At 67.1% G+C, this 111,421-nt stretch carries 107 protein-coding genes and 2 rRNA genes (1 of these 109 cut by a window edge); 61 read left to right on the forward strand and 48 right to left on the reverse strand.

Going from position 1 to position 111,421, the window contains the following annotated elements; translation table 11 throughout:
• From ACS5PN_RS23195 to ACS5PN_RS23205, 3 genes are all read left to right on the forward strand, one after another.
• A 23S ribosomal RNA gene (locus ACS5PN_RS23195) occupies nt 1–108 on the forward strand; the annotation flags it as partial.
• Between the two features lie 195 nt (nt 109–303).
• Nucleotides 304–416 (forward strand): 5S ribosomal RNA (gene rrf / locus ACS5PN_RS23200).
• A 743-nt stretch (nt 417–1,159) separates the two neighbouring features.
• Nucleotides 1,160–1,591 carry a hypothetical protein gene (locus tag ACS5PN_RS23205; protein ID WP_439466394.1) on the forward strand — a complete coding sequence of 144 codons (432 nt, stop codon included), beginning with the start codon at nt 1,160–1,162 and terminating at the stop codon, nt 1,589–1,591.
• Nucleotides 1,592–1,636: 45 nt separating this feature from the next.
• On the opposite strand, the gene ychF is transcribed toward ACS5PN_RS23205, so the two are convergent.
• Nucleotides 1,637–2,728, reverse strand: coding sequence for a redox-regulated ATPase YchF (gene ychF, locus ACS5PN_RS23210; protein ID WP_439466395.1), 1,092 nt, complete (start codon nt 2,726–2,728; stop codon nt 1,637–1,639).
• Between the two features lie 137 nt (nt 2,729–2,865).
• Here ychF and ACS5PN_RS23215 point away from each other — a divergent pair, with 137 nt between their 5' ends.
• The 12 genes from ACS5PN_RS23215 to ACS5PN_RS23270 all read left to right on the forward strand — a co-directional run bounded on the left by ACS5PN_RS23215 (nt 2,866) and on the right by ACS5PN_RS23270 (nt 13,596).
• Nucleotides 2,866–3,987 (forward strand): FAD-dependent monooxygenase, encoded by a 1,122-nt coding sequence (locus ACS5PN_RS23215; protein WP_439466396.1) that lies wholly within the window; start codon nt 2,866–2,868, stop codon nt 3,985–3,987.
• A 21-nt stretch (nt 3,988–4,008) separates the two neighbouring features.
• Nucleotides 4,009–4,743: a DsbC family protein gene (locus ACS5PN_RS23220; protein ID WP_439466397.1), complete on the forward strand. Its 735-nt coding sequence runs from the start codon at nt 4,009–4,011 to the stop codon at nt 4,741–4,743.
• A gap of 4 nt (nt 4,744–4,747) precedes the next feature.
• The gene (locus ACS5PN_RS23225; protein ID WP_439466398.1) at nt 4,748–5,185 is read left to right on the forward strand and encodes a DUF3429 domain-containing protein; all 438 of its coding nucleotides are present in this window, start codon (nt 4,748–4,750) and stop codon (nt 5,183–5,185) included.
• Complete coding sequence (locus ACS5PN_RS23230) at nt 5,185–6,894, forward strand: M61 family metallopeptidase (RefSeq protein WP_439466399.1); 1,710 nt, start codon at nt 5,185–5,187, stop codon at nt 6,892–6,894. The genes ACS5PN_RS23225 and ACS5PN_RS23230 overlap by 1 nt, the downstream gene beginning before the upstream one ends.
• Nucleotides 6,863–8,002 (forward strand): DUF3108 domain-containing protein, encoded by a 1,140-nt coding sequence (locus tag ACS5PN_RS23235; RefSeq protein WP_439466400.1) that lies wholly within the window; start codon nt 6,863–6,865, stop codon nt 8,000–8,002. The genes ACS5PN_RS23230 and ACS5PN_RS23235 overlap by 32 nt, the downstream gene beginning before the upstream one ends.
• On the forward strand, nt 7,999–8,787 hold the full coding sequence (locus tag ACS5PN_RS23240; protein WP_439466401.1) for an enoyl-CoA hydratase: 789 nt from the start codon (nt 7,999–8,001) through the stop codon (nt 8,785–8,787). The genes ACS5PN_RS23235 and ACS5PN_RS23240 overlap by 4 nt, the downstream gene beginning before the upstream one ends.
• Nucleotides 8,788–8,970: 183 nt before the next feature.
• Nucleotides 8,971–9,345: a DUF4148 domain-containing protein gene (locus ACS5PN_RS23245; RefSeq protein WP_439466402.1), complete on the forward strand. Its 375-nt coding sequence runs from the start codon at nt 8,971–8,973 to the stop codon at nt 9,343–9,345.
• Nucleotides 9,346–9,470: 125 nt separating this feature from the next.
• Nucleotides 9,471–10,490, forward strand: coding sequence for a substrate-binding domain-containing protein (locus ACS5PN_RS23250; RefSeq protein ID WP_439466919.1), 1,020 nt, complete (start codon nt 9,471–9,473; stop codon nt 10,488–10,490).
• Between the two features lie 8 nt (nt 10,491–10,498).
• Entirely contained in the window at nt 10,499–11,641 is a 1,143-nt protein-coding gene (locus ACS5PN_RS23255; protein WP_439466403.1) for a sugar ABC transporter permease, read from the forward strand.
• Nucleotides 11,638–12,387, forward strand: coding sequence for an ATP-binding cassette domain-containing protein (locus tag ACS5PN_RS23260; protein WP_439466404.1), 750 nt, complete (start codon nt 11,638–11,640; stop codon nt 12,385–12,387). Before ACS5PN_RS23255 ends, ACS5PN_RS23260 begins: the two co-directional genes overlap by 4 nt.
• 50 nt (nt 12,388–12,437) lie before the next feature.
• Nucleotides 12,438–12,905: a helix-turn-helix domain-containing protein gene (locus ACS5PN_RS23265; RefSeq protein WP_439466405.1), complete on the forward strand. Its 468-nt coding sequence runs from the start codon at nt 12,438–12,440 to the stop codon at nt 12,903–12,905.
• Nucleotides 12,898–13,596: a nucleotidyl transferase AbiEii/AbiGii toxin family protein gene (locus ACS5PN_RS23270; RefSeq protein WP_439466406.1), complete on the forward strand. Its 699-nt coding sequence runs from the start codon at nt 12,898–12,900 to the stop codon at nt 13,594–13,596. The genes ACS5PN_RS23265 and ACS5PN_RS23270 overlap by 8 nt, the downstream gene beginning before the upstream one ends.
• Nucleotides 13,597–13,599: 3 nt before the next feature.
• On the opposite strand, the gene lysS is transcribed toward ACS5PN_RS23270, so the two are convergent.
• Entirely contained in the window at nt 13,600–15,105 is a 1,506-nt protein-coding gene (gene lysS / locus ACS5PN_RS23275; protein WP_439466407.1) for a lysine--tRNA ligase, read from the reverse strand.
• Between the two features lie 44 nt (nt 15,106–15,149).
• On the opposite strand from lysS, the gene ACS5PN_RS23280 reads away from it, so the two are divergent.
• The 8 genes from ACS5PN_RS23280 to ACS5PN_RS23315 are packed head-to-tail and all read left to right on the forward strand — an operon-like array spanning nt 15,150 to nt 23,576.
• Entirely contained in the window at nt 15,150–16,346 is a 1,197-nt protein-coding gene (locus ACS5PN_RS23280) for a lipopolysaccharide biosynthesis protein (protein ID WP_439466408.1), read from the forward strand.
• Nucleotides 16,346–16,912 (forward strand): acyltransferase, encoded by a 567-nt coding sequence (locus ACS5PN_RS23285; protein WP_439466920.1) that lies wholly within the window; start codon nt 16,346–16,348, stop codon nt 16,910–16,912. Before ACS5PN_RS23280 ends, ACS5PN_RS23285 begins: the two co-directional genes overlap by 1 nt.
• On the forward strand, nt 16,909–17,985 hold the full coding sequence (locus ACS5PN_RS23290; protein WP_439466409.1) for a glycosyltransferase: 1,077 nt from the start codon (nt 16,909–16,911) through the stop codon (nt 17,983–17,985). The genes ACS5PN_RS23285 and ACS5PN_RS23290 overlap by 4 nt, the downstream gene beginning before the upstream one ends.
• Nucleotides 17,982–19,208, forward strand: a complete 1,227-nt coding sequence (locus ACS5PN_RS23295) for a glycosyltransferase family 4 protein (RefSeq protein WP_439466410.1) — start codon at nt 17,982–17,984, stop codon at nt 19,206–19,208. The genes ACS5PN_RS23290 and ACS5PN_RS23295 overlap by 4 nt, the downstream gene beginning before the upstream one ends.
• A complete protein-coding gene (locus tag ACS5PN_RS23300; RefSeq protein ID WP_439466411.1) occupies nt 19,205–19,885 on the forward strand; it encodes a class I SAM-dependent methyltransferase in 681 nt (226 codons plus the stop codon). The genes ACS5PN_RS23295 and ACS5PN_RS23300 overlap by 4 nt, the downstream gene beginning before the upstream one ends.
• Nucleotides 19,886–19,904: 19 nt before the next feature.
• Nucleotides 19,905–21,074 carry a DegT/DnrJ/EryC1/StrS family aminotransferase gene (locus ACS5PN_RS23305; protein ID WP_439466412.1) on the forward strand — a complete coding sequence of 390 codons (1,170 nt, stop codon included), beginning with the start codon at nt 19,905–19,907 and terminating at the stop codon, nt 21,072–21,074.
• 8 nt (nt 21,075–21,082) lie between these two features.
• Complete coding sequence (locus tag ACS5PN_RS23310; RefSeq protein WP_439466413.1) at nt 21,083–21,679, forward strand: sugar transferase; 597 nt, start codon at nt 21,083–21,085, stop codon at nt 21,677–21,679.
• Nucleotides 21,680–21,692: 13 nt separating this feature from the next.
• The gene (locus ACS5PN_RS23315; protein ID WP_439466414.1) at nt 21,693–23,576 is read left to right on the forward strand and encodes a polysaccharide biosynthesis protein; all 1,884 of its coding nucleotides are present in this window, start codon (nt 21,693–21,695) and stop codon (nt 23,574–23,576) included.
• A gap of 10 nt (nt 23,577–23,586) precedes the next feature.
• On the opposite strand, the gene ACS5PN_RS23320 is transcribed toward ACS5PN_RS23315, so the two are convergent.
• Nucleotides 23,587–24,354, reverse strand: coding sequence for a hypothetical protein (locus ACS5PN_RS23320; RefSeq protein WP_439466415.1), 768 nt, complete (start codon nt 24,352–24,354; stop codon nt 23,587–23,589).
• Nucleotides 24,355–24,396: 42 nt separating this feature from the next.
• On the reverse strand, nt 24,397–26,085 hold the full coding sequence (locus ACS5PN_RS23325; protein ID WP_439466416.1) for a GspE/PulE family protein: 1,689 nt from the start codon (nt 26,083–26,085) through the stop codon (nt 24,397–24,399).
• A 179-nt stretch (nt 26,086–26,264) separates the two neighbouring features.
• On the opposite strand from ACS5PN_RS23325, the gene ACS5PN_RS23330 reads away from it, so the two are divergent.
• A complete protein-coding gene (locus ACS5PN_RS23330; protein ID WP_439466417.1) occupies nt 26,265–27,155 on the forward strand; it encodes an FkbM family methyltransferase in 891 nt (296 codons plus the stop codon).
• Between the two features lie 157 nt (nt 27,156–27,312).
• On the opposite strand, the gene ACS5PN_RS23335 is transcribed toward ACS5PN_RS23330, so the two are convergent.
• From ACS5PN_RS23335 to ACS5PN_RS23460, 26 genes are all read right to left on the reverse strand, one after another.
• Nucleotides 27,313–29,067, reverse strand: a complete 1,755-nt coding sequence (locus ACS5PN_RS23335) for a hypothetical protein (RefSeq protein WP_439466418.1) — start codon at nt 29,065–29,067, stop codon at nt 27,313–27,315.
• A 221-nt stretch (nt 29,068–29,288) separates the two neighbouring features.
• On the reverse strand, nt 29,289–31,769 hold the full coding sequence (locus ACS5PN_RS23340) for a secretin N-terminal domain-containing protein (RefSeq protein WP_439466419.1): 2,481 nt from the start codon (nt 31,767–31,769) through the stop codon (nt 29,289–29,291).
• Nucleotides 31,766–32,248, reverse strand: coding sequence for a hypothetical protein (locus tag ACS5PN_RS23345; RefSeq protein ID WP_439466420.1), 483 nt, complete (start codon nt 32,246–32,248; stop codon nt 31,766–31,768). The genes ACS5PN_RS23340 and ACS5PN_RS23345 overlap by 4 nt, the downstream gene beginning before the upstream one ends.
• Entirely contained in the window at nt 32,245–32,940 is a 696-nt protein-coding gene (locus ACS5PN_RS23350; protein ID WP_439466421.1) for a hypothetical protein, read from the reverse strand. Before ACS5PN_RS23350 ends, ACS5PN_RS23345 begins: the two co-directional genes overlap by 4 nt.
• Nucleotides 32,937–34,001 carry a hypothetical protein gene (locus ACS5PN_RS23355; RefSeq protein ID WP_439466422.1) on the reverse strand — a complete coding sequence of 355 codons (1,065 nt, stop codon included), beginning with the start codon at nt 33,999–34,001 and terminating at the stop codon, nt 32,937–32,939. Before ACS5PN_RS23355 ends, ACS5PN_RS23350 begins: the two co-directional genes overlap by 4 nt.
• 15 nt (nt 34,002–34,016) lie before the next feature.
• Entirely contained in the window at nt 34,017–35,039 is a 1,023-nt protein-coding gene (locus ACS5PN_RS23360; protein ID WP_439466423.1) for a hypothetical protein, read from the reverse strand.
• On the reverse strand, nt 35,036–35,686 hold the full coding sequence (locus ACS5PN_RS23365; protein WP_439466424.1) for a prepilin-type N-terminal cleavage/methylation domain-containing protein: 651 nt from the start codon (nt 35,684–35,686) through the stop codon (nt 35,036–35,038). The genes ACS5PN_RS23360 and ACS5PN_RS23365 overlap by 4 nt, the downstream gene beginning before the upstream one ends.
• A complete protein-coding gene (locus ACS5PN_RS23370) occupies nt 35,683–36,123 on the reverse strand; it encodes a type II secretion system protein (protein ID WP_439466425.1) in 441 nt (146 codons plus the stop codon). The genes ACS5PN_RS23365 and ACS5PN_RS23370 overlap by 4 nt, the downstream gene beginning before the upstream one ends.
• Nucleotides 36,120–36,557, reverse strand: coding sequence for a type II secretion system protein (locus ACS5PN_RS23375; RefSeq protein WP_439466426.1), 438 nt, complete (start codon nt 36,555–36,557; stop codon nt 36,120–36,122). Before ACS5PN_RS23375 ends, ACS5PN_RS23370 begins: the two co-directional genes overlap by 4 nt.
• Before the next feature lie 10 nt (nt 36,558–36,567).
• Entirely contained in the window at nt 36,568–37,026 is a 459-nt protein-coding gene (gspG, locus tag ACS5PN_RS23380; RefSeq protein WP_439466427.1) for a type II secretion system major pseudopilin GspG, read from the reverse strand.
• 2 nt (nt 37,027–37,028) lie between these two features.
• Nucleotides 37,029–38,243, reverse strand: a complete 1,215-nt coding sequence (locus ACS5PN_RS23385) for a type II secretion system F family protein (protein WP_439466428.1) — start codon at nt 38,241–38,243, stop codon at nt 37,029–37,031.
• A gap of 5 nt (nt 38,244–38,248) precedes the next feature.
• A complete protein-coding gene (locus ACS5PN_RS23390; RefSeq protein ID WP_439466429.1) occupies nt 38,249–39,286 on the reverse strand; it encodes a glycosyltransferase family 4 protein in 1,038 nt (345 codons plus the stop codon).
• Nucleotides 39,283–40,422 carry a non-hydrolyzing UDP-N-acetylglucosamine 2-epimerase gene (wecB, locus tag ACS5PN_RS23395; protein WP_439466430.1) on the reverse strand — a complete coding sequence of 380 codons (1,140 nt, stop codon included), beginning with the start codon at nt 40,420–40,422 and terminating at the stop codon, nt 39,283–39,285. The genes ACS5PN_RS23390 and wecB overlap by 4 nt, the downstream gene beginning before the upstream one ends.
• Complete coding sequence (locus ACS5PN_RS23400; protein WP_439466431.1) at nt 40,419–41,645, reverse strand: lipopolysaccharide biosynthesis protein; 1,227 nt, start codon at nt 41,643–41,645, stop codon at nt 40,419–40,421. Before ACS5PN_RS23400 ends, wecB begins: the two co-directional genes overlap by 4 nt.
• A gap of 5 nt (nt 41,646–41,650) precedes the next feature.
• Entirely contained in the window at nt 41,651–42,667 is a 1,017-nt protein-coding gene (locus ACS5PN_RS23405; protein ID WP_439466432.1) for a hypothetical protein, read from the reverse strand.
• The gene (locus ACS5PN_RS23410) at nt 42,660–43,454 is read right to left on the reverse strand and encodes an FkbM family methyltransferase (RefSeq protein WP_439466433.1); all 795 of its coding nucleotides are present in this window, start codon (nt 43,452–43,454) and stop codon (nt 42,660–42,662) included. Before ACS5PN_RS23410 ends, ACS5PN_RS23405 begins: the two co-directional genes overlap by 8 nt.
• Nucleotides 43,451–45,508, reverse strand: coding sequence for a glycosyltransferase (locus ACS5PN_RS23415; RefSeq protein WP_439466434.1), 2,058 nt, complete (start codon nt 45,506–45,508; stop codon nt 43,451–43,453). Before ACS5PN_RS23415 ends, ACS5PN_RS23410 begins: the two co-directional genes overlap by 4 nt.
• Nucleotides 45,505–47,454, reverse strand: coding sequence for an asparagine synthase (glutamine-hydrolyzing) (gene asnB, locus ACS5PN_RS23420; protein WP_439466435.1), 1,950 nt, complete (start codon nt 47,452–47,454; stop codon nt 45,505–45,507). The genes ACS5PN_RS23415 and asnB overlap by 4 nt, the downstream gene beginning before the upstream one ends.
• A gap of 3 nt (nt 47,455–47,457) precedes the next feature.
• On the reverse strand, nt 47,458–48,195 hold the full coding sequence (locus ACS5PN_RS23425) for a DUF2334 domain-containing protein (protein ID WP_439466436.1): 738 nt from the start codon (nt 48,193–48,195) through the stop codon (nt 47,458–47,460).
• A complete protein-coding gene (locus ACS5PN_RS23430; RefSeq protein WP_439466437.1) occupies nt 48,192–49,334 on the reverse strand; it encodes a glycosyltransferase in 1,143 nt (380 codons plus the stop codon). Before ACS5PN_RS23430 ends, ACS5PN_RS23425 begins: the two co-directional genes overlap by 4 nt.
• Nucleotides 49,334–50,101: a GNAT family N-acetyltransferase gene (locus ACS5PN_RS23435; RefSeq protein WP_439466438.1), complete on the reverse strand. Its 768-nt coding sequence runs from the start codon at nt 50,099–50,101 to the stop codon at nt 49,334–49,336. Before ACS5PN_RS23435 ends, ACS5PN_RS23430 begins: the two co-directional genes overlap by 1 nt.
• Nucleotides 50,098–51,117, reverse strand: coding sequence for a glycosyltransferase family 4 protein (locus ACS5PN_RS23440; RefSeq protein WP_439466439.1), 1,020 nt, complete (start codon nt 51,115–51,117; stop codon nt 50,098–50,100). Before ACS5PN_RS23440 ends, ACS5PN_RS23435 begins: the two co-directional genes overlap by 4 nt.
• A gap of 21 nt (nt 51,118–51,138) precedes the next feature.
• Nucleotides 51,139–52,143, reverse strand: coding sequence for an EpsG family protein (locus tag ACS5PN_RS23445; RefSeq protein ID WP_439466440.1), 1,005 nt, complete (start codon nt 52,141–52,143; stop codon nt 51,139–51,141).
• Nucleotides 52,140–53,549: a lipopolysaccharide biosynthesis protein gene (locus tag ACS5PN_RS23450; protein WP_439466441.1), complete on the reverse strand. Its 1,410-nt coding sequence runs from the start codon at nt 53,547–53,549 to the stop codon at nt 52,140–52,142. Before ACS5PN_RS23450 ends, ACS5PN_RS23445 begins: the two co-directional genes overlap by 4 nt.
• Nucleotides 53,550–53,565: 16 nt before the next feature.
• Entirely contained in the window at nt 53,566–54,654 is a 1,089-nt protein-coding gene (locus tag ACS5PN_RS23455) for a Wzz/FepE/Etk N-terminal domain-containing protein (protein WP_439466442.1), read from the reverse strand.
• Nucleotides 54,655–54,677: 23 nt separating this feature from the next.
• On the reverse strand, nt 54,678–56,750 hold the full coding sequence (locus ACS5PN_RS23460) for an SLBB domain-containing protein (protein ID WP_439466443.1): 2,073 nt from the start codon (nt 56,748–56,750) through the stop codon (nt 54,678–54,680).
• Nucleotides 56,751–56,936: 186 nt separating this feature from the next.
• On the opposite strand from ACS5PN_RS23460, the gene ACS5PN_RS23465 reads away from it, so the two are divergent.
• Together ACS5PN_RS23465 and ACS5PN_RS23470 are read left to right on the forward strand one after the other, a co-directional pair.
• A complete protein-coding gene (locus ACS5PN_RS23465; protein WP_439466444.1) occupies nt 56,937–58,067 on the forward strand; it encodes an MraY family glycosyltransferase in 1,131 nt (376 codons plus the stop codon).
• Between the two features lie 27 nt (nt 58,068–58,094).
• On the forward strand, nt 58,095–59,558 hold the full coding sequence (locus tag ACS5PN_RS23470) for a DEAD/DEAH box helicase (RefSeq protein WP_439466445.1): 1,464 nt from the start codon (nt 58,095–58,097) through the stop codon (nt 59,556–59,558).
• Here the strand turns inward: ACS5PN_RS23470 and ACS5PN_RS23475 are convergent.
• The gene (locus tag ACS5PN_RS23475) at nt 59,555–60,316 is read right to left on the reverse strand and encodes an SAM-dependent methyltransferase (RefSeq protein ID WP_439466446.1); all 762 of its coding nucleotides are present in this window, start codon (nt 60,314–60,316) and stop codon (nt 59,555–59,557) included. The two genes, ACS5PN_RS23470 and ACS5PN_RS23475, sit on opposite strands and share 4 nt — an antisense overlap.
• Complete coding sequence (locus ACS5PN_RS23480) at nt 60,313–60,888, reverse strand: Maf family nucleotide pyrophosphatase (protein ID WP_439466447.1); 576 nt, start codon at nt 60,886–60,888, stop codon at nt 60,313–60,315. The genes ACS5PN_RS23475 and ACS5PN_RS23480 overlap by 4 nt, the downstream gene beginning before the upstream one ends.
• A gap of 32 nt (nt 60,889–60,920) precedes the next feature.
• Here ACS5PN_RS23480 and ACS5PN_RS23485 point away from each other — a divergent pair, with 32 nt between their 5' ends.
• The 22 genes from ACS5PN_RS23485 to ACS5PN_RS23590 all read left to right on the forward strand — a co-directional run bounded on the left by ACS5PN_RS23485 (nt 60,921) and on the right by ACS5PN_RS23590 (nt 79,116).
• Nucleotides 60,921–61,475, forward strand: a complete 555-nt coding sequence (locus ACS5PN_RS23485) for a YceD family protein (RefSeq protein WP_439466448.1) — start codon at nt 60,921–60,923, stop codon at nt 61,473–61,475.
• Nucleotides 61,476–61,648: 173 nt separating this feature from the next.
• A complete protein-coding gene (gene rpmF, locus ACS5PN_RS23490) occupies nt 61,649–61,834 on the forward strand; it encodes a 50S ribosomal protein L32 (protein WP_056876082.1) in 186 nt (61 codons plus the stop codon).
• A gap of 111 nt (nt 61,835–61,945) precedes the next feature.
• Nucleotides 61,946–63,043 (forward strand): phosphate acyltransferase PlsX, encoded by a 1,098-nt coding sequence (plsX, locus tag ACS5PN_RS23495; protein ID WP_439466449.1) that lies wholly within the window; start codon nt 61,946–61,948, stop codon nt 63,041–63,043.
• A 14-nt stretch (nt 63,044–63,057) separates the two neighbouring features.
• Complete coding sequence (locus ACS5PN_RS23500; RefSeq protein WP_439466450.1) at nt 63,058–64,038, forward strand: beta-ketoacyl-ACP synthase III; 981 nt, start codon at nt 63,058–63,060, stop codon at nt 64,036–64,038.
• A gap of 41 nt (nt 64,039–64,079) precedes the next feature.
• Nucleotides 64,080–65,027 (forward strand): ACP S-malonyltransferase, encoded by a 948-nt coding sequence (gene fabD, locus ACS5PN_RS23505; RefSeq protein ID WP_439466451.1) that lies wholly within the window; start codon nt 64,080–64,082, stop codon nt 65,025–65,027.
• 1 nt (nt 65,028) lies between these two features.
• A complete protein-coding gene (gene fabG, locus ACS5PN_RS23510) occupies nt 65,029–65,772 on the forward strand; it encodes a 3-oxoacyl-ACP reductase FabG (protein WP_439466452.1) in 744 nt (247 codons plus the stop codon).
• Between the two features lie 90 nt (nt 65,773–65,862).
• Nucleotides 65,863–66,102 carry an acyl carrier protein gene (gene acpP / locus ACS5PN_RS23515; protein ID WP_056204266.1) on the forward strand — a complete coding sequence of 80 codons (240 nt, stop codon included), beginning with the start codon at nt 65,863–65,865 and terminating at the stop codon, nt 66,100–66,102.
• A 34-nt stretch (nt 66,103–66,136) separates the two neighbouring features.
• Nucleotides 66,137–67,381: a beta-ketoacyl-ACP synthase II gene (fabF, locus tag ACS5PN_RS23520; RefSeq protein WP_439466453.1), complete on the forward strand. Its 1,245-nt coding sequence runs from the start codon at nt 66,137–66,139 to the stop codon at nt 67,379–67,381.
• 15 nt (nt 67,382–67,396) lie between these two features.
• On the forward strand, nt 67,397–67,810 hold the full coding sequence (locus ACS5PN_RS23525) for a hypothetical protein (RefSeq protein WP_439466454.1): 414 nt from the start codon (nt 67,397–67,399) through the stop codon (nt 67,808–67,810).
• On the forward strand, nt 67,807–68,391 hold the full coding sequence (locus ACS5PN_RS23530; protein WP_439466455.1) for a sigma-70 family RNA polymerase sigma factor: 585 nt from the start codon (nt 67,807–67,809) through the stop codon (nt 68,389–68,391). The genes ACS5PN_RS23525 and ACS5PN_RS23530 overlap by 4 nt, the downstream gene beginning before the upstream one ends.
• Entirely contained in the window at nt 68,385–68,894 is a 510-nt protein-coding gene (locus ACS5PN_RS23535; RefSeq protein WP_439466456.1) for a sigma-E factor negative regulatory protein, read from the forward strand. Before ACS5PN_RS23530 ends, ACS5PN_RS23535 begins: the two co-directional genes overlap by 7 nt.
• Nucleotides 68,895–68,955: 61 nt before the next feature.
• Nucleotides 68,956–70,425, forward strand: coding sequence for a DegQ family serine endoprotease (locus ACS5PN_RS23540; RefSeq protein WP_439466457.1), 1,470 nt, complete (start codon nt 68,956–68,958; stop codon nt 70,423–70,425).
• 517 nt (nt 70,426–70,942) lie between these two features.
• Nucleotides 70,943–72,751, forward strand: a complete 1,809-nt coding sequence (gene lepA, locus ACS5PN_RS23545; protein ID WP_439466458.1) for a translation elongation factor 4 — start codon at nt 70,943–70,945, stop codon at nt 72,749–72,751.
• Nucleotides 72,752–72,772: 21 nt separating this feature from the next.
• Nucleotides 72,773–73,756: a signal peptidase I gene (lepB, locus tag ACS5PN_RS23550; RefSeq protein ID WP_439466459.1), complete on the forward strand. Its 984-nt coding sequence runs from the start codon at nt 72,773–72,775 to the stop codon at nt 73,754–73,756.
• An 8-nt stretch (nt 73,757–73,764) separates the two neighbouring features.
• Nucleotides 73,765–74,148, forward strand: a complete 384-nt coding sequence (locus tag ACS5PN_RS23555; protein WP_439466460.1) for a DUF4845 domain-containing protein — start codon at nt 73,765–73,767, stop codon at nt 74,146–74,148.
• Nucleotides 74,149–74,173: 25 nt separating this feature from the next.
• Nucleotides 74,174–74,866 carry a ribonuclease III gene (rnc, locus tag ACS5PN_RS23560; protein ID WP_439466461.1) on the forward strand — a complete coding sequence of 231 codons (693 nt, stop codon included), beginning with the start codon at nt 74,174–74,176 and terminating at the stop codon, nt 74,864–74,866.
• Complete coding sequence (gene era, locus ACS5PN_RS23565) at nt 74,863–75,774, forward strand: GTPase Era (protein ID WP_439466462.1); 912 nt, start codon at nt 74,863–74,865, stop codon at nt 75,772–75,774. The genes rnc and era overlap by 4 nt, the downstream gene beginning before the upstream one ends.
• A complete protein-coding gene (gene recO, locus ACS5PN_RS23570; RefSeq protein WP_439466463.1) occupies nt 75,771–76,529 on the forward strand; it encodes a DNA repair protein RecO in 759 nt (252 codons plus the stop codon). Before era ends, recO begins: the two co-directional genes overlap by 4 nt.
• 4 nt (nt 76,530–76,533) lie before the next feature.
• Complete coding sequence (locus ACS5PN_RS23575) at nt 76,534–77,301, forward strand: pyridoxine 5'-phosphate synthase (RefSeq protein ID WP_439466464.1); 768 nt, start codon at nt 76,534–76,536, stop codon at nt 77,299–77,301.
• On the forward strand, nt 77,298–77,795 hold the full coding sequence (locus ACS5PN_RS23580; protein WP_439466465.1) for a GNAT family N-acetyltransferase: 498 nt from the start codon (nt 77,298–77,300) through the stop codon (nt 77,793–77,795). The genes ACS5PN_RS23575 and ACS5PN_RS23580 overlap by 4 nt, the downstream gene beginning before the upstream one ends.
• The gene (acpS, locus tag ACS5PN_RS23585; RefSeq protein WP_439466466.1) at nt 77,792–78,214 is read left to right on the forward strand and encodes a holo-ACP synthase; all 423 of its coding nucleotides are present in this window, start codon (nt 77,792–77,794) and stop codon (nt 78,212–78,214) included. Before ACS5PN_RS23580 ends, acpS begins: the two co-directional genes overlap by 4 nt.
• A 38-nt stretch (nt 78,215–78,252) precedes the next feature.
• The gene (locus ACS5PN_RS23590) at nt 78,253–79,116 is read left to right on the forward strand and encodes a 2OG-Fe(II) oxygenase (RefSeq protein ID WP_439466467.1); all 864 of its coding nucleotides are present in this window, start codon (nt 78,253–78,255) and stop codon (nt 79,114–79,116) included.
• Between the two features lie 48 nt (nt 79,117–79,164).
• Here the strand turns inward: ACS5PN_RS23590 and ACS5PN_RS23595 are convergent, their stop codons facing one another.
• The 4 genes from ACS5PN_RS23595 to ACS5PN_RS23610 form a co-directional block, all read right to left on the reverse strand.
• A complete protein-coding gene (locus tag ACS5PN_RS23595; RefSeq protein WP_439466468.1) occupies nt 79,165–80,163 on the reverse strand; it encodes a hypothetical protein in 999 nt (332 codons plus the stop codon).
• A gap of 126 nt (nt 80,164–80,289) precedes the next feature.
• A complete protein-coding gene (locus tag ACS5PN_RS23600) occupies nt 80,290–81,981 on the reverse strand; it encodes a hypothetical protein (RefSeq protein ID WP_439466469.1) in 1,692 nt (563 codons plus the stop codon).
• Between the two features lie 132 nt (nt 81,982–82,113).
• Nucleotides 82,114–83,664 (reverse strand): POT-type proton-dependent oligopeptide transporter, encoded by a 1,551-nt coding sequence (locus ACS5PN_RS23605; RefSeq protein ID WP_439466470.1) that lies wholly within the window; start codon nt 83,662–83,664, stop codon nt 82,114–82,116.
• Between the two features lie 80 nt (nt 83,665–83,744).
• Nucleotides 83,745–86,642: an Rne/Rng family ribonuclease gene (locus ACS5PN_RS23610; protein WP_439466471.1), complete on the reverse strand. Its 2,898-nt coding sequence runs from the start codon at nt 86,640–86,642 to the stop codon at nt 83,745–83,747.
• A 616-nt stretch (nt 86,643–87,258) separates the two neighbouring features.
• On the opposite strand from ACS5PN_RS23610, the gene ACS5PN_RS23615 reads away from it, so the two are divergent.
• Genes ACS5PN_RS23615 through ACS5PN_RS23630 form a run of 4 tightly spaced genes read left to right on the forward strand, consistent with a single transcriptional unit; the run spans nt 87,259 to nt 90,289 of the window.
• Nucleotides 87,259–88,254 (forward strand): RluA family pseudouridine synthase, encoded by a 996-nt coding sequence (locus tag ACS5PN_RS23615; RefSeq protein ID WP_439466472.1) that lies wholly within the window; start codon nt 87,259–87,261, stop codon nt 88,252–88,254.
• Complete coding sequence (locus ACS5PN_RS23620) at nt 88,251–88,910, forward strand: HAD family hydrolase (RefSeq protein WP_439466473.1); 660 nt, start codon at nt 88,251–88,253, stop codon at nt 88,908–88,910. The genes ACS5PN_RS23615 and ACS5PN_RS23620 overlap by 4 nt, the downstream gene beginning before the upstream one ends.
• Nucleotides 88,903–89,289, forward strand: coding sequence for a Rieske (2Fe-2S) protein (locus tag ACS5PN_RS23625; protein WP_439466474.1), 387 nt, complete (start codon nt 88,903–88,905; stop codon nt 89,287–89,289). Before ACS5PN_RS23620 ends, ACS5PN_RS23625 begins: the two co-directional genes overlap by 8 nt.
• A 1-nt stretch (nt 89,290) precedes the next feature.
• Complete coding sequence (locus ACS5PN_RS23630) at nt 89,291–90,289, forward strand: S49 family peptidase (RefSeq protein ID WP_439466475.1); 999 nt, start codon at nt 89,291–89,293, stop codon at nt 90,287–90,289.
• A gap of 14 nt (nt 90,290–90,303) precedes the next feature.
• Here the strand turns inward: ACS5PN_RS23630 and ACS5PN_RS23635 are convergent, their stop codons facing one another.
• Both ACS5PN_RS23635 and ACS5PN_RS23640 read right to left on the reverse strand, forming a co-directional pair.
• Nucleotides 90,304–91,215 carry a choice-of-anchor A family protein gene (locus ACS5PN_RS23635; protein ID WP_439466476.1) on the reverse strand — a complete coding sequence of 304 codons (912 nt, stop codon included), beginning with the start codon at nt 91,213–91,215 and terminating at the stop codon, nt 90,304–90,306.
• Nucleotides 91,216–91,369: 154 nt separating this feature from the next.
• Complete coding sequence (locus ACS5PN_RS23640) at nt 91,370–91,732, reverse strand: hypothetical protein (protein WP_439466477.1); 363 nt, start codon at nt 91,730–91,732, stop codon at nt 91,370–91,372.
• Nucleotides 91,733–91,855: 123 nt separating this feature from the next.
• On the opposite strand from ACS5PN_RS23640, the gene ACS5PN_RS23645 reads away from it, so the two are divergent.
• The 4 genes from ACS5PN_RS23645 (at nt 91,856) to ACS5PN_RS23660 (ending at nt 95,836) form a co-directional block, all read left to right on the forward strand.
• Nucleotides 91,856–93,460, forward strand: coding sequence for a gamma-glutamyltransferase family protein (locus ACS5PN_RS23645; protein ID WP_439466478.1), 1,605 nt, complete (start codon nt 91,856–91,858; stop codon nt 93,458–93,460).
• 2 nt (nt 93,461–93,462) lie between these two features.
• On the forward strand, nt 93,463–93,837 hold the full coding sequence (locus tag ACS5PN_RS23650) for a PPC domain-containing DNA-binding protein (RefSeq protein ID WP_439466479.1): 375 nt from the start codon (nt 93,463–93,465) through the stop codon (nt 93,835–93,837).
• Between the two features lie 149 nt (nt 93,838–93,986).
• Nucleotides 93,987–95,264: an MFS transporter gene (locus ACS5PN_RS23655; RefSeq protein ID WP_439466480.1), complete on the forward strand. Its 1,278-nt coding sequence runs from the start codon at nt 93,987–93,989 to the stop codon at nt 95,262–95,264.
• Between the two features lie 8 nt (nt 95,265–95,272).
• The gene (locus tag ACS5PN_RS23660) at nt 95,273–95,836 is read left to right on the forward strand and encodes a GNAT family N-acetyltransferase (protein WP_439466481.1); all 564 of its coding nucleotides are present in this window, start codon (nt 95,273–95,275) and stop codon (nt 95,834–95,836) included.
• A 39-nt stretch (nt 95,837–95,875) separates the two neighbouring features.
• On the opposite strand, the gene ACS5PN_RS23665 is transcribed toward ACS5PN_RS23660, so the two are convergent.
• The 3 genes from ACS5PN_RS23665 to ACS5PN_RS23675 all read right to left on the reverse strand — a co-directional run bounded on the left by ACS5PN_RS23665 (nt 95,876) and on the right by ACS5PN_RS23675 (nt 98,181).
• Nucleotides 95,876–96,664 carry a relaxase/mobilization nuclease domain-containing protein gene (locus ACS5PN_RS23665; RefSeq protein WP_439466482.1) on the reverse strand — a complete coding sequence of 263 codons (789 nt, stop codon included), beginning with the start codon at nt 96,662–96,664 and terminating at the stop codon, nt 95,876–95,878.
• Between the two features lie 203 nt (nt 96,665–96,867).
• Entirely contained in the window at nt 96,868–97,452 is a 585-nt protein-coding gene (locus tag ACS5PN_RS23670; protein ID WP_439466483.1) for a hypothetical protein, read from the reverse strand.
• A 402-nt stretch (nt 97,453–97,854) separates the two neighbouring features.
• Entirely contained in the window at nt 97,855–98,181 is a 327-nt protein-coding gene (locus ACS5PN_RS23675) for a helix-turn-helix domain-containing protein (RefSeq protein WP_439466484.1), read from the reverse strand.
• 100 nt (nt 98,182–98,281) lie between these two features.
• Between ACS5PN_RS23675 and ACS5PN_RS23680 the strand changes: the two genes are divergently transcribed.
• The 3 genes from ACS5PN_RS23680 to ACS5PN_RS23690 all read left to right on the forward strand — a co-directional run bounded on the left by ACS5PN_RS23680 (nt 98,282) and on the right by ACS5PN_RS23690 (nt 100,134).
• Complete coding sequence (locus tag ACS5PN_RS23680; protein WP_439466485.1) at nt 98,282–98,860, forward strand: hypothetical protein; 579 nt, start codon at nt 98,282–98,284, stop codon at nt 98,858–98,860.
• 5 nt (nt 98,861–98,865) lie between these two features.
• Nucleotides 98,866–99,360, forward strand: a complete 495-nt coding sequence (locus ACS5PN_RS23685; protein ID WP_439466486.1) for an RNA polymerase sigma factor — start codon at nt 98,866–98,868, stop codon at nt 99,358–99,360.
• 123 nt (nt 99,361–99,483) lie between these two features.
• Nucleotides 99,484–100,134, forward strand: a complete 651-nt coding sequence (locus ACS5PN_RS23690) for a flavin reductase family protein (protein ID WP_439466487.1) — start codon at nt 99,484–99,486, stop codon at nt 100,132–100,134.
• 15 nt (nt 100,135–100,149) lie between these two features.
• Here the strand turns inward: ACS5PN_RS23690 and ACS5PN_RS23695 are convergent, their stop codons facing one another.
• Nucleotides 100,150–102,672, reverse strand: coding sequence for a TonB-dependent receptor (locus ACS5PN_RS23695; RefSeq protein WP_439466488.1), 2,523 nt, complete (start codon nt 102,670–102,672; stop codon nt 100,150–100,152).
• A 48-nt stretch (nt 102,673–102,720) separates the two neighbouring features.
• Between ACS5PN_RS23695 and ACS5PN_RS23700 the strand changes: the two genes are divergently transcribed.
• Nucleotides 102,721–104,058 carry a histidine-type phosphatase gene (locus ACS5PN_RS23700; RefSeq protein WP_439466489.1) on the forward strand — a complete coding sequence of 446 codons (1,338 nt, stop codon included), beginning with the start codon at nt 102,721–102,723 and terminating at the stop codon, nt 104,056–104,058.
• On the opposite strand, the gene ACS5PN_RS23705 is transcribed toward ACS5PN_RS23700, so the two are convergent.
• From ACS5PN_RS23705 to ugpB, 6 genes are read right to left on the reverse strand one after another with little or no spacing between them, the layout of a single operon-like run.
• Nucleotides 104,027–104,815, reverse strand: coding sequence for a hypothetical protein (locus tag ACS5PN_RS23705; RefSeq protein WP_439466490.1), 789 nt, complete (start codon nt 104,813–104,815; stop codon nt 104,027–104,029). The genes ACS5PN_RS23700 and ACS5PN_RS23705 overlap by 32 nt on opposite strands.
• Nucleotides 104,812–105,546, reverse strand: coding sequence for a glycerophosphodiester phosphodiesterase (gene ugpQ / locus ACS5PN_RS23710; protein ID WP_439466491.1), 735 nt, complete (start codon nt 105,544–105,546; stop codon nt 104,812–104,814). Before ugpQ ends, ACS5PN_RS23705 begins: the two co-directional genes overlap by 4 nt.
• Nucleotides 105,543–106,598, reverse strand: a complete 1,056-nt coding sequence (locus tag ACS5PN_RS23715; RefSeq protein WP_439466492.1) for a sn-glycerol-3-phosphate import ATP-binding protein UgpC — start codon at nt 106,596–106,598, stop codon at nt 105,543–105,545. Before ACS5PN_RS23715 ends, ugpQ begins: the two co-directional genes overlap by 4 nt.
• Nucleotides 106,599–107,447, reverse strand: a complete 849-nt coding sequence (ugpE, locus tag ACS5PN_RS23720) for a sn-glycerol-3-phosphate ABC transporter permease UgpE (RefSeq protein ID WP_439466493.1) — start codon at nt 107,445–107,447, stop codon at nt 106,599–106,601.
• On the reverse strand, nt 107,447–108,334 hold the full coding sequence (gene ugpA, locus ACS5PN_RS23725) for a sn-glycerol-3-phosphate ABC transporter permease UgpA (RefSeq protein ID WP_439466494.1): 888 nt from the start codon (nt 108,332–108,334) through the stop codon (nt 107,447–107,449). The genes ugpE and ugpA overlap by 1 nt, the downstream gene beginning before the upstream one ends.
• Before the next feature lie 9 nt (nt 108,335–108,343).
• Nucleotides 108,344–109,639, reverse strand: coding sequence for a sn-glycerol-3-phosphate ABC transporter substrate-binding protein UgpB (gene ugpB, locus ACS5PN_RS23730; RefSeq protein ID WP_439466495.1), 1,296 nt, complete (start codon nt 109,637–109,639; stop codon nt 108,344–108,346).
• 234 nt (nt 109,640–109,873) lie between these two features.
• Between ugpB and ACS5PN_RS23735 the strand changes: the two genes are divergently transcribed.
• Nucleotides 109,874–111,421, forward strand: the beginning of a protein-coding gene (locus ACS5PN_RS23735) for a DUF3683 domain-containing protein (RefSeq protein ID WP_439466496.1). 2,319 nt of this gene lie beyond the right edge of the window; only the first 1,548 of its 3,867 coding nucleotides appear in the window; it begins with the start codon at nt 109,874–109,876; its stop codon lies beyond the right edge, outside the window.

A 111,421-nucleotide genomic window follows, 5' to 3' on the forward strand; every position in this document is an offset into this window, starting at 1 on the left:
TTGAGCCCCCTGAAGGGTCGTTCGAGACCAGGACGTTGATAGGCTGGGTGTGGAAGCGCAGTAATGCGTTAAGCTAACCAGTACTAATTGCCCGTGAGGCTTGACCCTATAACTTTGACTGCCGAATCATTGCGATTGCAGATCAAGGTGGGTATTCAAGTTATGCTGTTCTTCAGAAGTCTGAAGACGCAATCAAATTAAACTGATTCCGCTGCATGTTTGACAACATGTGGCGTGCAGATATAAATCTGCTGACTCTACGAATTGGGTTTATTGGCCACGCCAATAAGCCAACCAGTCAAGCCTGACGACCATAGCGACTTGGTCCCACTCCTTCCCATCCCGAACAGGACAGTGAAACGAGCCAGCGCCGATGATAGTGCGGATTCCCGTGTGAAAGTAGGTCATCGTCAGGCTATTATTCAAGCCAACCCCCATCAGCTGACGCTGGTGGGGGTTTTGCTTTTGGGGCGCTGAATATACTTGCGGCTTCAAATCAAGAGCGCGTTCCAGAGCAGATCAGCTCGCGAAGTGTCGCTGTGACAGCCGAAGTCAGAACAACTCTTGCTGTTTCGATGCAGGTGGCGACGGCCTCAGATTGACGCCCGCCACCTCTCTATAGCGGTACCTTCGCCCCTGTTTCCAGCCCTCGACTGCAATAACACGGTCGATCAGCCACTTGATCGGCGTGACGTGGCTGATTGGACCGTCCGGTGCGCCCCAGTAGCTCAGCGACACGTGCGGCTAGTTGCTGGCCGGACTGATCAGGCCCTGAGCACTTCCGAGTAACTATTCGTCGCCGCGAACCCTAGACTTTCTTGCAGCGCCGTACATTCGGCTGGTCTTGCACCTTTGCCGGCGATTCATGCGCGCGCCCAAATCGAGGGTGACTTGCAGGCGAACGACGGCCCGGCAAGCCGTATCCTTCGAAGCTTACTCACGCACTCCTCCCCCGCACGCAATGGACGATCAACTGGGTCTTTTTGGCGACGAGCCGCCAAGGCGGCTATTCGTTCCTCGCGCGCTACCCAGCGGCTGCAAGCCTAAGAGCTATTCCTTGTTTTTCGCGCTGCGCCCTAGCGCTGCGGATTTGCCCCGCTGCGTCGAATAGGTCGCTGAGCTCTGTGGCCGCCATGCTTCAGCCAAGGAGGCGCAGGTGATGGCCGCAGCCCGTCTGCACGTATCCTTGATTGAAGTCGTGGAGTTCACGGAGGATCGCCTGCCGCCGCTGTCTGTCGTCGAGGGGGCAGCGGCCGCCGGCGCGCAACTCAGCGATAGTGGCTCCATCAGCCTCCAGTTCGATCGACTGAAAAGCTTCGCCAACCATTCGGCGTGCGTGCTCGGCTGCACCGCCGATTCCCATCGGCGGGTCATCACAGTGCGAGAGCTTCTTAGGAAGCTGCTGAAGCAGCGTGAGATCAAGGCTGCATCCGTCAGCTCGTCTCACATGACGGCTTACTACGATCCTGCCCGCATGCCGCGGGACATTGTTGTTGAGACGTTGTCCTGCGTTACGCACTGCTTGAGCCTGATCCTCAGCCACAAGGGATGCACGGAGCACGAGACCATCGCGGAATGGCCACTTGGATAAGTCGCTCGGCTGCGTCAGCGGCACGATCGGCCGCTGACCGGAAAGTTAGACGTTGAACAAGAAGTGCAGCACGTCGCCATCCTTGACGACGTACTCCTTGCCTTCCGCCCGCATCTTTCCCGCATCCTTGGCTCCCTGCTCACCGCGGTACTGGATGAAGTCGTCGTAAGCGATGGTCTGAGCGCGGATGTAGCCGCGTTCGAAGTCGGTATGGATGACAGCGGCTGCCTGCGGGCCGGTGTCGCCAATGTGGATGGTCCAGGCTCGGACCTCCTTCACGCCGGCGGTGAAGTAGGTCTGCAGGCCCAGCAATTTGAAAGCGGCGCGGATCAGGCGGTTGAGGCCAGGCTCGTCCTGACCCATCTCGGCCAGAAACATGGCGCGATCCTCATCTTCCATCTCAGAGAGTTCCGATTCGGTCTTCGCGCAGATCGCCACGACCGGACCGTTCTGGGCTGCCGCGTATTCCTTCAGCCGTTCCAAAAACGGGTTGTTTTCAAAACCGTCTTCCGAGACATTGCCGACAAACATCGCAGGCTTGGCCGTGATCAGGCACAAAGGCTTGAGGATGGCCAACTCTTCCTTGCTGAAGTCAATGGTTCGCACAGGCTTGGCCTGGTCCAGAGCGACTTGGCATTTCTCCAGCACCTTGACCAGCGCGATGGCTTCCTTGTCGCCAGCGCGCGCGACCTTGTTGTAGCGGTGCAGGCTCTTCTCGACAGTGCCGAGGTCGGCAAGGCAAAGCTCCGTCTGGATCACTTCGATGTCCGAGATCGGATCGACCTTGCCGTTCACATGAATGACGTTCGGGTCTTCGAAACAGCGCACGACATTGACGATGGCGTCCGTCTCACGGATGTGTGACAGGAACTGGTTGCCCAGCCCTTCACCCTTGCTTGCCCCGGCCACAAGACCAGCGATATCGACGAACTCCACAACGGCCGGCATGACGCGTTCGGGTTTGACGATCTCGGCCAACGCCGCAAGGCGGGGGTCGGGCAACTCGACGATGCCGACGTTCGGCTCGATCGTGCAAAAGGGATAGTTCTCGGCGGCAATGCCGGCTTTGGTCAGGGCGTTGAAGAGCGTGGACTTGCCGACATTGGGCAGGCCCACGATGCCGCATTTGAGGCTCATGGCAGGGCTTTCCGTTGGGAGGGGCGACCGACAGCAAGCCGGCGCCAAAGAGGTGATTTTAATCGGGCGCCGCCAAAGGCCTGGCCAGCTCGACCCCGTGCCGCGATGCGGTCTAACCCCCTGCCTACAATCAGCGGATGCAAAGTGTGGACGTGTTGGTCAGAGGGCGGGGTGCTGTCGGCAGCAGCTTGGCGCTCAGCCTCGCCGCTCAAGGCCTGACCGTGGGCATGAGTGGAGCGGCGGAGGTCGCGCGCAGCGACGATGTGCGGACTTACGCCTTGAATGCCGCCTCCGTCACTTTGCTGACCGAACTGAAGATCTGGGCCAGCCTGCCGGCCGACGCCATCTGCCCGGTTTATGACATGGTCATCAGCGGTGATGCGGTGGCTGAGCAATCCGCCGGAAGGCTGACCTTCTCAGCCTGGCAGCAAGGCCAGCGCGAACTGGCCGTCATCGTTGATGCCGCAGCGTTGGATGCCCAACTCGCGACGGCGCTTCGCTTTTCACCACACGTCCACAGCGTCGCGGATACCACTCCGGCGGCGCTTACGGCGCTCTGTGAGGGCCGTGAGTCGGCTGCGCGTGCCGCGTTGGGCGTGGACTTCAAACCCAAATCCTACGGACATCGTGCATTGGCGGCGCGGCTCAGTTCCAACCGGCCCCACCAGGGCGTCGCACGCCAGTGGTTCCAGCCGGGCGGTGAGGTGTTGGCCCTGCTGCCCTTCGAGAAGCCGACGCCTGGGTCGTCATATGGTTTGGTTTGGTCGTGCCAGCAAGCGCGAGCCGACGCGTTGCAGGCCATGTCGATTCTTGAATTTGAGCGCGAGCTCAATGCCGCGACAGCCGGTGCCGCCGGTGAACTCAGCCTGGGTAGCGAGCGGTCGAGCTGGCCGCTGGCCCTGGCCCGGGCCGATACGGTCAGTGGTCCGGGTTGGGTGCTGCTCGGCGATGCCGCCCACATCGTCCATCCCCTGGCGGGCCAGGGCTTGAATCTTGGCCTTGGTGACGTCGCTGCGCTCGCTCGCGTCCTGGCGGGGCGCGAGGCGTGGCGACCGCTCGGTGACGAACGCCTGCTGCGGCGTTACGCCCGCGAGCGCCTCGCGCCGACGCTTGCGATGGGCGAGCTGACCGACGTGTTGCAGCGCCTTTTCGCCAACTCGTCTCCCGCCGTCCAGGGCTTTCGCAATCGCGGCCTGGACGCGCTCAACCAACTTTCCCCCGTCAAGCGCTGGCTGACCCAGCGTGCTCTCGGGCTCTGACCTCCAACCGGCCTTTTCATCGTGCGCTCTCTCGTTTTCCGCGTTCTCGCCGTCGTCCTTGCCGCAGCCAGCCTGCCCGCCCTCGCGAACGAGGCTGCCATCCGCAAAGCCTTCGCCGAACGAATGCCCAATGCCCCCAAGATCGACGAGGTTCGGCCGTCGGCCATGCCCGGGCTGTGGGAGCTGCGGATCGGCAACGAGATTCGCTACACCGACGCCGGAGCCAACTTTCTCATCGAGGGCGAACTCTTTGACCTGAAGGCGAGGAAGAACCTCACCGAGGAGCGCGTCACCCAGCTCAACCGGATCGACTTCGCCGGACTGCCCTTCAAGGATGCGCTGATGTGGAAGAACGGCACGGGAAAGCGCCGCATCGCTGTCTTCGCAGACCCCAACTGCGGCTATTGCAAGCGCTTCGAGAAGGGGCTGCAGGAACTCAAGGATGTGACCGTCTACACGTTCCTGATTCCCATTCTCGGCGGCGACTCGCCCGAGAAGGCGCGTGCCATCTGGTGTTCCAAAGACAACGCCAATGCCTGGCTCAGCTGGATGCTGAAGGGCGAACAGCCCGCCAAGGCGACGACGCCGTGTGACGAATCGGCCATCGAGCGCAATCTCGCGTTGTCGCGCAAGATCCACGTGAACGGCACGCCGGCCATCCTTCTGGAGGACGGCAACCGCATTCCAGGTGCTGTCGGCCCGGCGGAGCTGGAAAAGCGCCTGCAAGCCCTGGCCGCACCGGCCAGCAAGTCCTGATCCGATGGGCGCCGAACATCGCCAGTTCGCACATCGCCTGGGCTATGCCGGGCTCATCCCCTTCCTGCTGGGTTGTGCGCTGATCTGGCTGATCGGCGATCGCGACCTGGATCAGCACACCTTTGTCAGCCTGGCGATGTCGGTCTATGCCGGCCTCGTCGTCGCTTTTCTCGGCGGCATCCACTGGGGGCTCGCCATCATCCGTGGACTGCCCGGCCGGCAGCCCCTCGTATGGGGCGTCAGCGCCGTGCTGCTAGGCTGGTTGGGTGTCGTGATGCCGCCCTATGCAGGACTGGCCTTGCATGGCGGCGTGCTGATCGCCTGCTATCTCGTCGATCGCCGCGTCTACCCGCAACTCGGTGCGGCGGATTGGCTGACCCTGCGTTTTCGGCTCACCGCCGTCGCAGCGCTGAGCTGCTTCCTCGCAGCCGCGGGCAGCTGATGCACGGACCGACTTACCGGATCGAGCTGGCCGATATCGCGGCCCACCGCTATCGCGTCACGCTGACGCTTGCCAGCCCCACGAAAGATCAGATCTTCAGCCTGCCGGTCTGGATTCCCGGCAGCTATCTGGTGCGCGAATTCGCCAAGCACCTGAGCGGGCTGACGGCCCATCAGGGCGGCAAGGAGCTGGTCGTCGATCAGCTCGACAAGGCCAGCTGGCGCGTGCGCTGCAGCGGCCGCGCGACTTTGACGCTGAGCTACGAGGTCTATGCCTGCGATGCCTCGGTGCGCACGGCGTGGCTGGACAGCCAGCGAGCCTTTTTCAATGCCAGCAGTCTGTGCCTGCGTGCGCACGGGCGTGAGCATGTTGCGCATCAGTTGAAGCTCGCGAGCGTGCCGCAAGGCTGGCACATCGCCACCGAAATGCGCGCCGCCGACGGAGGCTGGGAGGCCGCCGACTACGATGAACTGCTCGATCATCCCTTCGAGATCGGCCCGCATTGGCAGGGCGAGTTCGTCGCGGCGGGCGTGCCGCATCGCATCGTGGTGGCCGGCGCCTGGCCGAGCTTCGATGGGGCGCGCCTGCTCGCCGATGTGCAGCGCATCTGCGAGGCCCAGATCGCTTTCTGGGGCGAGGCACCGTTTGCTCGTTACAGCTTCCTGCTCTGGGCCGTGGACGATGGCCATGGGGGTCTCGAGCATCGGGCCAGCACGGCCCTGATCTGCGCCCGGCGCGAGCTCCCAACTGCGGCCGAAGGCGTCATACCGAGCGACAGCTATGTGCGCCTGCTCGGCCTGTTCAGCCACGAATACTTCCACGCCTGGAACGTCAAGCGACTGCGCCCCGCGGAGTTCGCCAGCTTTGACTACCAGCGCGAGAACTACACCGAGCTGCTCTGGTTCTTTGAAGGCTTCACGAGCTATTACGACGAGCTGATGCTGCGCCGCGCAGGCCTGGTAGACGCGCCGCGCTACCTGAAGCTGCTGGCGGCCAGCGTCAACGGCGTGCTGGCCTCGCCTGGCCGCCACGTGCAGCCTCTGGCTCAGGCCAGTTTCGAGGCCTGGACCAAGTACTACCGCCCCGACGAAAACAGTGTCAACGCGACGAGCAACTATTACGCGCAGGGCGCGTTGGTGGCGCTCTGTCTTGACCTCGGTCTGCGTAAGCACAAGTCCAGCCTTGATGCGCTGATGGCGCGGCTGTGGAAGGACAGTGCGGGCGGTCCAGTCAGCGAGGGAGACATCATCGCGGCCGTCACGGCTCTGGGGGGCAGTGACCTGGCAGCACAGCTGCAGCGTTGGGTGCATGGCACCGGCGAGCTGCCGCTGCGTGAGTTGCTCGATGCCCATGGCGTGAGCTGGCGTGATGACGGCCGCCAGAGCGTCGCCCAACGCCTCGGATTGCGCGTTCGCGAGAGTGCCCTGACCGGCATAGCGGTCACCCATGTGTTGAGCGCAGGGGCCGCGGAGGCCGCAGGTCTCAATGCACGTGACGAGGTCATCGGTTGCAACGGTTGGCGCTTGCGCCGACTGGACGATATTCCGGCATTGCAGGCCGGAGGTGAGAACCGGTTGCGGTTGCTGATCAGCCGTGACCAACGCTTGCTGGAGTTGGCTGTCGAACTGCCTTCTGCCCAGTCGGCGGCCGTCGCGCTGGGTCTGGCCGACGGCGTGCATGCCGCACGCCGCCGCTGGCTCGGCGCCTGAGACGTCCATGCGGGTGATGCGGCCACCGGTGCTGCTGGTGCTGGTGGTGCTGGCCCTGCATCTGTTGGGTGCGCACGAGGTGCTGCGCATCCATGCGGGCTGGATGGGCGAGGGCTCATCCACGATGCCCCCTCGCATGCGGGCCGAGTTCACGCAGGAGATGACACCGAAGCCGCCGGTGACCGTGCGTTCCATCCCGCCGGCGTTGGCCGCTCAGCCGCCCGCAAGGCCGGACAAGGCTCGTGCGCTGGCCCAGGCTGCCTCAGCGGCCGAGCCCGTGCAGGCGCCAGCTTCCGTGCCAGCAGCCGTGGTCGAGCCCGCCAATGGGGCTGCCGCGACAACGGTGGAGTCGACGGCGCCCATGGCCAGTGCAGCTTCGGCCCCTCTGGACAGCGAACCCGGCCCGGAATGGCCCCTGTCCACGCGGCTCAGCTATGTGTTGACCGGCAGCTACCGGGGCCCGGTCAGCGGGCAGGCACAGGTCGAGTGGCTGCGCAAGGACAGCGACTACCAGATTCACCTGGACGTCGGCATCGGTCCGAGCTTCGCGCCACTCGTGACACGGCATATGAGCAGCCAAGGCATGCTGACGCCCGAAGGCATTGCACCCCAGCGCTATGACGAAGAGACCAAGCTCCTCTTCAAAGAGCCGCAGCGATTCAACATGGTGTTCCTTGGCGGCGAGGTGCGAACCGCTGCCGGTGTGCGTGGCTCCGCACCGCGTGGTGCTCAAGACTCGGTCAGCCAGTTCGTGCAGTTGACCTGGCTGTTCCTGACCGGTCGCGAAACGCTGCAGCCTGGGCGTGTCGTGAAGTTCCGGCTCCTTTTGCCGAGTCAACCCTATGACTGGGCCTACGAGGTCGTGGGCGAAGAAATGCTGGAGACCCCGATGGGGCCGCTGGCGGCCTGGCATCTCAAGCCGAGGCAGGCGGCCAGCGGCAACGACTTGGTCGCCGACGTCTGGTTCGCGGCGTCCTTGCAATACCTGCCGGTCCGTCTCGTCATCCGCCAGAACGCCGACACCTATATCGACCTCATGCTCAAGAGCGCGCCGCTGCAGGCCGCGCCAGAATCGTCCAACGACATGCCCCGGAGACCCAACCCATGACCTACGAATGCATCCTCACCGCCGTCCATGGCGACGGCCCGCGCAAGACTGCACTGATCACCCTGAACCGCCCCAAGGCCCTGAATGCGCTGAACGACCAACTGATGGACGAGATGGGTGAAGCGCTGCTGGCTTTCGATGCCGACGACAGCATCGGTTGCATCGTTTTGACAGGCTCCGAACGTGCCTTCGCGGCCGGCGCCGACATCCCGACCATGCTGCCCCACACCTTCGCAACGGCCTTCAAGAGCGGCCTGATCTCCAAGAACTGGGAAACCATCCTGCAGGTGCGCAAACCCGTTATTGCCGCCGTGGCTGGCTTTGCACTGGGCGGCGGATGCGAGCTGGCCATGATGTGTGACTTCATCATCGCGGCCGACTCCGCCAAGTTCGGCCAGCCAGAGATCAAGCTCGGCATCGTGCCCGGCGCCGGCGGCACCCAGCGCCTGCCGCGCGCAGTGGGCAAGAGCAAGGCCATGGACATGCTGCTGACCGCGCGCATGATGGGTGCAGCCGAGGCCGAGAGCGCTGGTCTGGTCTCGCGCGTCGTGCCGGCCGACAAGCTGCTGGAAGAAGTGCTGGCCGCCGCCGAAACCATCAACGGCTTCAGCGGGCCTTCGGTCATGCTGATCAAGGAACTGGTCAACCTGGCCTACCAGGGGCCGCTGACCGATGGCGTTGCGGTGGAGCGTCGCTATTTCCATGCGCTGTTCGGCAGCCATGACCAGCGCGAGGGCATGGAGGCCTTCCTGGCCAAGCGGGCACCGAGCTTCGAACACCGTTGATCGTGTGTGGCGGAACGATGACGACCTAGGGATGACTATTTGCGTTGAATGAATAGTCAGTTCCCGCCAGCCTAGTATTTCTACTGAGATTGGCTGCCTACAGTTCAGACCCATGGACACCGCGGTCGCGGTGTCCCAAGTGTCCAAAGCAGGACGTTCCTGCAGTAGCTGAAGGAGCCCGTCATGAGCAAGCTGTCCACCGTCATCGCCACCATCGCTCTCGTCGCCGCTGGTGCCGCCTCCGCCCAAACCACCGCACCGCTGACCCGCGAGCAAGTCATTGCCGACCTGGTTGCCGCCCGCAACAGTGGTGAACTGGCTGCCATCCAAGGCGAAAAGGGCGTCGAAGTGACGACCGCCGCATCGGCCAAGGCCGCCGCCACCGCCAACGTCAAGCTGCCGCGCCAAGCCATCCTGGCCGTCAAGCCGACCGAAGTGCGCGCCGATGAGAAGACGGCCGCTGCCCTGGCCGCCGACCACGGCGAGAACGCTGCCCGCGAACTGGGTGATTTCCCGGCCCGCATCAGCCGCCCGGCCACCGGCATGGCTTCCCGTTAAGCTCTGCGCTGAAACAAAGCGGTTTCAAACCGATGAAAGGCGACCCGAGAGGGTCGCTTTTTTGTTGCCCGCGTTCCTAGAATCCGCGGCCCACCAGACAACCGGGCGTTGGAGACACGATGGGAATGCAGAAGATGTGGGCGGCTGGCGTCTTGCTGGCGGCGTCCTTGAAAGCGCTTGCGGCCGGCCCCGTGGTCGGCGTGAGCTGGTCCAACTTCCAGGAAGAGCGCTGGAAGACCGACGAGGCGGCCATCAAGGCCGAGCTGGGCCGCCTGGGGGCGAGCTATGTGTCGGCCGACGCTGGCGGGTCGCCCGAGAAGCAGATCGCCGACGTCGAGTCCCTGCTCGCCAAGGGCGCCAAGGTCCTCATCATCCTGGCCATGGACAAGGACGCCATCGCGCCGGCCCTGAACAAGGCCAAGGCGCGCAAGGTGCCGGTCGTCGCCTATGACCGCCTCATCGAAGCGCCCGAGGTCTTTTACCTGACCTTCGACAACCGTGAAGTGGGCCGCCTCCAGGCCAAGGCCGTGTTGGCCGTGAAGCCGCAGGGCCGCTACGTGATGATCAAGGGCTCGGCCAGCGACCCCAATGCCGACTTCCTGCGTGCCGGTCAGCAAGATGCGCTGGCCGAGGCCGTCAAGAAGGGCGATGTGAAGATCGTCGCCGAGGAATACACCGACGGCTGGAAGCCCGAGGTGGCGCAGAAGAACATGGAACAGATCCTGACCCGCCTGAAGGGCGGCGTCGACGCGGTCGTGGCCAGCAATGACGGCACCGCCGGCGGCGCCATCGCGGCGCTGGCGGGCCGTGGCGTCAAGGGCGTGCCGGTCAGTGGCCAGGACGCCGACCATGCCGCGCTGAACCGCGTGGCCCTGGGCACGCAGACCGTGTCGGTCTGGAAGGACTCGCGCTCGCTGGGCAAGGAGGCCGCCTCGGCCGCCGTGCAGCTCGCCAATGGCCAGAAGGTCGATGGTGCTGCGCCCTGGGCGGGCGGTGAGCGCAAGGTGTCGCTGCAGGCCAAGTTCCTCGCGCCGGTCGCCATCACGCAGGCCAACCTGGATCAGGTCATCAGCGCCGGCTGGGTCAGCAAGGCTGTCGTCTGCAAGGGCGTCGACGCCGCCAAGGCCCCGGCGGCCTGCAAATAGGAGAGGCGATGAGCGCCCAGACCCAGCGGCTCGCCGTCATGGCGGCCGTGCTGGTGGCCATCGCCATCGGCTTTCATGTGCTCACCGGCAGCTTCCTGACGGCCGAGAACCTCTACAACATCGCCCAGCAGACAGCCGTCGTCGGCATCGTCGCCAGTGGCATGGCCCTGATCATCGTGGCACGCCAGATCGACCTCGCGGTGGGCTCGCTGCTCGGTGCCGTCGGCGTGCTGATGGCCTGGCTGCAGTACACCCACGGCTGGTCGGTTGTCGCCTCGTTGTTCGCGGGCCTGGGCTTGGCGCTGGTGGTGGGCCTCTTCCAGGGCTGGCTGTCGGCCGTCATCGGCATCCCGTCCTTCGTCGTGACGCTGGGAGGGCTGGTGTCGCTGCGCGGCGTGGCCTTCCTGATCGCCGATGGCAAGACCCAGCCCGTCACCGAGCCCTGGCTGCTGGCCCTGGGTGGCGGGCTGGATGGTTCTCTCGGCGAAAGCGGCAGTTGGCTGTTGGGCGTCGCCCTGGTCGCACTGCTGTGGGGCTGGCAGGTCGTGCAACGCCGCGCGCAGTTGCGTGCCGGCGGCGTGCCCAGCGATATCAAGCATGAGCTGATCAAGAGCGGCCTCGCCGCGCTGGCCGTGTTCGGCTGTGTCGCCGTCTTCAACGCCTACAAGATCGAGGGCCAGGAGCAAGGGCAGGGCCTGCCGCTGCCCCTCGTGATCTGGGTGGCCGTCGTGCTGTTGCTGGGCTTCATCGCCAAGCACACGCGCTTTGGCCGCTACGTCTATGCGATAGGCGGCAACCCGGACGCTGCACGCCTGGCGGGCATCCCGGTGCGGCGCGTGATGGTCCAGCTGAACCTGCTGCTCGCCGCCCTCGTGGCCCTGGCTGCTGTCGTGGCGATGGCGCGCCTGAATGCCGGCACCAACTCCATGGGCACGGGCATGGAGCTGACGGTCATCGCAGCGGCCGTCATCGGCGGCGTGAGCCTCGCCGGTGGCAGCGGCAGCGTCGGCGGCACGGTGCTGGGCGCCCTCATCATTCAGAGCATCGACAGCGGCCTGCTGTTGACCGATGTGGGCATAGGCTGGCGCATGGTCGTGCTTGGCCAGGTGCTGGTGGCCGCTGTCGTGTTTGATCGCGTGGTGCAGAAATGACGGCCTTGCTTGAAGTGCGCGACGCGCGCAAATCCTTTGGCGGCGTGCATGCGGTCGATGGCATCTCCCTGAATCTGGCGCCGGGCGAGGTGCTGGCCGTGCTGGGCCACAACGGTGCCGGCAAGTCCACGCTGATGCAGATGATCGCGGGAGCGCTGCCCTTCGATGGCGGCGAGCTGTTGCTGAACGGCCAGGCGGTGAAGTTCTCCAGCCCGGCCGACTCGCGTTCTGCGGGTATCGAGACCATCCACCAGAAGCTGGCCCTGGCCGACAACCTCGACTCCGTTGCCAATCTCTTCCTGGGGCGCGAGCTCCGCACGCGTCTCGGTTTGCTGGATGACGCTGCCATGCGCGCTGCGGCTGTGCCGCTGTTTGCACGGCTGAACCCCAACTTCAAGAACATCGCAGACCCGGTGATGTCTCTGTCGGGTGGTCAGCGACAGGTCGTTGCGATCGCTCGAGCCCTGCAGTTCAAGGCTCGCGTGCTCATCATGGATGAGCCCTGTGCGGCTCTCGGTCCGGCGGAGACAGCCATGGTTCACGACCTGATTCGACGTCTCAGCGCCGAGGGCGTGGGCATTCTGCTGGTCACTCACGACATGCCGGATGTCTTTGCGCTGTCCAACCGCCTGGCTGTCATGAAGAACGGCCGCCTGGTGGGTGTCTGCCGCACTGCAGAGGTCAATGAGGATGAGGTGCTGGCGATGATCATTGCGGGCAAGGCGCCTGCCGCTCTCGCCCTATAGTTGTTTCTCATTCTGTACATGGCGGGTATTTTGACTAAAATGAGAAACATATGCCCGCCAAAGCCCCACCCGTGCCGCCCCATGTCGCCACCCAGCTGGCCATGCTGGGCGAGCGCATCCGCGCCGAGCGTGAGCGGCAGAAGGTAACCGCGATCGACGCTGCGGAAGCCGCCGGCATGTCGCGCGTGACGTTGCACCGCGTGGAGCGCGGTGAGCCTTCGGTGACGATGGGTGCCTATCTGAGCGCGATGTCGGCCGTCGGTCTGAGCCTGCAAGTGCGCGAACCCGAGGCGCCCTTGGTGTCTGCCTTGCCAGACGTGGTGCGCCTGGACGACTACCCCGCACTCCAACAACTGGCCTGGCAGCTGCCTGGCGTGACCGAGTTGAGCCCGGCGCAGGCGCTTGACCTCTACGAGCGCAACTGGCGCCATCTCGACCGCGAGCGCCTGACGCCGCACGAGCGGCGGTTGATTCAGGCGCTCGTCGACGAGCTGGGCGGAGGGCGGCTGCTTGTTTGAGCGCGAGCACCACCGCCGCATTGCGGCCGTGCTCGGTGCGCTGGATGCCGACGTGCTGGCTGCCCACGCCTGCTGGTTTGGCGGCGGTACCGCCATGGCACTGCGTTATGGCGAGTACCGCGAGTCGGTGGACATCGACTTTCTCGTGTCCGATCTCGCCGGCTACCGGGCGCTGCGCCAGTTGCTGTCGGGCCCCTCGGGCCTGGGCGCGCTGGTTCGGCCCGGCGCGGAGCTCATGCTGGCGCGGGAGCTCCGCGCCGACCAATACGGGTTGCGCACGCTGGTTCGCGAAGGCGGTGTGCCGATCAAGTTCGAGATCGTGCTGGAAGCGCGCATCGCATTCGACCCGCCAGGCCCGGCCGACGCCATCGCCGGCGTGCTGGGGCTGACACCGCTGGACCTCGCCGCAGGCAAGCTGCTGGCCCTGGCCGACCGCTGGCGTGACGACGGCGTCTTCAGCCGAGACCTCATCGACCTGGCCATGATGCAGCCAGACAAGCCGTTGCTGCGTGCGGCCATCGCGAAGGCGGCGACGGCCTATGGCGACAGCGTCGAAAGCAGCCTGGCCAGTGCCGTGCAGGACTTGCGCGATCGTCCCCATCGGCTGGATGCCTGCATGGGGGCGATGCAGATGACGACCTTGTCCAAGGCCCAGCTGTGGGCCCGGATCAAGGCGCTGGCCAAGCGCTGAGGCTCAGGCTTCCCGACGCAAGGCCGGGAAGAGGATCACGTCGCGGATCGACGGCGAGTCGGTGATCAGCATCATCAGCCGGTCGATGCCGATGCCACAGCCACCGGTCGGGGGCATGCCGTACTCCAGCGCGCGGATGAAGTCGGCGTCGAAGAACATCGCTTCCTCGTCGCCGGCGTCCTTGTTGGCCACCTGGGCGTGGAAGCGCGCGGCCTGGTCCTCGGCGTCGTTCAGCTCCGAGAAGCCGTTAGCGTACTCGCGGCCGGTGATGAAGAGCTCGAAGCGCTCGGTGATCTTGGGGTTGGCGTCCGATGCGCGGGCCAGCGGCGAGACCTCAACCGGGTAGTCGATGATGAAGGTGGGCTCCCAGAGCTTCTCTTCGACGACGGCCTCAAACAGGCCGAACTGCAGCTCGGCCAGGCTCCAGCGTGCCGGGGCTTCTTCACCCGCAGCGACGATCTTGGCGCGCAGCACCTCGGGGTTGTCGGCCTCCTCGCCCGTCAAACCGGCGAACTGGATCAGCGAGTCACGCACCGACACGCGGGCGAAGGGCTTGTCCAGCGCCACCGGCTTGCCGGCATAGGTCAGCGCGGCGCTGCCGGTGGCAGCGACGGCGGCGTGGCGCAGCACGGCCTCGGTGAAGTCCATCTGGTCGTGATGCGTCCAGTAGGCCGCATAGAACTCCATCATCGTGAACTCGGGGTTGTGCCGAACCGAGATGCCTTCGTTGCGGAAGTTGCGGTTGATCTCGAACACGCGCTCGAAGCCGCCCACCACCAGGCGCTTCAGGTAGAGCTCCGGCGCGATGCGCAGGAACATCTCCTGGTCCAGCGCGTTGTGGTGGGTCTTGAAGGGCTTGGCATTCGCGCCACCCGGGATGGGGTGGAGCATGGGGGTCTCGACCTCCAGGAAGCCGTGCTCGACCATGAAGCTGCGGATGGCCGACACGGCCTTGGAGCGGGCCGTGAAGCGCTTGCGGGCGTCCTCGTCGGTGATCAGGTCGACATAGCGCTGGCGGTACTTCTGCTCCTGGTCGGTCATGCCGTGGAACTTGTCCGGCAGCGGGCGCAGGCTCTTGGTCAGCAGGCGCAGCGTGGTCACGGCGACGGACAGCTCGCCCGTCTTGGTGCGCATCAGCGTGCCTTCGGCGCCCAGGATGTCGCCCAGGTCCCAGTGCTTGAAGGCGTCGTAGACCTCGGGGCCGACGTTGTCGATGGTCACGCGCAGCTGGATGCGGCCGGTGGCGTCCTGCAGCGTGCAGAAGCTGGCCTTGCCCATCATGCGCTTGAGCATCATGCGGCCGGCCACCGTGACCTTGACGGCCTGGGGCTCCAGCTCCTCGTTGGGCACCTCGCCGTACTGGGCCTGCAGCGGCTGGGCGCGGTGCTGGGGCTTGAAATCGTTGGGGAAGGGCACCGCCGTGGCGGCCCGCAGCGCGGCCAGTTTGGCGCGGCGCTCGGCGATCAGTTGGTTGTCGTCGGCAGCGGGAGTCGGAGGGGTCGTGGTCATTGCGGGCCTTCAGTCGAACCAGCGATTCTAGAATCTCGCGCCCCATGAGCCTGAAGCGCGCCACACTTACCTTGCTTGCCGGCAGCGCGCTGGCCCAGGCCATCCCGCTTTTGCTGGGGCCTTGGATCGCCCGGCTGTACACACCGGCCGAGTACGGCCAGTTCTCCCTGGTGTGGACCGTGGCCAGCAATCTGGCCGTCGTCGGCTGCGCGCGCTACGAGTTTGCGCTGGCGCTGGAGAAGGATGAATCGGGCGCCGCGGCCCTGCTGGCGCTGTGCCTGCGCATGCTGCTCGCGATGACGGCGATGGCCCTCCTTGTCGGCGGGGCCTGGATGCTGTGGGCGGATCTGTCGCCGGCCATGGCCTTGCCGCTGATCGTGCTGGCAGCCTCGTCCAGCCAGGCCCTGGCCCAGTGGGCGGCCCGAGCGGGCCAGTTCGCCGCCCTGGCGCGGGCCCGGGTCGTGCAATGGGGCGGCGGTGCCCTGGCCCAGGTCGGCTTCGGCCTGCTGCAGGCGGGCCCCTGGGGCTTGATTGGCGGTGCCGCGCTGGCCACCGCCGTGGCCGCCGTGATGCAGGCCCGACCGTCGCCCGCCGGCGGATGGCGCGGCTTGCTCAGGCCGCTGCCGCTGCGTGACATGGCCGCCAAGCATCGCGACTTCCCGTTGCTGAACACGCCGCATGCCTTCGCCGGTGCGCTGCAGGACACGCTGGCCATCGCACTGCTGACGGCCTGGCTGGGCTCGCCCGAGGCCGGCGCCTGGGCCCTGGCCCTGCGCTATCTGAAGGCACCGGCCTCGCTGGTCGGCGGCTCGCTGTCTCAGGCCCTCTACCCGCGGCTGACCCAGGCCGCCAGCTTCGCCGATGCGCGTACGCTGGTACGACACAACCTGCTGCTGCTGGCGGCGATCGCGCTGCCGCTGATGCTGGCCCTGCTGGCCTTCGGCCCCTGGTTGTTCGCCACCGTCTTCGGGCCTGAATGGCAGGGTGCCGGTGAGCTGGCACGGTCGCTGGCGCCCTATGTGGCCCTGCACTTCATCGCCGCGCCGCTGTCCGTCGTGATGATGGCCTGGGGCGCCCAGGCCTGGGGACTGAAGCTGGCCCTGGTTGGCCAGGTGCTCTTCATCGGCGGCCTCGCGGCCGGGCTCTGGCTGGGCGGCCTGGCCGGCGCCGGCTGGGGCGTGTCGGCGGCGATGCTGCTCTACTTCGGCTACTTCTTCTGGGCACTGTGGACCTGGGAATGATGCGCGTGTTCCTCAATCGCTTGCGTCGCCGCCTGGTTCGGCTGCTCGGCTTTCGCATGCTCTTTGGCGAGGCCGGCGCGCCGTATTCGCGCATCGCGCCCAGCACCTGCATCGAAGGCGAGGCGGGTCTGCAGCTGGCCGACCATGTCTTCATCGGCCAGTTCAACTTCATCGACGCCGGTGCCGGCCTCGTCATCGAGGAAGGCGTGCAGATCACCAACTTCTGTTCCATCGTGACCCACAGCACCCATGATGCGCTGCGCATCAATGGCCGGCTCGGTGCCCTGCGGGGCGGCGAACTGGCGGGCTACCGCAAGGGCGCCATCCGCCTCGGCGCCTACAGCTTTGTCGGCCCGCACAGCCTCATCGAGCCCGGCAGCAGCCTGGGCAAGGGCGCCATCCTGTGTGCCTACTCGCAGCTGCGCGGCGTGGCGCCCGACTTCGCCATCATGGCTGGCCAGCCGGCCCGCCAGGTGGGCGACACGCGCGAGCGCGATGCGGCGCTGATGGCCAAACATCCTGAGCTGCGCGAGGCCTACGCTGCTTGGTCGGGAGTCAGCTTGTGAGTCTCGGCGGTGGTCTCAAGCTCGTCCTCATCGGCGACGGTGAAAGCCCCCATCTGCTGAAGTGGGCTCGTGCACTCAAGCCGCGCGTGCAGCTGCATGCCATCTCCTCCCGCGGCTTCCTGCCGGAGTTCCAGCAACTGCTGCCCGATGCGCAGCGCCTGGCGCTGAACACCGCGCCCGACCATGGCGGCGGCAATGTCGCGCTGATCAAGCAGCTGCCCAAGGTTGGTGCCTGGTTGGCCGAGACCGACGCCGACTGGCTGCATGCCCACTACCTGACCTCCCACGGCAGCCTGGCCTGGGCGGCCCGCATGGGCTGGCGGCTGCGAGCCCAGATCGCCGGCTCGGCCTGGGGCAGCGACATCCTCGTCACGCCTTATCGCGGCGGCGCCTGGCGCTGGATGACGAAGAAGGTGCTGCGCGAATGCGCGGTGACGACGTCGGACTCCATCCACATGGCCGAGCGCATGCGTGAACTGGGAGCCAAGGAGGTGATGACCTTCCCCTTCGGCCTGGAAGCCCTGCCCAAGCAGAACGCGAAAAAGCAGCCCTGGCTGTGCTTCGCCAACCGCGGCCTGGAGCCCATCTACCGGCCGCAACTCGTCATCGACGCTTTCGCGCGCATCGCGGCGGCGCAACCCGAGGCAAGGCTGGTCGTCGCCAACGACGGCTCGCTGCGCCAGACGCTGGAGGCGGACGTCGCTGCCCGCGGCCTGGCCGGCAAGGTCAGCTTTGTCGGCCGGCTCGATGCCCAAGCCCAGGCCAGCCATTACGCCCGCTCGACTTGGTTCATCAGCCTGCCCGAAAGCGATTCCGTGTCGGTCTCGGTGCTGGAGGCCATGGCCCATGGCTGCGTGCCGCTGCTGTCGGAACTGCCCGCCAACCGCGAATTGATCGGCGACTCCGCGCGCGGGCTCATCGTCGGCTCGCTGGACGATCTGCCGACCCGCATGGCGATTCTGGACGCCGCCAAGCTCGCCGTCGTCAATCGCGACTGGGTCGCGGCCAACGGCCTGTTCGAGCCTCATGTGCAGCGCTTCCTGACCAGGCTCAAGGAGCTGACACCCACATGAGGATCCTCCTCGTCAACCACTACGCCGGCTCGCCCGCCCATGGCATGGAGTTCCGGCCCTACTACCTGGCCCGCGAATGGGTCAAGGCGGGGCATGAGGTCACCATCGTCGCGGCCAGCCATTCGCACGTGCGGGCCGTGCAGCCCGAGATGTCGGGCCTGGCGCGCGAGGAAATCATCGACGGCATCCGCTATCGCTGGCTGCCGGTGCCGAGCTACCAGGGCAATGGTGTGGGCCGGCTGCGCAACATCCTGTCCTTCCTGCGCCAGCTGCGTGCCGACGCCTGGCGGCTGACGCGCGAGTTCCGGCCCGATGCCGTCATCGCGTCCAGCACCTACCCCATGGATGTGTGGGTGGCCAAGAAGCTGGCCAAGCTCGCCAAGGCCAAGCTGGTCTATGAGGTGCACGACCTCTGGCCGCTGTCGCTGATCGAACTGTCCGGCATGTCTCCGCGCCACCCCTTCGCCATGATGTGCGGCAAGGCCGAGGCCGATGCCTATCGCGATGCCGACGTCGTCGTCTCCATGCTGCCCTGCGTGCATGAGCACATGGCGGCCCGCGGCCTGGACCTGAAGCGGCTGCGCATCGTGCCCAATGGCTTTGCGCCTGAGGAATGGCAGGGCGACAGCGCGCCGCTGGGGGCAACGCTCAAGGCCCATCTCGAGGCCGAGCGCGCCGCGGGCCGCATCATCGTCGGCTATGCCGGCTCCATGGGTTTGCCCAATGCGCTGGACGTGCTGCTGGATGCCGCGGCCAAGGTGAAGGATGCGCCGTTGAGCTTTGTTCTCGTCGGCAGCGGCCACGAGGCGGCACGGCTGGCCGATCGCGCGAGCGCCGAGGGGCTGACGCATGTGCGCTTCTTCGCACCCATTCCCAAGGCGCAGATCCCGACGCTGCTGAGTCATTTCGACATCGCCTACATCGGCTGGCAGCGCACGCCCATCTACCGCTTCGGCATCGCCCCCAACAAGCTCATCGACTACCTGATGGCGGGCCGTGCCGTGCTGCATTCGGTCGAGGCCGGCAATGACCCGGTGGCCGAGGCCGGCGCCGGGCTGACCGTGGCACCGGAGGACGCCCAGGCCGTGGCCCAGGGCCTGCTGAAGCTCGCGGCGCTGTCGCCTGCCGAGCGCGCGGCCATGGGCGAGCGCGGCCGCGCCTTCGCGATGGCCCACCATGCCTATCCCGTGCTGGCGGCCCGATTCATCGAGGCGCTGTCGTGAGCGAACTCGAGCAGATCGCCCAGCGCTATGCCCGCCGCCAAGCTCGCGGTGATGGAGGCGACCGCTACAGCCTGCTGCGCCCCGAGGTCTGGCAGATGTGGCAGGAGCGCCAGCGCGCGTTGCTGCAGCTGTTGGCGACCCGTCCCGGCCGCCCCGCCGATTGGCGTGCCACCGAGGTCGGCTGTGGCGCCGGGGGCAATCTGCTGGACCTGTTGCGCCTGGGGCTGATGCCAGCCCACCTGACGGGTATCGAGCTGCTGCCCGAGCGCCTGGCCGCCGCGCGGGCGGCCCTGCCGGAAGGCGTGCGCCTGCTGGTGGGCGATGCGTCCGCCGCGGACATCGCACCCGCCAGCCAGGACCTGGTGCTGCAGTCCACCGTCTTCTCGTCCATCCTGGACGATGTCTTGCAGCAGCGTGTGGCGGAGGCGATGTGGCGCTGGCTCAAGCCGGGCGGCGCCGTCGTCTGGTACGACTTCACCGTCAACAACCCGCGCAACCCCGATGTGCGCGGCGTGCCGCTGCAGCGCGTGCATGAGCTGTTCCCGCAAGGCCGCTTCACTGCGCGCCGTGTGACGCTGGCACCGCCGCTGGCGCGAGCCCTGCCGGCCGCCTATGGCCTCTTCAATCTCATCCCCTGGCTGCGCACGCACCGCCTGGTCCTGATCGAGAAACCCTGATCGTCGAAAATCCCGTCCGATGAGCACCCAGCCCCCTCTCCCTTTCCTGCCATTCGCCCTTCCCGAGCTCGGCGACGACGAGATCGCCGAGGTCGTCGACACGCTGAAGTCCGGCTGGATCACGACCGGCCCCAAGGCCAAGCGCTTCGAGCAGGCCTTTGCCGAGTTCCTCGGCGACCCGCAGATCGAGTGCATCGCCGTCAACTCGGCCACGGCCGGCCTGCATCTGGCGCTGGAGGCCATCGGCCTGGGCCCGGGCGACGAGGTCATCACGACGACCCATACCTTCACGGCCACGGCCGAAGTCGTGCGCTATCTGGGTGCCGATGTGAAGCTGGTCGACATCGACCCGGCGACGCTCAACATCGACGTCGCCGCCATCGAGGCCGCGATCACGCCCAAGACCAAGGCCATCCTGCCCGTGCACTACGCCGGCCTGGCCGTGGACATGCTGGCCATCCTGGACATCGCCCGCCGCCATGGCCTGCGCGTCATCGAGGACGCGGCGCACGCGCTGCCGACGACGCTGGAGAAAGAGCTGATCGGCACGCTCGGCAGCGATGCCACGGTGTTCAGCTTCTACGCCAACAAGACCATGACGACGGGCGAGGGCGGCATGCTGGTCACGCGCAATACCGAGCTGGCCAAGCGCGCCCGCGTCATGCGCCTGCACGGCATGAGCCGCGATGCCTTCGACCGCTTCACGGCCAAGACGCCGAGCTGGTACTACGAGATCGTCGCGCCCGGCTTCAAATACAACCTGACCGACATCGCCGCGGCCCTGGGCCTGCACCAGCTCAAGCGCCTGCCGGGCTTCCAGGTCCGCCGCGAACAGATCGCGGCGCGCTATCACGAGGCCTTCGCCGACCTGCCCCTCGTGCTGCCGCCGGAAGCGCCCGAGGGCGATACGCACTCCTGGCATCTCTACGTCGTGCGCCTGGCCGACGAGGCCGGCATCACGCGCGACGCCTTCATCGAGGGCATGTACGCCGCCGGCATCGGCTGCAGCGTGCATTACGTGCCCCTGCACCAGCATCCCTACTGGCGTGACCGCTACGGCCTGACGCCCGAGCAGTTCCCGCACTCGCAGAAGGCTTATGAGCGCACGGTCAGCCTGCCGCTGTACACGGCCATGAGCGATGCGGATGTCGAGCGCGTCATCGCCGCCGTGCGCGCGCTGCTCGGCTGAGTGCTGGCTTGATCAAACGCCTGTTCGACATCGTCTGCGCGGCGCTGGGCCTGCTGGTGCTGGCGCCCGTACTGCTGCTGGCGGCGGCCTGGGTCAAGCTCGATTCACCCGGCCCGGCGCTGTTCCGGCAGATCCGTGTCGGGCGCTTCGGCGTGCCCTTCAGCATCCACAAATTCCGCACCATGCGCGTCGAGCCGGGTGCGGCCATCACCGTCGGCGCCGACCCGCGCATCACGCGCTCGGGCCATTTCCTGCGCCAGACCAAGCTCGACGAGCTGCCCCAGCTCTGGGACGTGCTGCGCGGCGCCATGAGCCTGGTCGGCCCGCGGCCCGAACTGCCGCGCTATGTGGAGCTCTACCCGGCCGAGTTGCGCGAGCGCGTGCTCGCCGTGCGACCCGGCATCACCGATCCGGCCTCGCTGGCCTTCAGCCACGAGGCTGAACTGCTGGCGGCGGCCGCCGACCCCGAGCGCGAATACCGCGAGGTCGTCATGCCGGCCAAGCTGAAGCTCTCGGCCGACTATGCCGCGCAGGCGAGCCTGGCGACCGACCTGCGCCTGATCCTGGCGACGCTGGCCCGTGTGATCCGCTTTCGGCGCGGCTGACAATCCCACCCCGATGAACTGGCTGTTTCTCGACACCTTGCTGACCCGCCTGCGACCCCGTCGCGAGGCGCTGGCCCTGCTGCTCGACGTTCTCGTCGTCGCCGTCGCCTGGCAGGCCACCTACCTCTTCCGCCTCGGCTTCGAGCGCTGGTTTTCTGCCCGCCCGGATTACGACGGCTGGGTGCTGCTGGGCCTGTTGGTCATCTACACCGCTGTGCTGCGGATGCTGCACGTGCCCAAGGGCATGTGGCGCTTCTCGGGCTTTGGTGAGGTCAAGCGGCTGGCCCTGGCCTGTGCGCTGGCCGGCCTCATCGGCGCTGCCGCGGTGTTGATGGCGCATCTGCATGCGGTGCCACGCGCCGTGCTGGCCCTGCACCCCCTCTTCACGCTGATGCTGCTGGCCATGATGCGCATGGGCTACCGCATGCTTTACGAGCACATGCGCAGCCGCATCAGTGGCAGCGCGCAGGAGCGCCGCCGCGCCCTGGTGATGGGCGCGGGCGACGCGGGCCGGCTCTTGGTCGCCGGCATCCAGCACAGCCAGGGCTGGGTGGTCGTCGGCTTCCTGGACGACGACCCCGCCAAGCTGGGTGGTCGTGTTGCGGGCCTGCCTGTCCTGGGGCGGCTGGAGCAGGCCGCTGAGTTCGCGCAGCTGCATGGGGTCGACCACGTCATCATCGCCATGCCCGGCGCCAGCGTGCCGGCGCGCCGCCATGCGCTGGACCTGGCCAGCCAGAGCGGACTGGCCGTGCTGACCGTCCCGAGCAGCCAGGAGCTGCTCGCCGGCCGCTCGGTCAACCAGGTGCGCGACATCGAGCCCGAAGACCTGCTGGGCCGCGAGCCCGTCCAGCTCGACGAAGGCGGCATCAGCGAATGCCTGAGCGGCAAGGTCGTGCTGATCACCGGCGCCGGCGGTTCCATCGGATCGGAACTCTGCCGCCAGGTCGCACGCTATGGCCCTTCGCGCCTCGTGCTGTATGAGCTCAGCGAATTCGCGCTCTACACGATCGAGCAGGAACTCACCGAGAAGTTCCCGCATCTGCCGCTGGTGCGGTTGATCGGCGACGTGAAGGACCTGCAGCAGCTGCGCTTCGTCTTCGGCAAGCACCGGCCGCAGATCGTCTTTCACGCCGCGGCCTACAAGCATGTGCCCTTGATGGAAGAAAACGCCTGGGCCGCGCTGCGCAACAACACGCTGGGAACTTACTACGCCTGCACGGCCGCGGCAGAAAGCGGCGCGGAGCGCTTCGTGCTCATCAGCACCGACAAGGCCGTCAACCCGACCAATGTGATGGGTGCCACCAAGCGCGCGGCGGAACTGGTGGTGAGCTACATGGCGGGGCAGGGCGGCGCCACGAAGTTCATGGCGGTGCGCTTTGGCAATGTGCTTGGCAGCAGCGGCAGCGTGATCCCCAAATTCAAAGAACAGATCGCGCGCGGCGGGCCCGTCACGGTGACCCACCCCGACATCACGCGCTACTTCATGACCATCCCGGAGGCGGCGCGACTCGTCGTGCAGGCCGGTGCCATCGGCGACACCGGCCAGGTCTTTGTGCTGGACATGGGCGAGCCGATCAAGATCGTCGACCTGGCGCGCGACATGATCCGGCTGTCGGGGCACTCGTCCGACCAGATCCGCGTGGAGTTCACCGGCCTGCGCGCGGGTGAGAAGCTCTACGAGGAATTGCTCGCCGATGGTGACCGCACCCTCGCGACGCCGTTCGCTGCACTGCGCCTGGCCCAGCTGGGGGCGGCCGGCGACGCAGCCGCGGGCTCCAGCATCGTGCAATGGTTGCCGGCGCAGGGCGCGACGGCCGAGCCACCCTTGAGCGAGCTCGAGCTGCGGGCGCAATTGAAGCGTTGGCTGCCCGAATACAGCCCCGCTGAACGGCGCTGAGCCGTCGGGATCAGCGCGCCGCGGAGGCCGGCGTGCTGGCGGCCGGGGCGCTCGCAGCGGGCGCGGCCTTGGTCGCGAACCGGTAGTAGCCCGTGACGCGCTGCTTGACCTTGGCCCAGATGTCGTCCCATTCGGCGACGGGCACGTCGCGCAGCGGCGGGCAGTTGGCGGCGATTTCCGGAGCGCAGCGACCCAAGGCACGCACCCAGTGCGTGTCATAGGCGGGGCCGATGCGTTCACCGTTGGCCAGTTGCAGCCCTTCCTGTACGAGCTGCGCTGCGCGCTCCGGCTGGTCGCGCAGGAAGGCGCGTGACTTCTCGGTCTGTTCAGCGCCGACCAGGACCAGCGGCCGCAGCAGGAAGCCCTCGACTTCCATCAGATGGGCCTCGCTCAGCGTGCTGCCGAAACGCTGGACGTCGTAAAGCCCCAGCGCCGCTTGTGCGGCCACCAGGGGCAGCAGCTTCTCGACCCCCGCCTGGGGAACGAATACGGCACCGATGTAATCCATCGCCTCGAGCGGCGTCAGCGAGAAGGGGCGCTGTTCGAAAGCGCGAACTTGGCGTTCGAAGTCGCGGCGCGCGAGTGCATCGTTCTGCTTGAGCAACTGCAGGGTTTGCAGGAAGCGCTGGCGGCGCAATTCCCATTCCTGCCGTTCGACGGCAGCCGGGCCCGACGCAGCGGTGGCCACGGGTGCAGCGGCGGTCTGGGCGGAAACACTGGTGCTGCCAAATCCGGCCGTCAGGCCAGCCAGCACGAGAAGAGAGAGTTGGCGATACATGAGATGGCGAATGAGCCGCGCGGGGCAGCCAGGAGGACGATGTCAAGTCGTTTCGTGGAGGTCGGCCTGGCTGCTGGCCAGTGCGACCACCTCGGCAGCGCTGGTCAGGCCGCGCCAGAATCGTAGCAGCGCGTCCTGTGACAGATTGCGAAAGCCCGGCTGGGCATGCTGTCGGACCTCATGATCGGAAATCCGGCCGCCCGACAGCGCGGCGCGCAGCCCCGGCGTCACGGCCAGCACCTCGTGCACGCCCGTGCGGCCCCGATAGCCCGTCTCGTCGCATTCGGCACAGCCCTGGGGCTCGCGGCCGGCATAGTCCGCGGCGGTCAGCCCGAGCATCTCGGCTTGCTTGCGCAGGCTGGTGGGCAGCGCCTCCAGGACGATGGGCGTGGCGCAATGCGGGCAAAGCCGGCGTATCAGCCGCTGGGCGATCACCGTGCGCACGCTGGCCGCCAACAGGAAGGGTTCCACGCCGATGTCGATCAGGCGCACGAAGGCCGACGGTGCATCGTTGGTGTGCAAGGTGGACAGCACCTTGTGGCCCGTCAGCGAGGCCTGGATGGCGATGCCGGCCGTCTCGGGGTCGCGGATCTCGCCGATCATCACCGTGTCGGGATCGTGGCGCAGGATGGAGCGCAGCGCTGCCGGGAAGGTGAAGCCGATGTCGGCCTGGACCTGGAACTGCGTGATGCCCGGCAGCTGGTACTCCACCGGGTCCTCCACCGTCAGCACCCGCGTGGAAGCCGTGTCGGTTGCAGCCAAGGCGGCGTACAGCGTGGTGCTCTTGCCGGAGCCGGTCGGGCCGGTGACGAGGATGATGCCGTCTGGCTCGGTGAGGGAGGCCTGCAGCGCCGCGAGGTGATCGGGCTCGAAGCCCAGGGCGTCCAGGCGGAAGCGCCGGTGCGCGGTCTTGGGCAGCAGACGCATGACCACCGATTCGCCATGCACGGAGGGAATCACCGACACCCGCACCTCGGTTTCGATGCCGGCGGCGCGCGTCGAGAAGCGGCCGTCCTGGGGCAGGCGGCGCTCCGCGATGTCCAGGCCGCTGACCAGCTTGATGCGGCTCACCACGGCATCGAAACGCTCGCGTGCGTGGGTCTCCGTCGCCCGCAACTGGCCGTCCACCCGATAGCGCACATTGAAGGCACCTTCGGCCGGCTCGATATGGATGTCGGAGGCATGCTGGTCGGTGCCTCGCGACAGCATCGTCGCGACGAACTCCACAATGGGCGCGTCCTGGGCGAGCTGGCGCAGGTCGTTGGACGCCATGGCGGCCGGCGCTGCGTCGTCAAGAATCTGTGCCAGCGCGCGGGCCATGTCGGCGCTCTGCGCCAGCCAGGGCTGCAACGGGCGTGTGCCGGCCAGGCGTTGCGCAAATTCCTGCAATTCGGGCAACAGCGGGTCGCGCGCGATCAACAACAGCGAACCATCGGCCGGCACCGTGAAGGCGCTCCAGCGCCGCGCCAGTGCGGCAGGCAACTGCGACGCTGCGGCAGCCGGTGCCAATGCATGTTCAAGCCACTGCGGCTGCTCCTTGGCATCCCACAACGGCAGGCCCAGCTGATGCGACAAAGCGCTGTAGAGGCTGGGCTCGGAGACCAGTCCCATTCGCACCAGGATCGCGCCCAGCCGCTGGCCCGCAGCGTTGCCGGCCTGCTGCTGCAGCGCCTGGCTCAGGCTTGCAGCATCAAGCAGGTTGCGTTCGATCAGGAGTTCACCAAGGCGCATGGGTACCGGAGAGGAAAGGACGTCGCGGTCCGAATCATAGGCGGGGGCGAGAGTCGGCTTCAGTCGCGCCCTGAGGGCTTTCTAGAATCGCATGTTGCTTCACGCCCCCCGCGCCCCCTTGCATGTCCTCTGCTCCTAGTTCTCCGGCGTCCTCATCGACCGCCTCACCTCAGCGCCTTGTGCGCAAGACCCTGCGGGTGGCGGCCACAGCGCTTGCGCGTGCGCTTCACTGGGCGGGCCTGCAGCACAGCGCTTCGTGGCGCATGGCGGTTTTCGATGCCGCGCCCAAGGGTTCTGTGTTGATCAGCCAACGGGGCCAGGAGACCTACCTGGTGTCGTCGGGAGACCAGGCCATCGCTCGCGAGCTGTATGTCCGGGGGCAGTTTGATTTCGAAAAGTTCGAGAAGGTGATGCGCCTTTTGGGCCCAACCTCCAAACCCGGTTTACTGCTGGACATTGGTGCCAACATCGGCTGTATCTGTATCGCCGCCGTGAAGCGTGGCCTGTTCGAGAAAGCCCTAGCCTTCGAGCCCGAGAGCTTCAATTACTCGCTGCTGGCGGCCAACATCCATCTCAACGGACTGGCGTCGCGCATCGAGGCGCGGCATATGGCGCTAGGTGCCCGGGATGGCGAGCAACTGGTTTTCGAGCTGTCCAAAGACAACTATGGAGACCATCGCGTCAGCCTGGGCACTGAAGACGGCCGCTTCGGTGAAGCGCGCCGTGAACGCACCGTCGTGCGTTGTGAGAGCCTGGACAGTCAGATCGGTGGCGAGCAGCAGGGCTGCCTGATCTGGATGGACACGCAGGGTTTTGAAGGCTACGTCCTGCAGGGCGCTGCCCGCACGCTGAAGGGCCGGCCGCCGCTGGTCGTCGAGTTCTGGCCTTACGGCATGCAGCGCAACAGGTCCTATGAGGTGCTAAAGCAGGCCATCTTGGAGTCGGGCTACACACACTTCCACGACCTTGAACTGGACGCAGGGCCTGTACCGGTTTCGGAAGCGGCCTTTGACGCTGTGTGGCAACGTCTCGGGGTAGACGGTCGCTTCACGGACCTGCTCATTCAATAGGTCCGCGCCGCATATGCGGTGGTAGCTCACCCTACATCGCCCTTTGGCGAGGAATATCTGCGGCTGCCGCAGGTTGCGCTACGCCGCATCACATGCCGCATAGGCAAAAAAAACGGAGGGCCGAAGCCCTCCGCTTTAGTTGCAATCTCCGAAGAGATTACTTGTTCACCGAGTCGCGAACAGCCAGCGTCGGGCCTTCGTCGCCCTGAGCCGACGAACCTTCGATGAAGTTGCCGTTGGCCGGGTTGTACAGGTAGTTCTGCACGCGGATCGACGAGGTGGCAGCGGTCAGACGCAGGCGAGCGTTTTGGCCGATGTCATCAGCGCCGAAGGCGGTAGCCGTAGCGGTAGCAGCGGCAGACAGCTTGGCGTCGATCTGGGCGCTTTGCATGTAAACCACTTCACGCGGCTTCAGGGTCACCAGGACAGCGGAAGCGCCCAGGTCGCCGTTGCGGTGCAGCACCGTGCCCGACACGTCAGCCGATTGGGCTTCGTCGGTGTTGATGATGCGGACGATGCTCTTCCAGCCGCCCGACGGCGTAGCAGCCACGTCCGGCACGTAGTTGCGCACGTCAACTTGCACGCCATTGGCCAGCAGGTTGTACAGGTTGCCAGGGCAAGCAACGTTCGGCGCTTCCAGCGAAGTGGCAGCCTTGTTCAGCTGGCCGCTGGTCAGCTTGAACTGAGCAACCGGGACTTGAGCCGTGCCAGTGACCGTGTAGATCACGTTCAGGCGGCGAGCCGTCGGCGTGGAGCCGTTGGTGTCCTTCGTGAACGCTGCGTCGGTCAGGTCAGCAGCAGCGACCGTGACGGTAGCTTCCGTGCGGTCAGCATTGAACGTAACCGTCGAGGGGATGGCTGCACCGACCACGGTGGCACCGCCAGCAGCGATCGTGTTGGCATTGACCGTCACCGTGCCGCCCGTGGCGAACTTGCCGGCGACCTTGAAGGTGATGCCGTTGGCTTCCACGATACCGACGCTGGTGGCGGGGTTCGTGCCGAAGCCAGCCGTGCCAACGCTGTACGGGTTCGTGCCGTTCAGGTCAAACAGGACGGCGCGGTCACGCACGATGACTTGACCCAGGTTCAGCACGGTGGTGCTGGCCGTGATGTCAGCCGGCGTGTTCGTGAACAGCTTGCCAGCGGAAGGCAGCAGGACGTCAACCTTCGATTGCTCGATGTCGGTGTCCAGCGCGCCAGCGGTCGTGCGCGGGAAAGCGGAGGAAGCCAGGGCCAGCACTTCAATGGCGCGACGCGATTGCACGATGGGGGTCGTGTTCAGCAGCGGAGCCAGGGTGAAGTTGGAGTCGAACTCGGTGCCAGCGGCGTTGGTCAGCTTGGCCGTCACGTTGACCGAAGCGACAGCATCGCTGCAACCATCAGTCGACAGAGCCGGGGCGCCCAGGGTCGTACCGACCTTGGTAACTTGAACGGCACCGCCACCGCCCAGCACGACTTGCGAGCCGGTCGTGTAGTTGGAGTAGACGGTGACCACGGCGGTCAGGGTCGTCTTGTCGGCGCTCAGCGTGGGGGCGGCAACTTGATAGGTCGTCGCGCTTTGGGCAGCAACGGTGCCATCAGGCTGGGCCAGCACGATGGTGGCGGCGGCAGGAGCTGCATTCCACACAGCGCCACCCGACAGGGTCCACTGGATGGTGAAGCTGTTGGGGTTGGCGGCGGTGCCGGTCAGCGGCAGAGCCAGGGCGTAACCGATGGTCGGAGCGGTCAGGACAACGGTGTTGTCACCGAACACTTCTGCAGCGTAGTTCTTGTAAGACGACTGGATCACACCAGCGTTGGCATTCACAGCCATGCCAGCGACAGCGGCCACGACCAGTGCAGAAAGAAGCTTTTGTTTCATTGAAATTTCCTCGATCAAGAGAACGTTTGAAGTTGACACCTCAACAAGCATGCCGGCTACCTAGGTTTTCCTACCGGACACGCCGCTGCACCGTTGGTTGATGTGACAGCTACCGAGCAGTATACCCACAGCCCAAGGGGCAGCAATGGTGAAACGGGCTCGAATACAGGTTTTGTTGCAGGTGTCGGGGTTTGTCTGAGGGGGGTTAGCCCATGGAGGGGTGCGGTCTTGCGTGTGTGAAAGGCACAACCGAGTCACCGCAGGGTTTGGGTTCATCGCTTGCGGTTCACGGCATCCATGAGCTCCTTCAGTAGCTGGGGGTCTTCCACGGGTTTGCCTGCGCCCGGGCCCGGTTTATCGCCGGGTAGTCGAGGCTGCACGCCCGAGGCGGGCGTCGCGGGAGCACCCGCTTGGGATCGGACGTTAGCGGAAGAGTCGAGGACGGCAGCCGGCCGGGCGCTGGCACCCGCGGGTAAGTCCCGAGGCGATTGTTGTTGCGTGCCAACGCCAGATGCGCTGGAACCGGCTTTGGCGGGAGTTTGTGTCCCGGCAGGCGGCAGCACATAGGGCTTGCTGGCGTTGGTGTCACCCGGGCGGATGCCCTCTGGTGGGCGGTTGCCCGTGTCCACCAATGGCGGGCGCAGATGTTGGAGCGGGGTGTTGCTGTCCCAGCTGAACTGGCGCCGGAAGGCATCGGTGATGGCGTGTGCCTCGAACTCGTCGTTGACGACGTAGGGGGTCACGAGGACGACGAGCTCGGTGCGGATGCGTTTATCGGTGCTGCTCTTGAAGAGGTGACCGACGACAGGGATGTCCTTGATGAGCGGAATGCCGCTGTTCGTAAGGGTGTTGTCCTCGCGCATCAAGCCGCCAAGCAACACCGTTGTGCCGTCGGAGACGGACAGCTTGGTCGTGAGCTTGCGCGTTGAAAACGTCGGGCTGACCTGCACACCGAGATCGGTGGCGACAACCGCTGAAACTTCCTGACTGACATCAAGGTCGATGCGGCCCCCGGAGTGGATGACGGGCTTGACCTGCAGGATGACACCGGCATTCCGGTACTGAATGGAATTCAGCACGTTGGAACCACCACCTGGGACTCCCGTACCGGTAGTGGACTGCTGCTGCTGCGTGATGATGGGAACGTCCTGACCCACCTGGATGGAAGCAGTTTCACCGTTGCGGGCCAGGATGCTGGGGTTGGCCAGGATGCGTGCCTTGCTTGCGGCGGCCAGCGCATTCATCAGCGCAGTGGTGCTGTTGGTTCGGCTGCTGATCTGGGCTACCGCACCGGAGGAGTTGCCCGTGTTGTTGGCGCTTTTGAGGTTGATGTTGAAACCGCCAATGCGGAACTGGTCGAGGATCCAGCTGAAGCCCAAGGTCTCGGTGTTGTCCAGCGCGATTTCGGCGACGGTGACGGAAACGAGGGCGGTGCGGGCGGGGCGGTCCAGTTCCTGCAGCAGGCCGAACCATTGCTGGTACTCGGTAGGGCTGCCCTGGATGATGAGGGTGTTGCTGGCGGCGTTGACGACGACGCGGGACCTGACGGATGAACTGCTGCTTGGCGTGGCCGTCGCCGTGGCCGTGGCAGTGGCAGTGGCGGCAGCGGGGTTCATCACCTCCTGCAGCGTCTTGGCCAGCTCGCCGGCGTCCATATTGCGCACGGCATAGGTGAAGTAGCCCGCCGTGCCCCGGCCGCTGGCCGGCTGGTCGAGTTCGTTGGCCCAGCGCAGCGCATGGTTGAGCACATCGTCCGAGGCGGCGAAGACGATGACGGAATTCAGCGGGCCGATGGGCAGCAGGATGATCGGCGCCTGAGCAGTGCCGGAGTTGCCGACGTTGTAGCCCTGGGCCTGGAGAATCTCGGTCAGCTTCTTGGACAGTTCATCGGCCGACCAGTACAACGGGGCGATGCGGGCGCTGTTGCGGCCGCGCATCTGCGGCTGGTCCAGCACCTGGATGGCCTCGAGAGCCGCGCTCACGTCATCGGTCTGGCCGCTGAGCAGCACCGCCTGGCGGCCGAGGTCCTCTTGCACATTGACACGCTGGCCGAACAAGGTCTTGAGCCAGCCGGCGACGTTGCTGGGGCTGACGCTCTCCAGTTCGGCCATATAGAACACCGGGCGCAGAGATTGCGGCACGTCGGGCGAGGCGCGGCCGCGCTGCAGCTCCGGTAGATATCCGGCGTTGCCACCGGCAGGGGTGACGCGCACGAGGTTGTCGAACTCGGTGACGGCCAGCCCATAGCTCTTGAGCACGGCGCGGGCGGCTTCGGACAGTGCGGTGGCGGAAAGCGTCTTGCCGGACTTCAGCGACACGAGTTCCTTGCGCGTGGCGATGGAAGGGTCGACCGAGACGTTGCGCTTGAGGATGGTGGCGTAGACCGTGTCGATGAAGACGGGCAGCGGCAGCTGTTCCAGCGAGACCGCGGCGGCAATCTCGGGTTCCGCAGGATTGCTGTTCGCGGGGTTGGTGCGCGTGGCGCTGCGCGTGCTGGGCTGGACGCCGGGTGTCTGGAAAAGACGGACATTGCTGCGCGGTGCCGGGTCCGCGGCCGCGCCAGCGGAGGCCGCGGCTTCCGCTGCCGTAACCAGAGATGGGAAGGGAACGGGCGCTTCGTCGCGGCGATCGGGCAGGACAGGAGTGGTCAGGTGCTGGCAGCCGCTGAGGGTGGTCGCCACCGCGGCGGCGACGGCCGTGGAGAACATGCCGCGGGGCAGCAGTCGAGGCGTGAGTAGGGCGTGCTTGGTCATGGCTCGATCAACTGGATGGTGCGCTTGCGGCCTTTGGCGTCCTGCAGCTGGACGCTGGTGGCATTGAGGGATGTGAGGCGTTCGCCGTTGGGCAGCTTGTCGCCGGCCTTGAGCAGCAGCGGCGGCTGTTCGTTGGCCGTCATCACCAACTGGCGTTGGCCGTGGTTCTCGGTCAGGGCGGCGAAGCGCCAGACGATTTCTTCGCTACCTGCGGTGCCGGCAGCCGTCGTGGCTGCTGGCGGGGGCGCGGCGCGCTGCAAAGCGAAGGGGTCAGCCGCCTGCAGGCGCGACCAGAGCGGGTCGCGGGACAGGTCGGCCGTGCCCCGCAGCGAAGGCGGTGTGGGTTGCTGTGCCGCTGCAGTGGCGGACTGGGCCAACGGTGCCGGCCGATGCCACCACCAGCCGAAGGCGCCCAGGGCGAGCCAGGCGAGCAATGCCGCGGCTAGGCGGGCGAGCGGATGGGCGATCAGCGCGTTCATTTGGACGACGGCTTGGCGGCCGCCTTGTCAGCGGGCTGGGCTTCGATGATGACGGGGACGGAAATGGTTATTTCGATGCGCCGGCTGCGCTTGGAGACGGACAGTGCGTCGACGCTGGCGAGCTGACCACCGCGCTCGACCCGTTGCAGCACGGTCTCCAGCGAGCCCGGGACGAGCTCGAAACTGATCTGTGCGCGGGCGCGCACGGCTTCACGGGCCAGGCGGGCGCCGAGACCGTTCGGGTTGGGATTTTCAGCTGGCTCGCCGGCCGAAGCTGCCTGCGCCGGAGCAGCAGCTTGCACGGGTTGCAGGCGCAGCGTCGGGCGGGCGATGTCGGCGTCTTTCAGCATGCTGCTGAGCCAGTCACGCAGCATGGCCTGGGCCTGGGCTTCGGAGGGGGCATGCCAGAGCTGGTCCTGGAAGGACTGCTGGGCGGTGCCCAGCTGGCCACTGAGTTGTACCCAGTCAACCCGATCGGCAGAAACCTGCAGGGCCTGCACACGTTTGCGCAGCGCAACGAGGTCGCGATCGAGTTTCTGCTGGTGCTCCCAGGCGCGCATGCCGAGTTCCCCCGCAACAGCGAGCAGGCCGACGGCGACGAGCAGCCACAGCGTGCGGTTCTGGGCGCTGGGGCGCAACTGGGCTCGCAGCTGCTGCCACTGGGCGGAGAGCTGGGTGACGAGCGTGCTCATGGCGCAGCCACCCGCATGTTCAGGATCAGGCTGGTGTTGCTGGAGTCCAGGCCGATGCGCACCTCGCTGAAACCCTGCAGCTTCTCGATGCGCCGGGTGATGTCGAGCATGACGAGTTGGCCTTCCGGAATGTCGAGCGCGAGTTTGAGCTGGCCATTGCGATAGTCCCATTCGGCGAGGCTGGGCGCGGACGGCACTGCGGTTGTGGCGCCCGCCGGTGCTGCGGTGATCGTGCCGGGGGCAGCGTTGGTCGCTGCGGAGGCTGCCGGCGCGGGCAGGCCGGGCGGTGCCGCAAGGATGCCGCTGGCGACCACCTTGTCCAACAGTTCGAGTTGCGAGCTGCGCGGGGCGAGGGCGCGCAGTGCGTCGAAGTCCTCTCGCAGCGCCAGATAGCGGCTGCGCTGACCCAGGGCCTGCTCGCGCTCGCTGCGCAGCCGGGCGAGCAGGGCCTGGTCTTCGCGCAGCTGATGCACGGTTTGCAGATGGACGCCGATGCCGACAGCGACGAGACCGCCCACCAGCAGCAGCGCGGCTTGCCAGCGCCAGCCGGCCCAGGGGTCGGGCGTGGGCAGGTTGTCGCCGCGCAGCCAGCCGCGTGCGGGGGTGCCGATCTGGACCGGCGAGCTGCGCTGGGGCCGGGGGTGATCGTCGGGTTGCAGGCCCGCAGCGCGTACGAACAGGGCCCAGTCCGACTCCGACGGTACGGCGGGCCACCAGCGCGTCAGCCTCAGTTCGCCGTCGACCCAATATTGCGCTTCGCTGCCGGCGCCGCGGGCCAGCAGGCGCAGGCCCTGGCCGGGCTGCTCGAGCAGGGGTTGCGGCCAGTGCTGGCGCAAGTCACGAGCCTGGACGTCGGAGGCAGGTTGCCACAGCCAGGCCTGGAGCTGACCGTCACTCTGCTCGCGGTAGGCAAAGGCCAGGCGGGAGCCGGCCGGGACATACGGCAGCAACTGCAGGCGCATGGCGGACTGCAGCGCACGGCCCTTGAGCGGCGGGAGCTTGAGCGTCACATGGCGCAGTTCACTGCGCTCGATGGGAACAAGGCTGGGACGGGTGAGCATTCCTTGGCGGAGGCGTCAGGGCGGCGAGGAGGGGCTGGACAGGACGTCGCTGAAGGGAGACCACAGCGGCGGCGGCGGGGTATCGGGCAACTGGTCGGGCAGGGGCTGAAGCTTCTTGATATCAGGCAGAGGTTGTCGGCGCGGCAGGCGGTAGCTGTAGTTGGTATGCAGGGGCGTGAAGGCGCTCTCGCCCGTGCTCGACACTGACAGTTGCTGGCACCAGTCGACGCCGGAGGGGCAGATTGTGACCAAGACCTCGTTGGACGGCAGGGTGATGTAGCGGCCCATCGCGAACATGCTGGTTTCGGCGAGGGTGGGCAGGGCGTCGGTATTCAGGAACGTGCCCGGAGGGCGAGCTTTGACGAGTTCGTCCGCCACGGTCGGGTCGAGGCCGGAGATGGCGGAGAGCACCGGGCCTCGGACGGTGTAGCGGTTAACCGTGCCCAGGGGGCCAGTGTGGACATGGGCCACAAAGCGCTCCAGGAAGTCCTGAGGCAGGTCCCGCCAGCCCACAAGCCGATGCAACTCGGCCGGTGTGAGCAGGCGGCCGTTGCGGGGCGGCGGAAGCTTGGCGGCGAAGTATTCAGGCGCCTCGGCGCCGTTGAGCCGCTGCAGGTCGTCCTTGTCAGTGTAGTCGAGCAGCGCATCAGTCAGCCGGTCGACCTGGCCCAGGTCGGTCAGGCCCAGGGCGACCAGCAGCTGATAGATCTCCAGCCGAGAAGCGCGACGCAGGCCGAGCAGGGCGCCTGCGTCGGTGTAGTGAACGACAGCGCCGGAGCGGCTGAGATAGGGGCGGCCGTCTAGCTTGATGGACCCCATGCTGTCGCCGCGCCGGTAGAGGGCGCCGCTGAGGAAGAGGGCGTCGGCGCTGGCTTCTGCGACCTGGCGGGTGGCGATGCGGTCAGCCTCGATGGTCAGCACCAGGCGGCGCAGCTCGTCGCTGCGGTGGGCCATCATCGCGATGCCAACCGAAATCAGCGCAAGGATGGCGACGGTGACGGGCAGCACGAAGCCGCGGCTGGTCTGGCGCGGCTTCATGGTCGGTTCAGGTCAGCAATCGGTGAACTGGGCTCGCCAAGACGCCAGCCGGAGGCGCGCGGCGCGGCCAGCAGTTCGTGGGAGCGGCTCTCGCCGACGATCGTGTAGGAAAAGGCCACGAGCGCGGGCAGATAGCTGTCGCGCTCCCGAGGCAAGGGCATGCCCGCGATGGGCGACGGCGGCGGCCAGTCGTCGTGCCATTGGCCGGCGTTGTCGAGGTAGCGCCAGCGAGCTTCGCTGAAACGCCAGGGCAGGGGCCGGCTGTCGGCCTCGCCGTGAGTGATTTGCAGCCGCTTGCCCTCGGAGGTCGTTTCCAGCTTCACGGAGACCGCCAGCGGCGCAGCGCCGACGGTGGCCAGCAGCGAGGTGCTGGTCTCGGCGACGAAGCCCTTGTCATCGGCGCTGAACTCGGTGCCGGCCTGATACTCGGGCACAAGGGTTTCGCTGATGAGCTGGCGCAGCAGCAGGGCGAGCTGCTGGTGGGTGCGGGCATGCTCGGCGGCCTCGCCCAGCTTGGCCTGGGCGTTCATGCTCTGATGCCAGCCGAGGGTGAGGACAGCAAAAAGCATCGCGAAGATGGTCACCGTGACCAGCACTTCGAGCAGCGACAGGCCGAGCTGCCGGTGGAGCGGCCGGGCGCGCTTCATGGCGAATTGGTGCCAAAGATGCCCGACGGCCGCGCGCGTGCCGCCCGGTACCCCGCGACCTGCAGCTCGCGCTGCAGCACCTGGGCCTGGTCGGCGCGGCGCAGCACGCGCAGATTGACCTTGTAGATGGCGACTTGATAGGGGCTCAGGCCCATCGGGTGCCGGACCTGGTCCACCAGCGGACGCACGGGCTGCGACTGCCAGTCGTAGACATAGAGCTCGGTCTGCAGCTTGCCTTGCGGCTGCAGGACGGGATTGATGGCCTGGCTCAACTCGATCAGATTGCGCTCGATTTCGGCCTCGTCGAGCAATTCGACGGCGCGGTTGGCGGTGCGGTAGGTCTGGGCCGCCCAGCTGAAGAGCGCACCGCCAAAGGTGGCGACGATGACCAGGGCCACGATGACTTCGAGGAGGGCGATGCCGCGGTGACGATTCATCCACCGCTTCCCAGGTCAGTGATCTGCAGCTCGCAGCTGAGTGCGCCGAATTGCAGGCGCCATTGCTGCACAGGGGACGGGGCAGTCAGCAGCAGGGCGCCCTCCGTGCAGCTGCCGGCGCGGCCCAGGCGCGGTGCCGGGTCCTGCGGCTTCAGCGTCCAGCCGGGCGGGAGCTCCACAGGCGGCAGCCCATCGGCCATGGGCCGGGCGAGGCCGGCGGCATCGAGCTTGAGTTCCACGCCCATCGCTGCGGCGCGCACCGGCAGCAGGCGGGCGCTGCCCGCCACCTGGGCCAGGTCGGCCGCCCGGTAGGCGGCGTCGAGCCGGCGCGCCAGGGCCGGCACGGCGACAGCGGCCACGAGGCCGATGATGGCGAGTGCCACGACGACTTCGATCAGCGTGAAGCCGCCGTGGGCACGCAGGCGGCCGGGCATCGCGGCGGTATCAGTTCGGCGCGTCGGTGCCCGGCTTCTTGGCGAGGCCGATGTCGGCATCGATGCCCTCGCCGCCGGGCTTGCCATCGGCACCCAGCGAGATGATGGAGAAGGGGCGGCCATCCTCGCCCGGGACGCGGTACTGGTAGGGGTTGTTCCAGGGGTCCTGCGGCACGGCCTCGTCGAGATAAGGGCCCTTCCAGCGCTCGCGCAGCTTGGGATCGGTGGGCGGCGTGCTGAGCATTTCCAGACCTTGTTCGGTGGTCGGGTAGCTGCCAATGTCCATGCGCAGGGACTCGACGGCGCCGCGCAGCAGCTTGATCTGCACGCCGGCCGTTTGCACCTTGGAGGAGTCGACCTTGGCGAACAGACGCGGGCCGACGAGGCCGGCGACAAGGCCGATGATCACGAGGACCACCAGCATTTCGAGCAGCGTGAAGCCGCGGATGCGGCGGGCCTTGTTGGACATGTTCAGAACTTCACTTCAGACAGGGACGTGAGCGCCAGCACGACACCCACGACGACGAGGGCGATGATACCGCCCAGTATCAGGATGGCCGCCGGCTCGATCAGGGCGACGAGGCGCCGCCGGGTGCTGCGGTTGGCCTCCAGCGAGTAGGCCGCCACATGGCCCATCATCTGCCCCAGCTGCCCGGTGCGCTCGCCGACGCGCACCATGCTCAGCGCGGTTGCGGACAGCAGATCGCGCTCCTGCAGCGAGCGCGACAGCGATTCGCCGCGGCCGACGTCGGCGATGCTTTCGCGCAGACCCTGCTGAACGTCGGGCAAGGTGACGGCTGCGGCGGTCAGGTCCAGTGCGGTGAGGATGGGCACCCGGCTTTGCAGCATCAGCGCGAACATGCCGGTCCAGCGCGACAGCTCCTGCTGATGCAGCCAGGGCCCGAGCAGCGGCCATTTGGACAGCATGCTGCGGATGCGCTGCGGGCCCAGCGCGCGGCGCACCGCGATGAAGATGCCGGCGGCCGCGGCCATGCCCAGCAATACGGCGACGACGTGCTCGTTGAAGAAGGTGCCGATGGTCAGCACCGCGGCCGACAGCCACGGCAGCTCGACGTTCTTGCCGGCCAGCAGGCTGGAAAAGCGCGGCACCACGAAAGAGAACACGAACAGCACGGCCGAGACGCCGGCACCGATCAGGATGCTCGGGTAGACCAGGGCCTCAGAGGTTTCGGCGCGGATCTGTTCGTCGAAGTCCAGCTGTTCGGCGGCGCGGGTCAGCGCGGCCGGCAGGTCGCCCGTGGATTCGCCAGCCGCAACGAGGGCCAGCACATAAGGCGGCAGCGGTAGCGCCGGTGACTGCGCCTGCAATTGCAGGGCGGCGGAGAAGCGTTCGCCCGACAGCACGGCGGACAGCACGGCGGTGAGGGGTTCGCCCTGGGGGCTGTCGCGGCGGCCTTCGAGCAGGGTGCGCAGCGATTCCTCCAGCGTGACACCCGCCTGCAGCAGGGAGGAGAGTTCGCGCACCAGCAGCATGGTGGCGACACGGGGTTTCTCGCGGCGACCTTTGCGGCCGGGTGCCGTTCGGCGCGCGCGCAGCGGCTTCAGCTCGATGGGGCTGAGACCCTGCCGCGCCAGGACCTGGGTGGCTTCTTCTTCGGTGGAGGCGTCAAGTTCGCCCTTTTGCAGGCGGCCCTGGCTGTCCAGGGCTTGATAGGCGTAGGGCATGAGCGTCAGCGAGCGAGTGCGGCGATGGGCGCGAACCCGACCGCAGGCGAGAAGCGATTTTCCCATAGCCGCTTCAAGCCGGCCCGGTGCTCAGGCGTGGCGCGGGCGAGCAGCGCGCGCAACTGGGCGTGGAAATCGGTGAGGCGGCGGTGGTCGAAGGTCAGGCCGGCGCCCAGCGCGGCCAGCTCGCGGTGGACCGCGATATTGGACAGCAGGCTGGGACAGCCGGCGCGCAGTGCCTCGACGACGACCAGGGGCAGGCCTTCGGTGAGCGAGGGCAGCACCAATGCGTCCACCTGTTCCAGCATGGGGCCGGGCTGAGGAACGTGGCCTGCGAGCAGGACGCGGTCGCCAAGTTCGGTCGCAGCGGCTTCGAGCGTGGCGCGCAGCGGGCCGTCGCCGCAGAGCACCAGCGCCAGCGCGGGATCGGCCGCCAGGCTCGGGAGCATTGCGCTGACGTTCTTCAGCGTGGACAGCGTGCCAACATAAGCCAGCACCGTGCGCCCGGCGGCGCGCTGCCGGGCCAGCCAGGTGGCGATGGGCGATGGCAGGGCAGCAGCGGCGACCGGTGCCCGGAAGTTGTAGGCCACGTCGAAATGCAGCTCCGGTGCCAGCCGCGCGTAATGCCGCTGGCTGGCGCGGGAGACGCTGAAACGTCGATCCATGCGCGCGACGGCACGCCGCCACAGCGACCAGGACAGGCCGACCTTCCAGCGGGCATAGCCATGCCGGAGGTCGGCCAGGAAGTTGTTGTGGGCCGTGGTGATGACGGTGCGCCGGCTCGATCCAGCCAGCAGCCCGCCGAGCAGGTCGGGGCGCAGGCAATGGGTGTGGACCAGGCCGCGCAGGCGCCAGAGGTCCGACAGCCGGAAGCGGCGCACCTCGGCCAGCCCGGCCAGATCGTCTCGGCCGGGGCCGTGCGAGAGATAGAGCCAGCGCACCTGCCAGCCCCTATCGAGTGCGGCGCGTGCGAGTTCGGCGGCGACGTTGTTGGGGCCGGTGGCATCCAGCCGCGGCGTGATCAACGTGTACTGAGGCGTCATCGACGTGCGCCGGCCTGCAGCAGGGCCGTGACGATGCGCTCGCTGGCGTGGCCGTCGCCGAAGGGATGGCGGGCTTCGGCCATGGCAGCATAGGCGGCCGGCTCGTCGAGCAGGCGGGTGCTTGCCGCCACCAGCGGGGCACTCTGCTGGCCGATGAGCAGGGCGGTGCCGGCTTCGATGGCCTCGGGGCGCTCGGTGGTGTCGCGGGTCACGAGCACGGGCTTGCCCAGGCCGGGCGCCTCCTCCTGGATGCCGCCGCTGTCGGTGATGATGTGATGGCAGCGGCGCATCAGTGCGACGAAGCCCAGGTAGTCCAGCGGCTCGATGAGGTGGACGTTCGATGTGCCGGTCAGCAGCGTGGCGACTGTTTCGCGCACGCGGGGATTGAGGTGGACCGGGAAGACGATGTCCACGTCGCCGCGCGCCGCGAGCTGGCGCAGGGCCTCGCAGGTGGCGGCCAGCCCATGGTCGAGGTTCTCGCGCCGGTGGCCGGTGACGAGGATGAGGCGCCGACCCTGGGCCAGTTCGGCACTGAGGGCTGGGCCCAGGGTGCGTTCCAGCCTTTCATCCAGATCAGTGCGGGTGCAGACCCACTGCAACGCGTCGATGACGGTGTTGCCCGTGGTGAGGATGGCCGCGTCGGCAATGCCCTCGCGACGCAACTGGGCCGCCGCCCAGGGCGTGGGGGCGAAATGCAGGTCGGCCAGCAGCGACAGCGTGCGGCGGTAGACCTCTTCGGGCCAGGGCGAATCGCGCTGGCCGGTGCGCAGGCCGGCTTCGACATGCGCCAGCGGCACCTGCGCATGGAAGGCCGCCAGGCCGGCGGCGAAGGCGGTCGTCGTATCGCCCTGCACGACGATGCGATCGGGACGCGCCGTGCGGATGAGCTGGCCGATGCCGGTCAGCGTGCCGGCTGCCAGCTGGTTCAGGTCGGGCTGCTCCTGCATCAGTGCCAGGTTCTCGTCGGGCGCCAGCCCGAAAACCTGCAGGGCCTGGGCCAGCATCTGCTGATGCTGGCCGGTGGCGCACAGCAGGTGGTCGACATCGGGGTGGGCCTGCAGGCGCTGGATCACCGGCGCGAGCTTGATGGCCTCGGGCCGGGTGCCGACGACGGTCAGGATGCGAAGGCGGGTCATGCGGGTCGGGGAGGGCGCGAGGTGAGGGCGCAGACAACGGCAAACAGCAGCAGCGAGGCGATGAGGCGGCCGGCCTGCATGCCGGCCACGCCGCCGAGCAGGCTGCCCAGCCCGAGGAAGACGGCTGCCCACGACAGGCTGAGCAGGGCCGCGCAAGCATAGAGCCTGCGCGCCATCAACTCGTTGTGCAGCAGGCTCAGCGACAGCGCCAGGCTGGCGTTGCACAACATCCAGCGCGTGGCCCAGGGGTCGGTCAAGGCCGGGTTGCCGATGAGATGCAGCAGCCATTGAGGCTGCCAGCCGATCAGGAGCGCGATGAACAACCCTGCCGCAGCGCTGCGGTAGACCCAGGGCCGCAAGGCGCGCTGGGCCTGGGCGCCCCGGTCATGCGCCGCCAGCAGCGGCAGCAGGGCCTGGCCCACCAGCCCGGGCGCGTAAAGCAGCAGTTGGTGGAGTTGTTCCAGCGCCTGGTATTGCGCGAGATCGGCGGCCTGCGCGCCATGCCGTGTCACGAGCGCGGCGGCCGCAAACGCGACGGGCGTGACGGCAGCATTGGCGAGGGTGCTCCAGACCACGTCCAGGCTGCTGTGGGGCTTCGCTGCAGTGCGGCTGGATTCACGCACCGGCAGCGCCCCAAGCAACAGGACGAGCCCCAGCGCCAGCGCTGTCGAGCTGCCGAAGGCCAGCCCCCAAAGCGACGCCGTGAGGCTGTGGTCGGTCATGAAGCTGAGACCCATGCCCACCGCCTGGCCAATGCCGCCCAGGCCCAGCAGCAGGGCCGAGCGCCGCACCGCATGCAGGCCGTTGAGCATGGCGGCGATCAGCAGCGTCAGCGACCAGGCCAGACCATGGGCGAGCGCGGGCCAGAAGGCGACGGGGTTGAGGTGATCGCCGAAGGCGCGCATCGCGACCGGTGCACCGAGGGCCGCGACGACGCCGGTCAACAGGCCAGTCCAGATCGTGCCCTGGCTCAGCGCGCGCAGCGCCAGACCGCGCCGCGCCGGGCCAGGATCGGCCGCCAGCCGCTGCGTGGTGACGGTGCCCAAGGCTGTGATTGCGAGACTGGCGGCCACGGAGGCCCAGGCGAAGGCGATGGACAGCGACGCAAAGGCCACGGCGTCGAGCCGCCGCCCGAGGGCGATGAGCACGGCATACGGTGCAAGGCGGCCGATGACGCTGCCGGCGGTCAGCCAGGCCGAGCGGGACAGCAACTCACGCCACATGAAGGTCAGGCGGCCGCCAGGCCGGTGCGCAGGAAGAAGTCGCGCAGCGCGGGTCGATAGGCGGCGTGATCGAGATAGCGATCGAAGGCCGAGCGGTAGGCGGCCAGCACGTCTTCGGCGGCCAGACGTTGCGCTTGCTGGGCGAGCACGCGTTGGGCGATGTGGTCGGCATCCAGGCTGTCGAGCCAGACGATGGGCGCGGTGGGCGCAAGCTGCTGCGCGAAGTCCTGGGCGGCGCGCGTCATCACCGGGATGACGCCGGCGGCCATATAGCTCGACACCTTGGTGGGCGTGGCAACGCGGTTGACGACATGCTCCTCGCGCAGCACGAAGCCGTATTTGAAGGTGGCGAGCGCCTGCGGCAGCTCCGCGACCGGCACGTAGGCGATGGTGGTGGCCGGCGTGCCCAGCGACCGGATGAGGGCGCTGGCCCCGTCATGGTCGGCCGTCAGCAGCGTCAGCGTCGCTTCGGGAAGCCGGCGGTGGATGGCGGCGAAGGCGGCGAGCGTGGCGGGCATGCACTGCCAACGCTGCAGACCGCCGGCGTAGACGAAGGATGGCCGCTCGTACTTGCCCGCCCCACGGAAGGCGGCCGGGACCGGCGTCGCGTTGACGCTGGGCATGACCTCGCTGTCCAGGCGCAGCCGCGGGTATTTGGCGGCGAAATGCTGCTGCATGGCCCGAGACACCATCAGCGCCCCCTGGCTGCGCGCCAGGGTCCAGCCTTCGAGGCGGTTCCAGACGAATTCGCGCAGCCGGCTGTCGAACTGCCAGCGCGCTTCTTCCGGATACAGGCCTTGCAGCCATTGCCACAACTTCACCCTTGGCCGGCGCAGGCCGATCCAGGCGGCGCTCTTGGTTTCGACGGTCAGCACATTGCCCTGATGCGGGATGGCGGACAGATCGGGTGTGTGCACGAGGCGGTGACCGAGTTCTTCCAGCGCGCCGCCCAGGCTGGCGAGGTAGTGCCGGGTGGCGTCGTTGAGCTGGGCGGGCGGCGCGAAAAGATGGACCTCAGCCACGGTTCAACACACCCAGGTCGGCGAGGCGCTCGCGGCTGACGAAATGGCAGTCGAAGTCGATGAGCAGCGGAAAGTGCTCCGGGTCGTGGGCCGGGATCAGCGAGGGGAGATAGCCCAGCGCCTCGATATGCCCCATCAGGTCGAGATAGTGCGGCTGGCCCTCGTACAGCGGCACGACGCTGAGTTCAGACTGCAGGGCGGCGATGCGCGGCAGGCTGGCTGTCGCGCCGTCCAGCACCTGGCGTTCGTAGCCCTGCACGTCCAGCTTGAGGTAGACGTTGCGGCAGTGCGGGAAGCTGGCCAGTGCGGCGTCCAGCGTGTCGACGGCGATGTCCAGCGTCTGCTGCACCTTGTTGAAGCCGGCGAGCCGCGACGTCGCCTGCGCCGAGGGCTTCAGCAGCGAGCTCATCGGCGAGCTCTGGGTGATGTGGAAGGGGCGGGTCTCGGCGTGCGCGCCCAGCGCGTTCGCCCGCACCGTCCATTTCGGATCGCGCGAAGCGCGCCGCGCCAGTTGTTGAGCCAGCGCGGGGATGGGTTCGAAGCTGAGCAGCTCGCCGCGGTAGCCGACGCGCTGGCGGATGAAGTCGGCGTACTGCCCGCGGTTGGCGCCGACGTCGATGACGAGGTCGATCTCCAGCCTGTCGAACAGTTGTCGCAGGTAATCGACCTGCTGGTGTTTGCCCAGCCGGTGCCAGTGCAGCAGGCGGTAGTCCAGCGCGCGGCGGAGTCGGTACAGCCCGCGACGCCAGAGCGGGAGACTCTCGTGGGGAGGAATCGACCTCGTCATGCGCTCGCGCGGATGCCAAACGGAGAGAAAACGGCCAGCAGCAGCGCCTCATGGCGACGGCGCCTACCATGGCGCAGCAGCTGCAGCGCGTTCAGATGTGCCGGCGGCAGCGGTTGCCCGCGCTGCCCGGCGACGATGCGCGAGACGTGGATGGCCTGCCGGATCTGCTGGTGGTAGCCGCCGCGGGCCAATTCACGCAGGCGCAGCAAGGCGGCCTTGGCGCCGGCATTGGCGCCCACCTCGTTGTGCGGGTGCTGGCGGTAGAACATGCTGCTGGCGTTCTCGACATGCCAGCGGTAGCCGCTGGAGCGCGCCACGAGATAGATGAACCAGTCGTGCTTGGGCAGGGGGCCGACACCGTTGCGCTCCAACTGCTCGATCCAGTCCGCGCATTCGCAGGCGAAGGCGCGGGTCATCAGGAAGGTGCAGCCCGGACCGGGCGGCTCGAAGAGGTGGTCCCAGCGCCGCTGCGGGTGGGACTTGCGGATGTAGATGCGGCGGCCGTTGGGCCAGAACGCGATGACGTCGGAGGACACGCCCGCGGCGGCCTGGCTGCGCGCCAACGCGATGTGCCGGGCCAGCTTGTTGGGCTCCCAGACGTCGTCGTGGTCGGCCAGCGCGATGTAGTCGGCGGTGCTGCTTCGGGCGAAGCGCTTGAGCAGATGATAGAAATTGGCCGCCGCCGAGCCCAGTCGCTTGTCGTTGACGGTGACGGTGAGGCGCGGGTCCGCGGCGGCGCGCCGCTTCAGGATCTGCAGCGTGCCGTCCGTGGACGCGTCGTCGCCCGCGGTGACCGTCAGGTTGACGCCCTGCTGGCCGAGCAGGGTGTCGAGCTGGTCGTCCAGCCAGGCCTCGCCGCAATAGGTGGCCAGCAGCACGTGGACCGTGGGCAGCCCGCTGACGTAGGGCATCGGCGCCGTCGTGGCTTGCGGTGCCACCCGTGGCGGCGTGGGATGGCTCAACAGGCGCAGGTACTGGTCGATGACGATGCGCTCGTCGAAGGTCGTCTCGGCGAGGGCCCGGCTGCGCTGACCCATGGCGCGTTTGCCGTCGGTGTCGAGGTCGATGAAGCGACGCATGGCCTGGGCCAGCGACTCCACCGAGCGCGGCTGGCACAGATAGCCGTTGTCGCCGTCGACCACGGTGTCGCGACAACCCGGTGCATCGGTCGTCACCAGCGGCTTGGCCATCGCCGCGGCTTCGAGCAGGCTGCGCGGAACCCCTTCGCGATAGGACGGCAGCACCACGCAGTCGGCCGCGTCCAGCAAGGGGCGCACGTCGTCCAGATGCTCCTGGTGCTCGATGAGGCCCGCGGCCTTCCACTCGCGCAGTTGTGCAGAGCTCACTGCGGTGGGATTGTCGGACGTGGACGAACCCAGCATCGTGAAGTGCAGGTCGGGGTGATCGCGCTTGAGAACGCGGGCGGCCTCGGCGAACTCGACGGCGCCCTTGTCCTTGAGCAGCCGCCCCACGAAGAGGAAATGCGTCTGCGGCCCCGGCCTAGGCGCGCGCGCGGAAGGCTCGAAGCGCCGCAGGTCGACGCCGGAGCCGGGCACCCGCACCGCCTGGCTGCGCGGGATCACGCCCCGGGTCGTGAACACGCCGAGGTCGTCCATGTTCTGGAAGATGACACGGTGCGCCTGGCGCAGGGCCAGGCGGTAGAGCTGCACGACCAGCAGGGTGATGGCCGAGGGCTGGATGAAGGCTCGGCCCAAGCCGGAGATATTGGGCAGGAAGAGGGTCTTCTGGCCCCACAGCGCGAGGCCGCTGTAGATATTCGCCTTCGGCGTATAGGACAGCAGCGCGTCTATGCGCTGGTTGACGAGCAGCTTGCGCAGCCGCCAGACCGCGCCCAGCTCGGCCAGAGGGTTCATGCCAGCGCTGGCGACGTCCCAGCTCATGTGCTCGAAGCCGGCGGCTTGCAGCATGACCGTGTAGCTGTCCACCGCGCTGATGAACAGCACTTGATGGCCGGCCTCCCGCAGTTCCTGCGCCAGGTTCAGCCGGAAGTTGTGCAGATACCAGGCCGAGTTGGCAATGATGGCGATCTTCATGGCCGCGGCACTCGCGAAGGGGCGGCGCGGTCGGCCTGCCACTGCAGGAACATCAGCACCGGCCAGAGCTTGCGTGACCAGTCGCGCTGGCCACCCTGGTGCTGCAGCCAGTGCTCGCGCAACACATCGTCGCGGAACAAACCGCTGCGCTGGGTGCTGCCGTCGAACAGCAGCCCCTCAGCCCACGGCTTGAGCTCGCCGCGCAGCCACGGACCGATGGGGGCCGTGAAGCCCTGCTTGGGGCGGTCGATGATGGCGTCCGGCACATGGCGGGACAGCAGGGCGCGCAGCGGCCATTTGCCCTGCAGGCCGTTGCGGCCGACGCGCAGCTTGCGCTCGATGGGCAATTGCAGCGCGAACTCGATGACGCGGTGGTCGAGCAGCGGGGTGCGCGTTTCCAGGCTGATGGCCATGGCCGCGCGATCGACCTTGACGAGGATGTCCTGCGGCAGGTAGTCGATGAAGTCGTGCCGGCTCATGGCGTCGGCGCGGCCGATGGCCGTCGCTGCGTCCATCATGCAGCCGTAGCCGGGTGCGAGCGGCGCAAAAGGGGCGGCCAGCAGCTCGGCCGGGTCGCGCCACAGCGAGGCAAAGGCCTGCGCAAATTGCGGGAAGTCCTCCGCGCCGAGCAGGGGCAGGGCCTTGTGCAGCCGGTCGCCCAGCTGGGGCCGACCCAGGCCCCGTCCCAGGCGATCGAACATGGGGCTGCGGCCGTGGCCCAGCAACGGTGGCAGGGCGCGCCTTAGCGGACCAGGGAGGCGGCGCGTGCTGCCGAAGCTGGCCGGGTATTGCCGGTAGCGCGCATAACCGGCGAAAAGTTCGTCGCCAGCATCGCCCGACAGCGCCACGGTGACATGGCGGCGTGCCGCCCGCATCAGCAGTGCGGTGGGCAGGGCCGACGGATCGGCGAAGGGCTCGCCATAGAGCGTGGCCAGGCGCGGCACCAGGTCGAGGGCGTCTCGGCCGCTGACCTGCACGGCGCTGTGCTCGGTGCCGAGGTGGCGGGCCACGGCGGCGGCGTGGGGAGACTCGTCGTAGGCGGTTTCGTCGAAGCCGATGGTGAAGGTGCGCAGCCGGCCGTTCGACCGCTTCTGACCCAGCGCTGCGATCAGCGAGGAGTCGACGCCGCCGGACAGGAAGGCGCCGACCGGCACGTCGGCCATCAACTGCAGGCCGATGGCGTCTTCGAGCAGCTGCTCTAGATGGTCGAGCAGTTCGGCGTCACTGAGCTCGCTGGCCTGCGGGGCCGCGGGCGCCGACCAGTAGCGGTGCCTCGTGTGTGTGCCGTCGCGGGCAACGCGCAGCCATTCGCCCGGCGGCACCTGTTGCGCGCCGGCCTCGATGCTGAGGCCGCCGGCGATGTAGCCATTGCGCAGCAGGCTGGCCAGCGCCTGCACATCGACCTGGCCGGGCAGGCGGGCGCTGGCGCGCAGGCCCGGCAGCTCGGAGGCAAAGGCCAGGCCGTTGGCGCTGCTGACGTAGTACAGCGGCTTCTCGCCGGCGCGGTCGCGCACGAGGTAGAGGCACTCGTCCTGTGCGTCCCACAGCGCGAAGGCAAACATGCCGACGCTGCGCTGCAGGGCACTCTCCAACCCCCAGCATTCGATAGCGGCGAGCAGGGCCTCGGTGTCGGAATGGCCGCGCCACGCCATTGGGCGGATGGCATCCACGGCCTGGCGCAGGGCGGCGTGGTTGTAGATCTCGCCGTTGTAGACGATGGTGTAGCGCCCCGAGACCGAGACCATCGGTTGTGCGCCTGCCGGCGTCAGGTCGACGATGGCCAGGCGCAGATGAGCCAGGCCGATGCCGCGTGCCGGGTCGCACCAATAGCCGTCGCCATCGGGGCCACGATGCAGGATGGCGTCCGTCATCTGCCGCAGCCGCTGCAGCGTGTCGCTTTCGCTGCGTCGGGCCTGGAAATCCCAGTCGCCTGCAATGCCGCACATGCTTCAGGATCCCCGTCGTGCGTTGCGCAGCGCGCGCAGCGCGGAGCTGCTGACGGCGCGTGCCGCGGACGAAAGCAGGCGCGGCGCCCGGGCGCGGCGGGCCTCGTTGAAACCGATGAGGCGGTCGGTGTGCTGCGTCATGAAGCTCAGCGTTTTGGCGATGCGGTCGTCGCTCATTGAGTTGACGTGCAGGCACAGCGTGTAGACGCCGAAGCCAAGATGCATCGGTGTGCTGAACAGCTGGGGAACCAGGGTGATGCCTTCGATGTCGTAGGGATACATACCGTAGCCGTCGGTGACGGCCTCGAAGCCCAGTTCGCGCAGGGCGCGCAGCGTGTTGTCATCGAAGCTGTGCGACGGCGCCATGAAGCAGGGCTGCCAGACCCCTTCGCGCTCGAGGATGGCCTTGCCGCGTGCCAGCCTTTCCTTTTGCGCCTGCAGTGGCAGGCCGGTGAACTCGCTCTTCGTGCCGACGCCGAGCAGGCCGCCACCGGGCTGGCTGTATTCGTGCGTGGTGCCGTGCTGGGCCAGGGTCCAGCCGCGTGCATGCCACTGACGCGCAAGGTCCCAGAAGTCGGTGCGTGGCGGCGCGACGTCGAGCTTGGCGTCGCGGTTGTCGGGCACGACGCCGAGCAGCGGCTTGACGCCGGGATGGCGGTCGAAAAAGTCCAGGAAGGGCTGGAAGCGCGCCCAGGCCATGCCCGGGCAGACGTCGTCGAAGCGGATGACAAAGCGGCTCATGCGGCTTCTCCCAGCAGGCCGGGGACAAGATTTTCGTAGGCGGCTCGGTAGAGCTGGACGATGCGGTTCATGTCGAATTGACTGGCGACGACGGCGCGGTTGGCGGCGCTCTGTTGCGCCCGCTCGGCGGGTGACAGGCGCTCAAAGGCGAGGATGCGGTCGCGCATTGTCGAGGCATCACCCGGCGGCATCAGCGTCGCCGGGTCGGCGAGCAGCGCACGCGCCTCGCCGACATCGGTGGACAGGCTGCCGCAGCCGTAGAGCGTGGCCTCGGCGACCACATTGGGAAAGCCTTCGGAGAGACTGGACAGAAGGTGCAGATCCAGGGCCGAGTAGAAGCGCCGCATGTCGCTTTGCAAACCCAGCGGGATGCAGATGCCCGCAAGGCCATAGCGCTCGATCAGCCCCGCGATCTCGGCGCCCTCTGTGCCTTTGCCGCACAGCAGCAGGCGCAGGTTGGGGATGACTGGGCGGGCGAGGGCCACCGCCTGCAACAGGGTGTCGTGGTCCTTGTAGATGTCGGTGCGCGCAGCCATGCCGACCACGAAGGCGTCGGCCGGGATACCCAGCTCGTCGCGCAGCGCAGCGGCGGCGGCGGGGTCGCGGTGGAAGCGTTGGGTTTCGTAGCCGTTGGGAATGCACTGCAGCCGCTTGGCGTCGTAGCCCAAGGCCCGGTGCGCGTCCAGGGCCTGCTGGCCGCAGCAGATGATGGCCGCAGGGATGCGTGAGGACAACCACGGATTGAGGCGACGCGCCAGCAGGCCCGTCAGGCGCTTGCCGCGCGCGCCGTGGCTGCTGCGGATGCCCCACACCACGGGCTTGCCGGCACCGAACAGTGCCGCCAAGGTGTCCGAGAGATAGAGCCAGCTCTGGATCAGCCGCGTGTCATCCTGGGCCAGCACACGCCGCAGCGCGAGGACCCGGCCCGGCAGGTGCAGGTCTGCCGCCAGAGGCAGCTTGAGCACGGGCACGCCCAGGGCCTCGAACTCGCCGGACAAGGCGTCCAGCGGGCGGATCGAGACGATGCGTGAGGCCTGGCGCAGGACCGGGTCGGCGCGCAGCAGTCGCAGCAGAAAGGTCTCGGCGCCGCCGGCGCCCAGGCCGGCGACGACATGCACGAGCGGGCGGGAGGTGCTCATCACTGGCTGCCGCGCAGGCGCCGGGCCGCTTGCGCCAGGCGCATCAGGCGCAATGCCAGATGCCCCTTCCAGCTCACGGGCACCAGGCAGTTGTACTCACGCACGAGCTGGCCGCCGAAGGACTGCTTGAAGTCGTCGATGGCCTTCAGTGCCTCGCCCATCGAAATGCCGCCCATGTCGTAGGTGCTCAGGCCCGCGGCCTTGAAATGCTGCAGGGCCCGCCAGTGCAGCAGCTTGTTGGCCCGGCCGACGAGCTGGCGATCAGCGCCCTCGGCGGTCAGGCTGGCGGAGTGATAGAGGCGGGTTCGCTCGTGGTTGACGAGGTAGAGGTGGGCCGCCAGCCATGCACCGTCGGGCGTGCTGACGATGGCGAGCACGAGGGCCTGCCGAGCCGCGAGCGCGGCCAGCTTGGCCCGGTTGGCAGGCGCCAGTCCCTTGCCAGCGGCAAAGGCGTCGTAGTGGCCGAGGAAGGGGGCAAGGGCCTGGACATCGGGCGTGCTGAACTGCGTGATCAGCCCATCCTTGTCGGCGGCGCGGCGGATCTCGTAGCGAAAGCCCTTGCCGATGCCTTCCAGCAGCTGGGCCTCGTCCTGCTTCAGGTCGATGAGGGAGGTGTAGAAATCCGTCGAACCCGGCAGCGGCGTGGGCAGCTGCACGGCATGGATGAGATCGATGCCGGCCGGGGACAGGTCGCGGCCGTCCGCGAAGAAGAGGTCGCGCAGCCGCAGGCCGAACCTGGTGCGATCGATGTACAGAGGCGGGGTCATGAAAGAAAGGGCTGCAGAACGGTCAGCCAGCGCTGGCAGACGGCGTCGAGGCTGAAATGCTCGCAGACCGTGCTGCGACCGCGCTGACCCATGGCCTGGCGCCGCGGGGCATCGGCCATCAACGCCTCCAGGGCTGGCGCCCAATCGTTGGCGCCTTGCACACCCAGGCCGACATCGGCCATGGCCAGGATGTCCCGATTCATGCCGATGGCGCTGGCGACGACGGGCACGCCGCAAGCCATGTTGAGCAGCATCTTGTAGCTGCATTTGCCGCGCGACCACGGGCTGTCGTCCAGGGGCATCAGGCCGATGTCCATGTCGGCCGTCAACTCGGCTTCGGTCGTGGGTGACCAGGGGCGGTATTCGACCTGGGCCTGGGGCAGGGCGGGCAGTTGCGGGGGACGATCGGAGACGAAGCGGATCTTCCAGTCGGGGTGGCTGCGCAGCAAGGCGCCGAGCATCTGCTGCAAGGGTTCGAAATAGGCGTAGCCGCCCCAGGTGCCCGACCAGCCGATGACGCCGTAGCCGCGTGGTGCCGGCGCGGCCAGCGGGCGAAAGCGCGTCGTGTCGACACCGGTGGGAATGATGTGCACGCTCGCGCCTAGTGACGCGAAGTAGTCGGCGATGAAGCCGTTGCCGGCCACGACGGCGTCCGCGTGCCGGGCCAGGTTGCGGGCGGCGCGACCCTGGCGGTAGAGCCAGATGGCATCGTCCACATCGGCGATCAGCGGGCGGCGGATCAGACCTTCGACGGTGGGCAGCGTCGAGACCAGCTCGCGCTGCACGATGACGGCGTCGAAGGCGTTGGACTGCAGCACGCGCCGCGTGGTGTTGGCGAGCACCTGAGGCGCCCAGGCCAGGCGGGCCAGCAGGCCCGGTGGCGGATAGGCCATGGGCCGGGCCACCAGCTCCTGGACATCCAGGCCGCTGGCCTGCCAGGCGGGCAGCAGCTGCCTGATCCTGAAGCGCGATGACGGGATGTTGGCGCCTTGGGTGAGCGCGGCGAGTCGTTTCATGCCGGGGCTGACTTCTCGGGGCTAGAGCGTCACGGCCGTGAGCAAGGTCGCGCGCAACAGGTTGGCGATCAGCAGCATGAACAGGAAGGCGCCCAGCGTCGTCTTCAGCGGGCGCTGCACGGCGCGGTTCTCCGGGGCCAGCAGGTCGACGAACATGCCGTAGTGCATCACGCACCATCCGATTTCCAGCAGCCGGATGGAGATGGTGACGGCCGGCAGCACCATGCCCAGCGAAAGCGCAACGAACACGCTGGCCAGCGCGTGGATGCGAAGGTCGCTGGCACGGGTCACGCGCAACTGGACAGTCAGCAGCCCCAGCGTCAGCAGCGGAAACAACAGGGCGGAGAGATTGCCGCGGTTGTTGGTCAGGCCTTCAGCACGGACCAGATCGGCGAGGAAGTTCGTCGCCACCAGGGTCAGCGCGGCTGCGATCGAGCCGAACGCAAGAATGCGGACCCGCGTGTTCCAGATCTTCGAGAACACGAGCAGGGCGGCCGCTGGCAGCACCGAAATGTGCGAGAGCGTCGCCATGGCAGCCAGCGGTACGCGTATCCAGGCCGACCGTCGGTAGGCGATGGCGCAGATCAGCAGCGAGATGGCCAGCGCCGCGCGTATCGCGGCGAGCTCGAGCGCAGGCGCCAGCAGCAGGATATAGGTGCCAAGGTAGACGACGCCCAGGCGCCCCAGCGGCAAGGCCGAGAAGTAGCGGGCTGCCAGCGACGTGATGGCGAACAGCAGGAATACCGAGGTGCTGTCATTGAAGTCCAGCAGATTGGTGACGTCGATGAAGCCCAGGAACAAGGGATCCTTGGCCACATACAAGCGCACGGCGTAGTCCAGATCCTGGTTGGTCCTCAGGGTCTCGATCAGATAGACATATTCGTCGTAGTCGAAGCCGCCGCTGCGCAGGCCGGCTGCGACTGCGAAGCCCAGCGCAAGGACTGCCAGGGTGACGCGAGCCTGCCAGCGGCTCGTCACGGGAATGAACAAGGCGGTGAGGGCGATGGCGAAGATGAAGGCGATCATGCGTGCCTGCCCATCAGGCGCCTGGCGGCGTGGAAAGTCGCCAGAAAGACCAGCATCAATACCAGGGCCTTGGCCAGCGCGGCCGCGGCGGCGGCCACGAAGACGGTGGGCAGGGCACTGGCGGCGAGCCAGGCCAGCCCGCCAGCCAGGACGGCGGCGGCGAGTTCCGCGCCGATGCCGGCAAACAGCCGATCGGAGCGCCCGAACCACAGGCTGATCACCATGCCGCAACCGAAGGCGACGGCCGAGGCCCATGCAGCGCCCGCCGGGCCGAAGCGAGGGATCAGCAGGATGTTGAGCACCACGTTCACGCCGGCCATCAGCGCGGCCATCACGACCTGCATGCGGGTCGATTGATGCAGGTGCAGGGCGATGTCGAAGCAGAAGGCCCGCATGCCGCTGAAGGCGACGGCAAGCGCGACGGGCAGCATGACCTCGGCGGACTGGCTGGCAACATTGGCGCCGAGCACCAGATGCGCGATGTCCGATGACAGGCTCGCGAACAAGAGGACGGCCAGCGGTGCCACGACGAGCATGGCAGACCTGAGCGGGCGCAGTGCGGACTTGGCGGCTTCAGTACCGCCTTGCTCCCAGGCGGCGACGACCCGTGGATACGCTGCCAGATAGAGCACGTTGAGGGTCGCGCCCATCGTCTGCTGGATGAGGTCGAAGGCGGCACCATAGGCACCGACGGCCGCCGGGCCGTGCCAGTGGTTGAGCATGAACCGGTCCACGGTATCCAGCGCGACGATGGCCAGGAAATTCAGGGACAGCGGCAGTCCGAAGCGCAGCAACTTGCCGCCGATGTTCTGCTCAGCGGTGTCGCTGTCCACGGCACTCAGGCCCTGGCGTCGGACGCCCCACATGAGGATGGCTGCCACGCTGCCGATGGCGACGCCGGCGAGCGCGCCGGTCGCCTGCCAGCCGTACCAGATCGCGCCCAGCGCCAGCGCCAGGGCCAGCCAGGCGCGCGAGGCGGTCAGCCAGCCGTAGCGCAAGGTGTTTTGCTGAGCGTTGAGGAACTGCATGTGCAGGTTGTGAAATCCCAGGGCGACCCCAAGTGCGGCCGTTGCGAAGATGAATGTGGGCGTGGTGTGGATCGGCAGGGCGCTGCCAGCCAGCGCGATCGCGCCCACCAGGACGATGGCACTCACGCCTGCGGCGTAACGGTGGGCGGCTTCAAGCAGCCGCGCCGGCGAGATGGAACGGCTGCTGTAGAAACGACCGACGGAGACGTTCAGCCACTGGAAGCCCAGGGCGGAGATGACATTGGCGGTCGAGATGCCCAGGGCATAGCGGCCGTACTGTTCTGGCGTCAGCCAGCGAGTCAGCAGCATCAGGCTCAGCAGGGCCACGACGCCGTTTCCGGCGCGAAACAGAAAGTAGAGGCTGACCTGACGCAGCACGAGGCGCTCTCAGGGCCTATCGGGCGGCGGATTGCTTGTGGTGTTTGCGCCAGAACCAGTAGCAGGCCAGCATGAAGCCGGCGTAGGCGACACCTGCCGCGATGTACAGGCGCTTGGGCTTGCTCTTGCGCTCCGGGGCTGTCGCGACGTCGATGACCTGGAAGAGATTGCCTTCGCGGGCCTCGTCCACCTTGGCCAATTCGAACTGGCGGGCAAAGATGTCGAACAGGGCTTCGTGGTACTTGTACTCTCGGTAGGCGGCGATGTAGTCCTGATCGGATTGGGAGGAGGCCGGACGCTCCTGCTTGGCCAGTTGGCTGTGCAACCCTGCCACGACACCCATCTGCTGCTGCACTTCGGCGGCGGAGTCGTTCATGCTGCGGCGCAGTGCCTCCAGCTTGACCTCGGCGGCGGCGGTGACACCTTGAAGCTTGGCGTAGATCTCTGCGGCCGACTTGGGCTCGGATTTCAGCGCGCCGGGATTGAAGCCGCTCTTTTGCAAGGTCAGTTGCGCATTGCCGAGGTTGACCTGGGTCTGCTTGAGCTGCTGTTCGAAGAAGACGCGCCGTTGCTTGGCCTCGCCGATGGTGAGCGTGTCGTTCAGCTTGCGCAACTCTTGCAGATAGGTGTTGGCCATGTCTGCCGCACGCTGGGGGTCGTGGTCGTCCACCTCGACGGCAATGATGTTGTCCTTCTTGCCGACACCGAAGCGGGTGTTCTCTTCCAGCCGCTTGCGGGCGTCCATCTTGTATTTGACGTCGTAGACCTCGACCAGGCCGAACTTGTCGATGATCTTGTCCGACAGATTGGCGCTGTTCAGAAGGGCGACGTATTGGTCGGCCGGGCTCTTCACACCGCCACCTGTCATGGCGCCCGCCAGGCCGGACAAGGCACCCAGCGAAGCCAGCGCCGCCGCGGCCAGCCCGCCCTGCTGAGGCTGCGGGCTGAGGAAGGACATGCGGGCCGTGTAGGTCGGCGGAATCAGGAAGCTGCCCGCCGCCCCCAGCACGCCGGCGGCCAGGGTTGCCACGGCGATCTGCCGCCAATGGGGGGTCAGGATCCGCAGCAGCGGGGTGGACTCGGTCTGAGCTTCGTGGGTGGTCATGTCAAGCGAGGAACTGCTCATGATCAGTTCTTCAGGGAGTTCAGAGCCGCAGCGCCCAGGCCGAACTGGTACAGGATCTGCGTCCACTCCTTCGCCTCCTGGCTGAAGGTGACCTTGGTCAGGTCTTCGGGCACGAAGATGGTGTCGCCCGGCTGGGCGGCAACGGCCGAGAGGCCCGTGCCGGTGCTGAACCAGCCGCTGCTGTGCTGGCGTGAACTGACCACGTTGCCGTTGGCGCGGATGACGAAGGTGCTGCCGGCGTCGGCGCCGCGCGTCGGGCCGCCGGCCAGGCGCAGCATGTCGTCCACGCTGGACCCCTGGCTGTAGGCATAGCTGCCGGTGTTGTAGACGCTGCCGAACACGCCCACGGTGGTGGGCCGCGCGGGGACGGTGAGGCGATCGCCATCTTCGAGCGCGAACTCGGGCAGGCTGCTGGCCGTGGGGGGCAACTGCAGCACGATGCGGCCTGTCAGCTTGACGGCACGCAGGCGGTCGATCAGGCGGCCGGAAGCCTGACCGCGGTTGCTCTGCGTGGTGGGATCGTCGGCCGTCGTCGGTGCGCGGGGCTTGACCATGACGCGGGCGAATTCGCCCTCGAGGTCGCGCAGCGCCCGGTCGTACTGGGCCTGCTGCGAGACGCGCACGCTCTCGCGGCTGAGTTCGGAGCCGTAGATGAAGGCGGCCGGCGTCAGGCCGCCCGCGGCCTTGATCGCATCACCCAGCGTGCTGTTGGGCGGCAGGATGTATTCGCCGGGGCGCTGCACTTCGCCATCAACGCGGACGCGCTTGTTCTGCTTGTATTGAGGCAGCAGGGCATCGAGGGCGTTGAAGGCGCGCACGACGTCGCCACCCTGCAAAGCCAGGTTGCCCTGCTGGGGCAGCTTGACCTCGGCGACGCGGCCGTCGTTGCGCTTTTCCATGCTCTCGATGGCGACCCGGCCGCGTTCGGCCGCGGCGCTCAGCCCGCCGCCCATCAGCATCAGGTCGTTGACCGTCTCGCCGGACTTGAGTTCGAAGATGGCCTGGCGGTTGACGCTGCCGATCAAGGCCACCTGCGGTCCAACAGGGCCGACGTGGACCACGTCGTCGGCCTGCAGCACCCGGTCGCCACTGCGGTCACCGCGCAGCAACAGGTCATAGAGGTCGAAGCTGCCGACCAGCTTGCCGCCGCGGCGCAGTTCGAGATTGCGAAAGCTCCCCGAAGCCGACGGGCCGCCGGCCTGGATCATGGCGTTGACGATGGTCGACAGGCTGCTGACGGTGTAGGCGCCGGGGCGTTGCGTGAAGCCCGTTACGTAGATGCGGATGCCGCGCAGCTTGCCCAGCGCGGCGCTGAGCTTGAAGTTGCGGAACACCTGGCCAACGCGCTGTTCGAGGGTGGCATTCAGGTCGGCGTAGCGCACGCCGGCGACCAGCACCGGGCCGACGCGCGGGATGGTGATGCGCCCGCCGCGGTCGACGGTCAAGCGCAGATCGGCTTCAACCGAGCCCCAGATATTGACCTGCACCTCGTCGCCGACGCTGATCACATAGTCGGGTGGGATCTGGCTCGAGGTCTCGCCCATCGAGGCCTGGCCGGCCCGCTGCTGCTGCAACTGCAGTTGTTGCTGCGGCTGCTGCAGGTCATACACCTGAGGCTGTGCGGGCGTCATCAACTCGGCGCCGAAGCGCTTGATCTCGACGTCATCGCCCACGGCGCGCTGGACATAGCGCTCGAATTCCGTCTGCTGCGCGGCACGGATGGCCAGCTGCTCGCGGGTCAGCGGCTGGCCCGGCAGCGGCTGGAGCAGCATCTGCAACTGCAGCAGCATTTGCTGCTGCTGCTGGAGCACGAGCTCCCGCTGCGACTGCGAGAGCGGCGCCGAGTTCTGCATGTCGGCGCTGTTGTTGACGCCCTGCTTGTTCGGCACCATCAGACGCACGGGGCCAACGGACGTGGGGTCGTTGTCTTCCGCAGCCACTGCGGCGCCGTGCAGGCCCACACCCGCCATCACAGCCAGCGCCGCCAGCCCCTTGGACAGCGCGATCCAGCGTGCGCCCGCGCTCGGCCGCCCAGTCAGATATGGTTTTTGATCCCCGGGCGCGCTGATATTCATTGACGGAAGCTCATTTGGATTGACTTTTTGCGCACGTCGTCTATCAAGAGACGGGCAAAGGCGGCGCGGATTCTAGCCAGCGCGCCGTCGGCGGCCGGATGGCGAGGGCCCACTGGCTACACTTCCATCTTTAGGTCGACAGTGGGCTGGCCGTCGAGCACTGGTGCCCACGGTCCGCGAAATCGCATGCTTCCCATCCTCGCCCTGAGCTTCGCCATTGCGACAGCAGCGACGCTGCTCATCATTCGTTCGTCGCACCTGCACGGCGTTCTGTCGGCCGACCATGATCTGTCGGGACCGCAGAAGTTTCATTCGCGCCCGGTGCCGCGGATCGGCGGGTTTGCCATCTTCGGTGGGTTCACGGTAGGCACCGCCTTGCTGGCCTGGCGCTACCCGGCCATGCGCCAGATGGCGGTCGTGCTGCTGGCCTGCAGCGTTCCCGCCTTCGCCTCGGGCGTCGTCGAAGACCTGACCAAGCGCGTCAGCCCGCTGCGCCGCATGCTGGCCACTCTGCTGGCCGCCGCCCTCGGCGCCTGGCTGCTCGGCGCCCAGATCAAGCAGACTGCCATTCCGGGCCTGGACCTCGTCGCCGCGACGGCGGTGGGCGGCTACCTGCTCGCGCTGCTCGTCGTCAGCGGCGTGTCGAATTCGATCAACATCATCGACGGCATGAATGGCCTGGCCTCGATGTGCTCGACCCTCATGCTGGCGGGCCTGGCATATGTCGCCCTGCAGGCCGGCGATCAGTTCGTCGCGGCCATGGCCATCGCAGTCATCGGTGCGGTGCTCGGATTCTTCATGTGGAACTACCCCTTCGGCCTGATCTTCCTGGGCGACGGAGGCGCGTACTTCCTCGGGTTCATGCTGTCTGAACTGGCCATCCTGCTGCTGGTGCGCAACCCCGACGTCTCGCCGATGTTCCCGCTGCTGCTCTGCGCCTATCCGGTGTGGGAGACGGTGTTCTCGATGTACCGCCGCAAGGTGGTGCGCGGTCGACCGGTCGGCATGCCGGACGGCATCCACCTGCACAGCCTGATCTACCGCCGTCTGATGCGTTGGGCCATCGGCAGCAAGGATGCGGCGGTGCTGACGCGCCGCAATGCGCTGACCGCGCCCTATCTCTGGGTGCTGTGCAGCCTGTCCGTCGTGCCGGCCACGATCTGGTGGGACGACACCGTCGCGCTGCAGATCAGCCTCGGCCTGTTCGTTGCCTTCTACGTGCTGCTGTACTGGCGCATTGTTCGCTTCCGTACGCCGCGCTGGATGGTGCTCCATCCGAGGGCGGAATCGCAGCCGCCGGTAGCCCGGCCGGAGTAGGTTTCGCGTATCCCGGATAATCACGGGATGCAAGAAACCCCCGAGTCCGCAGCGGCGGCGCCCGTTGAGTTGGCGCCTGCCCGCTTCGACACCCTTCCTCTGGACGCCAAACTGCTGCGTGCGGTGGCCGATTCCGGCTATCTGATGATGACGCCCATCCAGGCCAAGGCGATCCCCATCGTTCTGGAAGGCCGCGATGTCATGGGCGCTGCCCAGACCGGTACCGGCAAGACGGCCGCCTTCTCCATCCCGCTGTTGCAGCGCATGCTGCGCCACGAAAACCCCAGCGTCTCGCCGGCCCGCCACCCGGTGCGCGCCCTGGTACTGGCGCCAACGCGCGAGCTGGCCGACCAGGTCGCCGAGAACGTCAAGAAGTACGCCAAGCACACGCATCTGCGCTCGACCGTCGTCTTCGGCGGCATCGACATGAAGCCGCAGACGGCGGCGCTGAAGGCCGGTGTCGAGGTGCTGATCGCCACGCCGGGCCGCCTGCTGGACCACATCGAGGCCAAGAACTGTGTGCTCAACCAGGTCGAGTACGTCGTGCTGGACGAAGCCGACCGCATGTTGGACATCGGCTTCCTGCCCGACCTGCAGCGCATCCTGAGCTTCCTGCCCAAGGCCCGCCAGACGCTGCTGTTCTCGGCCACGTTCTCGCCCGAGATCAAGCGCCTGGCCCAGAGCTATCTGCAGGACCCCATCCTGGTCGAGACGGCGCGTCCCAACCAGACCGCGTCGACCGTCGAGCAGCGCTTCATCAGCGTGACCGATGACGACAAGCGCGCCGTGGTCAAGCAGATCCTGAAGGACCGCGCCATCCGCCAGGCCATCGTCTTCGGCAATTCCAAGCTGGGCGTCGCCCGCCTGGCGCGCTCCTTCGAGCGTGACGGCCTGCGCACGGCGGCCCTGCATGGCGACAAGTCCCAGGACGAGCGCCTGAAGTCGCTGGACGCCTTCAAGCGCGGCGAAGTCGACCTGCTGGTGGCCACCGACGTGGCCGCCCGCGGCCTGGACATCGCCGACCTGCCAGCTGTCTTCAACTTCGACGTGCCCTTCAATGCCGAGGACTATGTCCACCGCATCGGCCGCACCGGCCGCGCCGGCGCCTCGGGACTGGCCGTCACCCTGGTCACCAAGTCCGATGCCCGCCTGATGGCCGACATCGAGAAGCTGATCAAGCGCAAGATCGACCTCGATCCCTTCGAGCTGCAGGACAGCCGTCCGCCGCGCTTCGAGCGCCGTCGCCCGGAGGAGGACGAGGCCGCCAGCAGCCGCCCTGCGCCGCGCCCGGCCTTCCGCCCGCCGGCACCGTCGAAGGATCCGTTCTTCGACAAGCCCTACGAGGCCAGCGCCGCCGGCAGCGAGCCGCCCACCTGGGAAAAGGCCAAGGCTGCCACGCCGGCCGCCAAGGGCCTGTCCAGTTATATCAAGCCCAAGAAGCAGGTGGCGGCGCTGTTCGGCGCCAAGAAGCCGGCGCCGGCCGAGTCCTAAGCCAGGATGGCAAACACCGCAGGGATGCGGTCGGGCAGGGCGATGCGATTCGCCCGCCAGTCGGCCACCGTGGCGGTCTGCGTCCAGCCGCCCGGCAAGGTCAGGCCAACGCTGATCGACAGTCGCGTGCCGGGCCTCAGAGCCGCCAGCAAGGCCTGGCGCAGCGCTTCGTTGCGGTAGGGCGTCTCGATCAGCAGCTGGGTCTGCTGGGCCTTGGCGGACAGGGCTTCCAGCTCGCGGATGCGGGCCGTGCGTGCGCTGGCATCAACCGGTAGATAGCCGACGAAGGCAAAGCTCTGCCCATTGAGGCCGCTCGCCGCCAGGGCCAGCAACAGCGAGCTGGGCCCAGACAGGGCCACCACCTCGATGCCGGCCTCGTGTGCCAGCGCGACGAGGCGAGCGCCCGGGTCGGCCACGGCGGGCAGGCCGGCCTCCGAGATCAATCCAATGTCGTGCCCGGCATGCGCCGGTTCCAGCAGCGCCAGCCAGGCAGCCGCGTCATCGCCGCCGCCTCGGCCGCCCTTGGGTGGGCGCGGCAGTTCGGTGATCTGCATGGCCTGCAACGGCTGCACCAGCGGTGCGACGGCGTCGACGCGTTTGAGCAGCGAGCGCGTAGTCTTCGCGTTTTCGGCCGCCCAATGCGTGAGCTTGGCGGCCTGCTCGATGACGCGCTGCGGCAGCACCTCGCGCAGGTCCAGGGAATCGTCGACGCCGAAGTCCAGCGTGTTGGGCATCAGGAGCAGGCGACCCTTCGTCATGCGAGCGGCTCCAGGCCGGCGCGGCGCAGCAGGGCGCAGGTGCGGATCAGCGGCAGGCCGATCAAGGCGGTTGGGTCATCGGATTCGACGGCATCGAGCAGTGCGATGCCCAGGCTTTCGACCTTGGCGCTGCCGGCGCAGTCATAGGGCTCGTCGGCGCGCAGATAGATCTCGATGGCGGCGTCGCTCAACTCGCGCAGTCGCACCCGCACCTCGGCGCGCTCGATGGCTGCCAGGCCCGGTGCGACCACCGCCACGGCGGTCTGGAACACGACTTCGCGGCCGCTCATGCGCCGCAGCTGCGCCGTGGCGGCCTCGTGGGTGCCCGGCTTGCCGATGGCTTCGCCGCTCAGATCGGCCACCTGATCGGAGCCGATGACGATGGCACCCGGAAACCTGGCTGCGACCACGCGCGCCTTGGCCAGGGCCAGGCGCTCAGCCAGGGCTGCCGGCGCCTCGCCGGGCAGAGCGGTTTCGTCGACTTCGGGAGCGACAGCCTCGAAAGGCAGGCGCAGCCGGGCCAGCAATTCCTGTCGGTAGCGCGAGGTCGAGGCGAGGATCAACTGGGGCATGGCGGCATTCTCCCCCGCCTAAACTCTCGACCATGAAATCGCGCGCCTTTGTTCCCGAGAAGCTCGACGTCGCCGCCCTGGCCCACGACGACGCCAGCCTGGCTGGCGAATGGCCGGCCGCCTCGCTCGAGCGCTTGGCCGATTCGGCCGCTCCCGAGGCTCCCGCCAGTGGCTGGCCGGCCCTGCAATGGAGCCTGCACGGCGAGATCCGCCAGCCCAAAGGCGGCAAGGCCCAGACCTGGCTGCACCTGACCGCTTCCGGCCAGGTCGCGCTGACCTGCCAGCGCTGCCTGAAGCCGGTGCATGAGGACATCGACATCGACCGCTGGATCCGCTTCGTCGACACCGAGGCCGAAGCGGCGGCGCTGGACGTCGACAGCGACGACGATGTGCTGGCCCTGCCGCGCCATCTCGATGCGCGTGAGCTGATCGAAGACGAGTTGCTGCTGGCCCTGCCACTGGTGCCGCGCCATGAGGTCTGTCCGGAGCCCTTGGCCCTTGTAGACGACGAGTCCGAACCGGAAGAGGACGAGCGCCCCAATCCGTTCGCCAAACTTGCGGCCCTGAAGCGCGGCGGCAGCGCCTGAAGCCATGTTCCATGCGCCTTCTTCCGCGCCGCCCACGGGCTTGGCTTGGCGGACTGCGCATCCGGTGCTACACTCGTGGGCTTTTCTGCGGTCTGGAGTTCGAGCCTTGAACTCACTCCCCGGGGCAGTGCCCCAATGTCCGCCCCCAAAACCCGCAGATTCTGGAGAATTTCATGGCTGTTCAGCAAAACAAGAAGTCGCCTTCCAAGCGCGGCATGCACCGTTCCCACAATGCCCTGGTGACCCCGGGCACGGCCATCGAGCCGACGACCGGCGAAGTGCATCTGCGTCACCACATCAGCCCGACCGGTTTCTACCGTGGTCGCAAGGTGCTGAAGAGCAAGGCCGACGCGGCCTGATGGTGCCGGGTGCCGCCTGGTGCGGCGCCAAACCATCGATGAATCTGCCGACCCGGCCTGCGTACCGCGCAGCGCCGGGTTTGGTCTTTGTGGCTCACGAAAACCACTGAGATGACCGCCGCCCCCCTGTCTGAACCGATCCGCCTGTCCGTCGACTGCATGGGCGGCGACCACGGCCCCTCGGTCACGCTGCCGGCCTGCCGCGCCTTTCTCGACAAGCATCCTGGCGCCGAACTCATCCTCGTCGGCAAGCCCGAAGCGCTGACCGCCGCTGCTGCCTGGCCGCGTTGCCGCATCGTCGCGGCCAGCGAGGTCATCACGATGGAAGACCCCGTCGAAGTCGCGCTGCGCCGCAAGCGCGACTCGTCGATGCGCGTCGCCCTCCAGCAGCTCAAGGTCGATCGCGAAGGCAATCCGGCCCTGGCCCATGCCTGCGTGTCCGCCGGCAATACCGGCGCCTTGATGGCCGTGGCCCGCTATCTGCTGAAGACGCTGGACGGCATCGACCGCCCGGCCATCGCCACCGTCATGCCCAACCAGCGTGGCCGCTTCACGACGGTGCTGGACCTCGGCGCCAACGTGGATTGCACGGCCGAGCATCTGTTGCAGTTCGCCGTCATGGGCAGCGCCCTGGTATCGGCCGTCGAGGGCAATGAAGAGCCCAGCGTGGGCCTGCTCAATATCGGCGAAGAAGCCATCAAGGGCAGCGAGACCATCAAGCAGGCCGGCGAACTGCTGCGTGCCGCCGGTGCGGCTGGCCAGCTGAACTTCTTCGGCAATGTCGAAGGCAACGACATCTACAAGGGCACGACGGACATCGTCGTCTGCGACGGCTTCGTCGGCAACGTCATGCTCAAGACGTCGGAAGGCTTGGCCACCATGATCGGCGCTTTCATCAAGGAAGAGTTCAGCCGCAACCTGCTGACCAAGGCCGCTGCCCTGATCGCTCTCCCCGTGCTGAAGGCCTTCAAGGACCGCGTCGACCACCGCCGCTTCAACGGTGCGGCCCTGCTGGGCCTGCGCGGCCTGGTCTTCAAGAGCCACGGCTCGGCCGATGCCTTCGCCTTCGAGCAGGCTTTGGCCCGCGCTTATGATGCCGCCCGCAACCGGCTGCTTGACCGGGTCCACGACCGCATCGTCGCCACGCTTCAGTCCAAGGCGAACGATGCTGGAGACAACGCGGCGAACTCCGTCGCGCAGGCTGCATGAGCCCTACTGGAACCTTGACTCCCCGCTATTCCCGCATCCTCGGCACCGGCAGCTTCCTGCCGGCCGACCGCGTGACCAACCAGGCCCTGGCCGATCGCCTCGCGGCCGACGGTGTCGAGACCTCGGACGACTGGATCGTCGAGCGCACCGGTATCCGCGCCCGCCATTTCGCGGCGGCCGACCAGGGCGCCAGCGACCTCGCCTTCCCGGCCGCGCAAGCTGCACTGGAAGCCGCCGGCATCGCCGCCGAAGAGATCGACCTCATCATCGTCGCCACGTCCACGCCGGACATGGTCTTCCCGTCCACCGCCTGCCTGCTGCAGAAGAAGCTCGGCGTGCATGGCTGCGCGGCCTTCGACGTGCAGGCCGTCTGCTCGGGCTTCGTCTACGCGCTGAGCGTGGCCGACTCGATGATCAAGAGCGGTGCCGCCAACAAGGCCCTGGTCGTCGGTGCCGAGGTGTTCTCGCGCATCCTCGACTTCAAGGACCGCACCACCTGCGTGCTGTTCGGCGATGGTGCTGGTGCCGTGGTGCTTGGCGCCAGCTCTGAGCCCGGCATCCTCGCCACCGAGCTGCATGCCGACTCCCGCCATGTCGACGTCCTGTGCACGCCCGGTACCGTCGCCGGCGGCCAGGTGCTTGGCAGCCCCTTCCTGAAGATGGACGGCCAGGCCGTGTTCAAGCTCGCCGTCGGCGTGCTGGAGAAGGTCGCCCGCTCGGTGCTGGAAAAGGCGGGCATGACGGACGCCGACATCGACTGGCTGATCCCGCATCAGGCCAATATTCGCATCATGCAGGGCACGGCCAAGAAGCTGAAGATGGACCTGAACAAGCTCATCGCCACCGTCGACGAGCATGGCAACACGTCCGCCGCCTCCGTGCCGCTGGCCCTGGACGTCGCGATCCGCAGCGGCCGCATCCAGCGTGGCGACACCCTGCTGCTGGAAGGTGTCGGCGGCGGTTTCACCTGGGGCGCCGCCCTGCTCAAATATTGAGCGACGCCGGCTGCGCCGGCGCATCAACTGGAATTGATCTCATGACTGCACCTTTCGCCGTTGTCTTTCCCGGCCAAGGCTCGCAGGCCGTCGGCATGCTCGACGCCTGGGGCGACCACCTCGAAGTCCGCCGTACCTTGGAAGAAGCCTCCGCCGCCCTGGGCGAGGATATCGGTGCGTTGATCCACGCCGGTCCCAAGGAACAACTGGACCTGACGACCAACACCCAGCCCGTCATGCTGACCGCCGGCATCGCCTGCTGGCGCGCCTTCGTCGCCGAGACCGGTGCCAGGCCCGTCGCTGCCGCCGGCCATTCGCTGGGTGAGTACACCGCTCTGGTTGCGGCCGGCGCCCTGAGCCTGGCCGACGCGCTGCCGCTGGTGCGCTTCCGCGCCCAGGCCATGCAGGAAGCCGTGCCCGTGGGTGCTGGCGCCATGTACGCCATCCTGGGCCTGGACGGTGATGCCGTCCGCGCCGGTTGCGCCCAAGCTGCTGCCGAAACGGGCGAAGCCGTCGAGGCCGTCAACTTCAACGACCCCAAGCAGACGGTGATCGCCGGCAGCAAGGCCGGCGCCGACAAGGCCGCCGAGATCCTGAAGGCCGCTGGCGCCAAGCGCGCCCTGCCGCTGCCGGTGTCGGCACCCTTTCATTCCAGCCTGATGAAACCGGCGGCCGAGCGCCTGAAGGAAAAGCTGGCGACCGTGCAGTTCCAGGCTGCCGCCTTCCCCGTCATCAACAACATCGACGTGGCCGTCACCGACAACGACGCCGCGCTGCGCGACGCCCTCTACCGCCAGGCCTTCGGGCCGGTGCGCTGGGTCGAGGTCGTGCAGGCCTTGAAGGCCCGTGGTGTCGGCCACATCATCGAAGCCGGCCCCGGCAAGGTGCTGACCGGCATGGCCAAGCGCATCGACGGCGAACTGCAGGCCGCATGCGTCTTTGATCCCGCTTCGCTGGCCGAAGCCCGTGCGCTGCTGGGAGGTGGCTGAAATGACTGAATCCGCATCCAAGGGAGTCGCCCTCGTCACCGGCGCCAGCCGCGGCATCGGCCGCGCCATCGCCCTGGCCCTGGCCAACGAAGGTTGGCGCGTCGTCGGCACGGCCACGACCGAATCCGGCGCCGCCGCCATCACCGAGGCCCTGGCGCTCCATGGCGGCCGCGGCATCGCGCTGAACGTGACCGACGCCGCCGCCAGCCAGGCTGCCGTGGACGACATCGTCGCCAAGGAAGGCGGCCTGCATGTGCTGGTCAACAACGCCGGCATCACGCGCGATGGCCTGTCCATGCGCATGAAGGACGACGACTGGGATGCCGTCGTCGACACCAACCTCAAGGCCGTCTTCCGCCTCGCCCGCGCGGCGACCAAGCCGATGATGAAGCAGCGCTCCGGCCGCATCATCAACATCACCTCCGTCGTCGGCGCCTCCGGCAATGCCGGCCAGGCCAACTACGCCGCCGCCAAGGCCGGCGTGGCCGGTCTGACCCGGTGCCTCGCCCGTGAGCTGGGCAGCCGCGGCATCACGGTCAACTGCATTGCGCCGGGCTTCATCGCCACCGACATGACCGAGGTCCTGCCCGAGGCCCAGAAGGCCGCGTTGCTGGCCCAGATCCCGCTGGGGCGTCTCGGCGCGCCCGAGGAAATCGCCGCGGCCGTTGCCTTCCTGGCGTCACCGGGTGGTGCCTACATTACGGGCACCGAGCTGCACGTCAACGGCGGCATGTACATGGCCTGAATTTGGCCCGGACGCCTTGAATTAGGGGCGTCCATCTAGTGCCCGTAGAATGCCGGGCTGTTTTCTGCAAACCTCTCCTGGAGGAGTTTCATGAGCGATATCGAAGCACGAGTGAAGAAGATCATTGCCGAGCAACTCGGCGTGGCGGAAGCCGACGTCACCAACGAGAAGGCTTTCGTTGCTGACCTGGGCGCCGATTCTCTCGACACCGTGGAACTGGTGATGGCCCTCGAAGACGAGTTCGGCATCGAGATCCCGGACGAAGAAGCCGAGAAGATCACCACCGTGCAGCTGGCGATCGACTACGCCGTCAAGCACCAGAAGGCCTGAGGCCTTTTTCTCTCGCAACTCTGATCCGCACTGCATGAGCCGTCGTCGCGTTGTCGTCACCGGTCTTGGCCTGATCAGTCCCGTCGGCAACTCTGTTGCCGAGGGTTGGGCCAATATCCTCGCCGGTCGTTCCGGCATTGCCACTGTCACCCGTTTCGATGCCAGCAACCTGGCATGCCACTTTGCGGGTGAGGTCAAGGGCTTCAACATCGAGGACTACATCCCCGCCAAGGAAGCCCGGCACATGGATGGCTTCATCCATTACGGGCTGGCGGCGGCTTTCCAGGCGGTGCGTGACTCCGGCATTCCTACCGGAGACCAGCTGACCGAAGAACAGGCCGAGCGCATCGGCGTGCTCGTGGGTTCGGGCATTGGCGGCCTGCCGCTGATCGAAGACACTCACACCGAGCTGATGAACCGCGGCCCGCGCCGCATCTCGCCGTTCTTCATCCCGGCCTCGATCATCAACATGATCTCGGGCCATGTCTCCATCAACTTCGGCTTCCAGGGACCCAACCTGGCGATCGTGACGGCCTGCACCACGGGCCTGCATGCGATCGGTGAAGCCGGCCGCCTCATCGAGTACGGCGACGCCGACGTGATGATCGCGGGCGGTGCTGAAGGTGCGGTGTCGCCGCTGGGCATCGGCGGTTTCGCCGCAGCCCGGGCGCTTTCCACCCGCAACGACGATCCCGCGACCGCATCCCGACCCTGGGACAAGGACCGTGACGGCTTCGTGCTGGGTGAGGGTGCCGGCGTGCTGGTGCTCGAAGAGTACGAACACGCCAAGAAGCGCGGCGCCAAGATCTACTGCGAGCTGGCTGGTTTCGGCATGGGTGCGGACGCGTACCACATGACCGCCCCCAACGTCGACGGCCCCAAGCGCTCCATGCGCGCGGCGCTGCGCAATGCGGGCATGAACCCCGACCAGGTCCAGTACATGAACGCCCACGGCACGTCCACGCCGCTGGGTGACGTGAACGAGACCAACGCGATCAAGCTGGCCTTTGGCGATCACGCCAAGAACATGGTCATCAGCTCGACCAAGTCCATGACCGGCCACCTGCTGGGCGGGGCGGGTGGTATCGAGTCGGTGTTCACGGCCCTGGCCATCCGCGACCAGGTCGCGCCGCCGACGATCAACATCTTCAACCAGGATCCCGAGTGCGACCTGGACTACTGCGCCAACGAGGCGCGGCCCATGAAGATCGACGTCGCGGCGAAGAACAACTTCGGCTTCGGCGGCACCAACGGCACGCTGATCTTCAAGCGCGTCTGACCGCGAGCGCCGGCGATGCGCCGCACGCCGCCGGTCGTCGTGCAGTTGCAGCCCCAGCCGGCCGTTCAGGCCGCCGTGGCCCTCGTTGCCGGGCTGGCCTCGGGAGGCCTGGCCGCCTGGGTCCTCATTTACACCTTGTCGGCATGGCCCACGCTGTTGGCCGTGCCGATCTGCATCGCCTATGCCTGGCGGGCCGCCGCCGTGCTGCCCCGCCGCCTGCGCTGGGACGGCCAGACTTGGTGGCTGGCCGAGCCGGGCCAGGACGATGAAACCGCTGTCCAACTTGCCGTGCTGATCGACCTCGATGCCTGGTTGCTGTTGCGCGCCGCGCCCGGTCCGCGTTGGTTGCCGCTGTCAAGGCGCCAGCAACAGTCGCAGTGGACAGCGCTGCGCGCGACGCTGTTCTCCGCGCCGCGAGCCCCGCAATGAGCGAATCGGACGCCGACGCCCTGCTGGTGCGCGAAGCCCAGGCCGGCAGCGGGGCTGCCTTCGACATGCTGGTGCTGAAATACCAGCGCCGCGTCGAGCGCCTGCTGTCGCGCAGCGTGCGCTCGCCCGAAGACGTGGCCGACCTCTGCCAGGAAACCTTCCTGGCTGCCTACCGGGCCCTGCCGGCCTTCCGTGGCGAAAGCGCCTTCTACACCTGGATCTACCGCATCGCCATCAATGCCGCCAAGCGCCACCGCGCCCGCCAGCGGCCGATGGAATCCTTGGACGACGACGAGGGAACTTTCGGCACCGACGCGGCTCCAAGCGACGATGCGACCCCTGAGGCCCTGCTCGCGGGTCGCCAGCTGGCCCGGGAACTGGACAACGCCGTTGCAGACCTGGCCGACGACCAGCGCCGTGCGCTGCTGCTGCGAGAGGTGGATGGCTTGAGCTACGACGAGATCGGTGATCTGATGAACTGCCCGCCAGGTACGGTGCGTTCGCGCATCTTCCGTGCGCGTGAAGCCGTGGCCGCGCGTCTGCGGCCGCTGCTGGGCGGCGGGGGAGGGCGGCGATGGTGAGCCCTGTCGACGATGCCTTGAACGAGGCCCTGTCCGCCGTCATGGACGGCCGCGCGACGCCGGCCGAATGGGCGCGCGTGAATGCAGCCTGGGCGAGCAACCCCGAGCTGCGCGAGCGCTGGGCCCTCTGGCACGCCGCCGGCGACGGCCTGCGCGCCGAACTGCCGCCCCTGCGTCGCGAGCCCGAGGCCTTGCTCGCGGCCCTGCATGCCCAGATGCCCGTCGAGGCGACCCAGCCCCGGCGCCGCCGCGAGTGGCTGGCGCCGCTGGCGGTGGCGGCCAGCTTCGTGGCCCTGGCCCTGGGCGTCGGCCTGCTGCGGCCGGCGCCCCCCGGGGACGTCGAGCTGGCTTCTGCACCGATAGCAACACCGCGGGCGCAGGGCCTTGGTGGCCTGAGCTTTGCGCAGACCGTCGCAGGCCGTACCCTGCCCGATGCGCCGCCCGAGGTCATCGACTGGAACCTGACCCTGCCGGAGCCCGCAGCCTCTCAAGCCCGTCCTTGAAGTCCGGCGCAGGCCCCCCATTTGCCCCGACTGTTTGCCCGCTGAATCCTGGGAATCCGATATGCACGCTGAGAACCGTTCGACTCCCGCGCGTACGCGCCTGCTGCTCTCCGGCACAGCGCTGGCCCTCGCCCTGGCCCTGGGCCAGACGCCTGCCACCGCCCAGCCGCGCGGCCTGCCGGACTTCAGCGACCTGGTCGAAAGCGTCGGCCCGGCCGTCGTCAACATCCGCACCGCCGAGAAGGTCAAGATGACCGAAGGCCAGGCAGAGATGAACGAGCAGATGCAGGAGTTCTTCAAGCGCTTCGGCATCCCCGTGCCCAACCAGCGTCGCGGTGCGCCGCGCGGTGGTGGAACGCCGGACGACGACGGCCCGATGCGCCGCGGCGTCGGCTCGGGCTTCATCCTGAGCGCCGACGGCTATGTGCTGACCAATGCCCACGTGGTGCAGGGCGCCGACGAGGTCATCGTCACGCTGACCGACAAGCGCGAGCTCAAGGCCAAGCTGATCGGCGCCGACCAGCGCTCCGACGTCGCCGTCGTCAAGGTCGAGGCCACGGGCCTGCCGGTCGTCAAGGTCGGCGACAGCAACAAGTCCAAGGTCGGCGAATGGGTCATGGCCATCGGCTCGCCTTTCGGCCTGGAGAACACCGTGACGGCCGGCATCATCAGCGCCAAGCAACGCGACACCGGCGATCTGCTGCCGCTGATCCAGACCGACGTGGCCATCAACCCGGGCAACTCCGGCGGCCCGCTGGTGAACATGCGCGGCGAAGTCATCGGCATCAACTCGCAGATCTACAGCCAGAACGGCGGCTATATGGGCATCTCGTTCGCGATTCCCATCGCCGATGCCATCCGCGTGGCCGATGAGCTGCGTGCCGGCGGCCGCGTGGTGCGCGGCTACCTCGGCGTGCTGCCGGATGACCTGACCAAGGAAATCGCCGAGGCCATCGGCCTGGGCAAGCCGCAAGGCGCCGTCATCCGTTCCGTCGTCGCCGGCAGCCCGGCCGAGAAGGCCGGTGTCGAGGGGGGCGACGTCGTCACCAAGGTTGACGGCAAGACGGTGGACAAGGCCGCCGACCTGCGCCGCCTGGTGGCCAATGTGAAGCCTGGCGCCAAGACCACGCTGACCGTCTTCCGCCGCGGCACCACCAAGGACATCGTCGTCACCATCGGCGAAGACGAGCGCAGCAAGAAGCCCGGCAGCGGCAGCGATGAAGGCAGCAAGGAGCCGGCACCCGCCACTGCTCCGAGCACGGCACTTGGGCTGAAGGTGTCCGACGTGCCCGAGGCTCAGCGCAAGGAGATGAAGCTCAAGTCCGGCGTCATGGTCGACAGCGCCACCGGTGCCGCCGCCCGTGCCGGTCTGCGCGAGGGCGATCTCATCCTGTCGGTGGACAACGTCGAGGTGGCGTCCGTCAAGGCCTTCCAGGCGCTGATCGCCAAGGCCGACAAGAACAAGACCCTCAACCTGGTCGTGCGCCGGGACGACGTCACCAGCTTCGTGCTGCTGAAGCCGGCCCGCTGAACTAGCGCAAAACCTCAGCCGCCGCCTCGGGCTTTCCGCGATGCGGCAAGGCCGGGTCGGCCGGCGGCCGAAGTTGTCCACCGTTTTTTGAAGTTGGCGCCTGCTAACTTATGTATTCGAGCTCGGATTGTTCGCGCAACCCGCTAAAATCAGGCCTCGACGCGCCTTAGAAAGCGGTGTCCAACGGTGGAATCGAAGGCCGTTCATGACACCGGGATTTCTTCCACAGGCGATCCACAAGAACTTGTGGATAAGCTGTGGTTAAAATTCCTTGTTGGCAGCCTGCAACGGCCGGAAAACCAATGCTGGTGCGGCTTCCCGGCCGGGCCTTTTGGCTACAATGAAAGCCCAACAAGCAGTTGCCATACCTTTTGTTGGAAGGCACGTCGCCTCTTCGACGTGCCTTTTTTTTATTTTCGGCACGGCCCTCGCGGGCCTTCACGTCGCTTGTCGCGCGTGAGCCTTCCATGCATCGGCTGAAGCCTTTGCGTTTACGGCGCCGAGCGCAGTTCTCAGCATGAACCACATCCGCAACTTCTCCATCATTGCCCACATCGACCACGGCAAGAGCACGTTGGCCGACCGCATCATTCAGCGTTGCGGAGGCTTGAGCGATCGCGAGATGGAAGCGCAGGTGCTGGACTCCATGGATCTGGAGCGCGAACGCGGCATCACCATCAAGGCCCAGACCGCCGCGCTGCAGTACAAGGCCAAGGACGGCCAGGTCTACAACCTGAACCTGATCGACACGCCGGGGCATGTGGACTTTTCTTATGAAGTCAGCCGTTCGCTGTCGGCCTGTGAAGGCGCGCTGCTGGTGGTCGACGCGTCGCAGGGTGTCGAGGCCCAGACGGTGGCCAACTGCTACACGGCCCTGGACCTCGGCGTCGAGGTGGTGCCGGTGCTGAACAAGATGGACCTGCCGTCGGCGGATCCGGACAACGCCAAGGCCGAGATTGAGGACGTCATCGGCATCGACGCCGACGATGCCATCCCCTGCTCGGCCAAGACCGGCATGGGCATCGACGAGATCATCGAGGCCGTGATCGCCCGCATGCCGCCGCCGCGCGGCAACCCCGACGCGGCACCGCGCGCCATGATCATCGACGCCTGGTTCGACAACTACGTCGGCGTCGTCATGCTGGTGCGTGTGGTGGACGGCGAGCTGCGCAAGGGCGAGCGCATCCGCATGATGAACACCAACACGGTCTACCCGATCGACCACCTGGGCGTGTTCACCCCCAAGAGCGAGAACCGCGAGGGTCTGAAGGCCGGCGAGGTGGGCTTCATCATCTGCGGCATCAAGGAACTCGCCGCGGCCAAGGTGGGTGACACCGTCACGCTGGAAAAGAAGCTGCCCAACAACGCCGGCCCGGCGACCGAGGCCCTGCCCGGTTTCAAGGAAATCCAGCCCCAGGTGTTCGCGGGCCTGTACCCGACCGAAGCCAGCGAATACGACCAGTTGCGCGACGCGCTGGAAAAGCTCAGCCTCAACGACTCCTCGCTGCGCTACGAGCCCGAGGTCAGCCAGGCCCTGGGCTTTGGCTTTCGCTGCGGCTTCCTCGGCCTGCTGCACATGGAGATCGTGCAGGAGCGCCTGGAGCGCGAGTTCGACCAGGACCTCGTCACGACGGCGCCCAGCGTCATTTATGAGGTCGAGCTGAACACCGGCGAGGTCATCCAGGTCGAGAACCCGTCCAAGATGCCCGAGATCGGCGCCATGCGCGAGATCCGCGAGCCCATCGTCACGGTGCATCTCTACATGCCGCAGGACTACGTCGGCGTCGTCATGACGCTGGCCAACCAGAAGCGCGGCGTGCAGCTCAACATGGCTTACCACGGCAAGCAGGTCATGCTGACCTATGAGATCCCGCTGGCTGAGATCGTGCTGGACTTCTTCGACAAGCTCAAGAGCGTCTCGCGCGGCTATGCCTCCATGGACTACGAGTTCAAGGAATATCGCGCCGCCGACGTCGTCAAGGTCGACATCCTGATCAACGGCGACAAGGTCGACCCGTTGTCGATGATCGTGCACCGCAGCCAGAGCCAGTATCGCGGCCGCGGCGTGGCCGCCAAGATGCGCGAGCAGATCCCGCGCCAGATGTATGACGTGGCCATCCAGGCCGCCATTGGCGCCAACATCATCGCCCGCGAGAACATCAAGGCGCTGCGCAAGAACGTGCTGGCAAAATGCTACGGTGGTGACATCACCCGCAAGCGCAAGCTGCTGGAAAAGCAAAAGGCCGGCAAGAAGCGCATGAAGCAGATCGGCTCCGTGGAAGTGCCGCAAGAAGCCTTCCTCGCCATCCTGCAGGTCGACGATTAACTCCCCATGCCCTTTCAATCGATGAGCGTTCTCACCGGCGTTTTGTATGCGGCCCTGGTGGCCTATCTGGGCGGCTGGTACGCCGGTCGATGGAATGGCAACTTCGCGCTGCTGCTCTTCGTCCTGACGGCGGTCACGCTGTTTTACTGGCTGGCCGAGCGCTTCCACTTTGCGCCGGCCCGCCGCGCCGCCGCCGATGCGCTGGCGGCCAACGACGCCAAGCGCCGCGAGACGCTCGCCGCCCAGGGCATCGCCCGGGTGGACGGCGACATCGAGCCGGCGCGCCAGCAGCTGCTGCAGCAGCCCTGGTGGCTGGACTGGACGGCCGGCCTGTTCCCGGTGATCCTGGTCGTCTTCCTGCTGCGCAGCTTTCTGTTCGAGCCCTTCAAGATCCCGTCGGGGTCGATGGTGCCGACGCTGCTGGTGGGCGACCTCATCCTGGTCAACAAGTTCCACTACGGCATCCGCCTGCCGGTGATCAACAAGAAGATCATCGCCAACAACGATGTCAAGCGCGGCGACGTGATGGTGTTCCGCTACCCCGAGGACCCCAGCACCGACTTCATCAAGCGCGTGGCCGGCATCCCGGGCGACGAGATCAGCTACGTCAACCAGAAGCTCTACATCAACGGCCAGCTGGCACCGACCCAGCCGCTGGGCACCTTCTACGACGACAGCAGCTCGCCGCGCGTCTACCGCCCCCGCTTCATGGAGAAGCTTGGCGACAAGGAGCACGAGATCCTGGTGCAGCCGCAAGCCCAGACCTTCTTCCGCGCCGACCGTGCCGACGGCCCCTTCCCCTTCCAGGAGAATTGCCGCTACACCATCGAAGGCGTGACCTGCAAGGTGCCGGCCGGCCACTACTTCATGCTGGGCGACAACCGCGACAACTCGCGGGATTCGCGCTTCTGGGGGTTTGTGCCTGATGAAAACATCGTCGGCAAGGCCTTCTTGGTCTGGATGAATTTCGGTAATCTCAAGCGCATCGGTACCTTCTTCAATTGATACCCCAGATGAGCAGCTGCCGCCTTTCACCGTCTTCCCCGTCCCGCAGCCAGCGTGGTGTCACGCTGTTCGGCCTGCTGTTCTGGGGCGTCATCATTGCCGTCACGGCCGTTGTCGGCATGAAGGTCTTCCCCACGGTGCTGGAGTACTACACCGTGCAGCGTGTGGTCGACCGCATCGCGGCGAGCAACCCGTCGACCGTGCCGGCCGTGCGCGCGGCCTTCGACCAGTCCAGGCAGGTCGAATACTCCATCCAGAGCATCACCTCCGGCGATCTGGTCGTCACCAAGGACGCCAATGACAAGCTCGTCATCGAGTTCGCCTGGGACAAGGAAGTCGATCTCTTCGGTCCGGTCTATCTGCTGATCAAGTACCGGGGCAAGTCTCGTTGACGGCGGTGACGCCGATGTCGCGACGATGAGCGCTGCACTTGACGACCTGCAACGCCGCATCGGCCACCGCTTCCAGCGGCCCGATCTGCTGGCGCGAGCTGTCACTCACCGCAGCTACGGTGCCGACCACAACGAGCGCCTGGAATTCCTGGGCGATGCGGTGTTGAGCCTGGCGGTTTCCAGCCTGCTCTACGAGCGCTATGCCGGCTCCGACGAGGGCGACCTGACCCGTGTGCGAGCCCATCTGGTGCGCGAGGACAGTCTGCACAAGCTGGCCCTGGCCCTGGGCCTGCCGGCCGTGCTGAAGATGTCCGACGGCGAGGCCCGCGGCGGCGGCGCCCAGCGTCCGTCCATCCTGGCCGATGCCGTCGAGGCCGTGCTGGGTGCGGCCTACATGGACGCCGGCTACGACGCGGCACTGGCCATCGTGCGCCGCCTGCTGGGTGAAACCATCGCGACGTCCGCCAGCGCGGGCGACTTCGCCAAGGATGCCAAGACCGCGTTGCAGGAATGGCTGCAGGCCCGCCGCATCGCCGTGCCGAGCTACCGTATCGTCGCCACGCGCGGCCAGGCCCATGCCCAGACCTTCGAGGTCGAATGCGCCGTGCCGGCCCTGGACGTGGCCGAACTGGGCGAAGGACGTTCGCGCCGCATCGCCGAGCAGGAGGCCGCCCGCCGCCTGCTGGATAGACTGACCGCCGAACGAGGCAAACCATGACCACCGAGCCCAAGCCTGACACCGAAGTACCCCAGCGCTGTGGCCTCATCGCCATCGTCGGCCGCCCCAACGTCGGCAAATCCACGCTGCTGAATGCCCTGGTCGGCCAGAAGGTCAGCATCACCTCCGACAAGGCCCAGACGACCCGCCACCGCATCACCGGCGTGCGCACCGTCGACGAGGCCCAGTTCGTTTTTGTCGACACCCCCGGCTTTCAGACCAAGCACAACGCTGCACTGAACCGCACGCTGAACCGCACCGTGCATGGCGTGCTGGCCGACGTGGACCTGGTGCTGTTCGTCGTCGAGGCCGGCCGCTTCGGCCTGGACGACGCCAAGGTGCTGGGCCTGCTGCCGGAAGACAAGCCCGTCGTGCTGATCGCCAACAAGCTCGACGCCGTGCACCGCCGCGCCGAGCTGGCGCCCTGGCTCAAGGGCATGCAGGAGCGCCGCAATTTCAGCGAGTTCGTGCCGCTGTCGGCCAAGAAGGAGGCTGACGTCACCCGCCTCTTCAAGATCCTCAAGCCCTATCTGCCGGAGCAGGGCTGGTTCTACGAGGAAGACGCGCTGACCGACCGCAGCGAGAAGTTCCTGGCCAGCGAAATCATCCGTGAGAAGCTGTTCCGCCTGACCGGCGACGAGCTGCCCTACACCTCCACCGTCGTCATCGACAAATGGGAAGAGGAGGGCGAGCTGCGCCGCATCAGCGCCAGCATCGTCGTCGAGCGCGACGCCCACAAGGGCATGATCATCGGCCAGGGCGGCGAGCGCCTGAAGCGCATCGGCTCGGAGTCGCGCCAGGAGCTGGAGCATCTGATGGATGGCCGGGTGTTCCTGGAACTGTGGGTCAAGGTCCGCTCGGGCTGGGCGGATACGGAGGAACACCTCCGCTCCTACGGCTACGAGTGAGTCTCAGAACGCCCTCGGTGCAGCCCGCCTATGTGCTGCACCAGCATGACTGGAGCGAGTCCAGCCTCATCCTGGACCTGTTCACGCGCGAGTCCGGCCGCATCGCGGTCGCGGCCAAGGGCGCCAAGCGGCCTTATTCGCAGCTGCGCGCGGTGCTGTTGCCGCTGCAGCGCATCAACGTCTCCCTGAGCAAGCCGGGGAAATCGTCGTCAGCCGAAGGTGGCGAGGTACAGACGCTGCGCAGCGCCGAATGGGGCGGCGGTGCGACCCTACCCAGCGGCGCCGCGCTGTTCTCCGGCTACTACCTGAACGAGCTGCTGCTCAAGCTGCTGGCCCGTCATGACCCGCATCCCCAGCTCTTCGACGCCTATGCCGATGCCTTGGCCCATCTGGCGGAGGGCGATGCGGTGCTGCGCGCCTTCGAGATCAGGTTGCTGGCCGAACTGGGCCTGCTGCCGGATCTCAGCGTCGTCACGCCCACACAGGCGCCCATCGATCCCGTGCGCCGCTACCAGCTGTCGGCCGAGTCCGGCCTCATCCCGCCCACCAGCGACGCCAGCCTGCCGGGCGCGTTGCTGATCCAGCTGCAGGCCGCGCTGCTGCACGGCAGCATGGCGGCGCTGCGCCAGGCCTGTGCCACCGCCCCCCAGACCCTGAAGACGACGCTGCGCGGGCTGCTCCACTACCATCTGGGGCACCAGCCGCTGCGCACCCGCGCGCTGATGGTGGACGTGCAACAACTGCTCGATTCGTGACCCCATGAACCCGCTCGCTCACGCCGGCGCCCGCTGCGCCCTGTCCGTCAACGTCAACAAGGTCGCGCTGCTGCGCAACACCCGCCACCTGGGCATTCCCAGCGTGCTGCGCGCCGCCGAGCAATGCCTACTGGCGGGGGCCCAGGGCATCACCGTGCACCCGCGGCCCGACGCGCGCCACATCCGCGCCGGCGACGTCGACGACCTGGCTGCCTTCCTGAAGGACTGGCCCCAGGCCGAGTTCAACATCGAAGGCAACCCGACCCAGAACCTGATGGACTTCGTGCGCCAGCACCGCCCCCACCAGGTCACCTTCGTGCCCGATTCGGAAGACCAGTTCACCTCCGACCACGGCTGGACGCTGCCGCAGGACGCCCAGCGCCTGAAGCCGCTGATCCAGGAAGCCCAAGATCTGGGCGTGCGCGTCAGCCTTTTCATGGACCCCAACCCCGCGGCCATGGCCGCCGTGGCCGAGCTGGGCGCCGATCGCATCGAGCTCTACACCGAGACCTTTGCCAGTGCCTTCGGCACCGAGCGCCAGGACGGCGTGCTGGCGGGCTTCACGGCCACGGCCGAAGCAGCGCTGAAGGTGGGCCTGGGCATCAATGCCGGGCATGACCTGAACCGCGACAACCTCAGTGTCTTCCTGCGCCATGTGCCCGGCGTGCAGGAGGCCTCGATTGGCCATGCCCTGATCGCCGACGCGCTGGAGCTGGGCTATGCCGGCACGGTCCAGGCCTATCTGCGCGTCATCGCTACCGCCTACACATGAATCTGCGCCGTGCTCGCGCGGACGATGCGCCGCGTCTCGCCGCACTGGCCCAGTGGGTGTGGCTGGACAGTTATGCGGCGGAGGGTGTCGAACAGCGCTTCCTGCCCTATCTGGCCGAATCCTTCCTGCCCGCCGCCTTTGAAGACGTCATCGCCGACCCCGCACAGGCGATCTGGCTGCTGGAGGAGGGCGCTGCCCTGCAAGGCTTCGCCCAGATCGGGCGCGGCGTGCCGGCGCCGGTGCCCGCCGCAGTGCCGCGCAACGAGCTGAAGCGGCTCTACGTCGCGCCGCCCTGCACCGGCCGCGGCCTGGGCTCCCTGCTGCTGCAGGCCGCCCGTGAGACCTGGCCTGGCGAAGGTCTGTGGCTCAGCGTCTGGGTGGGCAACGCGGGGGCGCTGCGCTTCTATGCCCGAGAGGGGGGCCAGAACATCGGCCAGACCCACTTCATGCTGGATGGCCAGGCCATCACCAACGAGGTCATCGCCTTCCCATGATCTACGGCATCGGCACCGATATCTGCGACATCCGCCGCGTGGAAGCCGCGCTGGCGCGTCGCGGCGAGCGCTTTGCCGAGAAGGTGCTGGGCCTCGAGGAGCTGCGCGTCTTTCGGGCTCGCCGCGCTCGCGCCGAAGCGCGCGGTATCCGGTTTCTCGCGACGCGGTTTTCGGCGAAGGAGGCCTTCAGCAAGGCCATCGGTCTCGGTCTGCATCTGCCGATGCGCATGCCCGACTGCCAGATACTCAACGAAGCCAGTGGCAAGCCGGTGCTTCGGTTGTCTGGTGCGCTGGCTATCTGGTTCGCCGAACGAAACCTTTGCGGCCAGGTGACGTTGAGCGACGAGAGCGACTATGCGGTCAGCTTCGTCGTTGTTGAATCGAGTGCGCCGCGAGCGCCGCAAGACTGTACGAAGTGAACAGTCGATTTGAAGTGATATCAGGGAATCAAGAAGAGATGGACCAGATCAAGGCAACGCTACCTGTGGATGGAGGTGACCTCCGGCTCGACCCGAAGATCGCGAGGGCGCTCGGTGAGGACCTTGCCGGCGACTATTGCTTCGCTGAGCCATTTCCTCACATCGTCATTGACGATTTCCTGCCGAAGGAGTTGGCCGAGGCCATCCTGCAAAACTTTCCTCAGGCGAGCTCCCGTGACAAGAGGTTTGAAGATGGCTACACCGGCTTGCACAAGCGGCAGGTGTTTCCCGGCGACTGTTCCGCCTATCACCGCAACCTGTTCGGCTTCTTCAATTCAGCACCGGTGCTGCAATTCCTGGAAGGCCTGACGACGATCCAGGGACTGGTTTCCGACCCGTATTTCGACGGTGGCGGCTATCACGAAATCAGCACGGGAGGAAAGCTGGGCATCCATGCCGATTTCCGCGTCAACGAGCGGCTGCACCTGCAGCGCCGACTCAATATGCTGATCTACCTGAACAAGGATTGGCAGCCAGAATGGGGCGGCGAGCTCGAGCTGTGGGATCGCCAGATGCAGGGGAAGGCCAAGGGCGTGGCGCCCTTGTTCAATCGCTGCGTCGTTTTCAGCACCGATGCCACTTCCTTCCATGGTCATCCCGATCCCCTGGCCTGCCCGTTGGACGTCACTCGCAAGTCGATCGCGCTGTACTACTACACCGGTTCGAAAGGCATCTACGAGGAAGTGCCCGCGAACTCGACGGACTACCGTGCCCGGCCGACGGATGATGCCGCCGTGCGGGCCGAGGCGCGGCGCCAGCGACGCGGCAACCAGATGAAGGATTGGCTCCCTCCCATCCTGTTGCGTGGACTGCGCCGGATCCGGGAAGGCACCAAGGGCTGAGGACTTCGCGCCACCGGCGCGGCCTCAGGCATCGGCCGCCGCGCCGGTTCAAGGCGCTTTCTTGGCCGCAACGGGCTTGGCCAGGGATTCGCCCTTGGACTGCATGACCATGCTCATGTCCATCAGCATGCGACCGTTGTCGGGCATGTCCACCGTCATCTGCATGTCCATGTCGAGCTTGCTGTTCAGGGCCAGGCGGTCGGCCAGCCGCAGCGCGCTGTGGCCCTTGCCGCCCCCGTTGATGACCATGTGCAGCATCTTGGGCGGCGTCGCAGTCGCGGAGGCCGCTTCACCCTGCGGGGCGGAGGCGGCGCCGGGCGGCGTGGGGATCGGCGTGTTGATGTCCAGCTTCAGGTCCATGGCCAGATCGAAATAGGCCACGCCCCGCTCCAGGCGTGCAAGGGTGTAGTGCACGACGCCATCCATACCGCCCGCCGCGCCCGGCATGGGCACCGGCAGATTCATCTTCAGCGGCACGTCGACGCTGTCGCCCACCTTGAGCGGTCTCTCCTTCAGGGTCTTGAACAGCTGCAGGGCCTGGGCCACCGTCGTGTTGCCCTGCTGGCGCATCATTTCGCTGAGTTCGGGTGAGCCCTGCACTTCCCGGATCTCGAAGGCGAAGTCGCGCGGATTGAAGCGGGCGACAAAGCCGACATCGGTCTTGGGCGCCGGCACAGGCACGGCCTTGCCACCCACTTCCAGCTTGACGCCCTGGCCGACCGTGGCCACGGTCATCGGCAGCCAGCCGTCTGCATCCGCTTGCCCCACCTTCAGCGTCTGCTGCATCTGCATGGACATCTTCATCGGCCCCATCTGGGACATGCGCTCGGCTGCCTGGGCGATCTTGGCGCGCTCTTCTTCCGTGGCAGCTTCGCCGGGTTCGACCCGCATCTTCATCACGGCCTGCATGTCCATCAGCTGGCGCTGATGCTGGCCGGCGCGCGGCGTCGTGTCGAAGACGATGGACGTCGGCGCCGCGATGGCACCCAGGTTCAGGGCGAGCAGGGCGCCGGCAAACAGCGGGCGCAGCGGGAGTGCAAGGGTCACGAGGACAGCTCCATGAAGAAAAATGCCGCCGGGCTGGCAGCCGGGCGGCATCGTAGAAGGCGCGAGGAGCGGGGCTGCGTCAGCCCGCCGGGGTAATTTCACCCACCGGCACTTATGCAGTCCTGATCAGTGCGGTGGCTGGAAAAGCAGCCGCGCGGCCAGATCGCGCCGGGCCGGCGGCTGGGCCTGCAGGCGGTCCAGCATCGCGATGACAGGGGCGCAGCTCGGTCCCGGCTTGGCCGCATCGGGCGTGTCGGCCCAGATGCGCGACAGCATGCCCAGGGCGGTCGGCCCCACCGAACGTTCCAGCACTTCCATCTCGATGGCGCTGGGCGGCTTGGGCTGGCGGCGCGGCGGCGTGCCGTCGGCCGCTTCCTGCAGCCACTGGGCTTCCTGGATCTGCAGGTCGTCGGGCAGCTGCGGGCGGGCGCTCATGCGGCCCTCGAGCAGATCGCGGCAGGCGCCGGTGCCGGTGGGCCCGCGCAGGGCTTTCAGCTGTTCGGACACCAGCTGCACATAGCGGCGGCGTAGGATGGGATCGGTGGCGTTGATCAGGTCCGGCATCTGGCGGGCCAGCAGAGGCAGGGCAGTGGCCTGCACCGCTTCGGCGCTGGCGCCGGCCGTGCGGGCTTCCCACATGTGCTTGGCCACGTCGTCCACGGTGCCCGGCGTGCGCCGGTCCAGCGCCTCCCAGACCGGATGCATGTGCAGCGCGTCGTTGAGGTCGGTCGGCTTGGCATCGACCTCGGGCAGGGGCACGGCCAGCGTGCGGGGCGACGGCGCGATCAGCGAGTAGGACAGCAACTCCTCGCGCGGCACGAACCACATGCTGCGCGACGGCGTGCGCAGCGTCTTGTCGATCATGGGCTGGGGCAGGCCCAGCTCGGCATAGGTCTTGGCCAGCTGCTGGTTGGCCAGTTCCTCGAAGACGGGGTTGTAAGTGCCGGTGGAGGCGCGGTGAAAGCCCAGCTCGCCCGTCGGGGTGAGATGACGCGGCTGGCCGGCCAAGAAGACCAGCGTGCAGGCGCTGGCGCAGGTGCCGACCGCACGGCTGGCGTGGCCATGGGACTTCATGGCTGCGGCCATGCGCTCGGCCTCGCGCACGCGGCCGCCGGGCGACACGAGCTCCACGCGCTTGAGCTCCTTCGCGGCCTCGCTGTTCAGCAACTGGCGCAGGCGTTCGCCGTCGCCCATGCCGATGACGCCTTCCAGCTTCAGGCTGCGGCCGTCGGGGGAGAAGGTGAACTTGGCCTGTCCCAGCGGGTCGACGCCACGGGCCATCGACCAGTACTCGCCCAGGTTGGGCAGAAAGCCGAACACGATGGACAGCGCCAGCTGCAGCGCGCCCATTGCCAGCGAGATGCGCGCCAGCCAGCCCCAGACCAGCGAGCCATCCTCGCGCAGATAGTTGCTGGCCGAGCGCCAGCCGCCGACGATGCTCCACACGTCCAGCGACATCAGCAAGGGCACGCCGATCAGCAGCACGATGGCGCTGATCTGCAGCGAGTCGCCCTTGACGCTGATCCAGGTCATCAAGCCCGTGATCAGGAAGGCCAGCGGCATGGCCACGGCGATGTTGTTGACCCAGTAGCTGCGCACCAGGCTCATTTCGCCGTGCCAGTGGCGGGCGAAATAACCGCGGCGCGAGTCCTTCGGCGCACGCGGCCGCGTCGGCTGGGAGGCGCCGGGCGGGCGCGGCCGGTTTGAGGCCTGCTGCCACGCGGCCGGCTCGGGCGCCGGCTGGGGCGCAACGGGCGGCCGGCTGAAGTCGACCTGGGTGGGGTCGACGTAGGGGCGGTGAGGACTGGCGTCGTTCATCGTGGGCAGAAAAAGAAAAGCCGCTCGGTCAAGCAACCGGGCGGCATCGTAGAGCGCAGCAGCGGCGTCGCGCAGGGACACCGCAGGTAATTTCACCCGCATTGCGCGGGTCGCCTGATCTTCCCGGGTGCGTCAGCCGCGGTAGTTGTCCTGCATCGGATAGCGGCGAGCCACGAGGCCGAACAGGGTGGCGGCCAGCAGCGCGAAGCCGGCGAAGAAGAACATCAGGCAGGCTGTCTCGCTGTAGCCGGTCGACTTGATGGCCTGCAGCGCACTCGGGCTCTTCACGCTGACGTTGGACAGCAGCACCCACAGATTGCCGATGGTCACCGACAGGTTCCAGAAGCTGGTGATGGTGCCCTTCATGGACAGCGGCGCCTGGCTGTAGGCGAACTCCAGGCCGGTGGCCGAGACCAGCACCTCGCCCAGGGTCAGGATGGCATAGGGCAGGATCTGCCAGACGATGCTGACCTTGTCGCCGCTGTCGAGCCACAGCTGCATGATGCCAACGACGATCCAGGCCACGCCGGCCAGCGCGATCCCGAGGCCCATGCGGCGCAGCGCCGTGACCTTGATGCCCATCTTCTCCACCACGGGGTAGAGCACCAGGTTGTTGAAGGGGATGAGGATCATCACCAGCAGGGGGTTCAGCGCCTGCATCATGGACGACTGGAACCACTCGGGCTTGGTCATCTGGTCGGCCTGCAGCACCCAGGTCGAGGCCTTCTGGTCGAACAGCGACCAGAAGGGCGTGACGAGGGCGAACAGCACCAAGAGGCGCAGCACGGCACGCACGCCGTCGACGGCTTCGTCGGCGTGCTTGCCGCGGGCGCGGTCCAACTGCAGTGAGGCACCCAGGCCACCGAAGCCCATGACGAGGACCAGGGCCAGGCAGACCGCCGGCACGAAGCCCAGGCCATTCATCTGGCTCAGGCTGTAGGCCGCGCCGAGCAGGCCGAGGAGTGCGACGCCCATGCCGAGGCCACCGGCCTTGAGCGCCGTCCACACCACCTTGATGAAGCTGTCCGGGTTGGCGCCGCGGGCCGGCTGGTGCACATACTTCTGGCGGCCGCTCCACAGGATGACGGTGGCGACCAGCATCAGCAGGCCGGGGATGCCGAAGGCGACGCGCGGGCCGAACTCCTTCAGCAGGATGGGCATGAACAGCGACGCGAAGAAGCTGCCGAAGTTGATGATCCAGTAGAAGGCGTCATAGACCTTCTGGGCCAGCGTGCGGTTGCTCTTGTCGAACTGGTCGCCGACGAAGCTGCTCACCAGCGGCTTGATGCCGCCCGAGCCCAGCGAGATCAGGAACAGGCCGAAGTAGAAGCCCTTGATGTTGTCGTCGAAGAGGGCCAGGCAGGCGTGGCCGGCGCAGTAGACGATGCTGAACCAGAAGATGGTCGGGTATTTGCCGAAGAAGCGGTCGGCCAGCCAGCCGCCCAGCAGCGGGAAGAAATAGACGCCGATGACGAAGGTGTGGAAGACCTCCTTGGCCTCGGCCTTGCGCATGCTCTCCGGCACGGCCAGCAGCAGGCTGGTCATCAGGAAGACCGTCAGGATGTTGCGCATGCCGTAGAAGCTGAAGCGCTCGCATCCTTCGTTGCCGATGATGTAGGGAATCTGCGGCGGCATCTTGGCCGGCCGGGTGGTCGCGTCGGTGGTCGCGGTGATGGTGGTCATGTCAGCCTCGATGAAGCTCTGAATGGAAAACGCCGCTCGGCTTGTGACCGAGCGGCGTTCTAGGGATCAACCCTGAAGGGTCATGCCTCGAACGGCAGTTTGACCTGGCTCAGGTCCTTGCGGGTCTCGACGAGCACCAGCGGACCTTCGTCGACGACGACGACCGGCGCGGGCTCACGGCCCAGCGCTGCCGGTGCGGGTTCGGCGGCGATGGCGGCCTGGGCCGCGGCGATCTTGTCGGCATCGGAATTGACCCATTGCAGGCCGGCGCCTTCGGCGATGGCTTGCAGCTCGCCCATGGGCAGCTTGAAGGCCTCGACGACCGGGGCCGGTGCCGGAGCGGGCGGCGGCGGAGCAATCACTTGCACGGGGGCCGGCGCGGCAGGCGCAGCCGTGCTGGCCATCGCGTCTTCGATCAGCGAGCTCTGGATCGGGGCTGCGGCTTCACCCGCCGCGGCTTCCTGGCCTTCGACGGCGCCTTCCTCACGGCGATTGCGATTGCGGTTGCGGCCACCACGACGGCGACCGTCGCGGCCATGGCCTTCGCCAGCGTCATCGCCTTCGACGGCCGGGGCGGCTTCAGCAACGGCCTCGGCCTCGGCCGGCGCTTCTGCGCTGGCCTCGGTGGTGCCTTCAGTGGCGGCGCCGGCCTGGTCGTCACGGTCACGGCCACCACGGCGGCGGCGGCGGCCGCGGCCCTGGCGCTCTTCGCCGGCCGGCGTGTCGCCGGTCGGGGGCAGGGCGGCTTCGGCCTGGCTGTCGACGAAGGCCGGCGGCGCGTCATGGACGGCGGCCAGTTCTTCGCTCAACGGTGCGGCCAGCGGGGCTGCCACGGCTTCGGTGGGTTGGCGCTCCTGGCGCTCGCCGCGCGGACGACGTTCGCCACGTTCGGTGCGCTCGCCACCACGCTCATTGCGTTCGCCGCGTTCGCCGCGTTCGGCACGCTCGCCGCGCTCCGGGCGCGGTTGCTGCTGTTCGGGCTTGTCGCCGCCTTCGCCGCGCGGCTTGCGGTCACCGCGGTCGCCACGGCCTTCGCCGGACTTGCCATCGCGGCGGGCACCCTGGCCACGCTGCTCGTTGCGTTCACCGCGTTCACCGCGCTCGCCACGCTCACCGCGTTCGCCACGGCGGCCACCATCGCGGCGGCCGTCACGGCCACCTTCGCGCTTGGGCTTGTCGCTGGTGGCGGGGGCAGCAGCCGGAGCCTCGACGGCCGGCACGGGAGCCGGCGCGGGCGTGCCGCCACCGAAGAAGCTGAACAGGCGGCTGAAGAAGCCCTTCGCTTCGGGCGCCGGTGCCGGCGCCGGGGGCGGCGGGGCGACGATGGGGGCCGGTGCGGGAACGACGGGTGCCGGGGCGGCCACCGGTGCGGGCTGCTCGGGCAGGATGCCCTTGATGACCGGCTCCTGCTTGTTCTTCTTGTCGCCGGCGTCGCGACGGGTGATGCCCACCTCGTCGTCCGGCTCCTCGATCATCGTGTAGCTGGCCTGCAGGTTCTCCAGGCGCGGGTCGTCGTGGCGCAGGCGCTCCAGCTTGTAGTTGGGCGTCTCGAGGTGCTTGTTGGGCACCAGCAGCACCGTGACGCGCTGCTTGAGTTCGATCTTGGTGATCTCGGTGCGCTTCTCGTTCAGCAAGAAGGAGGTCACTTCCACCGGCACTTGCACATGCACGGCGGCGGTGTTGTCCTTCATGGCCTCTTCCTGGACCATGCGCAGGATCTGCAGCGCGCTGCTTTCCGTGTCGCGGATGTGGCCGGTGCCGTTGCAGCGTGGGCAGGTGATGTGGTTGCCTTCGCTCAGGGCCGGGCGCAGGCGCTGGCGGCTCATTTCCAGCAGGCCGAACTTGCTGATGGAGGCGAACTGCACGCGGGCGCGGTCCTGGCGCAGGGCGTCGCGCAGGCGTTGTTCCACATCGCGGCGGTTCTTGCTCTCCTCCATGTCGATGAAGTCGACCACGATGAGGCCGCCGAGGTCGCGCAGGCGCATCTGGCGGGCGATTTCGTCGGCCGCTTCGAGGTTGGTGCGCGTGGCGGTCTCTTCGATGTCGGTGCCGCGCGTCGAGCGCGCCGAGTTGACGTCGACCGAGACCAGGGCTTCGGTGTGGTCGATGACGATGGCGCCGCCCGAGGGCAGGTTCACAGTGCGGCTGAAGGCCGTTTCGATCTGGTGTTCGATCTGGAAGCGGCTGAACAGCGGCGCGTCGTCGCGGTAGCGCTTCACGCGATGACCCTGGTCGGGCATCACGTGGTTCATGAACTGGTGGGCCTGCTCGAACAGGTCGTCCGTGTCGATCAGGATCTCGCCGATGTCGGACGTGAAGTAGTCGCGGATGGCGCGGATGACGAGCGACGACTCCTGGTAGATCAGGTAGGCGCCCTTGCCGCCCTTGGCCGCGTCGTCGATCGCGGTCCAGAGCTTGAGCATGTAGTTCAAGTCCCACTGCAGCTCGGGAGCCGAGCGGCCGATGCCGGCGGTGCGGGCGATCAGGGACATGCCCTTGGGGTACTCGAGCTGGTCGAGGTTTTCCTTCAGTTCCTCGCGGTCCTCGCCCTCGATGCGGCGCGAAACGCCACCGCCGCGCGGGTTGTTGGGCATCAGCACGAGGTAGCGGCCGGCCAGCGAGATGAAGGTGGTCAGGGCGGCGCCCTTGTTGCCGCGCTCTTCCTTCTCGACCTGGACCAGCAGTTCCTGGCCTTCCTTGATCGCGTCCTTGATGGTCGCGTTCTTGACGTCGGTGCCTTCGCGGAAGAAGGTGCGTGAGATTTCCTTGAAGGGCAGGAAGCCGTGGCGGTCTTCGCCGTAGTCGACGAAGCAGGCTTCGAGCGAGGGCTCGACCCGCGTCACGACGGCCTTGTAGATATTGCCCTTGCGCTGTTCGCGGCCTTCGATTTCGGTTTCGAAGTCCAGCAGCTTCTGGCCATCAACGATCGCGAGGCGCCGCTCTTCCGGCTGCGTCGCATTGATCAGCATGCGTTTCATGTCATCACTCCTTCGCGCGTCCCGTGCAGGAACGCGCCACGTCATGCCACCCCAGGGTGGCGTTCAAGACGCACGAGCGACAGCGTGGAACCGTGGAAGGAGTGCCCTGGACCGCTCGGGTTTCTGACGGAAGGTCAGACGCCGAGCGGCGTTGGCGCATGCGACCGGGCCTTCATGCCGCAGGGAAGCTCTGCCTCGTCCCAGCCGCGCGTGAACGCGAGCGCGCCGGGCCGGACGACCACCGCAGCTTCTGGCTGGGGTCGCGCGGCGGGGCGCATCGGGTGGGGGAGGAAGGGGCTCATCCGCGAAGGAGGGCTGGACGCTGGTGCGAGCTGTTGTGGCCTGATCGTTGAATCAGGCCGCGCCTTCTCGCACCGTGAAAACCTTGTTCGGCAACCGGATCTCTTTGGGCTTCGAGCCGTTGAAGAGAGACCGGGTGGGTTCCGGGTGTCATCGCTCTGCCACACCGTGCCGCTGACCGCCGTTTCACTTGGGGAAACTGCCTGTCGGCCGCAGGATGCGTTGCATCGCCTGTTGTGTCCTTGGGGTCAGCCCCTCGGACGCCGCGCCGCCGCCGCTAAAATCAAAAGAATCAAACACTTACGGCAGCAACGTGGTGAAAAGGATTATAGGGGTAGGCAATGGCGCCCCTGCCACGGGGTCGGCAGCCGCCGTGAGTACGGACAAACCCGCAGTGCGGCGGGTCGTGGTGGACGAAGGTTCGGCCGGCCAGCGCCTGGACAACTTCCTGCTTCGCGAACTCAAGGGCGTGCCCAAGACCCATGTGTATCGGGTCATCCGGGCGGGCGAGGTGCGCGTCAACAAGGGCCGGGCTCAGGCCGACACGCGCTTGGAGATTGGCGACGAAGTGCGCATCCCGCCGGTGCGCGTGCCCGAGAGAGCCGAGGCTCCCGCCGCGCCTGCGCGTGAGTTCCCCATCGTCTTTGAGGACGAGCACCTGCTGGTCATCGACAAGCCGGCCGGCGTGGCCGTGCATGGCGGTTCCGGCGTCAGCTTCGGTGTCATCGAGCAGCTGCGCCGCGCCCGGCCGACGGCCAAGTTCCTGGAGCTGGTGCATCGCCTCGACAAGGAAACCTCCGGCCTGCTGATGATCGCCAAGAAGCGCAGCGCCCTGGTCAATCTGCAGGACCAGCTGCGCGAGCGCGAGACCGGCAAGACCTACGCGGCTCTGGTCTGGGGCGACTGGCCGGCCAAGCTCAAGGTCATCGACGTGCCGTTGGTGAAGTTCGTCGGCAGCGACGGCGAGCGCTGGGTGCGTCCGGGCAAGGTAGGTGAAGAGGAAGCCAAGCGCTCCATCAGCCTTGTCAAGGTGATGCAGAAGACGCCGCAATTCAGCCTGCTCGACGTGACCATCAAGACCGGTCGCACCCACCAGATCCGCGTGCACCTGCAGCAGGCCGGTCATTCGATCGTGGGTGACCCGAAGTACGGCGACTTTGAAAAGAACCGCGAACTGGCGCGTGGTGCGGCCAAGTTCGACCGCATGTTCCTGCACGCCCGCAGCCTGCGTTTCAACCACCCCGCCACCGGGCAAGAGATGAGCTGCGAAGCGCCCCTGCCACCCGAGTGTGCGAAGCTGATGAACCCATGAGACCCCAACGCTTCGACCTGATCGCCTTCGACTGGGACGGCACGCTGTTCGATTCCACGGCGTTGATCGCCCGCTGCATCCAGCGCGCCGCCGTTGACATCGGCCTGCCCGAGCCCGAGTTCGAGCGCGCCAAATACGTCATCGGCCTGGGCCTGCGCGACGCGCTGGAGCACGCCGTGCCGGGCCTGCCGGAAGAGCGCTACCCCGAGCTGGGCCTGCGCTACCGCCACCACTATCTGTCCTCGGAACACGAGGTGTCGCTGTTCGACGGCACGCTGGAGATGCTCGAGGCCTTGAAGGCGCGCCATCACTGGCTGACTGTCGCCACCGGCAAGAACCGCGTGGGCCTGGACCGGGTGCTGGCCTCCAGTGAACTGGGCCATCTCTTCGATGGCAGCCGCACCGCCGACGAGACCCGTTCCAAGCCGCACCCGCAGATGTTGCTGGAGCTGATGCGCGAGTTCGGCACCGAGCCCGAGCGCACGCTGATGGTCGGCGACACGACGCACGACCTGCAACTGGCCATGAATGCCGGCGTGCCCTGCGTGGCGGTCAGCTTCGGCGCTCACGACCACGAGACGTTCGCGGAGTTCAAGCCGCTCTTCGTCGCGCATTCCACGCGCGAACTGCACGACTGGCTGATCCAGCATGCCTGAGCAAGACGACGCCCCACTGCAGCGCCTGTGCGCTTCCGCCGAACTGCAAGAGCGCGGCAAGGCGGTCAGCTTCGACGTCATCCAGTGGCGTGAGCATGTGCGAGCCTTCGCGCTGCGCTTCGACGGCCAGGCCGTCGCCTACCTGAACCGCTGCGCCCATGTGCCCACCGAGATGGACTGGAAGGAAGGCGAGTTCCTGGACAGTGACAAGCGCTTCATCATGTGCAGCATCCATGGCGCCGTCTACGACCCGCTGACCGGCCACTGCCTGATGGGCCCCTGCAACCGCGGCCGGCTGACCAAGATCGAGCTGACCGAGCGCGACGGCGAGGTGTTTTGGCACCCGACACGCGACACCAAACCCGCTTTCGAAGGTTGATATGAGCACCCCCGACGATGACCTGCCGCCTCCCATGCAAGAGCCCGTGGGCGTGCCCACGCCACCGCCCCTGGTGGCGCCCCAGCATGAGGCCGTGCTGGCCCAGCTGGCCCGTGATTTCCTGCAGGAGCGCCGCCTCGAGCGGCGCTGGCGCACGGTGTTCCGCCTGTTCTGGCTGACGCTGGCCGCCTTGCTGGTCTACACCCTGTGGCTGCAGGGCCGCCACGTCACGCCTTCCACGGCGCCGCACACGGCCCTGGTCGAAGTGCGGGGCGAGATCGCCGCCGACACCGAGGCCAGCGCCGAGTTGCTGCTGGCCGCGCTGAAGGACGCCTTCAAGGACGACGCGGCCCAGGCCGTCGTGCTGCGCATCAACTCGCCGGGCGGCAGCCCCGTGCAGGCCGGCATCGTCTACGACGAGATCCTGCGGTTGAAGAAGCAGTACGACAAGCCCGTCTATGCCGTCGTCGAGGAGATCTGCGCCTCGGGGGCCTACTACATCGCCGCGGCGGCCGACGAGATCTATGTCGACAAGGCCTCGGTCGTCGGCTCCATCGGCGTGCTGATGGACGGCTTCGGCTTCACCGGCCTGATGGACAAGGTCGGCGTCGAGCGCCGCCTGCTGACCGCCGGCGAGAACAAGGGCATGCTGGACCCGTTCAGCCCGCTGTCGGCCAAGCAGCGTGGCTACGCCCAGGCCATGCTGGACCAGATCCACCAGCAGTTCATCGCCGTCGTGCGCGAAGGCCGCGGCAAGCGATTGAAGGAGACACCCGAGATCTTCTCGGGGCTGTTCTGGAACGGCGAGCAGGCCGTCAAGCTCGGCCTCGCCGACAACTTCGGCAATCTCGATTTCGTGGCCCGTGAGGTCGTCAAGGCCGAGGACGTCATCGACTACACGCCGCGCGACAACGTCGCGGAGCGCCTGGCCAAGCGCTTTGGCGCCGCCATGGGAGCGGGCGCCGTGAAGGCGTTGAAGGAAATCAGCCCGATCCGCTAACCGACGACGGCTGCTCAGGTGCGACGGCGGGACAGGCCCGCCGCCAGCAGGCCCAGGCCTACCAGAGCCAGCGAGGCCGGCTCGGGCAGGCGCTGCAGCTGGTTGGGGCGAGAGGTGGGCATGGGGGCGTCGTTGACCTGCACGCTGGTGTTCCAGTCCTTCACGACGACCTGGCCGTTGATCTGGCCCCAGCCCTGACCGACGCTGGCGTTGGTGGCCAGCAGCGAGGCGTTGATGCCGCCGTTGATCAGCACGCTGGCGGCCTCGGGCAGGTTGAACAACACCTGGCCCTTGTTGAAGCCGGTGTAGCCGTGGTTGCCGAAGTCCACCGAGCTGCCATGGACGTTGATCAGCACCTGGGCGCCCTCAGCCAGCCCGTCGATCTGCATGTTCTTCAGCGCGTCGGAGGCACCGATGTCGAAGATGGCCAGCGACAGGCCGGCGGCGTTGAAGTGCAGCGTGCCCCACTGGTCCATCGCGATGCCGGTATTGGCCTGGGCATCCAGGGACGACGACAGCGAGCTCAGCCGCTGGTATTCACTTGCGAAGGCGAAGCCCTGTCCACCGGTGACGCCGCCCATCACGGTGCCCGACGGATTGGGCGTGTAGCTGCCGCCGACGATGGCGCCGCCCCAGACCGAGCCGCTCGAGAAATTCAGATTGCCGCCCACAGTCAGGCCGGTGCCGCCATACAGCGCGCTGGAGCCGGTCTTGGTGTTGATCGAATAGCTGCCGATGCTCGCGTTGCCGCCGACGGCCACACGGCCTTCGACATCGCTGCTGCCGACGTTCATGTTGCCGAAGGCCAGCAGGTTGAGGCTGGCATCCAGACCCAGGCTGATGGGGCTGGCGTGGGCGGCGGTGATGGCGAAGAAGGAGGTGGCCAGCGCGAGGACGCGCATCGAGCGGGTGAGGGACGACTGCATAGCCCGCCAGTCTAGAAATTGGCCCTGGCGCGCGACACGCCCCGACGCGGGGGTTGGCGAGGCGCTTCGCGAAGCAGTTCACGCCTGGTGGGCTCCAAAAGCAAAAAGGCCGCAGCCATTGCGGGCTGCGGCCTTGCGCGGAGCGCTGATGCGCTTACTGCGTCTTGGTCTCGGTCTTGGCGGCCGCGTCGGCCTTGGCCGCAGCAACGTGCTTCTTGCCATGATGCTTGCCGGCGTGCTTGGCACCGCTGGCGGCTTCGGCCGGGGCTGCGGCAGCCATCGGGGCAGCAGGCGTTGCGGTGGCAGCAGGAGCGGGCTTGGCAGCCGTCGGGGCGGCGGCAGGAGCGGGGGTTGCGGCCTGGGCCACGGTCATGGTGGCGGCCGGAGCGGCGACGGTGGCCGTGGTCTTCGCGGCAGCCGGGGTGGCGGTCGCGGCGGGGGCGGGGTTCTGCGCCAGGGCCACGCCCGAGACGAGCGTGATGAGGGCGGTGGCGATGGTGGTCTTCAGCGTGTTCATCTTGAGGGCTCCAGGGTGGTTTCGAGATTTAGTTCGGCTTGCGCAAGCTTGTGGCCACAACGACGCCTTCGCGGGCGCCGTTGACCCGGTTGCAAAGCCTTACACCGGCCAGAATCCAGCCTCATGAATACCTTCGACTGGAAAGCCGGCTATCCAAGCCGGCGCAGCCCGCTGTTCGCGCGCAACATCGTGTCGACCTCCCATCCGCTGGCGGCGCAAGCCGGGCTGCGCATGCTGCAGGCGGGTGGCAACGCGGTGGATGCGGCCATCGCGACGGCGGCCTGCATGACCCTCGTCGAGCCGTGCAGCAATGGCCTGGGCTCGGACGCCTTCTGCATCCTGTGGGACGGGCAGCAGCTGCACGGCCTGAACGCCTCGGGGCCTGCGCCTGCGGCCTGGACGCCGGACTTTTTCCAGGGTCAGGTCATGCCCAAGCGGGGCTGGGGTTCGGTCACGGTGCCCGGCGCGGTGGGCGGCTGGATGGCCTTGAGCCAGCGCTTGGGCAAGCTGCCCTTTGCCGACCTGATGCAGCCCGCCATCGAGATCGCCGAGCGCGGCTATGCGGTGCCCCCCATCGTGCAGGGCAAGTGGGCGATGGCCGCGGCCTTGAGCGAGCTGACGTCGCAGTCCGGCTTCGCGCAGGCCTTCCTGCCCAAGGGCCGTGCACCCGAGGTGGGCGAGCTGTTCCGCTTCGAAGAGGCCGCACGCAGCCTCAGGCTGATCGCCGAGTCCGGCGGTGAGGCCTTCTACCGCGGCGAGATCGCGGCGGCCCTGGCCCGTTTTGCGCGCGAGACCGGCGGCGCGCTGACCGAGGCCGATCTGGCGGCTTACCAGCCCGAATGGGTCACGCCGTTGGCCAAGGACTTTGCCGGCCACACCCTGCACGAAATCCCGCCCAACGGCCAGGGCATCGCGGCGCAGATGGCCCTGGGCCTGCTCGAGCATTGCGGCGCGGCGGTCCACGAGGTCGACAGCCCCGAGGCCCAGCACCTGATGATCGAGGCGATGAAGCTGGCCTTTGCCGACGTCTATCGCTACGTGGCCGAGCCTGGGGCGATGAAGGTCACCCCGGAGCAGTTGCTCGATTCGGACTACCTTGCCTCGCGTGCGAAGCTCATCGACCCGAAGCGCGCCCAGGTCTTCGGTGCCGGCAACCCCATCAAGGGTGGCACCATCTACCTGACCGCGGCCGACGAGAGCGGCATGATGGTCAGCTTCATCCAGAGCAACTACATGGGCTTCGGCTCGGGCCTGGTGCTGCCGGGCTACGGCGTCAGCCTGCAGAACCGCGGCCACTGCTTCACGCTGGAGGCCGGTCATCCCAACCAGGTCGCGCCGGGAAAAAGGCCTTTCCACACCATCATCCCGGCCTTCCTGACGAAGGACGGTGCGCCCGTCATGAGCTTTGGCGTGATGGGCGGCAATATGCAGCCACAAGGCCATCTGCAGACCCTGGTGCGCATGCTCCGCCACGGCCAGAACCCGCAGGCCGCCTGCGACGCGCCGCGCTGGCGCTTCAACGAGGGTCTGTCGATCAACGTCGAGGCGCACATGCCCGCAGCCACCATCGAGACCCTGCGCGCGCTGGGCCACGAGATCGGCGACATCCACGACAGCTACCAGGACTTCGGCGCCGGCCAGTTCATCTGGCGCCTGGGCGACCCCGGTGTCGCGGGCTATGTAGCCGCCAGCGATCCGCGGCGCGACGGCGCGGCCGTGGGGTGGTGACGATGGAGGCGCTGCGGCTCCATCCCGGCGACGACCTGCGCCGTGCGCTGGAGGCGGGCGGCCGCACAGGCTTTGTCGTGGCGGGCATCGGCAGCCTGTCGCATGCCGAGCTGCGCTTTGCCGGCGAACCCGGGCCGACGCGCATCGAAGGGGCGCTGGAGATCCTGACCCTGAGCGGCAGCCTGACGCCGGCCGGCGCGCACCTGCATGCCAGCGTGTCCGACGCCTCCGGCCGCGTGCTCGGCGGCCATGTCTGCGCCGGCTGCAAGGTGCTCACGACGGCCGAGCTGCTGGTGGCGCCGCTGCCGCCCGGCTCGTTGTCACGGGCCTTAGACGCGGCAACAGGTTTCACGGAACTTGTCATCCTCAATCCATGACCGCCGGCACGCGTCACCGTCCGGCGGCGCTGCTAGGATGTTCCGCATGACCAAGCTCCTCGACCTCGACTGACCGCGCTCCTGCAGCGTGTTCCTGTGTCCGCGTGGGCGATGCCCGCGTGTCGAGTGATCCTGAGTTGAGCCAAACCATGTGGTCTCGTCTGATCCAGTTTTTCACCCTCGCGCCCGGCGATCTGCTGCGCGATGCGGTCTATCGGCGGCTGTGGTCGTCCATCCTCATCTCGTCCCTCGGTGGCCAGGTCACCATGCTGGCCCTGCCGCTGACGGCCGCCGTGCTGCTGAACGCCAGCCCGACGCAGATGGGCCTGCTGCAGGCCATGGAGATCCTGCCCTTCGTGCTGTTCTCCCTGCCCTCGGGCGTGCTGTTGGACCGGGTGCGCAAGCTGCCCGTCTATGTGGCCGGCGAGACCCTGCTGGCCTTTGCCGTGGCCTCGGTGCCGCTGGCCGCGTGGATGGGCTGGCTGGGCATGGGGTGGCTGTACGTTGTCGGCTTCGTGCTCGGCACGGTGCACACGACGGCCGGCACAGCGGCGCAGATCGTGCTGACCCAGGTCGTGCCGCGTGAGCGGCTGGTGGAGGCCCATGCCAAGAACGCGCTGGCAGGTTCCGGCGCCGAAGTGGTCGGCCCCGGTCTGGCGGGTGTGCTGATCAAGCTGCTGGGCGCGCCGCTGGCACTGGCCGTGGATGCTCTGGCCTTGCTGGCATCGGCCGTCATCCTGCGCGGCATCCAGGTGAAGGAACAGCTCTCGGCCACGCGCGGCGCCTTCTGGGCCTCGTTGAAGGAAGGCCTGGGCTTTGTGCGTTCGCAGAAGCTGCTCATCAGCCTGGCCACGACGACGGGCAGCTGGCAGCTCTTCCACAACGCGGCCCTGGTGGTGCAGATCCTGTTCGCGACGCGCGAGCTGCAGCTGAGCCCGCAGACGGTGGGTGCCTCCTATATCGCCCTGGGCGGTGGCACGGTGCTGGCCAGCATCTTCGGCCACCGCATCAGCCGTCGCATCGGACCGGGGCCCTGCCTGGTGCTCGGCTACGGGGCCTGCGGTATCGGCTGGCTGCAGCTGGCCTTGGCTCCAGCGGGTCATCTGGGCGTCGTCAGCTTTGGCCTGATGCTGTTCGCCTTCGGCGTCGGCGCGGTGCTGATCTTCATCAACTTCCTGTCGCTGCGCCAGGCTGTCACGCCGGCGCCCATGCTCGGCCGCATGACCAGCACCATGCGCTGGCTCATCCTGCTGCCGGCCGGCCCCGGCGCGCTGATCGGTGGTTGGCTGGGTGAGCACATGGGCCTGCGCGCGGCCCTGGCCTTCTCGGGCGTGGGCGCCTGCCTGCTGGCGGCCCTGGCCTGGCGGCACCCGGTCATCCGCGGCGTGCGCGAGCTGCCCAAGCCGGTGGAAGTGGTGACGGCATGACGGACCCGATGCTGATCGACGTTCCCGAGCGTTTGGACGGGGAAAGGACGGTGCTGTTGGCACCCAAGGCCGGCATCGGCGCGGAGATGGCCATCGTCATCACGCAGTCGCTGTCCCACCTGCGACCATGGATGCCCTGGGCCCAGGATGCGCCGACTGCCGAGGCTTCCGAACTCGTCGTTCGCCGCATGCAGGCCGACTTCATCGCGCGGCGCGACCTGTGCTTCCAGATCTATGCGCGCAAGCCCGACGGTGGTGCCGGCCGCATGCTGGGTGGGACGGGCTTGCACCGCATCGACTGGTCGGTGCGACGCTTCGAGATCGGCTACTGGATTCGCCCTGAAGCGGCGGGACAGGGCCATGTCGGGGAGTCGGTAAGGCTGCTCACGGCCCTCGCGTTCGACACGCTGGCCGCGAACCGTGTCGAGATCCGTATGGACCCACGCAACCTGAAGAGCCGCGCCGTCGCCGAACGCTGCGGGTTCGAGTTGGAGGGCGTGCTGCGTAACGACACAGTGGGCACAGACGGCAAGCCGCGAGCCACCGCGGTCTACGCCCGCATTCCCGGATGAACAAGGTCGACCCTGAGAGGGGCGTGCGCCGCGGGGCGGTCAACGTGTCATTTCCCAGTCGGCCCGTTCCCGAGAGTGGCCCGGCTGAAACGATGGCACCACGCGTGAGTGCTGCGCGGGAGCTGGCCGTTCTCGCGAAGGCCCCATGATCTCGACGGCGAAAGGCGTTCTCCTGATATAGCGGGCAACACGTTCGGCCAATTCGCGATCGGTGGCGATCGGCGAGCCGGCCAGGGCCTTCATGATGTGCGCCCAGGCCTTCATGGCCTCCGCGCGGTTGCCGTAGTAGCGCTCGCCCGATTTCGTTTTTGGCCGAGCCTTCTCCACCGTGATTTGGATGTTCTCGCTGGCCCGCCACAGCGGCTCGGATCTGCGGTTCTCGCCGCGTAACACCTGTGACGTGGCTTGCGCGTCGACTCCCAAGCCGCGCAACTTGTCGGCGAAGGACTCGCGCCAGCGGTGACGATCGGCCCAGACGTTCAGACGGGAGCCGGACTTGCTTTGGGCGCGCACGGTCAAATGCACGTGCGGATGGGCCTGCTGCGTATGCAGGACCATGACGTAGCGGTTGTCGGGCAGCTCCTGGCGCGCGAACTGGCGTACGGCCTGCATCACCAGAACGGGCGGCGTGCCTTGTGGCATCGACAGCGTGACGTTCAGCGCCTCCCGCCGGTGGGACACGGATTCGATCAACGATCCCGCATAGCGCCACTGATCGACCAAGTCGCGCACCGCCTCCTTGCCGACACTGCGCACACCTCGATCGTCTTCAACTTCGAGCGTCCCCTTTCGGGTGATGTAGTCGAAATGCGCGGCGATGGCTCGCATGCCCCGACCTCCACCTGCGATCTTCACGACGACCTCGGGGGGGCTCCGTACGGTGGCATCGATGCGTCGGCGAATCACCGCCGCGGCTCGCCGCGTCCAGACGGACAGCCGGGGTGTGTACCGAGGCCTGACGATCCGGTTGTGTGAATAGAAAAGACGGTCTCCCCACCGAACCAGGACGCCATTCACAGAAAGTTTTGTCGTCATCGAGCCTTCCTGCAGCCATCCAGGGCCTGCAGAAGCGTCGAAGCGGCTATCAGGTGGGCGCGCACCTCCTGCACCAGCCCGCGCATGCGGTCGAGAAGAGGATCGAGCCGAGCCGAGGGCACCTGGCCTATCAGGCGCATGAAGGCGTTCAAGTCGACGGACAACGTCGCAATTCCATCTGTCGACGCCATGAGCGCCGCCACCATTGCGCCATGGTCTTGGGGAAGTGGCGGAGGGGCAGCACCATCCATCAACAAGGTGACGTAGCGACTTCTAGACACACCGGATGCGCATGCCCTGCTCGCCAGCGTGGCCGCGAGTGCCGGCTGCAGGCGAAGGAGTACGCGCACCGTTTCACCGCCGTTGGCGTCTTCCGCAGCAAGACCAGGCTCATTGGCGGCATCGCCGGCATCGGCCTGGAGCGCCCGTGCCAGAGCCGTTCTCAGCGCTTCGGCGAAAGTGATGCCGTTGCGGGCTGCATAGGCCCTGAGCTGTGGCCCCAGGCCCATCAGATTGACGTTGACCTGATCGCGCTTCGAGTTCGATGCCTGTTGTTGGCCGGCCGGCCCTAAGTTGTCCATGCGGTGATCGTCACGCCGTGTGGCGATCGTCGCCGCGCTGAATTTGAAGAGATCTTCAGCTCACGTGACAGTGCGCGGTAGATGTCAAAGACGCGGCAGTGTGGTGGCTTCCAGCCTGTTTTCGAACTGATCGATGGACTCGGGTAGCGAAACACCCAATGCGTTCACCCACTGCCGCAGTTCAAGCACGTCCAAACGCCGCACGCCCCGTTCGACCTGCTTACATGGGTCTGCTCCCCCGCAAGCTTTTCGGCTAGTTCGACTTGAGTCAGTCGGCTCGCAGAGCGGAACTCGACAGGCAACTGTCGGAAAAGCTGCTAATCAGGGGTATGGAGGTGTTTTGCATCGGCCACTACTTGCAGGTCTAGTCTGCAACGCGGCAGCTGGGCCGGAGCAATGGAACTACGCTAACGACGAAAGAAACTGCGCCGCCCTGCGCGCCCGCTGTTCGGAGGGGAGTCGATGCAGGGCTTCCAACAGCTGGGCCACGTCGTCATCTTCACAGTAGAGGTATGGAAGTGACACGCCGAGAACGTCGGCAATCAGCCTCGCTGTCGAGACAGGCGGTTCATGCACGCCCAATTCGTAGCGGCTAATCCTCGCTCGACTACTGGACTCATCGATCCCTATGAGTACGCCCACCTTCTCTTGAGACCAGCCCAGTGCCTCCCGGCGCGCGCGCATTCGCCGCCCGACAACGGTTGCCGCTGAACTCTCCCCTGCATCCATGTCACGAGTCTCGTAACAGGCGCATAATTAGTCGTCACGAAATACGTGACAGATGATCAGGGTGGCCCCTTGTGCGCTGACACTGTGAGGAGAGTGATCTATGTCCTTCCCCTGCTGGGAATCAACTCGCCGATTCAACTACCCGCTCTGCCGCCGCTACACGGTCGTCCGTTTCGGCTGGCTCGGAATTCCGACGCGTAACGACTGCGCGGCCGACACCCATGGATGGCATTGGGCGCTCGGCTCATGCGCGGATGGTCAATCCGAGGTGCTCGGCGCCTGGCGCGATGAAGGCCCTGCAACATCGTTGCTGATCGCCGCTGACTTCCACGACCGAGGCCTCGAACGAGTCGATCTATTTGTTGGCGACGACCGCTTGGTTGCCGCGATGAGACGCTTCTGCACCGCAGCGGTTGGACGCCTCGCAAGTACTGCCTCAAGCCGGCGCATGCGGCAGACTGCCCACGTGACTGACGCTGTTGCGCAGTTGCTGCAAGAACGCCTGCTCCGTCTCGCGCCAAACCGCCGTACGTTTGGCGACGCCGCCGCCGAGGCTACCTTCATCGAGCGGGCGCTTCAGCGGGTGGGCCGCGAATTTCTGGATGTTCGATGGAGCAGCATCGGTCAGACGCCATATGGCGTCGCCGCTCCGACCGCTGCCCTGTCCGTTGCCGTTTGAGCGCCATGTCGGCTCTGCTCCTGAAAAACTGGCAAGAAGTCTTTGCAAAGGTCCGCGCCGCGCTACGGCGGCGCGGACGGAGCGAGCACGAGGCGGAAGATCTGGTGCAAGAGGCGTGGTTGCGCTTGGCCCGTTATGAACACCAGAAGCAGCCTGTCGAGCGGCCAGAAGCTTTCATGATGCGTACGGCGCTGAACCTGTCCATCGATGCGCATCGTATGAGCACAGGCCGCGGCGAGCATGAGGTGCTGGAGAACGTCGTGCTGATCGACACGGCTCCTTCCACCGAGGCCGTGTTGCTGGCCAAGGAACGCATGGCTCGTTTGGCTTCGGGGGTGGGTCGTCTGAGCGAAAGAACCCGGGTGATTTTCCTCGCACATCGAATCGACGGTCTGCCCTATACCGAGATTGCGAAGCTGCACGGCATCAGCGTAGCGACCGTGCATCACCACGTTGCAAAAGCGACCCTGAGGCTGACTAGCTGGATGGAAGGTTGGTAGCCGCGTAAGCGTTGTCTCCCGAGGCCGCGAGAAAGGGCCTTCTCGGCGAGACCATGAACGGCTGGTTCGGAGAGCGCAAGCTTCGTTGCGCGGCGAAGCTTTCCCTACATGCAACGAAGCACTATGAGAGCCATCTCCATCGTCTTCCTGCAAATGTCCAACTCGATCACCATCCGACCCAGCGTCCTCTACTTCGGCACACCGGTCGCCATCCTCAGCACGACGGACGGCGAAGGGCAGGTCAATCTCACACCGATGTCGTCGATATGGGCTCTGGGAGACCGGCTGGTGCTAGGCCTGGCCGAGGCGTCGCAAGGCTGTGCCAATCTGCTGGCGCAGAAGGAGGTCGTCGTGAACCTGCCCGGTCCGGCGCAGCAGGCGGCCGTGGAGAGACTGGCGCCCACGACGGGTCGCTGGCCCGTCCCTGTCGACAAGACCGGCATGGGGTACAGGCACGAGGCCGACAAGTTCGCCCTCGCCGGGTGGACGCCAGTGCCTGCCCTGCAGGTGCGGCCGCCGCGCGTGGCCGAGTGCCCGCTGCAGTTGGAGGCCAGGCTGCTCGCGGCTCATGAATGCCAGCCTGACGCTGGTGGAAACGCGCCGCCGCTTCGCATCATCGAAGTACAGGTGGTGAAGGTGCATGCACACCGTGGCATCGTGCATCCCGGCACCCAGCACGTGGACACCGACCAGTGGAGCCCCTTGCTCTATGTGTTCCGGCACTACTTCGGCACCGGTTCCCGCCTGGAACGCAACTTCCGGGCGGAAACCTGAGCACCTCGGCCGTTCCTAGAACAGCGCCACCTTCAACCCCAACTTGTAGGTGCGTCCGTACTGCTCGTACTGGTAGTTCAGCGAGGGCACGCCGACATAGGTGTAGTAGTGCTCGTTGTTGAGGTTCACGCCCTCGAACGTGAGCTGCACCGACGGCGTCACCTTGTAGCTGAGCGACAGGTCGACCTGACGCTGGCCGGCCACGACCTGGTCCTGGGCCGCATTGGTCACGTCGGCGCCAAAGGCCAGCAGGTATTTGGACTTGTGGTTGACGGCCAGGCGGGTGCTGAAGGGGCCGGCCTCGTAGCCCAGCATCAGGTTGATGGTGGTGTCCGACTGACCCGGCAGGCGGCTGCTGCGCAGCAGGGCCGTCTTGCTGGCCACGTCATAGCGGCCGACATCGGCGGTCGAATGCGTGAAGGCCGCATTGGCGCCGACGATGAAGCCATTCATCCAGCCGGGCAGCATGCGCAGCTGCTGCTGATACGACAGCTCCAGACCCTGGACCTTAGCGCTGGGGCCGTTGGCATAGCCGGTCACGCTGGTGTAGCCGGCCCAGTCGCCGGTGCCGGCGAGGTTGGTGGCGTAGGTGAAGTCCTTGATGTCCTTGTGGAAAAGATAGGCCGACACCGCGCCGTCCTGGCCCAGCAGATGCTCCGCGCCGACGTCCAGGTTGTGGGCTCGCATCGGGTTGAGCAGCGGGTTGCCGACCGTGGCCTCAGTGGCGCTGGCCAGCGTGATGGACGGCGAGAGCTGGTCGAAGTTGGGCCGCACGACGGTGTTGGTCCAGGCGGCGCGCAGGCTGGTGTCGCGGTCGAGCTTGTAGCGGCTGTGCAGGCCCGGCAGCCAGTTGCTGTAGCCCTTGGCGTATTGGGTGGGTGAAATGACTCCGGACACCGAACTCGCGAAACCGCTGGCGTCAAAGCGCGTGCGCTCCAGGCGCAGCCCGGCCAGCACGTTCCACGCCGAGGTCAGGTCCGCAGAGGCCTGGGCATAGGCGGCGTCGATGTTCTCGTTGATGCGGAAGTCGGCCAAGGCCGAGGCGCCGGCCACTTTGGCGGGGTCGCGTGCCAGCGCTGCCAGGCGGGCCCAGACGGCGCCCGAATCGATGGCCGAGCCGATGGCACCGGTGCCGAAGTCCAGCTGCGAGTCCTTGACGAAGGCCGACAGCGAGGTCGAGCCGGCGCCCCAGTAGTTGGGACTGCTGGCCGAGTTGCTGGTGTAGCTCCACTGGTCGGTGTCGTTGCGCTTCTCGCGGCGGCTGAGCTTGGCGCCGAACTTCAGGTCCAGCTTGCCGCCGTCGGCGAGCGAGAAGCTGCGCGTCAGGTCGACGCGGCCGTTGTGCTCGTCGTCGTCACTGCGGCGCTTTTGGATCGTCAGCGCGTTCAGCGTGTATTTGCTGGCGTCGTAGAGGGCGGCGGGGCCCGTCACCAGCGGCTTGACCATGTCGGTGAAAGACACGCCGGCCACGTTGTTCTCGCGGAAGCGTGCGTCGTTGATCTGTTCGGGCGTGCGCTCATTGCCCTTGCCCAGACCGAGATTGGCCTGCAGCAGCCAGTCGGCCCATTCCTGCTCGGTGCCCAGCACCAGCGAGGCGATGGAGCGGGTGTATTTGCGATCGCGCAGCCGGCGCTCGGCGCGCACCGTCGCGGTCGCGCCTGCAGCCACCGAGCCGCCGGTGATGTTGCTGATGGTCAGGCGGTCGCGCTCCTCGTCGTCGCTGAAGCGGGCCAGGATGCCGCGCGCATAGAAGCTGCTGCCGGCGGTCGGCTCGTAGTCGACGTTGGCGGCGAAAGCGGCGCGGTCGCGGTTGGGGCGGTAGTGGCGCAGCTCGACGCCGGTCAGCTTGCCGTTGCTCCAGGCGCCGTCGGTCTCGACGTCCTCGGAGCCGAACTTGCGCTGGTCGACATTCAGTGCCGCGGCCACGCCCAGGGTGCCGCCCACCAGGCGGGTGGCGCCCAGCAGGCTGGCGGCGGGGCTGTTCTGCTTCGTCAGCTGGTCCCGGCTGACCGTCACGCCAGCGCTCAACAGGCTGGCCGGAAGGTCGAAGGCCGACAGCGTCTTCACGTCCACCGTGCCGCCCAGCGAGTTGGCGTCCATGTCGGGCGTCAGCGACTTGATGACTTCGAGAGACCGGATCAGGCCGGAGGGCAGCACGTCCATGCTGACACCTCGGCGGCTGGCCTCGGGCGATGGCACCAGCGAGCCATTGATGGTGATGGTGTTCATGTCGGGCCCCAGGCCGCGCACGACGACATAACGGCCTTCGCCCTGGTCGCGCTGCACCGACACGCCGGGCAGCCGCGCCAGTGCCTCGGCGGCGTTGACGTCGGGCAGGGCACCGATATCGTCGGCCACGACGGCGCTGACGATGTTGTCGGCGTCGACCTGCATCTTCAGCGACTTGCGCAGGCTGGACGCCTGGCCGGTCACGACGACGGTGTCGACCTTCTCGGGCGCGGTCTGGGCCTGGGCAGTGGATGCCAGCAGGGCGGCGGCGAGGACAGTCAAAGGGATCGACAGGTTGTCACGGGACATGGCTAGGCTCTGGTTATGCAAGAGAAAACCGCGCAGCCTAGAAAGCCCATGCGAATCGGCGATGACATCGCCCGACTGTTGTTGTGCGTCGGCTGGGTGCTGGCTTGTCACACGGCTGAAGCAAGCCAGAACCTCGGCTCCAAGACGCCCTATGCGCCGCGCCAGGATGTGGCCCGCTATGAGGCGCCTCCCGCGAGCTCAACGCCGGTGGCCGTTCAGCTGGTAGCGCGCCATGGCAGTCGGGGGCTGACCAAGGCCGGCAGTGATGGGGCGGCGCTTAAGCTGTGGCGTGCGGCTGAGTCCAAAGGCGCGCTGACGCCGCTGGGCCAGCAGTTCGGCGTCGACCTGCAGCGCTTCATCGAGGCGCAGCGAGGCATCGGCTACGGCAACCTGAGCCGCCTCGGCGTGGTCGAGCACGAGCAGTTGGCGCAGCGCATGGTGGCGCGGCTGCCGGCACTGTTCGAGGCTGGCCCGAATGTCGAAGTTCTCAGCTCGGGTGTGGACCGCGCCGTGGACAGCTCACGCAGCTTCGTCGAGTCACTTCGCCGCGCGGCGCCCAAAGCCCGCGTGCCGGCGAACTGGGGTTCGGACCGCTTCCTGCTGTACTTCCACCGCCTCAACGAATCGCGCGACGTGGCCGACACGCCGGCCCGCCAAGCCACGCTGAAGCGCAGCCTCGCTTACCAGGCCTGGGTGCGAGGGCCGGAGCTGGCGGCGCAGCAGCAGCGCATCGATGCCGATCCGCGCCTGCCAGCCGCGGCGCGCGCAGTGCTCACAGGTCTCTACAGCGCCGAGTTCGTCGACGGCATTGCCAAGCCCCTGGACGCCGCCCAGAATGTCGTTGACCTGCGCGGCGCGGCTGCCGACCTGAGGCTGGAACTGGCGCGCGACTTCTCGGCCTATGTGTCGGCCGAAGCCGCTGCGGTGTTCATCGAGCATGACGATGCCGAGGACTTCTACAAAAAAGGGCCGGGCCTCATCGAGACCGGTCCGGCGGCCTACGACGTCGCGACGCAGTTGCTGGACGACATGCTGGACCGGCTCGCGAACGGCGAAGGCGCCGTGCTGCGCTTCACCCACGCCGAGATCGTCGCGCCGCTGGTATCGGCCATTGGCATTGCCGGCGTGCACCAGCCGCTGCCGCGCTCCAAGCCCTACAGCTACGCGACCAGCCCCTGGCGCACCGAGAACGTCATTCCGATGGCGGCCAATGTGCAGTGGGAAGTCTGGCGTGCCCAGGACGGCGAGCGCCTGGTGCGAATGCTGCTGAACGAGGGCGAGGCCGATTTCAAGCCGGCCTGCGATGGCGCGCGGTTGCGGCCGGGCAGTCACTTCTACCGCGTGACGGCGCTGCTCAATTGCTACCGGCCGGCGGCGATGCGGTGATTTCGTCGAGTTCGACGCGGGAGTCGATCCTGGAATCTGCCATGAACATCTGGCTGCGCCCGCTGGTCAGGCCGATGACATGGATGGGCGCATAACCTGACAGCACGTCTGCGAAGGAGGGCGTAGCCATGAACTGGGCACGGGCCTTCGAGCCCACTGCTGCCTGCACATCGCCGGCCAGCGCGACGACGGTGTAGCCGGAATGCACGACCGAGGCGATCCAGACGCTGTCGGCCATGCCGCGGTCGGAGAGGGCGTTCAACCGGTACAGCTCATCCACCGTCAGGGATCGCCTCTGAAGGCCCTCAAGCGGTGCGACCGGTTGATGACTGCCCAGCATGGCCAGCACGCCCACAGGCTGGCCCGTCTGCCGCCACTGTCGCAACTGCTCGATGAGTTTCAGCAGGGCCTGGCTGTTGCGACTGTTCTGTGGCGGCTGGGTCCGCGCCATTGCCGACAGCAGTGCCTGAACGTCCGCCGTCTGGCCGGTTGAGGCCAGATAGCGGTTCAGTGCTTCCTGCTCCGAGCCATGGCGTTCCAGCGCCACGATGACCGGGCGATTCAGCTTCAACAGACCACAAGCCAGTTGACCGACGAAGGCGGGTGCCTGCTCGGTGCCGCGCAACTCGCCAACCACGATGATCTTGGCCTCGATCTTGTCGAGGGCGATCTGGGGTGAGGAGACGCAGTCGGGGGCCGCGGCCCAGCACAGCGCAGGTGCCAGGGCGAGCAGGAGCGAGACGAGACGAAGCTTCATGCAGGTCCGAGTTGATCGACAGCGTCCGTGATGATGCCGTCGATGCCGTCTGCAATCAGCCGCTCGGCGATCGCCGCATCGTTGACCGTGTAGACCAAGGCCCGCCAGCCCCTGGCATGCAGGCGCTCGATCAGCGCCTTGTCCATCAGCCAGTAGTTGGTGATGACGGCAACGACACCCAGGGCCTCGGCGGCTTCAAACCAACCCTCCCAGAGCTTGTCCAGCAGCAAGCCGCGGGGCAGCTCGGGCGCGGCGTCGCGCGCGGCGGCCAAGGCTTCGGGCTTGAAGCTGCTCATCAGCGGCGGCAGGGCGCCGGCCCACAGGCGCGCCGCCTCGCGGGCGACGACGGTGCCGGTGCGGGTCTCCTCGCCGGGGCAGGGCTTGATCTCGATGTTGATGGCGCAGCCATTGGCCTGGCAGAAGGCGGCGATCTGCTCCAGCCGCGCCAGCGGCTCGGCGGTGAAGGGCGGGCTGTGCCAGGCGCCGGCGTCCAGTCGCGACAGCGCCGCCCAGTCCTGGTCGGCCGGCGAGCCCTGGCCGCTGCTGGTGCGCTCCAGCGTGTCGTCGTGCAGCAGAAACGCCTGGCCGTCGCGGCTCAGTTTCAGGTCGCACTCATAGGCCCGAAAACCGTGCTGCAGGCCCAGGCGGAAGGAGGCCAGCGTGTTCTCCGGTGCCAGCTTGCCGGCGCCGCGGTGGGCGATCCACAGCGGATAGAGCCAGGGCGTGTTCATAGCCTTTGTCCCGTCTTGGCGTCGAAGCGGTGCAGATGCAGCGGATTGAACGCCAGGTGCAGCCAATCACCGGGGGCCGGCGAGGGCAGGGTGGCGTCCAGCCGCAGCGTGAAGGGCGTGGCGGCCCCCAGCTTGCCGTAGACCAGGCGTTCGGCGCCCAGCATCTCGATCATCTCGACGTGCAGCGGCCAGCCGCGTTCGGCGAGTTGGGCGTGCTCGGGGCGCAGGCCCAGCGTGAGGTCGCCCTCGACGCCAGGCGGTACGTCCAGCGCCGCGCCGTCGATGTGGAACTGTCCACCGTGTTGGCGGCCCGCCAACAGGTTCATGGCGGGCGAGCCGATGAAGCTGGCGACGAAGGTGGAGGCCGGTGTGCCGTAGACCTCCTCGGGCGTGCCCATCTGCTCGATGCGGCCGCCGTTCATGACGATGATGCGCTGGGCCAGCGTCATGGCCTCGACCTGGTCGTGGGTGACGAACAGCGACGTGACGCCCAGCTCACGGTGCAGCTTCTGGATCTGCAGCCGCGTCTGCACACGCAGCTTGGCGTCCAGGTTGGACAAGGGCTCGTCGAAGAGGAAGACCTGCGGGTCGCGCACGATGGCGCGGCCCATGGCGACACGCTGGCGCTGGCCGCCGGACAGCTCGCGCGGCTTGCGTTCCAGCAGATGGCCCAGCTCCAGGATCTTGGCGGCACGCTGAACGCGCTCGGCTATCTGGGCCTTGGGCATCTTGCGAAGCTTCAGGCCGTAGGCCATGTTCTCGGCCACGCTCATGTGCGGGTAGAGGGCGTAGTTCTGGAACACCATGGCGATGTCGCGATCGGCCGGCTCCACGTCGTTGACGACGCGGGCACCGATGGCGATCTCGCCCTCGCTGACCTCCTCCAGCCCGGCCACCATGCGCAGCAGCGTCGACTTGCCGCAGCCCGAGGGGCCGACGATGACGACGAACTCGCCGTCCTTGACCTCGGCGTCGACGCCGTGGATGACCTGCACGGCCTTGGCGCCGTGGCCGTACCGTTTGATCAGCTTGCGAATAGAAATGGAGGCCATTTATTTCTCGGTATCGACCAAGCCCTTGACGAACCAGCGCTGCATCAGGATCACCACCAGCGCGGGCGGGATCATGGCCAGAAGCGCGGTCGCCATGACGATGTTCCAGTCATTGGCCGCTTCGCCGCCGCTGATCATTCGCTTGATGCCGATGACGACGGGGTACATGGACTCGTCGGTCGTCACCAGCAGCGGCCAGAGGTACTGGTTCCAGCCGTAGATGAACTGGATGACGAAGAGGGCGGCGATGCTGGTGCGGGACAACGGCAGCAGCACGTCCTTGAAGAAGCGCAGCGGCGAGGCGCCGTCGATGCGCGAGGCCTCCACCAGCTCGTCCGGTACGGTCAGGAAGAACTGGCGGAACAGGAAGGTGGCGGTGGCCGAGGCGATCAGCGGCACGGTCAGGCCGGCATAGCTGTTGAGCATCTTCAGGTCGGCCACGACCTGGTAGGTCGGCCCTATGCGCACCTCCACCGGCAGCATCAGCGTCACGAAGATGGCCCAGAAGAAGAGCTGGCGCAGCGGGAAGCGGAAGTAGACGATGGCAAAGGCCGACAGCAGGGAGATGGCGATCTTGCCGACGGCGATGACCACGGCCATCACGAAGCTCACCCACAGCATGCGGGCGACCGGGGCGCTGGAGCCCGCGCCCGTGCCGCCACCGAGCGCCGTGGTCACGTTCTCGATGAAATGGCCGCCCGGCACCAGGGGCATGGGCGCATGCACGATGGCGTCGGCCGTCTGCGTGGCGGCCACGAAGGTGACGTAGAGCGGGAAGGCCACCACGGCCACACCCAGCAGCAAGATGGCGTGGGCCAGCCAGTCCAGCCAAGGCTTTCTCTCAACCATCAGTACTGCACCTTTTTCTCCACGAAGCGGAACTGCAGCACCGTCAGGCTGATGACGATGACCATCAGCACCACGCTCTGCGCGGCCGAACCGCCCAGGTCCAGGGCCTTGAAGCCATCGTGATAGACCTTGTAAACCAGGATGGCCGTCTCCTTGCCCGGCCCGCCTTGCGTCGCGGCGTCGACGATGCCGAAGGTGTCGAAGAAGGCGTAGACGACGTTGATGACCAGCAGGAAGAAGCTGGTCGGCGACAGCAGCGGGAAGGTCACGTCCCAGAAGCGCCGCCAGGGGCTGGCGCCGTCTATTGCCGAGGCCTCGATCAGCGAGCGCGGAATGGACTGCAGGCCGGCCAGGAAGAACAGGAAGTTGTAGGAGATCTGCTTCCAGACCGCAGCCATGACGATCAGCATCATGGCGTGGTCGGCATTGAGCAGGTGGTTCCACTCGAAGCCCATTGCGCGCAGACCGTAAGCCACGACGCCGATGGAGGGCGCGAACATGAAGAGCCACAGCACGCCGGCGATGGCCGGCGCCACGGCATAGGGCCAGATCAGCAGGGTCTTGTAGAGGCCGGCGCCGCTCACCACGCGGTTGGCCATGACGGCCAACAGCAGCGAGATGGACAGTCCCAGCACCGCGACGAGGATGGAGAACAGAGCCGTGGTCTTGAACGATGCAAGATAGCTCGCGTCCGCCCACAGGGCCTGGAAGTTGGCCAGGCCCACCCATTCGGTCGACAGGCCGAAGGCGTCCTGCTGCTGCAGCGACTGCAACAGGGCCTGGCCCGCCGGCCAGAAAAAGAACACGGCAATGACGGCAGCCTGCGGCGCCAGCAGCAGCCAGGGCAGCCAGCGGGAGCGGAAGACGACGCGCTTCTCCTGGGCCATGTCAGCCGATCAGAGCTTTGCGGTGCGAGCGAACTTGTCCAGTTGCTCGTTGCCGCGCTGGATGGCCGCATCGATGCCTTCCCTGGCCGTCTTCTTGCCGGCCCAGATCAGCTCGAACTCCTCGTCCACGATGGTGCGGATCTGCGGGTGGTTGCCCAGGCGCACACCGCGCGATTTGTCCGTCGTCTTGCGGATCATCTGGTTGACGGCCACGTCGCTGCCCGGATTGGCCTTGTAGAAGCCGCTGGCCTCGGTGGCCACGAAGGCCGCTTTGGTGACAGGCAGATAGCCGGTGCGCTTGTGGCTTTCCGAGGCCACGTCGGCCCGTGCCAGGTATTCGAAGAACTTGGCCACACCCTTGTATTCGGCCGGCTTCTTGCCCGACATCACCCACAGGCTGGCGCCGCCGATGACGGTGTTCTGCGGCGCGCCGGGCACGTCGGGGTAATAGGGCAGAGGCGCGGTGCCGAAGGCGAATTTGGCGCTCTTCTTGATATCGCCGTAGATGCTGGACGAAGCCGTCGTCATGGCGCATTCGCCCGAGATGAAGGTGGCGTCCGGCGAGTTGCCGCGGCCCTTGTAGACGAACAGCCCCTGTTTGGCCATGTTGGCCAGATTCTCGATATGGCGCAGGTGCAGCGGCGTGTTGAAGGCCAGGCGGGCGTCCAGGCCGCCGAAGCCGTTGTTCTTGGAGGCGAATTCGACGTTGTGCCAGGCCGAGAAGCTCTCCAGCTGGGTCCAGCTCATCCAGGAGGTGGTCAGCGGGCATTTGCTGCCATTGGCCTTGAGCTTGGCGGCAGCCGAAGCCACTTCGGGCCAGCTGCTGGGCGGCTTGTCGACCCCGGCGGCCTTCAGCGCGTCCTTGTTGTAGAAGAAGACGGTCGTCGAGCTGTTGAAGGGGAAGCTCAGCATCTGGCCGTTGGGGGCCGTGTAGTAGCTGGCCACTGCCGGCACATAGGCGCCTGGCTCGAAGGGGATGCCGGCCTCCTTCATGAGGTCGTGCACGGGCTTGATGGCGGCCTTGCTGGCCATCATGGTGGCCGTGCCGACCTCGAAGACCTGCAGGATGTGAGGGGCATTGCCGGCCCGGAAGGCCGCGATGGCCGCCGGCATGGATTCGTCATAGGTGCCCTTGAAGGTGGGCACGACCTTGTAATCCTTCTGGCTGGCGTTGAAGTCGCGGGCCAGGTCGTTGATCCACTCGCCCCGCGCGCCGCCCATGGCGTGCCACCACTGGATCTCGATCTGTGCCTGGGCCTGGAACGCCAGGGCGGTCAGCACCGCAGCGAGGGCAAACGACTTCATCCAGTGTCTCCTTGAGATGTTTTGCGGGCCAGCATAGCGCCGCTTGCTGAGGCACGAATGGCGGGCAAACACGGTGCGGCCCTGGGGAGAAGCCCCCCTCGGTTAGGATTCCAACCCCTGCGCGAGGGGCTGTGGCCACAAGCCGGGCGATCCTTGCCCGCCCTGCTGCCGACCCGAGCCGCTGCCCGCCCGAACCAGCCTTCCCAGGCTTCTTTCCCGGCCCAGCCGGTTGCCATGAACGCACCGCATCCCTTGATGCCCACCGCCGATGCTTCGAATTCGGCGGACGAGAGCGCAGCCCCCCGGTTGCGTGAGATTCCCTACAACTACACGTCGTTCTCCGACCGCGAGATCGTCATCCGCCTGCTGGGTTCCCGGGCCTGGGAGCTGCTGGACCAGCTGCGGCTGGAGCGCCGCACGGGCCGATCCGCGCGCATGTTGTACGAGGTGCTGGGCGACATCTGGGTGGTGCAGCGCAACCCCTATCTGCAGGACGACCTGCTGGACAACCCACGCCGCCGCGGGCAGCTGATTGAAGCGCTGAACCACCGCCTGACCGAGGTGCAGAAGCGCCGCGACCCTGAAGGCGACGCCCAGCGCGACGCCGCCGTGGGCGAGCTGCTGCTGGCCGCGCGTGGCGCGGTGACCGAGTTCGCCAAGTTCTTCGACAGCGTCGCCGGCCTGCGCAAGCGCGCGGCCAAGACCCTGGCCCGCCACACCGCCAAGGACAACATCAAGTTCGATGGCCTGTCCCGTGTGTCCCATGTGACGGACGCGACCGACTGGCGCGTGGAATACCCCTTCGTCGTGCTGACGCCCGACACCGAGGGTGAGATGGCCGGCCTGGTGGGCGCCTGCTTCGAGCTGGGCCTGACCGTCATCCCGCGCGGCGGCGGCACCGGCTACACCGGCGGCGCCATCCCGCTGGTGTGGAACAGCGCCGTCATCAACACCGAGAAGCTCGAGGCCCTGCGCGGCGTCGAGATGCTGCGCCTGCCCGGCCTGGACCGCGAGGTGCCGACCATCTTCAGCGAGGCCGGCGTCGTCACCCAGCGCGTGGCCGACCTGGCCGAAGCCCATGGCTTCGTCTTCGCGGTGGACCCGACCTCGGCCGAGGCCAGCTGCATCGGCGGCAATGTCGCCATGAACGCCGGCGGCAAGAAGGCCGTGCTCTGGGGCACGGCCCTGGACAACCTGGCCAGCTGGAAGATGGTGACGCCCGAGGCCAAGTGGCTGGAGGTGACCCGCCTCAACCACAACCTCGGCAAAATCCATGACGTGGAAGTCGCGAGCTTCGAGCTGCGCTACTACGACGCCACGGGCAAGACGCTGGAGAAGACCGAGCGCCTGGACATCCCCGGCCGCGTCTTCCGCAAGGAGGGCCTGGGCAAGGACGTGACGGACAAGTTCCTCGCCGGCCTGCCGGGCATCCAGAAGGAAGGCTGCGACGGCCTCATCACCAGCGCGCATTGGATCGTGCACCGCATGCCGGCGCACACGCGCACCGTCTGCCTGGAGTTCTTCGGCAACCCCAAGGACTGCGTGCCCAGCATCGTCGACATCAAGGACTACATGTTCTCGATTGCCGACACCGGCGTGCTGCTGGCGGGCCTGGAGCATCTGGACGACCGCTACCTGAAGGCGGTGGGCTACTCCACCAAGAGCAAGCGTGGCGGCCTGCCCAAGATGGTGCTGGTGGGCGACATCTCCGGCGACGATGCCGACGCGGTGGCGCGCGCCACCTCCGAGGTCGTGCGCCTGGCCAACGGCCGCTCGGGCGAG

This window comes from Roseateles sp. NT4 (assembly GCF_051857475.1).
GTDB lineage: Bacteria > Pseudomonadota > Gammaproteobacteria > Burkholderiales > Burkholderiaceae_C > Pelomonas.

Coding starts and splice junctions, on each gene's coding strand:
- fabG (WP_439466452.1), top strand. CDS start 65,029: ATGACTGAATCCGCATCCAAGGGAGTCGCCCTCGTCACCGGCGCCAGC.
- ACS5PN_RS23370 (WP_439466425.1), bottom strand. CDS start 36,123: ATGAATCGTCACCGCGGCATCGCCCTCCTCGAAGTCATCGTGGCCCTG.
- lepB (WP_439466459.1), top strand. CDS start 72,773: ATGAGCGTTCTCACCGGCGTTTTGTATGCGGCCCTGGTGGCCTATCTG.
- ACS5PN_RS23650 (WP_439466479.1), top strand. CDS start 93,463: ATGGAGGCGCTGCGGCTCCATCCCGGCGACGACCTGCGCCGTGCGCTG.
- ACS5PN_RS23465 (WP_439466444.1), top strand. CDS start 56,937: ATGCTTCCCATCCTCGCCCTGAGCTTCGCCATTGCGACAGCAGCGACG.
- ugpA (WP_439466494.1), bottom strand. CDS start 108,334: ATGGCCCAGGAGAAGCGCGTCGTCTTCCGCTCCCGCTGGCTGCCCTGG.
- ACS5PN_RS23305 (WP_439466412.1), top strand. CDS start 19,905: ATGAGCACCCAGCCCCCTCTCCCTTTCCTGCCATTCGCCCTTCCCGAG.
- ACS5PN_RS23580 (WP_439466465.1), top strand. CDS start 77,298: ATGAATCTGCGCCGTGCTCGCGCGGACGATGCGCCGCGTCTCGCCGCA.
- ACS5PN_RS23235 (WP_439466400.1), top strand. CDS start 6,863: ATGCCGCACGCCGCCGCTGGCTCGGCGCCTGAGACGTCCATGCGGGTG.
- acpS (WP_439466466.1), top strand. CDS start 77,792: ATGATCTACGGCATCGGCACCGATATCTGCGACATCCGCCGCGTGGAA.
- lysS (WP_439466407.1), bottom strand. CDS start 15,105: ATGACCACGACCCCTCCGACTCCCGCTGCCGACGACAACCAACTGATC.
- ACS5PN_RS23435 (WP_439466438.1), bottom strand. CDS start 50,101: ATGACCCCGCCTCTGTACATCGATCGCACCAGGTTCGGCCTGCGGCTG.
- ACS5PN_RS23400 (WP_439466431.1), bottom strand. CDS start 41,645: ATGTGGCGTGAGTTGCTGTCCCGCTCGGCCTGGCTGACCGCCGGCAGC.
- ACS5PN_RS23440 (WP_439466439.1), bottom strand. CDS start 51,117: ATGAAACGACTCGCCGCGCTCACCCAAGGCGCCAACATCCCGTCATCG.
- ACS5PN_RS23215 (WP_439466396.1), top strand. CDS start 2,866: ATGCAAAGTGTGGACGTGTTGGTCAGAGGGCGGGGTGCTGTCGGCAGC.
- ACS5PN_RS23385 (WP_439466428.1), bottom strand. CDS start 38,243: ATGCCCTACGCCTATCAAGCCCTGGACAGCCAGGGCCGCCTGCAAAAG.
- ACS5PN_RS23455 (WP_439466442.1), bottom strand. CDS start 54,654: ATGACCACCCACGAAGCTCAGACCGAGTCCACCCCGCTGCTGCGGATC.
- ACS5PN_RS23350 (WP_439466421.1), bottom strand. CDS start 32,940: ATGAGCACGCTCGTCACCCAGCTCTCCGCCCAGTGGCAGCAGCTGCGA.
- ACS5PN_RS23415 (WP_439466434.1), bottom strand. CDS start 45,508: ATGAAGATCGCCATCATTGCCAACTCGGCCTGGTATCTGCACAACTTC.
- ACS5PN_RS23230 (WP_439466399.1), top strand. CDS start 5,185: ATGCACGGACCGACTTACCGGATCGAGCTGGCCGATATCGCGGCCCAC.
- ACS5PN_RS23715 (WP_439466492.1), bottom strand. CDS start 106,598: ATGGCCTCCATTTCTATTCGCAAGCTGATCAAACGGTACGGCCACGGC.
- ACS5PN_RS23320 (WP_439466415.1), bottom strand. CDS start 24,354: ATGTATCGCCAACTCTCTCTTCTCGTGCTGGCTGGCCTGACGGCCGGA.
- ugpB (WP_439466495.1), bottom strand. CDS start 109,639: ATGAAGTCGTTTGCCCTCGCTGCGGTGCTGACCGCCCTGGCGTTCCAG.
- plsX (WP_439466449.1), top strand. CDS start 61,946: ATGACCGCCGCCCCCCTGTCTGAACCGATCCGCCTGTCCGTCGACTGC.
- fabD (WP_439466451.1), top strand. CDS start 64,080: ATGACTGCACCTTTCGCCGTTGTCTTTCCCGGCCAAGGCTCGCAGGCC.
- ACS5PN_RS23285 (WP_439466920.1), top strand. CDS start 16,346: ATGCGCGTGTTCCTCAATCGCTTGCGTCGCCGCCTGGTTCGGCTGCTC.
- ACS5PN_RS23645 (WP_439466478.1), top strand. CDS start 91,856: ATGAATACCTTCGACTGGAAAGCCGGCTATCCAAGCCGGCGCAGCCCG.
- ACS5PN_RS23630 (WP_439466475.1), top strand. CDS start 89,291: ATGAGCACCCCCGACGATGACCTGCCGCCTCCCATGCAAGAGCCCGTG.
- ugpE (WP_439466493.1), bottom strand. CDS start 107,447: ATGGTTGAGAGAAAGCCTTGGCTGGACTGGCTGGCCCACGCCATCTTG.
- ACS5PN_RS23335 (WP_439466418.1), bottom strand. CDS start 29,067: ATGCTTGTTGAGGTGTCAACTTCAAACGTTCTCTTGATCGAGGAAATT.
- ACS5PN_RS23700 (WP_439466489.1), top strand. CDS start 102,721: ATGCGAATCGGCGATGACATCGCCCGACTGTTGTTGTGCGTCGGCTGG.
- ACS5PN_RS23535 (WP_439466456.1), top strand. CDS start 68,385: ATGGTGAGCCCTGTCGACGATGCCTTGAACGAGGCCCTGTCCGCCGTC.
- ACS5PN_RS23605 (WP_439466470.1), bottom strand. CDS start 83,664: ATGACCACCATCACCGCGACCACCGACGCGACCACCCGGCCGGCCAAG.
- ACS5PN_RS23485 (WP_439466448.1), top strand. CDS start 60,921: ATGAAATCGCGCGCCTTTGTTCCCGAGAAGCTCGACGTCGCCGCCCTG.
- ACS5PN_RS23655 (WP_439466480.1), top strand. CDS start 93,987: ATGTGGTCTCGTCTGATCCAGTTTTTCACCCTCGCGCCCGGCGATCTG.
- ACS5PN_RS23470 (WP_439466445.1), top strand. CDS start 58,095: ATGCAAGAAACCCCCGAGTCCGCAGCGGCGGCGCCCGTTGAGTTGGCG.
- ychF (WP_439466395.1), bottom strand. CDS start 2,728: ATGAGCCTCAAATGCGGCATCGTGGGCCTGCCCAATGTCGGCAAGTCC.
- ACS5PN_RS23480 (WP_439466447.1), bottom strand. CDS start 60,888: ATGCCCCAGTTGATCCTCGCCTCGACCTCGCGCTACCGACAGGAATTG.
- ACS5PN_RS23610 (WP_439466471.1), bottom strand. CDS start 86,642: ATGAAACGCATGCTGATCAATGCGACGCAGCCGGAAGAGCGGCGCCTC.
- ACS5PN_RS23590 (WP_439466467.1), top strand. CDS start 78,253: ATGGACCAGATCAAGGCAACGCTACCTGTGGATGGAGGTGACCTCCGG.
- ACS5PN_RS23675 (WP_439466484.1), bottom strand. CDS start 98,181: ATGGATGCAGGGGAGAGTTCAGCGGCAACCGTTGTCGGGCGGCGAATG.
- ACS5PN_RS23540 (WP_439466457.1), top strand. CDS start 68,956: ATGCACGCTGAGAACCGTTCGACTCCCGCGCGTACGCGCCTGCTGCTC.
- ACS5PN_RS23425 (WP_439466436.1), bottom strand. CDS start 48,195: ATGAGCCGCTTTGTCATCCGCTTCGACGACGTCTGCCCGGGCATGGCC.
- ugpQ (WP_439466491.1), bottom strand. CDS start 105,546: ATGAACACGCCCTGGCTCTATCCGCTGTGGATCGCCCACCGCGGCGCC.
- ACS5PN_RS23280 (WP_439466408.1), top strand. CDS start 15,150: ATGAGCCTGAAGCGCGCCACACTTACCTTGCTTGCCGGCAGCGCGCTG.
- ACS5PN_RS23680 (WP_439466485.1), top strand. CDS start 98,282: ATGTCCTTCCCCTGCTGGGAATCAACTCGCCGATTCAACTACCCGCTC.
- era (WP_439466462.1), top strand. CDS start 74,863: ATGACCACCGAGCCCAAGCCTGACACCGAAGTACCCCAGCGCTGTGGC.
- ACS5PN_RS23355 (WP_439466422.1), bottom strand. CDS start 34,001: ATGCTCACCCGTCCCAGCCTTGTTCCCATCGAGCGCAGTGAACTGCGC.
- rpmF (WP_056876082.1), top strand. CDS start 61,649: ATGGCTGTTCAGCAAAACAAGAAGTCGCCTTCCAAGCGCGGCATGCAC.
- ACS5PN_RS23205 (WP_439466394.1), top strand. CDS start 1,160: ATGGCCGCAGCCCGTCTGCACGTATCCTTGATTGAAGTCGTGGAGTTC.
- ACS5PN_RS23445 (WP_439466440.1), bottom strand. CDS start 52,143: ATGATCGCCTTCATCTTCGCCATCGCCCTCACCGCCTTGTTCATTCCC.
- ACS5PN_RS23225 (WP_439466398.1), top strand. CDS start 4,748: ATGGGCGCCGAACATCGCCAGTTCGCACATCGCCTGGGCTATGCCGGG.
- ACS5PN_RS23340 (WP_439466419.1), bottom strand. CDS start 31,769: ATGACCAAGCACGCCCTACTCACGCCTCGACTGCTGCCCCGCGGCATG.
- ACS5PN_RS23240 (WP_439466401.1), top strand. CDS start 7,999: ATGACCTACGAATGCATCCTCACCGCCGTCCATGGCGACGGCCCGCGC.
- ACS5PN_RS23555 (WP_439466460.1), top strand. CDS start 73,765: ATGAGCAGCTGCCGCCTTTCACCGTCTTCCCCGTCCCGCAGCCAGCGT.
- ACS5PN_RS23365 (WP_439466424.1), bottom strand. CDS start 35,686: ATGAAGCGCGCCCGGCCGCTCCACCGGCAGCTCGGCCTGTCGCTGCTC.
- ACS5PN_RS23255 (WP_439466403.1), top strand. CDS start 10,499: ATGAGCGCCCAGACCCAGCGGCTCGCCGTCATGGCGGCCGTGCTGGTG.
- ACS5PN_RS23260 (WP_439466404.1), top strand. CDS start 11,638: ATGACGGCCTTGCTTGAAGTGCGCGACGCGCGCAAATCCTTTGGCGGC.
- rnc (WP_439466461.1), top strand. CDS start 74,174: ATGAGCGCTGCACTTGACGACCTGCAACGCCGCATCGGCCACCGCTTC.
- ACS5PN_RS23475 (WP_439466446.1), bottom strand. CDS start 60,316: ATGACGAAGGGTCGCCTGCTCCTGATGCCCAACACGCTGGACTTCGGC.
- lepA (WP_439466458.1), top strand. CDS start 70,943: ATGAACCACATCCGCAACTTCTCCATCATTGCCCACATCGACCACGGC.
- wecB (WP_439466430.1), bottom strand. CDS start 40,422: ATGACCCGCCTTCGCATCCTGACCGTCGTCGGCACCCGGCCCGAGGCC.
- ACS5PN_RS23390 (WP_439466429.1), bottom strand. CDS start 39,286: ATGACGCCTCAGTACACGTTGATCACGCCGCGGCTGGATGCCACCGGC.
- ACS5PN_RS23325 (WP_439466416.1), bottom strand. CDS start 26,085: ATGCGCCTTGGTGAACTCCTGATCGAACGCAACCTGCTTGATGCTGCA.
- asnB (WP_439466435.1), bottom strand. CDS start 47,454: ATGTGCGGCATTGCAGGCGACTGGGATTTCCAGGCCCGACGCAGCGAA.
- ACS5PN_RS23690 (WP_439466487.1), top strand. CDS start 99,484: ATGAGAGCCATCTCCATCGTCTTCCTGCAAATGTCCAACTCGATCACC.
- ACS5PN_RS23600 (WP_439466469.1), bottom strand. CDS start 81,981: ATGAACGACGCCAGTCCTCACCGCCCCTACGTCGACCCCACCCAGGTC.
- ACS5PN_RS23295 (WP_439466410.1), top strand. CDS start 17,982: ATGAGGATCCTCCTCGTCAACCACTACGCCGGCTCGCCCGCCCATGGC.
- ACS5PN_RS23345 (WP_439466420.1), bottom strand. CDS start 32,248: ATGAACGCGCTGATCGCCCATCCGCTCGCCCGCCTAGCCGCGGCATTG.
- ACS5PN_RS23695 (WP_439466488.1), bottom strand. CDS start 102,672: ATGTCCCGTGACAACCTGTCGATCCCTTTGACTGTCCTCGCCGCCGCC.
- ACS5PN_RS23635 (WP_439466476.1), bottom strand. CDS start 91,215: ATGCAGTCGTCCCTCACCCGCTCGATGCGCGTCCTCGCGCTGGCCACC.
- ACS5PN_RS23685 (WP_439466486.1), top strand. CDS start 98,866: ATGTCGGCTCTGCTCCTGAAAAACTGGCAAGAAGTCTTTGCAAAGGTC.
- ACS5PN_RS23625 (WP_439466474.1), top strand. CDS start 88,903: ATGCCTGAGCAAGACGACGCCCCACTGCAGCGCCTGTGCGCTTCCGCC.
- ACS5PN_RS23430 (WP_439466437.1), bottom strand. CDS start 49,334: ATGAGCACCTCCCGCCCGCTCGTGCATGTCGTCGCCGGCCTGGGCGCC.
- ACS5PN_RS23460 (WP_439466443.1), bottom strand. CDS start 56,750: ATGAATATCAGCGCGCCCGGGGATCAAAAACCATATCTGACTGGGCGG.
- ACS5PN_RS23375 (WP_439466426.1), bottom strand. CDS start 36,557: ATGCCCGGCCGCCTGCGTGCCCACGGCGGCTTCACGCTGATCGAAGTC.
- fabF (WP_439466453.1), top strand. CDS start 66,137: ATGAGCCGTCGTCGCGTTGTCGTCACCGGTCTTGGCCTGATCAGTCCC.
- acpP (WP_056204266.1), top strand. CDS start 65,863: ATGAGCGATATCGAAGCACGAGTGAAGAAGATCATTGCCGAGCAACTC.
- ACS5PN_RS23245 (WP_439466402.1), top strand. CDS start 8,971: ATGAGCAAGCTGTCCACCGTCATCGCCACCATCGCTCTCGTCGCCGCT.
- gspG (WP_439466427.1), bottom strand. CDS start 37,026: ATGTCCAACAAGGCCCGCCGCATCCGCGGCTTCACGCTGCTCGAAATG.
- ACS5PN_RS23665 (WP_439466482.1), bottom strand. CDS start 96,664: ATGCGAGCCATCGCCGCGCATTTCGACTACATCACCCGAAAGGGGACG.
- ACS5PN_RS23640 (WP_439466477.1), bottom strand. CDS start 91,732: ATGAACACGCTGAAGACCACCATCGCCACCGCCCTCATCACGCTCGTC.
- ACS5PN_RS23525 (WP_439466454.1), top strand. CDS start 67,397: ATGCGCCGCACGCCGCCGGTCGTCGTGCAGTTGCAGCCCCAGCCGGCC.
- ACS5PN_RS23620 (WP_439466473.1), top strand. CDS start 88,251: ATGAGACCCCAACGCTTCGACCTGATCGCCTTCGACTGGGACGGCACG.
- ACS5PN_RS23670 (WP_439466483.1), bottom strand. CDS start 97,452: ATGGACAACTTAGGGCCGGCCGGCCAACAACAGGCATCGAACTCGAAG.
- ACS5PN_RS23410 (WP_439466433.1), bottom strand. CDS start 43,454: ATGACGAGGTCGATTCCTCCCCACGAGAGTCTCCCGCTCTGGCGTCGC.
- ACS5PN_RS23530 (WP_439466455.1), top strand. CDS start 67,807: ATGAGCGAATCGGACGCCGACGCCCTGCTGGTGCGCGAAGCCCAGGCC.
- ACS5PN_RS23660 (WP_439466481.1), top strand. CDS start 95,273: ATGCTGATCGACGTTCCCGAGCGTTTGGACGGGGAAAGGACGGTGCTG.
- ACS5PN_RS23250 (WP_439466919.1), top strand. CDS start 9,471: ATGCAGAAGATGTGGGCGGCTGGCGTCTTGCTGGCGGCGTCCTTGAAA.
- ACS5PN_RS23265 (WP_439466405.1), top strand. CDS start 12,438: ATGCCCGCCAAAGCCCCACCCGTGCCGCCCCATGTCGCCACCCAGCTG.
- ACS5PN_RS23360 (WP_439466423.1), bottom strand. CDS start 35,039: ATGAAGCCGCGCCAGACCAGCCGCGGCTTCGTGCTGCCCGTCACCGTC.
- ACS5PN_RS23575 (WP_439466464.1), top strand. CDS start 76,534: ATGAACCCGCTCGCTCACGCCGGCGCCCGCTGCGCCCTGTCCGTCAAC.
- ACS5PN_RS23315 (WP_439466414.1), top strand. CDS start 21,693: ATGAACTGGCTGTTTCTCGACACCTTGCTGACCCGCCTGCGACCCCGT.
- ACS5PN_RS23705 (WP_439466490.1), bottom strand. CDS start 104,815: ATGAAGCTTCGTCTCGTCTCGCTCCTGCTCGCCCTGGCACCTGCGCTG.